We start from the raw sequence: 115,343 nt of genomic DNA on the forward strand, positions 1-115,343 counted from the left end.
GCCATCGACGCCGAACGCTGGCTCGCCGACCACGAAGAAACCGACGTGGACGCCTCGGTCACACCCGCGATCGGCCGGGAACCGTTGCGTAGCTAGCGTTTACGTCTCGGCCGCCGCGTCGCTAAGTCACAGGCGCCACTTGCGCTTCTGCGCGCGGCGGTATGTCTTTTGCCCGCCTCTGAGCGACAATCCGCCGGAGGCGGGGGCTGAAATAACGCTTTACGCGTCGCCCGACGTGAACACGACGTCGGGGTTGAGGATGCCGGCCGGGTCGAAGCTCGCCTTGATGCGGCGCATCAGGTCGACCTTGACCGGATCCTCGAGCTCCACGAAGTACGGGGCCTTGGCACGGCCCAGGCCGTGCTCGCCGGAGATCGCCCCACCCAATTCCATTGCCAGCGCGAAGATGTCGGTCAGCAGCTTCTTTCGGATCGCCGGGTCCGGGCAGAAGATGGCCAAGTGCACGTTGCCGTCGCCGGCGTGCCCGCAGCCCGCAGCGGCGGCTCCGGCCGCCGCGGCCAGACCGCGCGCACCGGAGAGGAACTTCGGCATCGCGCCACGCGGCACCACGGTGTCGATCAGGTCGTCGGCGTTGAGCGCCTTGAGCGTCCAGAACGCCTTCTCGCGCGCCTCGATGAGCTTGCGCGCCGAGCCACCCTCGAGCACATAGGCATCCACGGCACCCAACCCGGCCAGTAGTTCACCGGTCTTCTCGACGTCCTCGTCCAGCCGATCCGCGGTCCGATTCTCAAGCGCCACAACCAGATACGCCTGACAGCTATCGCGGACGTTATCGGGCACGCCGAGCTCGAGGTTCTGGGTATGGACCAGCGCCGCCATCGTCACGCTGTCGACGTACTCGAGGATGTAGGGCGACAGGCCGCTGATCAGGACCTTGGGCACCGCCGCCATGACCTGATCGAAGTCGGCGAACGGGGCCAGCACGGTGGCGCTGTGGTCGAGGCGCGGATGCAGCTTGACCGTCACCTCGGTGGCCAAAGCCAGGGTGCCTTCGGAGCCGACGATGAGCTGGGTCAGGTCGTAACCGGTGGAGACCTTGGCGATCTTGCCGCCGGTGCGGATGAGCTCGCCGGTGGGCAGCGCGGCCTGCAGGCCGAGCACGTTGTGGCGGGCGATGCCGTACTTGACCGCGCGCATGCCGCCGGCGTTGGTGCCCACGTTGCCGCCGACGCTGGACGACAGCTCGCCCGGGTGCACCATGTATCGCAGGCCGGTGCCGGCGGTCGCGTCGTCCAATTCGCTGAGCGTCACGCCCGGTTGGACGACGGCGACCTGGTTGGTGACGTCGACCTCCAGCACGGCATTCATCCGCTCGAAGGAGATCAGCAGCCCGTCGGCGCGGGGAATCGCCGCGCCCGACAAGCCGGTGCCCGAACCCCGGGCCGTCACCGGCACGTGGTTTTCCGTGGCGAGCTCGAGCAGGTGTGCGACTTCGTCGGCGGTCTCGGGTTTGGCCAGGTATGCCGGCTTTTGCGGCGGCTTGGTCAGCACCTCGTCGTGCGCGTAGTCCTCGGAAATGGCGTCGCCCGTCAGCAAGTTGTGCTCGCCGACGATCGTCGCGAACTGCGCCGTCATGTCGGTCATCGAAGGCCTCACCCTCTTCTTGCCGGACAGCTCACTGTATCGGTGCTGCGCACGGCGCTGGGGAAGAAAATTGGGCGTCCCTGCCGCTAGGGTGGGTGTGGCGCAATTCGCGCAGGCCGGTGCCGTGGGTAGTCGGCCGCCGGACAATAGCGACCATCAGCGGTGTCTCGGAGTAGCGACACGCGTGAGGCTGCGCACGTTATCTCGACGCCTGATTCGGGAACTCGCGTGCTGGACTGCGTTTAGAAAGGATTGCTCAATTGACCTCCTCGTCCCGCGGTTCGCGGCTCGGTACCCGGTTCGGGCCGTACGAGCTGCGATCACTGATCGGCGCCGGGGCAATGGGCGAAACCTACCGGGCGTACGACACGGTTAAGGACCGGATGGTCGCGCTCAAGCTGTTACGTGGCGAGACGGCCGCGGACCCTGGCTTCCAGCAACGTCTTTGGCGCGAGTGCCGGAAGGTGACGCGGCTCCAGGAGCCCCACGTGCTCCCGCTGCACGACTTCGGCGAGATCGACGGGGTCCCCTTCATCGACATGCACCTTGTCGACGACGGCGGCAGCCTCAAGGACCTGCTGCGCGAACAGGGTGGCCTGGAGCCGTCGCGCGCGGCGTCGATCACCGCGCAGGTGGCGCGCGCGCTGGACGCCGCGCACGCCGCGGGGTTGGTGCACCTCGACCTCAAGCCGGAGAACATTCTGCTGACCCACGACCACTTCACCTACCTGGCCGACTTCGGCATCGCCGCGGCCGCCGGCGACGAAAGCCTTTCGCGGACCTACATGGCGCCCGAGCGATTCACCACCGGACGCATCGGTCCGCAGACCGACATCTACTCGCTGGCGTGCGTGCTCTACGAGTGCCTCACCGGACAGCCGCCTTTCGAGGGCGACGACGCGGGGGAGTTGAAGCGCGAGCACCTGCTGGCGCCGGCGCCCCGGCCCAGCATCATGCGCCGTGGCGTCGGCCGGGAGTACGACGAGATCATCAGCCGGGGTATGGCCAAACAGGGTGCCGCGCGATTCGGTTCCGCGGGTGAGCTTGCGCGAGCCGCCAGTGAGGCGGTGTTCGCGGCTTACGAGCCGGTTGCCGCCGCGGCCGGCCGGAGCTCGCCACCCCTTCGCACGCGCCCATTGCCGACGGTCTCCCTTGCGGAGCTCGATGAGCCCAGCGCGCCCGCGCTGCCTGCTGCGCCTGTTCGCACGTGGCATTGGCCGGCGGTTGGCCGCACACCGATCGTCGTGACCGCCGTGGCAGTAGTCGTGCTGATCGCCGGGCTGGTGTTGTCGGTGAATCTGGTTGGCGGCACTCATGACAACGCGTCGCCGCCGCCACAGACGTCGAAGGGAGCGGTGCCCCCGGCCCCGACGACCTCACCGGCGCCGCTGACGCCGACGTTGTCGCGTCCGGTGAAGGGTGCCGACGGGTTAGGGTTCGTCGGCGAGACGGCGCGCTGTGACCCGGGCAATCCGCCGGCCGCCGTGGTGCGCACTGCCAAGTCTTTGGCGGTGGTGTGTAAAAACCTCAGCGGCACTTATTATTACCGCGGCGAGCGGATTCGCGACGGGGCCCACATCGAGCTCTCCAACGCCGAGCCGGTCGAGGACGGATTCGATGTCACCAATCCGGTCGACGGCGTCGTCTACGAGGTACGGCCGAACCGGCTGCGGATCATCAGCTACGGTCACGTCGATTCGTCCGAACCGGTGTTGCAATACGCTACGGCGACGTAAGTTGGGCGCGCGCAGTGCGTTTCGGCTCACCGACGTGCCACGGAATAGTGCGAGCCTTGGCCTCATACGTCACTTGGGTAACGGCTTTCCGACCATAATGTGATTCCCAAACGTGCTAGCGGATGTGCGAGCGCTTTTGGAATGGGGTTCATAAGTCCGACGCTCTGCGTCCCGTGCGGACTGTTCGGCCTGGTTAAGCTTGAAAAATAGAGCATAGAAGCTTGACAGTTGCTAAACGGTCAATGCATGCTATTTATGCGTGTAATCCCAAGCACAAGGAGTGAAGTGGCAACTCCGAGGAGGACAAGCCCCCGACCTGACAGCTCTATGCCTGATATAACACGCATAGGGCGGGCCTTCGCGGAACGACGAGTCGAGCTGCGTCTCACGCAACAAACTCTGGCCGACCTAGCCGGCGTCTCGCGCTCCAGCGTCCAATCACTCGAACGGGGAAGCGGCGGGGTCAAGTTCGGGTCCGTCGTCCAGATCGCCGAGGTTCTCGGTATGCACATCGGCGTGAGCGCAACGGCCGAATGACCAGATCTCGCCGCCTCGATCTACGCGACGTCACCGAGGCTGACGTGTATATCGGTGAAGACCTCGCTGCTCACCTGACTCGCGAACCCTCGGACACGATCAGCTTCAGTTACACCGCCGACCAACGTCCGGCCGAATCGAACATTCGGGAACGGTCGGTATCGTGGTCCCTACTTCGGTCCGGCGAATATCCCGTTGTCACTACGGGAGGCGCCGTTCCGCCGTTCTTCGCGGGGCTACTTCCCGAGGGAGTACGGCTGGGCGTGGTGACCTCGTCGACGAAAACCTCGGCCGACGATCACCTCACATTGTTGCTGGCGATCGGCGCAGACACCATCGGCAACGTCCGGGTCGTGCCCGCGGATGCGGCACCGGCTCGGCCGCTGCCAATGTTTGAGCCCGAGCGCGACAACGACTTTCGTGCCGTGTTTGCGCGATTGACCGGTTCGGTCGACGCAGACCCTGTGGGTCTGGCCGGAGTACAACCTAAGGTCAGCGCCGCGATGCTGTCTGCACCGGCCCAAACCCGTTCCGGGCCGGCGATACTCAAGCTCAATCCCGTCCAGTATCCGCTGATCGTCGAGAACGAGCACTTTTTCATGACGATGGCTGCCGCGTGCGGGCTTCGTGTCGCCCCGACATCGCTGCTGCATGATGTCAAGGGGAGCAGTGCCTTGCTGGTAACCCGATTCGACCGGGCAGGGGCGACGCGGATAGCGCAGGAGGACGCATGCCAGGTCGCGGGAATCTATCCCGCGTCGAAGTACCGCATGAAAAACGAGACCGCAATTACAGCCCTTGCCGATGCTTGCGGACGCGGTGGCGGGTCTAAGCCTGCGGCTGTCCTCGAATTATTGAAAGTCGTTGTCTTTTCCTGGCTTATCGGCAACGGGGACCTGCACGGCAAGAACTTGTCGATCTACAACCCAGATGGTATCTGGCAACCGACGCCCGCGTACGATCTGCTCTGCACCCAGCCTTATATGCGCTGGCGCGACCCCATGGCGCTCAACCTTTTTGGCCGAGCCAACCGGCTCACTCGCAGCGACTTCGTGGATGCTGGTGAGCGCCTTGGTCTACGGCCACGCGCCTCCACGCGAATGATCGACGCGATTGTCGATGCGGCACATGATTGGCCGGACAAGTGCGGTGAAATCGGTTTCGATGAGCGGCAAACGAGACTTCTCGCGCAGATGCTGCGCAGGAGAATCGATAGTCTGCGATAGCCAGCGGCCTAGTCAGGTCTGCGGCCCCCAGCCCGGCTGCAGTGGCGGCAGATCGCTCAGTTCAGGATCGGGTGGCTCCGTTCCGTCGTCCTCATCGTCGATCCACCGGCGACCGTACTGGTCCGGAATATCGCCCCACCCGAGATAGGCGAGCGGGGACCTCGGCACAATCCCCAATTCGTCTTCCGGTTCGATCAGTTCCGGTCCCACTGTGCACAGATGTGTCCAACCGTCGCCGAAATCGAACTCGTACACGAATTGCTCACCCAACGACAGGGTGGACAGTTTTGTCGCGGCGGCATCGAGGAAGCCCTGGTCTAAGTCGTCGAACTCGGGCTGGCCGATCGCCCTGCCGTCGCTCAGCTCGAATTTGCAGAGATGCGCGCGGTCCCAGCGGGCGAAGGCGGTGTCGATCGCCTCAGCGAGTTGACTGAACCGATGGTTGCGATTTGCGGCGGAGATTCGGCCAGGCCGCGGCCAATAGTCCTCCCCGCGGCCGCTGACCAGATCGACCCTGATCGACAACCATGTTCGCGCCATGGCTAGCCATGATGCAGCCGGACTCCCTTGGTGCGCAAGGGTCACCACAGTCGCATTGTTTCTCGGCTCTGGGTGGCCGGAAGCATTAGTAACCAATGCCTTTGCTTGGCGCCCGGAACCGATAGGGCGTGGCTGACGAGCCCGATTCCTGCGCCGAGGATGGGCCAGATCGGCCAGAAATAGGTGGCGTTGGTCGTCATGGCAACCGCTGCCCAGACGGTGAGCACGATGACGCACATGGCGAGGTACGCGTAAAAGTGGGCGCGGAGTCCGCGGCGGGCCGCGGCGACGCGAGCGGCACGCCGACGGGGATCGTGACGCCGGATGCGATCGAGTGGCAGGCCCGCGGTGAGTTCGTGTAGTTCCTGGGCCGTGTGCGTCTGGAAGACCGTTTGCAGCCGTTGGTCGTACTCGTCCACCTGCAGGTAACCCTGGGCGAGCGCCTGACCGAGCAGGTCGGCCGTGTTCTCCCGGTCGCGGGTGCCGGCGAGGGTGGTTGTGGTTTCAGGGAGGTTCGACATTTCGTCTCCTGGGGCGCCGATGTGAATAGCATTAACATAAAGCATAATGTTAATCTCGTCAACATGTCAGCGAAGCGGTCGACCGTCGGGCGGCGTCGGAGCTATCACCACGGCGATCTGAAGCGCGCGCTGACCAGCGCGGCCTTATCGCTGGTGGCCGAGAAGGGGCCCAAAGGATTCACCCTCACCGAGGCGGCGCGGCGCGCCGGGGTCAGCGCCGCGGCGCCCTACCGGCACTTCGCCGACAAGGCCGAGCTGCTGGCCTCCGTCGCCGAACAGGGATTCCGCGACCTGCACGCCGCGCTGGCCGCGGCGGCCGACCGCGTAACGGATCCCAAGGAGCGGGTCATCGAGCTCGGTCGCGCGTATGTGCGGTGGGCAATCGCCCATCCGGACCACTATCAGGTGATGTTCGGCGCGGAGTCGCTGAAGGCAGAGCAGCCGAGCATGGCGACGGCCGGCGAGCAGGCGTTCGGCGACCTGCTCGACGCGATCACCAAGTGCCAGGAAGCGGGGATCGCCGGCGGTCGGGACCCGCGGGAGGTGGCCGCGCCGCTCTGGTCGCTGGTGCACGGCATCGCGTCCCTTGCCATCGGTGGCCAACTGAGCGCCGTCGGGATTGTTCAAGCCCCCGACGAAGTGATCGCGAGAGTTGTGGCGCAAGTGCTTTGAGCGATCACCACGGGCGGGACGTTTCCCGGCTGGCTCCGGGGGTGAACGTGACCGGGAGCTTGCCCAGACCGGTCATGCTCGGGTTGCCCAGGTATTGGTGGACGTTGTCGACGTCGACCTGATAGTCGGGGATGCGGTCGAGCACCGCCTTGACCATCACCGCCGACATGAGCCGCGTCAGGTGCGATCCGATGCAGCGGTGCGGTCCCAGCCCGAAGGCGACGTGGCGGTTGGGTGCGCGATCGAGGATGATCTCGTCGGGTCGGGCGAATTCGTTTTCGTCGTGGTTGGCCGATAGCCAGCTGATGACGACGCGATCGTTTTTTCTCAGGCATTGGCCGCCGACGACGACGTCGTGAGTGACTGTGCGGCTAAGGGTTTGGTTGACCGAGAAGTAGCGCAGGAATTCGTCGGTGGCGGTGCGGTAGAGCTCGGGGTGGTCGATGAGTTGCTGTCGGAGGTCCGGGTGGGTGCCCAGGTGCAGCAGGGTGAGCGCGGTTTGGGAGGTGGTGGTGTCGACGCCGCCGCCGATGAGGTTCCACAGGATGTTGAGCAGCTGTTCGTCGGTGAGGCGGCGGCCGTCGACTTCGAACTGCAGGAGGAAGCTGGTCAGGTCGTCTTTCGGGTTGCGCCGCCTGGTTGTTGCGAACTCGATGACTTCTTCCATCATGGCGGGCACTTTGGCGATCGCGGTGGCGTATTCGTCGCTGTCTTGCGCGACGGCCATGACGGAGTGAAAGAGGTTGGCGTACAGGTGCCAGTTGTCGTAGGGCAGACCCATCAGCTTCATGGTCAGGATGGCCGGGACCGGGCTGGCGTAGTCGAGCACCAGGTCCATCTGTCCGTCGGCGATGCGCTGGTCGAGGAACCAGTAGGCGGACTGCTCCATGAAGGGCTTGAGTTTTTCGACGGCGCCGGGGGAGAAGAACGGGGCCAGCGCGTGCCGCAGGGCTTGGTGGTAGGGGCCGTCGACCTCGCCGATGCCCAGGGCCGGTTGGCCATCGGGGCGCGGGACGCCCATCTCGCCCTGGTAATTCACGCCGTCTGGTGCGTCGGGTTCGTATTTGTGGGCGAACGTGTCGCCGTCTCGGGCGGTGTGGCTCACGGCGTCGTAGCTGCTGAGGAACCAGAACCCGCCGTAGTTCTCGTTCCACGCCACCGGACATCGTTGCCGCAGTTCGGCATTGATGGCCAGCTCGTTGATGTTGAACGCGTCGGAATGATGGTCGAAGTCAACGATCGCGTCTGCGCTGACGTTCGGACGTGTGGCCATCGAAAGCCCTCCAAGGAAGGGGGTTCGCCTAGCTGGCGGTGGCGGATGCTTATTGGTTTATCTTTGCATTATTACGCGTTTAGGAGGCGTGGAGCGGTAGAGATTCGTGTTCGTCAGTGGTCTGACTTGCTGCGGAGGTTTTGTTGAGTAGTCATCGGACGGTTTTCAATCACGTTGGGTTATGCGTGACGGACCGCGAGCGGTCGCGCCGGTTTTACGAGGGCCTGCTGGGGTTTGAGTTCTGGTGGGAACTCGACCCGCCCGACGGTGCGACATCGCAGCTGGTGGGGTTGCCCGAGCCGCTCGGCGTGCACGCGACCTATCTGGTGCGTGACGGGTTCGTGCTCGAGTTGATGGACTACTCGAAGCGTCGGGTGCACGCCGGCTCGGAGCGGGTGATGGATCAGCTCGGGCTGACGCACATCTCGTTCTCGGTGTCGGATCTTCCCGGAGTATTGGCTCGGGTGACGGAGTTCGGGGGAGCCGTGGTCGATTCGTCGGTGTCGGCGGGCGCGGCGATGATCCGGGATCCGGATGGGCAGTTGTTGGAGTTGCTTTCGGATGGGTGGTTGGCTGCGTTGCCGCCGCGGCCTTAGGGCGGTTTCGCTGGGCCCCGCGCTGTGTTTCGCCCCAGCATTTCGCGGTTTCGCGGCGCGTTGTCGACGAACTCATAATCCGTCGGTCGCGGGGTTTGACCATCGCCTGCCCCATCATCATTCCAGGTAGACCCACGGAGCGCCCTGAGACGGCAATTTGCATGACGGTCCGACTTAGCCGGAGTGCGGGTCCCCTAGCGCCTGCCACGCGACGATGTTTTGGCCATCAAGCGCGCGCCGCCTTGGCAACTTTGCTCGGGCTGCGGCCGCAAGGCAGTAGTTCTGACAATTTCACTGCGAAAAGCATCCTCGACCCGCTACGCTGCCGTCCGGGGTGGGCACCCGTCAATTTCAGTATCAACTTGCGGGTGGCACATGCGCGTTCAAATTTTGATTGCTGCGGCGGCTATTTCAGGAGGGGCGTTAGGCATAACGCCAGCAGTCGTCGCGAGCGGGCCGACGACTTTTCTGGCAGGTTGCGGCCACGGCTACTACCAGAACTCGGATGGGCAGTGCATTCCTAGCCCAACCGCCGGAGGCGCTCCGGGCATCAGCGGTGGCACTGGCGGCAACCCGGTTCTTGTAGGTGGTGCTGGCGGCAACCCTCCGGGCCTCGTTGGTAGTCCTGGCAGCAATCCCTCAGGAGTTGGCGGCGGCACTTCCGGCGCTCCCCCTCCGGGCGCGACCGCCGTGTGTCGGGATGGCGACTACTCATTCAGCGCCCACCACACAGGAACGTGCTCGGGCCACGGCGGTGTTAAGCAGTGGTTGAGCAACTGACTGTCAGCCCTAGGTTTGAGAAGAGAGTTCGGCGTTTGGGATATCACGATTGCCCGCACTAGCGAATGAAGATCACCTGTGCTCAAAGCGCGCTTGATAACCCTCAGGCCATCGAGTCAGTTGTAAGCCGTGCTTCCCGGTTCGGGATGCGTCGTACTAATGAGCTTGGCGGCGCAGTGGTCTCGATCAAATCCTTTTGAACTGCACCATGCGAGTGGACCGCTTGAATCGGCGAAGGTGATGCCGACAACCGTGACCCAAAAGTCCGGCGCCGAAAACGTTGACCAATCGCCCGACCAAAGCAATTTCACGTTGGGATAGCGCTGTCTGAGCTGTAGGTGTTCCTGCAGCGTCCTCGCGTTATCCCACACAACGCCGCTATCGACGACGCCGGGACGCTTAGAGCTGAGTTGCGGCACCCAGTGGTCGGCAAGTTGCGCGCTCACGAAAGACCGATCGTCATTGGCGATCTGATGTAGCTGCTGCGTGGGATCCTGTGGTGTAAGTGTCGCCGCGTTGGGTAGTCGCGCCGGCTGGGTAGCCAATGGTGGTGTCTCATAAGTAGTTACAGGATTGGTGTAGGGAATCGGGGGCGCCGTGGTGGACTCTGAGTTGCTCGAGTCTCGTTGGGACCGTGCAGCGATGATAAGTCCGATGCCGCCCACTAACAGCGCCACCGCGACCCCTACCACGGTCAACAAGATCAACTTTCTCGAGACACCTTGCTCCGCACCGCTTGCGCTTGTGGGACCCGTTGCGGGATAGGAGTATTGGGCGTTGAACGGCGGATAACTCGGCGGCGGATTACTGTAGTGGGGCGCCAGCAGTGTGTCTGTGCCGGCCGGGAGGATTGGGCCTGGCTCGATTGCCCGTTTCGCCGCACGTCCTAGCGCGCCGGCGCTGCCGTAACGGTCATCCGGGTGCTTTGCCATGCCGCGGGCAATCACGTCGTCAAAGGACGCTGGAACATGGAAATTGACCAAGCTTGGTCGCGGAGGCGGCGATGACAGGTGGGCTCGGATGGCCTGCTCGGCGCTATGCACCGGGAAAGGTTTGGCGCCAGTGAGCGCCTCGTAAAGAACGCATGCCAACGAATAGACGTCGACCGCTGAGGTTGCTTCCTCGTCACCGAATCGCTCGGGAGCCATGTAGTCGAAGCTCCCGACTGTGTATCCCGTCATCGTCAGGTGCGTGTCACCCCTCACTTCGGCGATGCCAAAGTCGACCAGATATGCGAAATCCTCTGGCGTGATAATGATGTTTTGGGGTTTCACGTCACGATGAATCAGGCCTACGGCGTGGGCAGCATCTAACGCCGACGCGATCTGCCGGATGAGATCGGTCGCGCGCTGCGGTTCAAGGGCGCCCTTCTTGAGAATTTCGTGGAGTGTCAGGCCCCGGACCAGTCGCATATCGATGTAGAGAACGCCGTCGATCTCGCCCCAGTCATGGATAGGGATGACATGCGGCTCCTGCAGGACTGCGGCGGCGCGCGACTCGCGCAGAAATCGAGCACGGAAGGTTTCATCATTGGCGTATCTAGCCGTAAGTACCTTCAAGGCAACGGTTCTGCCTTTGTTGGTGTCGTAAGCCTCGTACACCTCACCCATGCCGCCCTCACCAAGCAGCTGCCTGATTTCATATTTGCCGAATTTGCTGCCGACGAGCGACACGACACCCTCCTGCGTTCTATCGCCGGGGCCAGTATCTGACGGAGTGCTGCGGCTGCGCAGGGCTTTTACCTACATAGGTTTGTATTATTTGTTATTGGCGAGGTCCCGAACTCGGAGTGGACGGGTCATTGCGGCATCGCCTCCCTCCAGCGGGCGCAAACCGCACTCCATTGGACATGCCAAAGGGCATGCTGATGGCTATCCACCAGCTCGACGCCGCCGATGCACCGCGGGCCGTGTGAGCTTGCCGGCCGTTTCGACGCCGATCGTGCGCCACGCAGTCTGAAACCCTTCCGGCTACCAGCTTGATTTCACCGCGATAACTGCCCGCGTGTCGGTGCGGCATTTTCGCCAAATTTCCGTTAAATCTCCGTCCAGGGCCACAACCTGAATTTCTTTTGGGCACATCTACAAGCCGTCGCGGCGGCCCCGGAGCGGACACCCATGACGAGCACCTCGCGGGCAAAGGTCGCCAGCGCCGCACGAACGCTGCGCCGGGCCGTATGGTTGTCCGCGGTGGCGGCGTTGCCGCTGATATTGGCCGATGGGGTGCATGCGAGCCCGGGCGCTCCCGTCCCCGACGCCGACCATGAGTTGGGAATGTATGGCGATCCCGTCGCCGCCGCGCCCTACTGGCGCCAACAACAAGCTTCCGATTGTGGGGAAATGGCCGTGGCCGATGTGGTCGGCGAGATGACGGGACGCGAGCCAACCGAACAGCAGATGATCACTTTGGCCGAAAACACACCGAGCGCAGCGGGTCACAAACCGATTTGGAAGCCAACGGGCACGACCGATATCGCCGACCTTCCGATACTGCTGTGGCACTACTGGATCAGAGCCGACAACATCCAGACCGATACCGCCGCCGTCGCCCGCAAGCTGGCGGGAAACCACAAGGTCATCGTCATCGTCAATGCCGAAACAATCTGGAACCGGCCCGGGAAGCGGAACTCTGCAAACCACTTTGTGGTGGTCACCGGCATAGACAGCAAGGCCGGTGTGGTGCATCTCAACGACAGCGGCATCAGCACCGGACGCGACGAGCAGGTTCCCATCGCCGTCTTCGAGCGGGCGTGGGCCCCGAACTACAACTCGGCTATCGTGACCAAGTGACGATCGGCCATCCGAAAGCGAAATAACCTGCGATCCAACGCAATCGAAGGGTCCGGCGGGACACCAAGCCGGGCCCGCGGGTAGAGCCCTAACGCGATAGCACATGAACGACAACGCTCTCTACCTCCGAACATCGGTGTTCACTACAGTCGAGGAATCCTTCCTAGAAGAGAAAGGGACTCGGGCGGATGACGCGAATGCCTTTGGCCAAAGCAGACGAGCAGCCGGAACAGATTCGGCAACTCCTCACCCGTCCCGACACCCTCGACGTGCTTCGACTAATCGCCAATGCCCCCAACATATTCGAGAGCTGGGCGCAGATGGCCGGCCAGCTCTTCGAAAGCCCCACCTTCGCTCCGCGGATGCGTGAAATCATCATCCTGCGGGTGGCCCACATGCAGGACTCGCCCTATGAGCTCGCCCAGCACGTGGTCTTCGCCCGCAACGCGGGCCTGTCCGACCGACAAATCGACGCCTTTCAGAACAAAGCTGACCTAGACGCGGCCGGATTCAGCGGCGACGAACGTACCGTCATCGACACCGTCACCGAGTTGTGTACCACCCGCAGACTCAGCGACGACACCTTCGCCAGGGCCCACGCTCTGCTCGGCGACGAGGCACTCACCGAATTGCTGATGATCGTCAGCTGCTACTACGGCCTGGCGCTGGTGCTCAACGCCGTCGACCTCGACATCGACGCACAATGACCCGCATCCCCTATCGCCGGCCCGAAGACATGACCGAACTCGCCCGCGAATTGACCGCGCGGCGGGGCAATCTCAACGTGTACCGCGTGCTGGCCAACGCCGAGCAGGTGTTCACCGGATGGATGGTGGCCGGCGACGCCGCCCTGACCAGCCCGGTGCTGCCGAGGAGACTGCGCGAACTCATCGTCCTGCGCACCGCCTACCTCATGGACTGCGCCTACGAACTGGGCCAGCACAGGGATGTCGCACAAACGGTCGGCGTCGACAGCGCCACCATCAACGCCGTCACCTCCGAGTCCGATTGGCAAACAGGACAATTCGATCTCACCGAGCTTGCCGTGCTGCGCCTGACGACCGAACTGGTTACCACGCGCCACGTCGCGGCCCCGCTTTTCGACCAGGTCCACACGGCTCTCGGGTCGGAGGCCACCGTCGAAGCGCTGATGGTCATCGGTCGATATGCGGGCCTGGCGCTGATGCTCAACGCGCTCGACGTCGACCTCGACGACACCGCCCGACTCCCCGTGCCGCCGACGCGCCAGCAGGGCCTCCCGTAACCTTCATGGTGTGGTGGTGCGAAAGCAGCCCTCGACCCGCCTGTCGGCCGAAGACTGGCTGGAGGTGGGTTACACCGTGCTCGCCGAGGAGGGAGTGCGCGCACTCAAGGTCGAACGCCTGTGCCGGCAGGCGGGCGTCACCCGCGGCAGTTTCTACTGGCACTTCGAAGACATCGAAGCCTATCGGGCGGCACTGGTCGAATCGTGGAACAAGTTTCTCGAACGCGCCCGCCAGGCGCTGTCCGAGCTCGACGCGCTGCCACCCCGGGAACGCTTGTCGGCCATGATGATCAACCTGGTCAGCCCTCAGAACTGGATGCTGGAGCGTGCGATGCGCGAATGGGCACGCTTGGACCCGGTCGCCGCCGCCAATGTCCGCGAAGCCGACCGTCATTTGCTGCTCACCGTCACGAAGGCCTACCGCGACTACGGTTTCAGCCACGAGGAGGCGACACTACGCGCGGGGGCGACCTTCGCCGCAGGAATCGGACTGCTGCACCTCACCGACTCCGCCGAGCAGGCCCAAGCGGTGGCTCAACGAGAACGGTTCCTGGCCCTGATGCTGGGGGAGACGCCCGGCTCAGACCATGGCGATGGGTGAGATTTTCGCACCGATCGCCAACGCCCCGGCCAACTCTCGGCTGGTGTCGTAGTCGAACACGACGTGGCCCGCGGCGATGTCCACATCTCGCTTGGCCCGCTGCATCGGGCTCGACAAGAAATGGGCGCTCGCGCCGGAGGCCTCCATGAGATCGGCGATGATCGCGCGACTTTCGTGCACGGTACGCGCTGCCGCCAGTCGTGCGTCGGACCGCATCGATCGGCTCACCCGTTCATCGCTGACCACGATCGTCTCGATATCGTCGGCGGTCTTGGCGACCAAGGCTCGCAGCGAGCTGAGCCGTACCCGGGCCTCGCCCAGCCGGATCTGTGCGGCGGGCTGATCCTTCTGCGCCACCCCGCTGTAGGCGAGCACGCGCCCGCTGAGCCGCTCGGCGAACAGTTCGGTCACGCGTTCAGCGGTTCCGAGCACGGGCATGGACGCCGTCAGCGCCAGCGCCGGGACCATCGGCCATCGGTAGGTCGGGACCCCGTGCTCACGCGCGCCCGGTGCCGTCCCGCCGTAGATGTCGGCCACGGCGACCAGTCGATGCTCGGGCACGAGAGCGTCGGTGATGACGAGATCGTGCGAGCCGGTACCGCGCATGCCGGCCGTGTGCCAGGTGTCGACGACCTCGACCTGCTCGGCGGGCACCACGGCCAGCGCCGGATCGATCCGGTCCGGCCGGTCGACGAGCACGCCGACGATGACCCAATCGGCATCCATCGCGCCCGTCGCCCAGGACCACCTGCCGGTCAGGCGCACTCCGCCGTCGGCCGGTACGCCACGGCCGGTAGGGGCCAGGGGAGCCGGCGCTAACACGGGCCCCGATGCGAAAACCTCATCCTGAACGCGCGGATCGAACAGCGACAGCATCCAGTTGTGCAGCGCGTAGAAACCGAGCGTCCAGGCGCTCGATGCGCAGCCATGCGCCATTCGCCGAATCGGTTGCAGCAGTTCGGGAAACGAGGCTTGGATGCCGCCGAATCGTGCGGGCAGCAGCAACCGGAACAGGTCGGTCTGCTTGAAGTCGCTGATCGTCGCGGCGGGCAGGCGTCGCATTCGCTCGGCCTCCTCGGCCCGATCGGCCAGGCGCGCCACGAAGTCGTCGGTGACGCCGTGCAGGGGGCGGCTTTCGACCAGGGACATGCCGTCGACCCTAACATACTTTTTAGTATGTACACGGAGGCGATGCTCCGATCCGCCCGAAAGACGATCGTTGCCAGCGTTTTTTGCCGGTCGTCAAGCCCCGACGTGCCAATTGCTACCATCGCGCGGTGAGTGATCGCCCCGGTGGGCTGCGATCCGTCGCTCGCCGCGACGTCCTGAAGATCGCAGGTGTGATGCCGGCGATCGTGGCCGCCGGAGCGTTGCTGCGGGCCCCGCGCGCGGCGGCCGGGGTGGCCGCAATGTCGGTTTTCCTCGACCCGGGCCACAACGCCGTGAACGACGCCTCGATCAACCAGCAGGTCCCTAACGGCCGCGGCGGCACCAAGCCCTGCCAGACCTCGGGCGCCGTTGGCGACGACGGATATCCCGAGCACGCGTTCACCTGGGCGGTGGTGGGCTTGATCAACGATTCGCTGAACCAGTTGGGCGTTCGAACCCAGCTGTCGCGTGATGGCGACAGCGGAGTCGGCCCGTGCATCGACCAACGCGCGGCCGCGGCCAACGCCATGCACCCCGATGCGATCGTGAGCATCCATGCCGACGGCGGGCCCGCATCCGGCAGCGGATTCCACGTCAACTACTCCAGCCCGCCCCTGAGCGACGTCCAAGCCGGACCAGCGGTACAGCTGGCGCATGCGATGCGGGATGCCTTGGTCCAGTCCGGTTTACAGCCGTCCAACTACATCGGCTCGGACGGCCTCTACGGCCGCGACGACCTCGCCGGGCTGAACCTGGCCCACTATCCCGCGGTCCTGGTCGAACTGGGCAACATGAAAAACGCCGGTGACTTGGCGCGAATGGAAAGTCCGGACGGTCGGGCCAAATATGCCGCCGCGGTCACCCAGGGGATAGTCGCCTTTCTGAACTCCAAAGCCCCGACCGGGTAGCTCAAGCTAATTACCCGACGTGCTGCGGACGTTCGTCAGCTAACTCCCGTGATGGGTGGGAGTCGGCAGCGGTCCCTTGCAGTTAACTTTAGAGGCAACCGGGCAGCGAACGCCCGGCCGCAACCTAAATTGCGCGGCCGCGCGGCGCGCCACTATATATAGCAGTACCGAAAGGTACTTCTCGTGGAAAAAGAGTGCGTCGTGCCTGCACCGACTATGTTGATTTGTTGCGGTGGGACGTCACGAGTTTCAAGGCATGTGGTGACGGTCAACGCCGCCGACTGGGCGCGCTGACGGGGAATGGGATGGCGATTTGATGAGGGGGATGGGTGACCAGCTCCTGCCCTGCACCAAGGGGCGCCGATGACATATAGCAGTGGTTATCAGGATCCTTTCGGTTGGGACCCGTTCGGGGGGCATGGGCCCGCGTTCGGCCACAACCAGCCCAGCCATCCGCCCACAGGACCGGCCGCCTTCCCGTCCGGGCCGAAGGTCAACACGTTGGCCACTCTGTCGGCCGTCTTCGCGTTCGTCTTCGCGCCGGCCGGTGCGGCGCTGGGCCATGTGGCGCTGTCCCAGATCCGCCAACGCCACGAGCGCGGCCGCGACCGCGCCATCTTCGGGTTGACGGCCTCGTACCTGATCATCGTGCTGGCGGTCGGCGCACTGGCGGTGTGGTTGGTGACCAGCGGTGGATCCGATTCGAACACGGTCAAGACCGCGGCCCCCAGCCCCTACGTGCCGCCGACCCCGCCCCGGACCACGGTGATCACCCCGCCGCCCGCGCAGCGCCCGAGCGTCTCCGTCGGCGACCTTCACGTCGGTGACTGCATCGAAGTGCAGCAGAACAAACCGGACCCGTCGGAGAAGGCGGATTTCATCACCATCTACCCGGTCAGGTGCGAAGTGCGCGAAGGCGTGCTGCAGGTGACCCAGCTGCTGTCCAACGACTCCTGCAAGACCCCCACGACGCTGTGGAACAAAACCAAGACCGTGTATGCCTGCATCGTCGACTTCAAGGGTTGAGTTGAGATGGGGCCGCACGGAAACGTCTCTCGTCGCTCATCACAGCGGTTCGCCGCTACAGCCGGTGGGGTGAATTGATGTACCCCAGCGAAGACCCTTTTGCACCGCAGTCCGGCGACCCGTTCGGTGGAACCCCGCCCACCGTGTCATACGGCGGCGCACCGACGGCCCCGGTCGGATACCCGGGTGCGCCGTTCGGCGGACAGCCGCCGCGCGCCGACTACAACACGCTGGCGGTGCTCTCCCCGGTCTTCGGGGTGATCGTTCCGCCCGCCGGCATCGTGATGGGCCATCTCGCGCTGCCGCAGATCAATCGCAGCGGCGAACGCGGACGTCCGGCCGCGATCGCCGGCCTGGTGATCGGCTACCTGATGTGCGTACTGCTGATCCTGGGCGGCGTGTATTGGGGCACCCGCCCAAGCAGCACAACGCCGGCGACCGCGTCCAGCTCCGCGCTGCCCAGGCCGCTACCGCCGCGGGTGATCACGTCGGTCGCACCGGGCACCACGGTGCCGCGCGGGCCGAAGCTCGACCTGGCGACCGTGCCGATCGGCACCTGCGTGGAGCTTCAGCTGCGCAACAGCACGGGCAACGACGCGCTGGACCTGTTCGGTGTCGACTGCGAGCACCGTGACGGGGTCTACACGGTCGCCGCGCGGGTGCGCTCGAACAACGAGTGCAACTCGGTGTATGTGGCCGCGCCTCCCGACCGTTCCTTCGCCCTCTGCCTGAACCCGTATTGAGACCAATGAACGCGCCAAACCCCTTCGACTTCAGCGACTTCGGCCCCGGCAAGCAGGCCCCGGCCGGTGCCGGACAGCCGCAGGGGCAGCAGGGCGACGGTTTTCCGGGCGGATTCGATCCGTGGGCCAACCAGCAACCGGCCGCGGCTCGACCGGGAACCTCCGATGCGTTTCCCGGACCACCGGCATTCGACCCGACGAGTGGACGTGACGCATTCGGGCAACTCACCGCGAGCCCGGTGAGTGTCGGCGCGCTGACGACGGCGCGGCCGCCGCTGGTGTGGTTCGCGGTGGCCTTGGCGCTGGGATTTGCCGGGATTGCGCTGGCCGGCGCGAGCGCGTTGGAGGGCCCGATGATTGCGGCCGCGGTCGCCGGCTGGCTGCTGGCCGGCCCGCTGGCGATCGGCGCGCTCGCGGTCTTCAGCCGGGTCGACACCAGGCGGCGCACCGAGGCCATCTATTCCGCGCCCACCTGGACGTCGAGGCTGTACTGGATAGTGCTGGCGGTCTGCCTGCTGGGCATAGCCGTGGGGGCCTGGCAGATCGCACTGTGGGCGGGGACGTTGTAGTGACCCACGCTTCTCGAATACCTCGCGGCCGCAACGGCTTTGCGATGCTGGCGCGTGTGCTCGCGGCCGCGGCCCTGGTCGTCGTGCTGAACGTGGTCGGCTGGGCGCCGGTGGCGTCGGCGGCGGGCTCGCCGGGGGCGAGCCGTTTCGGAGCCTGCCTGGCCTCGCAGAAGACCGGTGATCTGCTGCTGTTGTTCGACGAGTCGAGCAGCCTGCAGCAGACCGACCCGCAGGCCGCGCGCGTGCAGGCCGCTCGCTATCTGGTGCAGACGCTGGGCAAATACGCCGACCGGGTGAGCGCAAAACTCGACGTCGCGGTGGCGGGATTCTCCGACACCTATGTCCCCGAACATGATTGGACCCAGCTCACCGGTTCGACCGCGGACAGTGTCGGGGCGTCGCTGGATCCCATCGCCAAGAAGAACACCGGCATCGACACCGACTACTGGCTGGCCCTCGACGGCGCGCGGCAAGCGCTGACGACGCACGGCGGCGCGGCCGACAAAGGCCAGCGCTGCCAGGCCATCGCCTGGTTCTCCGACGGCATGATCGATTTCACCGCCCGTCCGGTTACCAAGCCCTACGCCGACGGGGTGCCGCTGGACTCGCCGAACGGAATCCCCGACACCACCCAGAAGGCCGTGCAATCCATCTGCCGCCCCAGCGGCCTGGCCGACCAGCTGCGGTCCAGCAACATCATCATGCTGGGAATCGGGCTGGGTGCCAAGCAGACTCCCGGTGACTTCAACGTGATGTCGGCGATCAGCACCGGCAAGGGATTGCAGGGCATGGCGTGCGGCGCCATCACGGATCCGGTGCCCGGCGACTTCTTTCCCGTCGCCAACATCGACGACATGTTGTTCGCGTTCGACGCCCTCAACCCGGATCCCGGCGTGACCGACCAGGGCGGGGTGTGCCAGATCAAGGTGTGCCCGGAGGCGCGACACAACTTCGTGCTCGACCGGTCGATCAAAGAGGTCAACATTCTGGGTTCCGGCGGCGTGCCCGGCGTCGAGCCTTACCTCGTCTCGCCGACCGGGCAGACCCTGCCATTGCCCAAGAAGGACGGCGCCCAGAACGTCAACGTCGACGGGGTATCGGTCAACTACCAATGGCAGTCCGAATCGGCGCAAACGATCTCGCTGCAGAACGGCAACGCCCCGCACTGGACCGGGCAATGGGCGATCGTCTACGTCGACACCACCGGCCAGCACCCCGACGCTGTGTCCAAGGTCAGCATCCACATCACCACCGACATCTTCCCCGCGCTGACGGGCGCCGACAAAGTCGCCTGGCACAGCGGCCAGACCCTCAAGGGCCTGGTCTTCGGTTTGGTTGACGGACAAGGCAAGCCGATGGCCCCGAGCGACCTGGCCGGCTCGGCCACCATGTCGGCCTCGTTGGGTCCCGATGGCGCAGCACCCATTCCGCTGCTGACGGCGGCGGGCAAGGATGACATCGCCAAACCCGTCGACGCCGACCTGACCAAAGTCGCCCCAGGCCACGCGACGTTGCGGATGTCGCTGGTGATCACCACCGCGAACACCACCGACCAGAACGGCGGGCCGATCGCCGGCACCCAGTTGTCGCCGCAGGAAGTCGATGTGCCCGTGCAGATTCTACCCAAAGTCGGCCTGCCCACCCCGGGCGCGCGCATCGACTTCGGCACCGTCGAGGGAGCTAAAGGGGCATCCGCGACGCTGAACATCACCGGCCCGGGCTGCGCCTGGATCAGCGACAGCGATACCCCGACGGTCGCGGGCGCGCCCGACGGCATCGGGACGCCGCACCTGGGTTCACCGACGAATTCGGGCCAGCACTGTCTGAAGGTCCAGGCGGGGGAGACCGCGCAACTGTCGGTCAACCTGCGCACCGACCACAACGGTCACGGCGGCCTGAACGGCACTGTGCCCGTGCATGTTTCGACGCTGGACAACCCGGACGACGCCCAGACCGTGCCGGTGGCATTCACGGCGTCGATGATCAACCCGCTCAACACCACCAACTTCATCCTGGTGCTCATCGCCGCGCTGCTGTTGGGCCCCGCAATCCCGTTGGCGCTGCTGTACGGATCGAAGTGGTGGGCCAGCAAGATCCCCGACAATCCGCTGCTGGCCGAGCGCATCCCGGTGGGGATCGAGCACGACGCGGTGCTGCGCGGCGGTGAACCGTTCGCGATGGCCGACACCGATCTGGTGCAGCCGGTGACCGGGCTGCCTCCCGGTGGCACCCGCCAACTGTCCGTGGCCGGGGTGGATCTCTCGGTTGTGTTGGGGCGCAGCCCGTTCGGATCCGGGCATGTGGCCGTCGACGCCGAGGGCATGGTCAGCGTCGGGTCCAAGCTCCCCGGATCGGACAAGACCGGCCTGCGCGCGGTGCTGCCGCTGGCGGTGCACAACACCTGGGTGCTGCTGCACAACCCGTACGGACCCGAGAACGCCGCCGAGGTGCTGCTGTTGGTGGCCGGGACCACCGACACCATCGCGCGTGAGCGGCTCTACGAAGACATCGCGCAACGGCTGCCGGACCTGCTCACCGGCCTGCGGCTGCGCGCCGCGCAGGCCGGCATGACGGCACCGTTCGCGGCGCCGGGAGAGACGGCCTCGCCGTTCGGTGACGCGCCTGCGGGCGTCGTGGCCGGCCCGGCCGGAGACGATCCCTTTGGCGGCGGCGCTGATTCGCCGTTCGGGGCAGCGCCCTCGGCACCGCCCGCGCCGAGGCCGGCGCCGCCCGCGGCGACGGGAGCGGTGCCGCCCGGCTTCAATGAGGCGGAGACACAGGAGCGGCCGATCCCCGAACCGATACCGCGCCAAGACGACACGATGGCGGCGGGCTACCGGTATGGCGACGAGGGCGAAGAGCGCGACGAGCGGGACGCGGGCACGTCACCCGGGCACCCGCCGACCGGGGCGACGCAACCCTCCTATCGATTTGACCCAGATCCATTCGACCCCTTCGGAGAGGGCACCTGATGCGACGATTCCTGGTAGTGGGCTGCGGCGGTTCCGGCGGCGCCACGCTGTCCCTGATGATGGACCAGCTGCGCTCCGAACTGCACACCGCTGGAATCGAGAAGCTGTTAGCCGGTTGGCAATTCGTCCACATCGACGTCCCGAGCGCCGCGGAGTCGGGCCCGGAGGGTCTGGCGAACGTCCCCGCCCAGGGCGGCAGCTACGTGGGATGCGGACCGCAGGGCAGCAGCTACGCCGTTCTCGACGGCGCTCTGTCGCAACGGCTGGCGGCCGAATCGGCGTTGGACACCATCGCCACCTGGGCTCCGCGCAGCCCGCAAGAGGTCTCGATCCCGATCTCGGCGGGCGCGGGGCAATACCGGGCGATCGGGCGCATGATCACCCTGAGCAAGGCCGCCGAGATCCACGCCCGGCTACAGGCCGCGTGGGACACGCTGTTTCGCGTCGAGACCGTTTCCGAGATGTCGACGGTCGACGTGCCGGGCATGGGCCGCTTCGACCCCAACGAACCGCCGCTGGTGTTGGTGGTGTCGTCGATGGCCGGCGGTGCGGGCGCGTCGATGGCGCTGGACGTCTGCCGCCTGCTGACCTTGGTCACCGGCCTGGATCCCCGCTTGATGGGCGTATTCATGGTGACCCCCGACATTTTCGATTCGCTACCGCAGAGCGCCATCATCGGCGTGCGGGCCAACGCGTTGGCCATGCTCGGCGAGATCGTGGCCAGCCAGTCCGGTGCGGCCCGCGAACACGACGTACGAATCTTGCGCGCTCTCGGCCACCATCACGGTGAGGGAGAACCGATTCCGTTCGCGCGGGTGTTCCCGGTGGGCCGCTACATCGGCGCCGACCGCACCCTGTTCGGCGACGGCTCGCAGTACGCGGTGTACCGGGGACTGGCGCGCGGGCTGGCGGGGCTGATGATGAGCGGCCGGGCCAGCGACCAGTTCGTCGCCTACGACCTGGGCAACACCGCGTCCCCGGTGGGCGATCGCGACCTGCTGGGCTGGGGCATCTCGTCGTGGGATGTGTTGCCGTGGGGCACCTATGGCTTCTCCAGCCTGAGCATGGGCCGCGACCGCTACGCCGAATACGCCGCCCAGCGCCTGGCCCGCAGCTGCGTCGACAAGCTGCTCGACGGGCACATGCAAAAGGGCAATCCGGCGTCGAGCACCGAGCAGTTGGACTCCCTGCTGTCCAGCCAATGGGGTGCGCTCTGCGGCGAACTGGAGCTGCCGCCCAGCGCCGGCGACGAGCAGACCAGGGTGAGCCAGCTGGGCCGCTGGATCGGCACCGAAGCCTTCACGGCCGACACCGTCGTCGCCACGGTCAACGGTCTCATCGACCGTCAGCTGCGCAACCACCTGCCCAACCCGGAAGGCGTCGCCGCCGAACAGTGGGTGCCGACCATGCGGCAGGCCGTGCACAACCGGCGCGCCGAGTTGGCCCGGGCGTGCGCTGATGCGGCCTACGCCATGGCTTTTCAGTGGCACCAAGATTTCGCCAACCGGCTGGAGAAGGTGGTCGGCGCGGCCGTCGCCTCGCTGGGGTTGCCCTTCGCGCGGGAAGTCGTCGACCAGCTGCGCAGGCACATCGATGACAAACTCACGGCGGGGGTTGCGCAGCTAGGCAACATGGGGCCACCCGACATCGTGGCGATCTCGCCGCAGGTGGACGCTGGGCTGAAATCGCTGCACGGGGTGATGACCAACACCGACCAGGTGGTGGCGGCGGTGGTGGACGGGTTCCGCGCGACGGTGCGCCGTCAGCTGTTCGCCGACGCTGCCGCCCGCATCGCCGACGTGCTGCGGGTTGTGGGCCTGGAGCTGCTGGTGCCGCTGCGGGACCGGCTCAGCGAGGCGATGATCCAGTTGGAGAACGCACGCTCGGAGCCGCCGACCGACGTAGGCCTGGCGCGACTGGCCACCGATCAGTACGCCGCCTGGCCGGCGGACGCCGACGAACTGGTGCCCAGCCGGTTCGCGGAGGCGAACAACGAAGTGCTGCTGATCAATTCGACCGCCTTCAAGGGACGCTACGAGGCCGATCTGCCGAAGACGGTGGCCGGTGCCAACGCGATGATCCCGCTGCAGTCGGCCATCGAGGAGGCCACCACGCGGGTGATCTTGGGGGAGTGGCAGACCACCGGCGGCGTGGCCGCACCCGGCGGCCTGATCGAGCGCACCGCCACCTGGGTCACCCGGGCGCTGGGCACCGACCCGGAGACGGGCCGCGCGCGGGTGCCCTCGATCGCGCAGTTCGATATCCACACTCGCCCAGTGGAATTGCTGCGCCGCGCCCGGCTGTACGTCGAGCGTCCCGGGGAATCGTTCGCCGAATTCTGCAAGGTGTCGCTGCGCGACTACGTGCAGGGGGCGGGAGCCTCGGAGTCTGAGCTGGTGGCGCGCCGCCGCGACATCGCCACCAAGTTCGCCGAGGCGCTGTCGCTGGCGCGGCCGCTGGCCAGCGTCAACGACCAGGCCCTGCAGCGGGTCCATCCCGGGCAGCAGACCGAATACCGCTACAAGTTCTCCGAGATTCCGTTCGCCGGTCAACCGGTCGACCGGGAACTGTTCGAAGTCATCCGCAACAATCCGCGGATCGACCAGGCGACGAAGGACAACTACGGGCGTTCGCTGTCCGACGAGGACAGCGTGACCCGCATCGACATCTTCGGCTCGTATCCCAACTACTCGCCGCTGGCGTTCGACTCGGTGCTCAAGCCCGCCGCCCAGCAATGGGCGCAGACCGCGGGGCCCGGGCGGGGGTCCTTCTGGAAATACCGTCGCTCCCGGCCACTTTCGGCGTCGCTGCCGATGACGGACGAGCAGCGATTCGCCATGACCGGCGGTTGGTTCGTCGGCCAGCTGCTGGGCCGCATCCAGATCCCCGCGTCGCCGTTCACCGAGCCGGTGCGGATTTATGACGCCGACAGCGGGCAGTGGCTGAACTTCCCGAACCCGTTGCTGACGCCGCCGTCGGCGTTCCACGCCCCCTACGACTGGCTGCCGGCGGTACTGGAATCGATCCTGCTGGCCATCGCGCAGTCACACGAGCCGCCGGTGATGCGGTCGCTGCGGCCCTACAGCGTGCTGCGCGAGCTCTACGACGCGCACTCGCAAGACCCGGCCAGCGGCATCGTCGCGTTGTCGGCGCAGGCACTGCTGCGCGAATTCCTGCAAAGCGGCTCGAGCACGCCCGGCGTGCAGTCTCGGGTGCCCGGGATCGCCGAGGCCCAGAGCGCCGACGAGCGCGCCGCGGCGGTAATAGAGTGGCTGACCACCATCCGTGATGTTGCGGCGCAGTATCTTCCGGCGGACATGGCCGGGGCCACGCCGGGTGGGGCGTTCACGACGGTGCCGACGCGGACCACGGCGTCGAACACGCCCATGTTCCGCGACCTGGCGCCCGATGTATACGCGGCGACCAGTGCGTTGATCAACCTGATCCAGCACGAGGCCGAGGCGTTGGCGGCCGGGGCGGGGGCGGGCGGCCCGGTACTCGACGGCGGCGCGCCCGTGGTGATTCCCGAGGGCGGGACGTTCTGATCATGGCTGTATCCGACACCGCGCTCACCGTGGTCGTGGCGCCTCACCAGCAGACCGACGAGCTTCTCGGCGTCCTGTGCGATTACTCCGCGGCGGGGCTACTGGGCGTCTTCGTCTGGGTCGATGCCGGCGATGCGCGAGGGCCCGCCACGACGGCGACGATGGTGCGCGACGGCAGGTCGGAAAGTGTTGTGCTGCAACAGATATTGACGGCCAAGCACTACGACCGGGTCCGGGTTGCGGTGCTTGTTCCACTCGACGCACCGGCCGAGCAGCGAGCGCCGTTGGCCGCCGAGCAGTTCGTGGAGCAGGTGGTGCGCAGCACCGCCAGGGGAGCCGGGATGACCCTGCTGCGCATGCTGCTCACCAGCGGGCGCGCCGGCGCCAGCCAGCTCAGCTCGTCGGTGGTGGTGGAGGGCTGGCACAACCTGCTGATCGCACCCGAGGATTCGCCGGCACCGGGGCTGGGTGCGGTGCCGTGGGGGCATCTCGCCGAGCCGCTGGATCTGGCCCAGCGCGCCGCGCCCGTAGTCGCGGCGGTGGCCGGTTTGTGGGCCGACGTGCAGCAGACCCCGTTCGACAGTGTGGAGATTCTGCCGGGCCAGACACTGCGCGCGGTGCGCGCGTTCTACCGCAGCCTGGACACCGCCGAGGTGGAACGCCGGTTGCGCGCGCGGCTGTTCGATCCGGCGGGACGGCTTCCGCTGCCGCATGGTGGCCAGGTGCCGGTGCTGTATGTCGAGGACGTGTCGGCGGCCACCCAGACGATGGCCCGCGCGCTCTGGACCAAACACCGCGACGTGCTTCGCGGTCCGCGGTTGGGCGCTGACGATGTTGCCACCCAGGCCATTTCGATCTGGGCGGCGCTCAAGATGTTCCTGCGCTTCATGGGCGGGGCCCTGCGCAACGCGCCGTCGGCGTGGTTGTCGGCGGTCAAGGGATCGGTATCGGCGGTGTTGGCCTCGACGGTGCAGGGCACCGTGTTCGGCGGGCGCGAGTCGGCATTCTCGGTGGTCACCAGCAGCCAGCTCGCCGATTGGCAGGACCTTGGCCGCAGCGCCGACACGCTCAACGCGGCCATCGGCGGATCGGCGGCCAACGGGCAGCTGGCCCAACAGGATCTGAGCCCGCTGTGGATCGATTTCGTCAACGGCGCACTCACCCTTGCCGACGGCGGACGCCGCGCGAAGGGGCTCGACCCGATTCAAGTGGGGGCGGGTGTGGGTGTGTTGGCCAGCGCCGCCGACGTCGTTCCCAGCCGCGCGGACCGGTTCACGGCGATTCCGACGTCGCTGGCCGCGGTGATCGGCGTGAGCGACCTGGAGCCGGCCGACGTGCTGGGCGCGACCGATCTGCGCCAGCGGCTGCAACGCGCCTACTCCGACCCCGCCGCCGGCGTCGAGGCGCGCGGGGCGTCGACCGAACTGGAGCGCTGGCAGCAGCACGCGTCGAAAAGCTATGCCTGGCAGGCGGGCTCGATCCTGACCGACTTCTTAGGGCGGGCTCGCACCGAGGTGGCCCAAATCGCCGAACAGATCCAGCGGGCGGCCAGCGAGATCTCGATCGACGAGCGGGTGCGCGCCCGCCAGCTTGCCATTGGCACCATCCTGGCAACGATGACCTGGGCGACACTAGGGGTCCTTGTCGTGCTCGTCGGCATCGCGGTGGTCGGCTTCACCGGCTGGAGATACACGTTGATCACCGGCGGGATACTGCTCGGCCTGTACATCGTGGTGTCGCTGACGTTGTTCCTGTTCGCGCAGCGTGACATGTTCACGTTGATGAATCTGCGGAAATCGCAACAGAATCAGCTCGAAATGATGCAGGCGAATCTGCAGACCGCGCTGCAGGATGTCAGCCGCCTGTCCACCGCGTACGGCCAGTATCTGTCCTGGTGCCGCGTACTGGGGCCGGTGCTGCGCGCGCCGTTCGGGCCCGCACCCGTGGGGCGCTCGCCGGCGCCGCTGATCTCCGACGGCCTGCCCCGCTGCGCCCAGGTCGGCGTCGCCGACCCTGGCGCGGAGCGCGCCGACGACGCGGCGCATGCCATTCAGCGCCGGCTGTACGCGCTCGGCTGGCTGACCAAGCCGTGGCAGGACATGGTCGCGCACGCCGCGGGCCGGCTGAGGGAGGAGCCCGAAATGCTCTATCGCATGCCGGGTTTCCGGACCGCCTCGGGTCTGGACCAGTGGTCGGCGGCGGTGGCATCTGGGCAGGTGCACTCCACCGGCGCCGAGGCGCTGTGGCAACGAGTCGAGCAGATGTTCGCCGCGGACGACCGCGTGGGCACCGCGCTGACCGGCGCGGTGCTGGCTCCGGCGATGGGCAGGCACGTCCCCTCCGAACAGTTCGCCGCCGGTGTCGTCGACCATCGGCCAGGGCAGGCCGCTCCGTTCGACGGATCGGTGTTCACCGACGCGGCGATGACCGCGAGCCGCTGTGCGGTGGCCATCGACACGGCCACGCTCGCGCGGCCCGGCTTAGGTTTCAGGGCCGCGGTGGTGCAGGCCAGCGACGGGCTTGCGCCCTATGACTTCACCCTGTTCGAGGTGCCGCTGGCGGCGGCATCGGGAGTGGAAATGGACAAGACCGCGGTGATCACCCACACCGAGCACCGCGACGTGCCGCCCGGCGGGGATTTGGTGTTCTAGCCATGCCCGATCCGCAGCACGCCGGCGACGCCGACGACCCCCGCCTCAACGCCCTGATCGCGTGGCGCCAGCGGCTGATCGATTCTGGGGCGGTGTCCAAGGCGGGCTTCAAGGAAACCCATTTGCGACTCATCCTGCGGTCCGGACGCACCGACGTGGAACAGATCCGCGCCATGCTGCCCGGCTCGGTCGCCGAGTACGCCGAGGAGCTGGCGGCCGTCCTGGCCGAGGTCGAGTCGGAGTCGCCGGGCCGGCATCGCCCGGGGGGCCTGTCCGCGGTGGGGCCCGACCGTGATGCGACCGGCACCGCACCGTCGGCAGACAACACGACGAGCGATCAATTGCCGCTCGGCGCAGCCGATTTCGCCGCGTACACCTTCGGCGAACAGACCGGTCCGCTGGCCGCCGTCACCGTCAGACCGTCGCGTGACGACGGCGACGCCGGTGGCTGCGAGCTGACCTGGACCCCCTACCTGTCGGGCGGCGACGCCGCGGTGATCTACCGCGTGGTCGCGCAGGAGGACAACGCGCCGTACTCCCCGGACCGGGCCCGGTTGGTGGCGGCCACCTCCGCGACCGCCGCGGCCGACCAAGAGCCTTCGGCCGCGGCGGTGCGCTACTACCAGGTGTGGGTCAACGTCGGCGGAACCCGCGCCGAAGCGCTTGCGGCGCAACCGATCAAGCATGCCGAGGGCGTGGCCGTCAGCCCGGTGCGCGATTGCGTGGTTCGGCAGGACAACGGCAAGGTCATCGGGCGCTGGGCGGTGCCTCCGGCGGTCAGCACCGTGTTCGTGTCCCGGATGCCGGCCGAGGAAGTCGGCCGTGAGGGGCCCCAGCACCGCATCTTGCTGGACCGCGACAACCGGGCCGGGTTCGTCGACTCCGACCCGGCGCCGGGGCGGCGATACGTGTATCGGATTCGGGCCGCGGTCCCGGTCAACGGTGTGCTGCGGCTGGCGGCACCGGTCGATGCCGAGGTCGAGATCGCCGCTGTCTTAAGCCCGGTCACCGATCTGATGGTCACGTCGGCGCCGGGGGCCGCCGACGGCTTCGAGCTCACCTGGAAGGCGCCGTCGGCCGGTGACGTGGTGATCTATCGAAGCCAGACCGGCCCGGCGGCCGGTGCCGAGGCCAATGACCTGCCCGAGGCCGCGCTCGAGCAGGTCGGGCTGACCCCGGATCTGCGCTTGACGCAACCGATTACCGAGCAGCCCGGCCCCGACGGGCGGCCGCGCTCGATGATGTCGGGGGTGTCCTGGCCGGCGGACTGGAGCCGCGCCTACTTCACGCCGGTCACGGTGCTGGCGGGCCGTGCGTTGCTGGGCAAGACCTTCTGTTCGGTGCGCACCGGACTCATCCGGGATGTCGAGCTGGCCGAATACTGCAACAAGCAGGTCCTGACGTTCGACTGGCCGCAGGGTGCCGCCGTCGTCGTCGTGTATCTGGCACCCAAGGGCTATGACCCGCGCAACGGCCTGACCGGTACGTCCTACGAAATCACCGTCGAACAGTACGAGAAGTACGGCGGCCTGCAACTGCCCAACGGCAAACTGCCCGTGAGCGGCTGCTCCCTGCATCTGGCGCCGGTGGCCTTCTCCGCCGGACGGCGGGCCATCGGGGCCGTGCGCAGCATCGAATACGCGGGTCTGTTGCGGCTGCAATACGCGGTGCAGATGAGCCGCGACCCGCACGGCCAGCCGTCGCACGCCACGATCTACATGCGGTCCGAATACGAAGTGCCCGGGTCACCGGCATTCGTATTGGTCAACAATCCCGACCGAATCCCGTTGTCGCCCACCGACGGAGAAGCGCTGGACGCCGCGCCGCTGGACGCGCAGGGCGGGCTGGCGGCCACGCCCTCCAAGGAACTGCGATGGTCGGCTCTGACCACCGCGGGAACCGCCGAACCGTGGGCCGTCGACCTGCGGGGCCGACGCGGGTGGATCCGATTGTTCGTCAACACGCCCTCGGCGGCTCGGTTGCGCACCATCGCGCTGCTGGACCCGCCGGTGCACAGCCTCCGTTTGAGCGTGGGTGCGCCATGACGCCGCGCTACGGTCAACTCGCCTACACGAGTTTCGATCAGCCGGGGGGCGCGGGCGGCTGGCAGGTCAAGCAGACCACCGGCGATTTGTCGCCCGAGGAGACTCAACGCCTGGCGTCGGGTGTGCGCACCGCGTTTCGGCCCGTCACACCGCTGCCCGACTATCCGACTCCGGAGCAGTTGGATGCCGCGCCACGCCGGCTGGAGTACCGCCGGTGGGCCAGCGACGCCGCCGGCTATTGGCACACCGTTGCCGCCGGCGCCGACAGCACCGGGCGCCCCGGCAATGTGTTCGCCCACGTATTGCTGGACCGGACGCCGGATTCCGCGCCGCGGCTGCGCCCCATTCAGCGGTGGGGCTCGCCCGCCTGGCTACGCCCGTTCGGCGCCGCGGCGGTCGGCCGCGCAAGCCTGCCCGCCGAACCGCCGGGCGCAGCGCACGTCGTCACCCGGGAGAGCGCGATTGCGTTCGCGCTGGACACCAGCACCTGGCGGGTCGGCACGTTGCTCGGCCTGCTGGACGCGGTGGCCGCGGCGCTGGAGGGTGGCGCGCCCGTCGTCTTGGGCGCCGTCTCCGTCGACTCGGCCGCGCAGTGGATCGGCCTGGTGAGTTTCCTGATGTCACCGGGGACCGCGGCCACCCTGAACTTCAGCACCTTCGATCGCGCCGACCAACTCGGTTCGGCGCAACACGCCATCGCGCACCTTGCCGCGGTACCCACTGGTGACTTGGATACGCTCCCAGCCGGTTTCGTCGTCATCGACGAGACCGCGACGCTATCGCTGGGGGAGTTGGGTGGCGACCCGCATCGGACCGCGGCCGGTCAGGCGATTGACGTCACCGCATGGTCGGTGATGGCGCAGGAGGTGCTGCTCGATCCGCAGTCGGCGCTCGCGGTGCTCGACGAACTCGACCACCGTGCCGCCCAGACCGAGGATCGAGACCTGCACCCGGCTTGGCCGCTGGCGGTCACGATCGCCGCCGACGAGGACTTCGCGGCCGCCCATCCCGAGGCCAACGCGATCATCAGCGCGCACTCGCCGGCAGGCATCACCCCCGGGTCACCGACCGAACGCCTTGTCGACGAGGCGCTTTCGGCCCTCGTCGGCCACAACACGCCGGACGCCTGGAAGGCCGCCGAACAAAACCTGCCGGGATTCGCCGGTGAACACGCCGCGCTGACCTACCTGTGCCGTGCGATCGGCGACGACACCTGGCTGGATCAGCTGGGCCCGATTCCATTGAGCTCCAACACTTATCACGGCCGGCCGGTTCCCGAACCGCTGGCGGCCGCGCTCGGGCCGGCGCTGGAACGGGCCAGCACCGCGGGCGACCCGCAGCGGCTGCTCAAACTGGTCGACCTGCTGCTGCGCGCAGGCGTCGACGATGATCGTCTAAGCCAGGCCCTCACCGAACGGGTCGCGGCCCAGCTGGCCGACCCGCACACCGGCCCGACGCTGGCTCGACGGTTGACACACCGCCTTGGCCCCGAAACCCGCATCGCCGCGGCCGCCGCAACGCTGCGCCTGAGTTGCGAAGGCGCCACACCGATCACCGGCGCCGTGCTCGATTGGTTCGCCGATGGATCCACCATGCCCCCGGCGGCCGAACTGCTGGGTGCCCAACCGTGGACCGCGACGTGGACCCGAGCGGCGGTGTGCGGCATGCGCGCCGAACGTGACCCCAGTGAGGCGGACCGCTTTGCCGAGTTGTGGTGGCTGGCGGCCAACGGGTCGCCGCGCCGCGACGAGGTGGCCGCCCGCCAGATCTGGGATCCCGCACAACTTTTGGCGGCGGGTGGCGCGGCGTTGAGCACCGCGGCGCTGTTGCCGACCCTGCTGGGCGCGCCCGACAGCGAACACTTGGTCCGGTTGGCCGACGAGATCACCGGTGCGAACAACGATGACCTCGCGGTGGCATGCGCGGCGCTGCGCATGGTCGGTCCGGCATCCTGGGTGCAGCGCGGCTACATCAACACTCATCAGAAGGCGTACGCCGGGTTGTGGGACGCGGCGCTGGCCGAAATCGGTTCGGGGCGAATACATACCGACTGCGCGGTGCGTGTGACGGTGCTGGCGGTCCTGGGTCTGATCGCGGGACAGCCACGGCCCGTCCTGGCGGGCCAACTGGCCGGCGACCGGCTGGTGGCCGGCGCCGCTACCGAGCAGGTGGTAGCCCTGGTGGACAGCGACATCGTCACGGCCACCGAGGTTGTGGCGGCCAGCCTGCTGCGCGCCGACGCTGCCGAGCCGGGCGACGCCGTCGATGGTGTGCTCGCCGCGGCCGCCGCGGCGGTTACGGCGAGCCGGCAGTTTAGCGAGGACGACCAGGAGGGGGTGCTCGCTGCGATGATGCGGATGGCCGGCAGCAACGAAGGGACGCCGCCACGGCGATACCGCAAGCTGGTGAACACGGTGCTGGGCCGCCGCCCTGACGGGTGGGCGCCGCTCGCCGCGCCGCCGGCTCAGACGTGGAGGAATTACTGATGCCGATCTACGCCCTGACCGCACGTAATCAGCGGGCCCACATACCCGTTGGGCCGCTTTCGGTATCGATCAGTGGCGCGGTTCACGACGCCGCGCTCGACATCCAGGGCGCGCCGGGTCAACCCGTGGTGCGGTCGAGCCCCCAGCATGTCGTGTTGCCCTCGCTGACCGGTCCGGTCACCGTCGCCGTCCGGCCCGCGTTCACCACTCAGTTCGGTGCGGGCGCCGTGGTGCACCTGGCGATCGCGCACGATGTGCCCGATGAAGCGGATCCGGTCCAGGTGCTGTTCGACCCGGTGGACGTCAGCGGCGACGCCGCGGTGGTGTTCGCCGAACTACGCCCGGCCGGTCACCACATCGAAGTCGCCGTCACCGCCGCTGCCGACACCGCGCTGAGCCCGCTGGCGGCCGCGGCGCGCACGTCCGCGCGGCGACTCATCGGCCGCGACCGCAAGCAGGCCCACGCCGAACTTGTCGTCGCGCTGAACACTTCGGCGTCGATGCGCCCCTGGTTCGCCGATGGCAGCGCGGCGGCAGCCACCGACGTGGCGGTCGGGGTGGCCGACGCCCTCGGGATTCATGACTTGGCCGCGGTTCTCGTCGGCGCCGACGTCATCAAGGTGCCAACCGACAGCCATGCCACCGGGCCCGCGCTGGGGTTGGCCGAGGCGGTGCGCAAGGCGCAGCCGCGATGGTCGGCCGGTGCGCGGTGGTCGCGACTGCGGACCGACATCGCCACCGTGGCCTGTTCGGATTTCCCGACCAGCGGCGTGCATCGCGGATTTGCGTTGATCACCCTGTCCGATGACCGTCGGGTCACGGGGCCGCGACTGCCGGCGCCGCGGTCGGGGCAAGATGCCTCCGCCGAACTGCTGGCGCATCCGCAGGTACTCGACGAGATCACCGCCGGCCTTGTTCGGGCGCTGACATGACCGCTCCGACCGCCCAGGCGATATTGACGAAATGTCCACGCTGCTTTGCACTTCTGGACCCCGATCATCACCTGTGGACGCTCGCGCCGACCAGCGGCGCGCCCCGCTATCACGACGAGGTCGGCTCGGCGTTCCTGGGCGCCAAGGCCGATATCGGGCCGATGTTCCGGTGGGATCGCCCGCCCGGATACAACGGCCCGCCACCGCCGAACATCGCCGCGCAGGCGCTGCGCGGTCCCGTCCTCGAGATCTGCCCGGTCTGCCACTTCACCCTGCCCGACCGGTGGCGCGAGGGTCAGGCCTATTGCATCGCGATGGCGGGGGCCCGCGCCACCGGCAAAAGCCTTTACATCGGCGTGCTGGTCCGCCAACTGCAACTGCTGTGCGAACACCTCGGGTTTGCGATGGCGCCCGCGACGCGCTCCACGGCCGTCGCGTACGCCACCCATTACGAGACACCGCTGTTCGTGCAGCGCGGTCTCATCCCGCCGACGCCCACGATCATGACCCAAACCTCCACTCAGCGAGAGCCGCTGATCTTCAGCCTGGGTACCTGGCATGGGATTCAGCGTTATTTGGTGCTGCGCGACGTCGCCGGCGAAGACATGGAGTCCGGAAACCTGCATTCGCCCCCGTTCCGGTTCTTCAGCAACGCCGAGGCCGTGTTCTTCATGTTCGATCCGCTTCGGGTGCAATCCATTCGGGATCAGCTGCAAGATCTCCTGCCCCCGCAGATGGTGAGCGGGGGAGACCCACGCGGCGTGCTGAACAACGTGATGATGGCCATCGGTTCCGGCGAACCGCGGCTCGCGGTCATCCTGTCGAAGTTCGACGCCCTGCGGGCGCTGCGGGATGTCGACGGCTCCGAGTGGAGCATGGTCATGTCGAATGCCGGAGCCGCCTATCTGCGCGATCCCTCGGATTCCGTGCTCTACGACGACAACGACGGTCAGCTGCTGCACGAGGAGGTGCGCAGCCTGCTCACCCGGCTCAACGCAGGCTCAATCATCGCCGGCGTCGAAAACCCCTCCACGCCAAGGCGATTGAGGCACCGGTTCTTCGTCGTCTCCGCCCTCGGCCAGCCGCCCAGCGGGCAGCGCCTGCACGCCCGGGGCATCGCCCCGTTCCGCTGCGTCGACCCGGTCCGCTGGGTGACCTCGAGCTTCGGTGTGCTTTAGGGATTCGCCGACCATGAGCACCCCACCCCAGAATCCGTTCGAGCACAATCCGTTCAGCGGCGTCCCGTTCGGTAGCAACCCCAACGCGCCGCCGGTGTATGCGGCGCCGCCCGCGCCACCGCCAGCCCGCCAGCCGGTCAACACCCTGGCGACGCTGTCGGTGGTGTTCGCAGTCGTGTTCGCCCCCGTTGGGGCGGTGCTTGGGCATCTGAGCCTTCGGCAGATCCGGCGCACCGGCCAACGGGGGCGTGACCGCGCTTTGGTCGGGACGGTGCTGTCGTATGTGGTCATCGTCGCCGTGGCGGGCGGTCTGGTGGTGTGGAGTCTGCAGCCCTCAGCCACTCCGGCGCACGTCGCCGCACCCAGCAGGACGGCGCCCCCCACGGTGGCGCCGTCCAACCTGGCGTCGTTGACGCCCACTCTCGATGACGTCAAAACCATTACCGGCGACCAGTCTCTGGTAATGGGCGACATCTTGCACCGGCCCAACATCGGCAACGCCATGGGGCAAACCCTCGACCGACCAGAGTGCCGGGGGGCGATCGACGCCGGAATCCCGGACCTTTACGACGTCGGAGTGATGCTCGGCTTCTACATGCCGGCCTTCATCGACCGGGCTGACCCCTACAACACTGTCACAGTCGGCTCGGCGGTCGCGGCATTCCTCGACTCGGCCACCGCGCAAGCCCAACTCGGGAGGATGCTGGCCACGTGGGGCAAATGCGGCGGAGGCTCGTCGGTGCGAGTGACCTTTCCTGATGGCCAAGCGTTCACATTCCAAGTGAAGGGACCGAGTTCGCCGGGTAACGGAGTCACCACGATGGAAATGGCGACCGACGGGGAGCTGTCCGTCCATGCGATCGCGACCAGAGCCAACATCGTCATCGACCTGTTGGTGTCCTACACCGGCAACGGCGCGGACCGCGCCCGGCAAGCCGCCGCGGACGTCGCCAACCAGATACTCAACAAGATCCCGAGCTGAGTCATGACACATCCGCAGGAACCGTTCGGGCCCAATGCCTTCGGTGGCAATCCGTACGGAGGTGGTCCGTACGGAGGAATGCCTCCGGGTCCGCCGATCTATACCGCGCCGCCTCCGCAGCGGCCGCGGACCAACATCTTGGCGACGCTATCGGTGGTGTTCGCGTTCGTCTTCGCCCCGGCCGGGGCGGTGCTGGGGCATGTGGGCCTCGCGCAGATACGCCGCTCCGGCGAGCGGGGCCGTGACCGCGCGATCGTCGGACTGATGCTGTCGTACGCGGTCATCACCCTGACGGTGGTGGCCGTGGTCGCGTGGGCATCGCAGAACGGCGGCGGCCCGTCGCGCGCGGCGTCACCGACCAGTGCGGCAGTCTCAACCAGCTCACCGCACTCGCCGATGGTCACGCCGACCGGCCTGCCCGGGTTGCTGCCGACCATCGATGACGTCAAACGGTTCATGGGAATTCCCAACCTTGTTGCCCTTCCGCCCACATTCAAGCCAGGCCCGGACTCCGACAGCGCCTCCGTTGATCGCCCCGAGTGCTGGCCGGTCATGGGCGGCGGCGCTCCGAACACCGATACGCAAGCCCTCGTCGGTTACTACGGCCTGGTGCTGATCGACGACCACGACGTACCCGCCCTCAAGGAAGCCGGACAGGTCCTCATGGCCTTTCGGGACCCGCCTGCCGCGCAGCGACAATTGGCGAATCTGGTGTCGATATGGCGCAAATGTGGCGGCTCGACGATGAACATCCTGCCGCCGCCGGGCAAGCAGTCGCCGCCGGTCGCGGTGTCGATGGGCGTCCCCTCCGACGCCGGAAACGGCATCACCGCCATGGTTTTGACCGCGCAGGGCCCGGTGCTGCGATCACGCAACGATCGTGCGATCGTCGCCAAGAACAATGTGGTGGTGGACATCAACGTCGTGCTGGTGGACACCGATCGGGGCCAGCAAGCCGCGATGGACATCGTCAATTACATCCTGGGCAAGATTCCGAGTTGAGCGATGAGTAATCCCTTTGGCCCCGGCCCGTTTCAGCCCAATCCATTCGGCGCCGGCGCGCCCGGCCCGCATCCGGTACCGCAGCCGCCGCCGCGCCCACCGAGCGATGAGGCCAATGTGTTGGCGACGCTGTCGGTGGTGTTCGCTTTCGTCTTCGCACCGGCGGGACTGATTCTGGGGCACTTGGGGTTAGCCCAAATTCGCCGCACCGGTCAGCGGGGTCGCGAGCGTGCCTTGGTCGGGGTGACGCTGTCGTATGTGTTCATCACCGCGTTGGTGGTCGCGCTGATCGTCGGGGCGCTCATGCCCGATGCGAACTCGACTCAAGCCGCAATCCAGACAACGGCTACCACGAAACCGTCGGCCGCGCCGCCGACCGTAACGCCCGCGAATATGGATGGTTTGCTGCCCACCCTCGATGACGTCAAGAATTTCACGGGCGATGACGCATTGACCGTCCGTCTGACGAAACATCAACCCACGCCGGATTCCTCAAGGGGCAGCGCCGACCGATCGGACTGCTGGGGCGTTTTCGAGTATGGTGCCCCCGAGGCTTACGATCTCGGAGCCGTCGTCGGCTACTCCGAGTCGGCTTTTTCCGACACTCACGATCCCCTGACCCAGTGGAGCCTTGGTGGAGCCGCCGCTGGATTTCATGATGCGACCGCGGCCGAGGCTCAGCTTGCGAAGCTGCAATCCATCTGGCGGCAGTGTGGTGGCTCAACGATCAACCGGACCCGGTCCGACGGCCAAACACACCGGGTGGACCTGAAGCCGCCCGCCGGCGCCGAAAATGGGATCTCAACGATGGAAACCGTGTCGGATATCGGAGTTCCGTACACCGGCGTCCGTGCGATCGCCAGCAAGGCCAACGTCTTCGTCGATGTCGGGGCGTGGTCGACGGCAAGCGCAGAGCGTGTCAGGCAAGCCGCCCTGGCTATCACCAACTTCATCCTGAACAAGATCCCGGGCTAGGCATGACGAACCCCTTCGGCCCCGGCCCGTTTGCGCCGAACCCATTCGGTGCAGGCTCGCCCGGGCCGCAGCACCAGCCAATGCAACCACCTCCGGTCCAGCCGCGGGATGAGGCCAATGTATTTGCGACGCTGTCGGTGGTGTTTGCCTTTGTCTTCGCTCCCGCTGGACTGATTCTGGGGCACTTGGCTTTAGCGCAGATCCGCACCAGCGGTGGTCGCGGACGTGATCGTGCTCTGGTGGGTGTGACGCTGTCGTATGTATTCATCACCGCGACCGTGGTCGCGCTGATCGTCGGCGCGACGCTGCCCGACGCGTCGCCCTCTCGGGTCGCGGCACCTACCGCGACGACCACGCCGCCCGAGCCTTACCGACCTGATCCTCGGCTAGCCCGAGCGGCTTCTCAGCCGCCGAATCCGGTCGCCGGCGCCGCGACGGTAGCCGGGCCGCCCACCCCGAGGTGGCTGGAGGCGAAGGCGACTCCTTTGTCGATCATGGCGCCGTCGTCGGCGTAGGTGTCGTGTGCGGCGAAGTTCATGCCGTCAGAGCAGACCGGGTCTTCGGTGGCGCAGACCTTGACGGTCTTGTCCTGGTAGAGCGGGCCGATGACCACGGGTGGTTCGTTGAGGAAGTTCATCGCCCGCACGTTGGGCATGCCGAACAGCACGACCGAGGAGACGTGGCTGGCGACGTCGGGGGACAGCGGTTTGGGGACGGTGTTGGGGTCGATGCCGTCGGGGACCGAGGCCGAGGTGACAAAGCCCATCACGGCCGCGCCCTGGGAGTAGCCGCCGAGCACCATTTTGGTGTTGGGGCAGTCGTGGGCCATCGAATTGACATGGGCGCCCGCGTCTCTGACGCCGTCGATGCCGGTGGCCCATTGGTCGCTGGCGGGGTAGTTGACCGGGTACACGTCGAACGAGCGTCCGCCCACGCGCTGGCGCAGGGAGTCGACGAAGGCCTGGCCGGTGGGGCCCACACCCGGCGCTTCACCGGTGCCGCGGGCGAACACCACTTGCACGTCGGGGCACTGGGCCGAGGCGGTGGGGATGACGGAAGTGGACAAGGCCGAAACGGCCACGCCCGACGCTGCGAGAACTGCTGCTGAACCGAGGGAATGAACGATGTGACGCGCAATCATGCCGCCATTGTGCCCAGCCGACACGCCGCTTAAACACAGGAAACACCGAAATTACAGTGTTCTCATAAAATAACCGCCGCTGATGCGGTCGGGCTGAGATCGGTTGCGCCCGGCACGCATCCGGTGCAGCCGAGCGCACCCTCGAGTGCCCGCCCGTCATCGAGGCCGCCCCGCGGGCGTCGCGACCGGGCCGGAGCGCGGGCCCCGGATGCAATGTGGTCTGCTACTTGTAGTTACGAGCCCGAGGCACGGTGAAGCAACAGCCGGACTCGGCAAGCGGCTCGAGTGGATGCGGCGGCGAAGTTGAACGCGATAGCGCAGGCCCTGAACACGGTCACGGACCACGTGGCCAACCCGGCGCGGGTGTCGGACCCCGACAAGTTGCGCCGCACCGTCTTCGGCAAGACCGCCTTGGTGACCGGCGCCTCCTACGGCATCGGTGAGGCGACCGCACGCAGCCTGGCCGCCGCGGGGGCGAGGGTCCTGGTGGTCGCCCGGTCCGAGGAACGACTCCGCGATCTCACGGCGTCGATCAAGGCCGGCGGGGGTGAAGCGGTCGCCTACCCGACCGACCTCACCGACGAATCCGCGGTGAGTGGGCTGACCAAGCAGATCACCGAGGAGCACGGCCCGCTCGACATCGTGGTGAGCAACGCCGGCAAGTCACTGCGCCGCTCGTTGCATGAGCAGTACGACCGGCCGCACGACTTCCAGCGCACCATCGACATCAACTACATGGGGCCGGTGCGGCTGCTGCTGGGGTTGCTGCCGGCCATGCGCGGCAATGGCAGCGGGCACATCGTGAACGTGTCGAGTGTCGCCGTGCGAGTGGCGCCGGGCCCGCAATGGGGTGCCTATCAGGCATCCAAAGGCGCCTTCGACCGGTGGCTGCGCAGCGTCGCACCGGAACTGCATAGCGACGGCGTCGACGTCACCACGGTCTATTTCGCGCTGGTCCGTACCAGGATGATCGCGCCCACGCCACTGCTGGGCCGTCTTCCCGGATTGTCCCCGGACGAAGCCGCCGACGCGATCGCCAAAGCGATCATCGAGCGGCCACGCACCATCGAACCGCCGTGGGTGTTGCCTGCCGAGTTGGCCTCGGTGCTGTTGGCCGGGCCGGCCGACTATGCCGCGCGGCTATGGCACCGCCGGTTCTTGTCCGAGCCCGACACCGACGAGGACGACGATGACGAATGACCGCGTGGTGACCACCGCAGCCCGGGCCCTGCTGCACTCCGGTCTGCTCAGTCCGCCGGCGCCGCTTGCGGGTTTCCGGCTTCTTCGTGAGGCGCGCCGCGGCGGGACGAATCCCTACACGCTGTTGGCGGTGACGACCGCGCGTTGGCCCGACCGGACGGCGATCGTCGATGACGACGGGGCGCTGAGCTATCGACAGCTGCAGCAGGCGACCGAGTCGCTTGCGCGTCGGTTGTCCGCCGACGGCGCTGCACCCGGACAGGCGGTCGGAGTGATGTGCCGCAACGGACGCCGTTTTGTAGCGGGCGTTTTCGCCGCCGCTCTGCTGGGCGCCGACGTCGTGCCCATGAGCACGGAGTTCCGCAGCGATGCGCTGGCGGCCGCGGTGCAAGCTCACCGCATCTCGACCGTGGTCGTCGACGACGAGGAATTCGCCGAGCGAGTCCGGGCCGCGGACGAATCGGTCGTCACGGTCGATCCGGCGACCGTCGGCAGCGACGAGGACGCGCCGAGGCCCGCCGTGGCCGCACCCGGCCGCATCGTGCTGCTGACATCGGGCACCACCGGGAAACCTAAAGGCGTGCCGCGCACACCGCAGCTGCGTTCCGCGGTGGGTGTGTGGGTGACGATCCTCGATCGCACCCGGTTGCACACCGGTTCACGAGTTTCCGTGGCAATGCCCATGTTTCACGGGTTGGGGCTGGGCATGCTGATGCTGACCTTCGCGCTCGGCGGCACCGTTCTCACCCGTCGTGAGTTCGACGCCGAGGCGGCGTTGGCTCAGGCGTCGCTGCACCGCGCCGATGCCTTCACCGCAGTGCCCGTCGTGCTCGCCCGCATCCTGGACCTACCCGAGCAGGTGCGGGCGCGAAACCCGCTGCCGTACTTGCGGACCGTCATTTCCAGCGGTGACCGCCTGGACCCCAGTCTGGGCCAGCGGTTCATGGACGCCTACGGCGACATCCTCTACAACGGTTACGGCTCCACCGAGGTCGGCATCGGCGCGCTCGCCACGCCGGCGGACCTGCGCGAAGCTCCCGAAACCGTGGGAAGGCCCGTCGTGGGGTGCCCGGTGCGCATCTTCGACAAGAACGACAAGCCGGTCGGGCCGCGGGTCACCGGGCGGATATTCGTCGGCGGCGAATTGACCAGCGAGGGCTACACCGACGGTGCGGCAAAAGCCGTGGTCGACGGGATGACCAGCACCGGCGACATGGGCTATCTGGACAACGCCGGCCGGCTGTTCATCGTCGGCCGCGAAGACGACATGATCATCTCCGGCGGCGAGAACGTTTATCCCCGAGCGGTCGAGAACGCGCTCGCCAAACACCCCGCGATCGCCGACAGCGTGGTGATCGGCGTCCCCGACGAACGGTTCGGTCAGCGCTTGGCCGCGTTCGTGGTCGCGCAGCGGGGCGATGAGGTCGATGTGGCGGAGCTGCGCGAGTACCTGAAGGGCCGGGTCTCTCGCTTCGAACAGCCCCGCGACATCAACGTCGTCGACAACATCCCGCGCAATCCCGCCGGCAAGGTGCTGCGCAAGGAACTGCTCGGCTGACGATTCACTCCTCGCCGGGCTCCAAAGCGGCGACCTGCTTGGCCAGCCAGTTGGGTGCCAGCGCCGAGATCGCGGTGGCGCCCGCCGTCGAACCCAGCACACCGGACCAGGCCACCGGCCCCAACGGTGTGCACCCGAAGAATTGACTGAGCACCGGGGTTTGCACGATGCCGACCAGGACGCCGGCGCTGCCCAGGGCGGTCGCCACGACGAGCGGGCTGTGCCGGCGTGTCAGCAGCGTCTGCGCCAGCTGCGTAGTCACGAGCGCGGTCAAACCCATTGTCGCCGTGCGGCGTTCGGTACCAGGTGTCCATCGTCCAATTGCCCAGGCGGTCGTTGCGCCGGCGGCCGTGACCGCGCCGCGAGTGACGATCTGGCGCATCAGCGGGGCGTCGAGCGAGGGAGTGGGACCGGTCAGCACCGCGCGGCGGTGCAGCCGGCGGGCCTCCTCGGCGGCCTCGGCTGATTCGTAATCGGCTTCGTCGGGCTCGACGTACTGCGACGTGACCGCCACCGCGAGCGCGGGGAACATGTCCGTGAGCAGGTTGACCAGCAGCAGCTGGCGCGTCCCCACCGGGGCGCGGCCCTGCCCGAAGGCGGTACCGATGATCGTGAACAACACCTCACCGACGTTGCCGCCCACCAGGATCGTGACCGCGTCGCGAACCCCGCTCCACATGCTGCGGCCCTCGACCAGGGCGTCCATCAGCACACCCAGGTCCTCATCGGTCAAGACGATGTCCGCGGCGCCCCGCGCGGCCGACGAGCCGCGACCGCTCACCCCGATGCCGACGTCGGCCATCCGGATGGCAGCGGCGTCGTTCGCGCCGTCGCCGACCATCGCGGTCACCCGCCCACAGCGCTGCAGGGCGGCCACGATCTGTACCTTCTGTTCCGGGCTGACCCGGGCGAACACCTGCACGTCGGCGACCAGCCGCGCGCACGCGTCCTCGTCGAGGCCGGCGAGTTCGGCGCCGGTCACCACACGCACGCCTTTGGACAGCCCCAGCTGCCGGGCGATCGCCCTCGCGGTGATCGGGTGGTCGCCGGTGATCAGTACCACGTCACGGTCGGCGTCCACCAGCGCCTCGATCAGCGGGCGCGCCGATGCGCGTGCGGTGTCGGCCAAGCCGACGTAGCCGAGCAATTCGAGGTTCTGCGCCGCGGCGTCCACGGCGTCGGCGTCGGTGTCCTCGTCATCGGTCTCGTGCTTCCAACCGCGTTGCGCCACCGCGAGCACCCGCAAGCCCTGCTCGGCCAGGCCGTGCACCACGGCCTCCGCCCGCGCCTGGTCGGCTTCCGGGTCGGCGAACTTGCAGCGCGGCAGGATGACCTCGGGAGCCCCCTTGAGTATCAGCACCGGCGCGTCCGCGGGGTGGCCATTGGCAGTGCCGTCGTGGCCAGCGGTGCCGATCGCGGCGGCGAAGCCGCGACTGGACTCGAACGGCACCTCCGCGAGCATCTTCCAGTCCGAATCACTTTGCCCGTTAAGCGAACTCGCCGCGGTCAGGATCGCCTCGTCGGTGGCGTGCGCATGTCCCTGGCCTTCCTGCGGCTGGGCGGACGCGCGGGCGGCGGCCCGCAGCAGGCCGGCGGATTCCGGGTCGGTGAGTTTCGGGAAGGGGTCGTGCGGATCGACCTCGTCGGGAACGGCGCACACGACGCGCAGCCGGTTCTCGGTGAGCGTGCCGGTCTTGTCGAAGCAGATGGTGTCGACGCGGCCTAACGCCTCGATGGTGCGCGGTGCGCGGACCAGCGCCCCGCGCGCCGTCAGCCGCTGCGCGGCCGAAAGCTGGGAGAGGGTGGCCACCAGCGGCAGCCCCTCGGGCACCGCGGCCACCGCGATCGCGACACCGTCCGCGACCGCCTGACGCAGCGGCGCGCGGCGCAGCAGCGCCAACGCCGACACCGTCGCACCACCGGCCAGCGTCAGCGGCAGCACCTTGCTGGTCAGTTCCCGCAGCCGGGCTTGGATCCCGGCCGACGTCTCGACGTCGGCGACCGCCGAGATAGCGCGGTGCGCCGCGGTGCCGACGCCGGTGGCCACGACGATCGCCCGGGCATGCCCGGCGACGATGGTGCTGCCCTCGAACAGCATGCTGGCGCGGTCCGGGTCGTTGACGGCGACGGGATCGACCTGCTTGTCCACCGGAAGCGACTCGCCGGTCAGCAGGGACTCGTCGACCTCGAGGTCTTCCGCGACCAGCAGGCGCGCGTCGGCCGGGACCACTTCTGGCGCGGCCAGATCGATGACATCGCCGGGCCGCAGGGACTTCGCGGACACGGTCGCCGTCCGCGTCGCGTGCCGGGCGGCCTCGAGCCGGCGGCGGGTCGTCGCGACGGCCGGAACGACCACGCGGCGCACCAGCTGATCCTGTTCGGCGAACAGCTCGGCGGCGGCCGACTCGGCCCGCAACCGTTGCGCCCCACCGGTTATCGCGTTGACGGTCATGACGCCGGCCACCAGCAGCGCATCGATGTTGCTGCCGACGATCGCCGACGCCGCCGCGCCGACGGCCAGGATGGGAGTCAGCGGGTCGGCGAGTTCGGTCCGGGTTGCCGAGGCCAGCCGGACCACACTGTGCAAGGGCTTGCGCAGAGGTTCCAGCGCCGGGCTGTACGACAGGTCGTCGAGGCGGCGTCGCCAGGACGGCTCGGTTTCGACGGCGATGGGCCGAGCGCCGCCGGCCAGTCGCGAGTACACGATCTCGGGATCCAGTGCGTGCCAGGCGGTCAGCGGTTGGGGAGTGGGGTCCGGCAGCCGAAGCACCCTGGTGGCCGAGAAGGTTCCCGCCAGCAGCGCGGTGGCCGCGGCGGCATTGACCGGGTTGAGCCAACGCCGGAAGCTCACCGGGCTGGTGCCCGCCTCTTCTTCACCGGTGACGAGCAGCAGACCGGCCAAGGTGGTGCCGCCCTGCGCCAAGTGCACCGCCGATTCGCTGGCCGACCGCGCCACCGGGATCGCCGACAGGATCCGCACCGCGTCGGCCAGGTCGGTGCCGGTGATGATGTCCGCCGTCCACGCCGTCGCTGCGCGTGGATCATCAAGCGCGACACCGACATCGGCGATAGCAAGTGCGGCCAGGGTATCGGTCGAGGCGAAGTCGCGGTGCAGCGCGGTGATCAGCAGCACCGGTCCGCGATCGGCTCGCAGCTCACGGACCACATTCAGCAGTGGCGTGCCGGGCGGATGCGTGGTGCCGACGCTGGCGGTGAGGTCCTCGGTGCCCGCGACATGTCGTAACACCACTCGCGCGCCGGTGCGGTTCGCGGTCTGAAACAGCGGAATCGCGTAGGGGTCGACCTCCCAGCCCACGTCGACGCTGCCGACGCATTCGCCGTCGACGATCAGGTCGGCGCTTTCCAAGCCCTGCGCCGGCGTCGCCGAAGGCCCTTGGGTCCGAACCCATCTCAGTCGTGCGCCGGTCGCGGGCAGCTCGTCCGGATCGGGCTCGGGCGCCTCTTCGCCGTGCAGCAGCGCGTCGGCCACCTCGTAGACCCGGTCGTCGTCCCAGCCGGGAGCGTCCCCGCGGACACGCAAGACGGCTCGGTGATCGCCTCGCAGCGCCGCACCGTCGATGACCACCACCTTGACCCGGTCCAGCCTGCGCAGGGCGCCCGGGTCGAGGACCAGTTGTCCCGAATTGGCAAGCCCGCGGCCCAGTATCGCGGCGAACGCCTGGCGGCCCATGTGCGCGGCCCGGGGCACGCCGGCCTCGATGGCCGCGGCCGCGTCCTCGGTGCCGCCGCCGGCGACCAGCGCGCTGACCGCGGCGATCAGCGAGCCGTTAGCCGCCGAATCGACATAGCTTTCCACCGGGCCGGCCATCGAGCCTTTGGCCTTGTCCATCGCGGCGTCGATCGTTCCGCCGACCACGACGTGGGAGGCCTCGCCGGCCGCCGCGGCGGCCCAGCTGTGCCGGGGCAACTCCGACTTCGCCGAGGAGATCACCGGGACGACCGGAGCCTGGGGACGGTCGGGGGAGGCGAGTTGCGGCTCGCGGTCGCGCCACACGCGCCGGTGCGCCGACGCCTCGGACACCTGCAGGGTGCGTTGCGTCAGGTCGAGCATCGGGGTGCCGAACGATTGGGTCAGACCGTGGGCGGCCGCCGTTGTCGCGGCCAGGGCGATGTCGGTGCCCACCCGGCCCAGCCGGGCCTCCAGGATCGAGACCATGCGCGGTTGATGATTGATGAGCGCGGCCGCGGCGCGGGTGGTTTGCGGCGCGGCGGGCAACCGGGTCACCCACCCGGTGACGGCGGCCCCCATCGCGACGAGGTCCATCGCGGCCGCGGTGAGCGGCACCAATATGGCCAGCGGGTTCCCGGGGTCGGCGAAGGGCGCGGACGGCAGTTGCGGCTCCGGCTTCGACCAGGTGATGTCGGCGGCGATCGAGGACACCGTGGCACGCACCTCGTCCAGGACGGCCTCGTCGGCGCCATCGGAGAGTTCGAGCACCAGACGACCCAGTGCGCCCTCGACATGGGCCTCGGCCACGCCCGGGATCCGGCGCACCGGCTCTTCCACCGCGGGCGCGTATTCGTGCCAGCTGGGGAACGGCAGCAGCGGATCCAAATCGAGGTGCACGCGGTGCCCGCTATGCCAGCGCACCGGCGGCAGGATGGCGGCGGGCGAGCCGTTGGACGAGCTGTCCAATCCGATCGCGCGGCCCGTGGTTTGCGCGACCGATTGGATGACCGGGCCGGCGAGTTCGGTTACCGGACTGGTCAGCGTCTGCAGCGCCCCCGCGGCCCCTGCCGCGGTGGAGACACCGGCCCGTACCACCTGCGCGGCTCCGCCAGCTACGCCAGCGACCACGCTGGAAACGCCGGGAATTTTCACTCGTCGCCCTTCACTTCGTCTACCGCGCCTAATGATCCTGACGTGTGGAGGACCTGTCCACACGTGGGCGGGAAGGTAAGACCGTGCGACGACACCTCGGACAATGCAAGCCGATGCAGGTCGGGCCTCCCTTAGATAGCAAGGGTGCGATTACGTCCCTGCTCAGAGGTTACCGGGTTGGTGACAAACCAAACGTGCTGAACAGGCCGGGGTCAAGGAAGACGGTGATGCCGGCGACCCCGGTAGCGCCGGTGGTCAGGACATGAATGGAATGGGCCGCCATCGCCCCGTCGGCGCTGCGCCGGTACTCGGCAACGGCGGGTTGAGCATTCGCGGCCGTCGGGATCATCACGATGTCGCCGGGCTTGGCCAGAGCCCGCCGGTCAAGGAACCGCAGCACCGCGTCGCGGCCGGTGAACCACACTGGCATGGGCGGCATTTCGAGTTTGACGTCGGCTTGCAGCAGCGCCGTCAGCGCCGCCATGTCCGCGTTTTCGAATGCCGCGCAATATCGGTCGAGCAGTTCGCGACGCTGCACATCGCCGGGCTCTGACATGCCGTCCTCGGCGGGGGAGACTTCGGCAAGGTGGGCCCGGGCGCGTTGCAGCGCACTGTTGACCGCCGCGGGAGTGGTTTCGAGGAGCTCGGCGACTTCGGCGGCGCTGAACTGGACGATGTCGCGCAGAATCAGCACCGCGCGCTGCCGCGCCGGCAACTCTTGCAGCGCGGTCATCACCGCGAGCCGCACGCTCTGCTTGGCGGTGAGGTCGTCTTCGGGACTCTTGAACATCGTGTCGGGAATGGGCTCGAGCCAGGCGTGCGCGCCGGCCTTCGCGTCGAAATCGGTGTCCGGGTCGAGCGAGCCGTCCGCCACACCCATCGGCAGCACGCGGCGGGCGCGGTTCTCCAGCGCGCGGAGGCAGGCGGTGGTCGCGATCCGATACAGCCACGTCTTCAACGCTGCGCGTTCCTCGAATGCCTCATAGCCGCGCCAGCCCCGCAGGTACGTTTCCTGGACCAGATCCTCGGCGTCGTGCACCGAACCCAGCATGCGATAGCAATGAGCGATCAGCTCGGCCCGATAGGGCGCCGCCTGCTCGACGAAATCTTCCTGCGCCGGCACGACCGTCTCCTCTCGGCTGCGAGGCGAACCTACTCCCTTAGAGACCTCGCGCCGCCGAAATTCATCGGTCTGCACGCGATGAATCCCGGTGCCGCTCCGTATCTGCATTAGTGAAGACGCGGCCAGGGCCGCAGACCACGCCAGAGAGTGAGAACGACCATGACGCACCCCCGCACCTCCCACGCCGATGGCCTCGTCGGCAGCACCGCGATCGTGACCGGAGCCGGCCGCGGATTCGGCCGTGCGATCGCCTGCGCGCTGGTGGCGGCGGGCGCACGGGTCGTCGGCGTTGCGCGCACCCGATCGCAACTCGAAGCGCTGCGCGCCCAGCTCGGCGACGCGTTCACCCCGGAGGTGGCCGACGCCGCCGATCCTGAGACCGCCGGTCGGCTCATCGACCGGTACCGGCCGCGCACACTTGTGTTGTGCGCCGGCGCCACACCGCGGATGATGCCGCTGCAGGATCAGACGTGGGAGACGTTCGGTGAGAACTGGAACGTCGACGTGGCGCAGGCATTTCACTGGATTGGCCACGCGCTGCGGCGCCCGCTGACACCGGGCAGCTCGGTGATCGTGATGTCCAGCGGCGCCGCGCTGAACGGATCGCCGCTGTCCGGCGGCTATGCGGGTGCCAAGGCGACCGTCAGGTTCATCACCAGCTATGCCGCCGCGGAAGCGCAACGCGCCGGGCTGGGGATCGGCTTCACCGCGATGTTGCCGCGGCTGACGCCGGCCACCGACCTCGGTGCGGTCGCCGTCGCCGCCTACGCAGAACGACAAGGCGTCGACGTCGACTCCTTCCTGCGGGCCGCCGGACCCGCGCTCACCGCCGAGCAGGTGGGCAAGTCGGTCCTGGAGATCGCCCGCGGCGATGCCGCAGAGGACGGCGCGTACCTCCTCAGTGCCACCGGCTTGACGCCGCTGTCCTGAGCACCCCACCCGAAAGGTGAACGACGATGAAGACACCGCCGATCGTCTCGGCCCAAGCGTGGGCGACGGCCCACCAGCAACTGCTGACAAAGGAGAAGGAACTCACCCGGGCCCGCGACGCGCTCGCGGCCATGCGACGCCGGATGCCGTGGACCCCGGTGGACTCCCAGTACGAGTTCGACGGGCCAGAAGGAACGACCAGCCTGCGGGGCCTGTTTCAGGGCAGGCGCCAACTGGTTGTCTACCGCGCCTTCTACGGACCCGACATAGACGGCTGGCCCGAGCACGGCTGCCGGGGCTGCTCGATGATGGCCGATCATGTCGGCAACCTGGCCCACCTGAACGCCCGCGACACCACACTGGTGTTCGTTTCGCGTGCGCCGCAGGCCGACATCCAACGCTTGAAGGAGCGGATGGACTGGAAAATGCCGTGGTACACCATCACCGATGGCTTTGACACCGACTTCGGCGTCGACGAATGGCACGGCACCAACGCCTTCATCCACGACGGCGACTGGGTGTTCCGCACCTATTTCATCAACAACCGCGGCGACGAGGCGCTGGGAACCACCTGGAGCTTCCTCGACATGACCGCACTGGGGCGCCAGGAGAACTGGGAGGATTCCCCCGATGGCTACCCGCAGACCGCTCCCTACGAGTGGTGGGACTGGCACGACGCCTACGGCGAGCACGAGCCGTCCCGCTGGTTCGGTGAGCCCGACCCCGACGATCCCAATGACATCCGGCCGCCGCGCGGACAATAGTGGCGGCAGTTTCGGATTTTCGGCTGATTAGTAGGCCCAAAAACACGAATGCGCGGTAGCCGTCAGACGGCTACTCGCGCAATATCTCGCTCAGAGCTTCGGGCTATAGAATTCGGTGGTTCGCCCTGTCGACCTGATACCCGGCAGGAAACGATTTCTCGATGACCTGCAGCTGATGATCCACCCTGGACTCCAGCTCGAGCACCACACAGCTATCGCTGAAGGATTTCGATTCGAGAACTATGTACCGCTGACCACAATCGGTGATCGGGTCGCCCGAGTGCAATTTCTCGACCGACACCGACTCCGGAGTTCCATCTGCCTCCATGCAATGACACGTTAGGTCAATTCCGCAACTGAGGGAATAGACCGCTACGTCGTGCCGGTGCCCCGCTGCTTGAAGAACACACTGACGTGAGAGATCAACCCGTCGCCGTTCTGCTCGAACAAGATGCATTCGGGCCACGTGCTTGCGACGTCATCGATCTCGAATGTCTCGGACAGCTCGGCGAACGACACCCGCGAATCCACCCGCGAGACCCGCCGCACGTGCAGCCGATGGCCCTGCAGGTTGGTGCAGACCTTGCGCAGGTAGGCGACATAGTGCGCCTTGCCCTCGACCACGTCGCAGAACGGCCCCTCCCGGACCAGGCCTTCCTCGGCGATGGTGTCGGCCAGTCCGTCCCAGTCGTGAGCGGCCAGGCATTCCAGGTACCGCTCGACCACTTGCCCTTGGGTGCCCATGTCTTCTCCGCCCACTCGTGAGTCCACGGTAAGCGTCGGGTCGTCGCAAGGCTAGGTTCCTCTTATGAGCTGGTGGACCGTGCACGCCGAACGGACGCTGTCTGAGCACGTGCCCGCGCCGCCCGACGCAGTCCGCGACTTCTACGTCGACCTCGACAACATCAAGCTGGTGCACCCGCTGATCGTGTCGGTGGAAACGGTGTCCCGCAGCGCAACCCCGGATGGTTACCAGCAGACCTACCGCGTCGTCGACCGAATTCCATTGGGGCCGTTAACCATACGCACCAGCTATCAGGCCCGGCTGCGAGTGCCCGCGCGCGGCGACGTGCATACCGAGGCGGATCAGTCGCCCGGGGTGCGGCTGCGCGGCACAGTGAGTTTCGATCCGGTCGGCGGCGGCACCCAAGTCACCGAACGGATAGGTATAACCGCGCCACGGCCATTGGCCGGGGTGACCATCCGCGAAGGGGTCAAGGCGCACGTCAAGATGCTGGCCGGCATCCGGAGTCACTTCGAGTCAGGGAGGTCGCAATGAAGTGCCGTGGCGCGGTACTCGACGGGGTCGGCAGGGACTGGGAGATTCGCGAAATCGAACTCGATCCGCCCCGCGCGGGTGAGGTCCTGGTGCGGATGACCGTTGCCGGTGTCTGCCACTCCGACGACCACCTGGTCACCGGCGACGTGTTGCCGACCCCCGAGGTGCGGGCTATGACCGGCATCCCTGAACCGGACTGGTTCCCGATGCTCGGCGGCCACGAGGGCGCCGGGGTCGTCGAGGAACTCGGGGCCGGCGTGACGACGGTGCGGCCGGGCGACCATGTGGCGATGTCCTTCATCCCCGCGTGCGGCAGCTGCCGGTTCTGCGTGAGCGGTCACAGCTACATCTGCGACGCCGGTGCGACCCTCTTCTCGAGGGAGATGCCGACCGACGGAACCTGCCGCCGGCATCTCGGCGACGAAAACCTCATGGCCTACGGTCAACTCGGCACCTTCGCCGAATACGCGGTGCTCACCGAGAAGTCCGTCATCAAGATCGACGACGCGATTCCCTTCCATGCGGCGTCGCTGGTGTCGTGCGGCGTCAGCACCGGCTGGGGCACCGCAACGATCTCGGCGGGCACCGAACCCGGTGACACCGTCGTCGTCATCGGCACCGGTGGTGTCGGGATGAACGCCCTGCAAGGGGCCCGCGCCGCCGGTGCGAAATACGTCGTCGCGGTGGATCCCGTTGAATTCAAACGGGATACGGCCAAGATCTTCGGCGCGACGCACAGCGCCGCCTCAGCACAGGACGCGATACCGTTGCTGGCCGACATCACCGCCGGTGTCATGGCCGACCGCGTCCTGGTGACCGCAGGCGTGGTCCACGTGGACCTGATCCCGTTGGCCATGCGGCTGCTCCGCAAGGGCGGAACGTGTGTGGTCACCGGCATCACCCCGTACACCGAACACACGGTTCCGCTTGTACTGCAGGAGATGGTGCTGTCGTCCAAACAACTCAAGGGCGCGCTTTACGGCGGGATGAATCCGCGCACCAGCGTGCCGATGTTGTTGTCGATGTATCAGGCGGGGGCGCTGAAGCTCGACGAGTTGGTCACCCGCCACTACCGGCTCGACGAGATCAACCAGGCGATGGCGGACCTACGGGAGGGCCGCAACATCCGCGGAATCATCGACTTCGCCGAGACGTGACCAACGCCGGCGGGTTCACCGCGCCAATCTCGCCCGCAGCTCCCGCTTGAGCACCTTGCCGTAACTGTTTTTCGGCAACTCGTCGACGAATTCGTACCGCTTGGGGCGTTTGAAGCGGGCGACGCGCCGCAACAGGTGGGCGTCCAACGCCGCGGGGTCGACCGCGCCCACGATGAACCCGACCACCACCTCACCCCACTCGGCGTCGGGGGTGCCCACGACGCATGCCTCGGCGACGTCGGGGTGCTCGAGCAGGGCCTCCTCCACTTCGCGGGGGTAGATGTTGCTCCCGCCGCTGATGACGACGTCCTTCGACCGATCCCGCAGCGTGAGAAATCCGCGCGCGTCGAACGAGCCCATGTCGCCGGTGTAGAGCCAGCCGTCCTTGAGCGTTGCGCGCGTCGCATCCGGATTCTGCCAATATCCCGACATGACCGCGTCTCCGCGGCAGACGATTTCGCCGATGACACCCGGTGGCGCCGGACGGCCGTCCGGGCCCAGCACCGCGACCTCCATGCCCGACCGCGCATAACCGACCGAACCCAGAATCGCGTCGTCGTCGGATTCGTGGTCGGCGCGGCGCAGCCCGGTGATGGTCATCGGTGACTCGCCCTGCCCGTAGATCTGCGCGAAGACCGGGCCGAATGCCGCGATCGCCTTGCGCAGGCTTTCGACATACATCGGCCCGCCGCCGTACACGATCGCCTTCAGATTGGCCGGCCGGCTGCGGCCGGTGTCCACCAGCCGCTGCACCATCGTCGGTGCCAGGAATGCGCTGACGGCCGGGTGATGCTCGCAGAGGTCCAGAAACTCGTCGGGCTCGAACCCGCCGGACTCCGGCACGACCTGACGGGATGCGCGCAGCACGTACGGCAGGATGTAGAGCCCGGAGCCGTGCGACATGGGCGCCCCGTGCACGAGGCTGCACTCCTGGTCCGGGGCGTCGATGTCGGCGAGGTGGGCGACCGTCATCGCCATGAGGTTGCGGTGCGACAGCATCGCGCCCTTGGATCGGCCGGTGGTGCCACTGGTATAGAACAGCCACGCCAGCGCGGCCGGATCGGTGCGCGGCGGTTGTGCCGGATAGGCGCCGAAGCGTGCTGAATAGTGTTCGGAATCAATGAGTTCCGTCGGAGTCGCGGTCATCGGCGCGAGCTCGACGCCGATGGCCGACGAGGCGAACACCCGTGCGGCACCCGCGTCGTCGAGGATCTGCGCCATCTCGCGCGGATGCAGCTTGTAGTTGATCGGGACTACGACGCATTCGGCGGCCCAGATCGCGAACATCAACTCGATGATCTCGGGACGGTTGTGGGTCGCGATGGCGATCCGCGCACCCGCGCCGTGCTGTCGCCCGAGCGAGGCGGCCAGGCGTAAGGCTCTGTCGCGCAACTCAACCCACGTACACACGAGGCGATCCCCGTGATACACCGCACCGCGATCGGGAAAGCGACTCGCGGCCTGATCGAGCAGTGCGAACAGATTCATCGCTCGATCCACTGCGCCGCCAGCGCCGACTCCGAAAGATACCTCGTCGAGCTCCAGCCGCCGTCGACCACGATCGTCTGACCGTTGATGAAGCTGCCGCCCGGCGAGCACAGGAAGGCGACGGTGCTGGCGATGTCGTCGACGCGGCCGAGTCGCTGATGCGGCGTCATCTCGGTGTTGATCTTGCGGAAACGCTCGTCCTCCAAGCGCTTTTCGACCATCGGCGTCACCGTCACGCCGGGCGCGACGGCGTTGCAGCGGATCCCGGACGCGCCGTATTGGCACGCGATGTGCGTCGTCAGCGCGGTCAACCCGCCCTTGGCCGCGGAGTAGGCGCCGCCGCGCAGGCCGCCGACGACCGCGAAGGTCGATGTCACGTTGATGATCGCCGACCCGGGCGCCATGTGCGGCAGCACGTCTCGGGCGAGCCGAAACGGCGCCCGCAGCATCAACCCCAGGAAGTAGTCCAAGGTCTCGTCGTCGGTTTCGTGCAACGGTTTGGGGCTGCCCGCGCCGGCGTTGTTGATCAAGAAGTCGATGTGGCCCCAACGGTCGACGGCGAGGTCGACGATGCGGCGGGGCGCGTCATCGTCGGTGAGATCGACGGCCAGTGTCGCGACGCGGTCCGGATCGTCGATCGCGCTTGCCAATTCGGCCAGTCGCGCCTCGTCACGGCCGGTGCCGACGACCGCCATGCCCATCTCGGCGAGCTTCTTGGCGCACCCCAGGCCGATCCCGCTACTGGCACCCGTGACGATTGCGACCTGCATCTCATCCATCCTTCATCAGCGACGCCCGGATCTGATGCTTGAGTATCTTGCCCGCGTCGTTCTTCGGCAGGGCATCCCAGAGCACGACCCGTTCCGGGGCCTTGAATTTGGCGACACCTTTGCTCACCAGCAGGGCAAGCAAGCTCGCGGCATCCGGGGTCTGTCCGCCCGTGGGGACGATGACAGCACACGCCCGCTCACCCGTGCGGTCGTCGGGCAGTCCGACCACTGCGATCTCGGCGATGCCGGGATGGTCGGCGAGCAGGTCCTCGACCTCCTTGGCCGAGATGTTCTCGCCGCTTCGGATGATGACGTCCTTGGCCCGTCCGGTCACGACGAGGTACTGGTCCTCGAAACCGGCTGAGACCCACCGGCCGAGATCCCCGGTGCGGAAAAAGCCGGCGGCATCGACGGAATCGTCCTCGGCGTGTCGGTATCCCAGGAACATCTGCGGACCGCGCACACATATCTCCCCGTCGCCCGGCGCCGCGGCCTCGTGCGGGACTAGCGTGATTTCGGCGATCCCCGGCCGGCCGTCGGTGTCCGCCGCGGGACCGGCTTCGTCGGGCCGGGGGGCGCCGACCGTCGCGACCGGCACCTCGGTGCAGCCGTACACCCGGGTGACCACCGCGCGATCGAAATACTCTGCGGCGCTGCGGATCAACGATGGCGACACCGATGCGCCACCGCAGATGAACACCTTGAGGGCGGGTAGCCGGGTGCCGGCGCGCTGCGCGGCCGACAACAGCTGTTGCAAAAACGGTGTCGCGCCCGCCATGTGTGTACACCGCTGCGAATCCATCAGCGCGACCGCCTCACCCGCATCCCAGCGGTCCATCAGCACCGCAGTCGTGCCCAGCAACAGTGGGCATTCGAAGGCATATATCGAGCCGCCGATGTGAGCGACCGGCGACGGCACGAGGAACGTGTCGCCCGGCGCAATCACCCAGTGGTCGCGGATCTGACAGATCAACGCGTGCACCGAATTATGGCTGTGCAGAACACCTTTCGGCCGGCTGGTGGTGCCGGAGGTGTACAGGATCATCCGCACGGCATCAGGATCCAGTGTAGGCAGCGCCGAGTCCCGCGTCGCAGGGTCCAGCAGTGCCGCATACGGTGTGTGCGGCCCGGCGTCACCGCGCAGCACCACCACCTCCGGCGGGCGGCTCGTCGCGGTCGTCACGCGTTCGAGCATCGCCGCGTAGTCATGGCCGCCGTGTTGCCGTGGAACGAAGACCACCGCGGCATCCGCGTCTTCGAGCATGTAGCGCAGGTCGTGGTCGCGCAGCGACGGCAGGATCGGGTTCACCACCATCCCGGCCAGCGTCGCGGCCAGGTAGATGACGGCGCTCTCGTGCCAGTTCGGCAACATGAACGACACTGTGCTGCCCGTCGGCACGCGTTCCAGCAGGGCACCGGCCAGCGCGCGGGCCTGGTTGTACAAGGTGGCGCAGTCCAGACGAAAGTCTCTGTCCACCAATACTGTTCGGCGGGGCGTACGGGACGCGGCCATGCGCAGTGCATCGGCGAGCGTTGTGTGCACCCACAAACCGCGCCGGTGCGCCTCCGCCGCATACGCCGCACTGTACGGGGCGATCACCTCAGCTGGCCTGACCATCCACGCGACGCATCGTCATCGCGTACCGGAACCTCGACGACAGGTGGGTGTTGATCGTCACCTGGGCCACCTCGCCATCGGAGGTGGTGTAGGTGCGCCGCATCTGTAGCGCGGCCGTACCCGCTTCGACACCGAGGCCGTCCGCCAACTCCGGGGAGAGTTGGACGGCGGCGATTTCTTGGTGCAACTGGGCCACGCTCACACCGAAAAGGTCCTCGATCAAAGGAAATATCGGGCCGGCGTGGCGTTGCAGGAGCCGCCCCACGGCCGCGAAACTCCGGCTGATGTAGTACTCAGTTCGGCACACCGGAACGGAGTCACCCTCGCCCCGCCGGTACCCGCGGACCGACAGCCATTGGGTGCCCACCTCCAGGCCGGTCCGGGCTGCGATGTCGTCGTCGATCGTCACCATCGCGTTGGACTCGATTGTGAGTTGCGCGCCGGCCGCGAACGCAAGGAGGTCGTCGATCGACATCGCGTCCTGTGCATAGGAACTCGACGCCGGCCGGGGAACCACCCGGGTGCCCGCGCGCGGCCGGGAAGCCACCAGGTTGTCCTCGCGCAGGCGGCGCAGCGCCTCACGGATGGTGTAGCGGCTGACAGCGAAACGCTCGCATAGTTGATGCTCGGTGGGCAACTGCGAACCCACCGGGTACACCCCGTCGACGATCTCCTTACGCAGAGTGCGCGCAATCTGCAGGTAGCGGTGGTCGCCCGCGATCGCCTGCGGCATCATGGTCCGTCCGGTCTCGGGCGCAACGCCAGCACGCTGCCCTCGCCGTCGGCCGAGACGTACAGCGTCCCATCCGACGACGCGGTGATGCCGGCGAAGGGGCCCTGTGGCCCGGAAAACGGTGGCATGCCGCGCAGGGGCTTGGGCGTGACGCCCGGTGGGGGGCCGACCGGCAGCCCAGCCGCGATCGTCCGCCGTGCGTTGGTCGCCAGATCGAACGCGATCAACTCCTTGGCGCCCGCGTCGACCACGTAGAGCACACCGTCGCTGACCAGAAGGCCCTGCGGGCGTTGCAGATCGGCGATCACGGTGTCGATCCTCGACCCGCTCACACGGAGCACCCGGCCGGCTCCAGCCTCGGCCACCAGACAGGTCCCGTCTGCGTCGATCGCAACCCCGACCGGCTCACGCAGCTCCTTCGCCAGCACCTGGACACCACCCGATTGCAGCGACAGCACCCGTCCGGTGCCCAGCTCCGCGAACACCACACCGCCGGCGCTCAACGCGATGCCGTAGAGCTGGTCGAAACCGTCTGCCAGCACCTCGGTTTCGCTCGCCTCGGGCCGGTACCGGGCGACCTGGCCGCCCGAGGTGGTGACGATGAACTCGCCGGGTCCGCTCGCCGCGAGGCCGCGCAGGAAACCGGGATAGCCGGGGCTGAACAACATCCCGGCCGTGCGCAGCGATCCATCGGGCTGGGCGACGTAAAAGTAGGTGCCGTCGGCGATGTAGAGCCGCCCATCGTGGCCCATCGCCAGGTCCATCGGCCAGTTGAGGCCGCCCGACAACACGGATCGCGTTGTGCCGTCCGGTGATATCTCGGTGATCTCGCCGGTGAAGTTGGACACGAACAACCGGTCATCGACAAAGGTGCAGTTGTCCAGGCCCGGATTCAGTTGGGCGAGCAGGCGTTGTTCGCCGGTACGTGGATCGATGCGTAGCACCTGCCCGCTGGCCACCTGCGTCGAGACGATGTAGCCCTGCGCATCGAACTTGACCGAGTCCGGCACACCGAGGCCGGTTGCGACACACTGTGGCTCGCCGCCATCGGGGTCTATGCGCCAAATCTCGTTGGCGCCCATCACCGGGAAATACAACAGGCCGTCCGGGCCGACTTCCATCGCGTTCGGCGAAGGCACGTTCTCCAAAAGCACCCGTGGCGGTCCGCCCGCCAGGTCGAATTCCAGCAGCCGCCCACCCTCACGGCATTCACCGACGAACAACCGGCCCCGGTGAAAGGTGATGCCGTTGGCTGACGGCACGTCGTCGCGAAGCACTCGCGTGCGGCCGCCGGTGTCGCGCACGCTGACCCGGCCGTCCATCACCTCGGTCGCGTACAGGTTGCCGCCGGCGTCGAACGCAACGTCATCGGGCGCCACGATGTCGCCGCCCTTGGGGCTCGCGGTCACGAGTTCCCCGGTGCGGTGATCGAGCGCGCTGATCTGACTGCCGGTCACCTGCGCGATGTAGATGCGCCCGTCCGGGCCGGTGCGCAGACCGTTGGCGCCGAAGAGCCGGCTGGTCGCGGTGATTCGGTCGAGCTCCCAGCCCTCGGCGACGTAGACGGGCTGGGGCGCTGCATACCGTGAAGGCAGCGTTGAGATGGCCCTTGAGATCGACATGCGCGCCGAGGTCCTTCCGTCAGCCGTTGGGCTGGACGCTATCAATTCCTCTTAGTCCAGACAATAGCTGGCAAAGCAGGGCAAGCCGACCTTGACAGCCAAGTCCACCGATCGGAATAGTGTTCTCCAACGGACAGAATGCGATATTTTGTCCGGACAAAACGCAAGTGATCCCGCCGCGGACGCGAGACGCGATGGCGGCAGGGGAAAGCAGGTCATGGCCGATCACGACGGACTTCTAGGGCTCGACGGACGTGTCGTGGTGGTTTCCGGCGCCGGCGGGGGCGGCATCGGCACGACCGTGACCGCCATGATCGCGCGGGCGGGCGCCACCGTCATCGCGGTGAGCCGGTCGAAGGAAAACCTCGACGAACACGTTGCTCCGCTGGCCAAGCAGGGGCTACCGGTGCTGCCCGTCGCGGCCGACGCCTCGACCGATGAGGGCATCGCGACGGTGATCGACCACGCGCGCCGCGCCGACGGCGACTTGTACGGGTTGGTCAATGTCGCGGGCGGTGCCGAACCGTCGACCTGGATGCCGTCCACCCGGGTGACGCGTGTCGACTGGCGCAAGATCTTCGCCGACAACCTCGAGACCGCCTTCTTCATGAGCCAGGCCGTGGCCAGTGACCTCGTCGCGCGGCACCGGCCGGGGTCGATCGTGTCGATCTCCTCGATCAGCGGCATGAACACCGCGCCGTTTCACATCGCCTACGGGACAGCCAAAGCCGCGATCACGGCGATGACGCGCACGATGGCCGTCGAGCTGGCGCAGGCCGGAATCCGGGTCAACGCCGTGGCCCCCGGCGTCACCGAGACCGCGGCCTCGCGCACCTACGTCGACGAGGACCCCGAGCGGGACCGCCGGGCGATCGCGATGGGCCGTCGCGGCCGGCCCGAGGAGCAGGCCGGCGCCATCCTCTTCCTGCTCTCGGAGCTGTCGAGCTACGTCACCGGCCAGACCCTGCTCGTCGACGGCGGGCTGGATCTCAAGTGGAGCCATCTCGGCGCCGACAACACGTCCCTGTTCCTTAAAGACGAGTCCTTCCGCGCGGCGATCAGGAGGATGTGATGACCGACCTGGCCAAGGGCACGAACTCGCAAGCGGCCGAGGAACTCTCGACGCCGATGACGATCGGGGTCGACGCCTACATCTCCGAGGACTATGCCCGCGCCGAACGAGACAAGCTGTGGCGCAAAGTCTGGCAGCAGGCGGGCCGCGTCGAGGAACTGCCCGAGGTGGGCAGTTACCTGACCTATGACATCCTCGACGACTCGATCATCGTGGTACGAACCGGCGAGGACGAATTTCACGCCCACCACAACGTCTGCATGCACCGGGGCCGCCGGCTGATCGACACCCCCGAAGGCGCCAAGAACGCCTGCGCGCGAGCGCGAAAGTCGTTTGTCTGCGGCTTTCACGGCTGGACCTACGGTCTGGACGGTGCGTGCACACACATCCGCGAGCAGCAGGACTGGCAGGACGCGCTCACGCCCGACAACACCCACCTTCGGCCGGTGCGGGTCGACACGTGGGGCGGCTGGTTGTGGATCAACATGGATCCCGATTGCGAGCCGCTGGCCGACTACCTGTTCCCCGCCGCGAAGATTCTCGATCCGTTCGGCTTGGAGAACATGCGCTTCAAATGGCGCAAATGGGTGAATTTCGATTGCAACTGGAAGGTGGCGCTGGAGGCGTTCAACGAGACCTACCACGTCTTTACCACCCATCCCGAGTTCAACAAGTTCGGCGAATTCAAGGGATGGGCCAAGGCGCAAGGCAGACACAGCAACATCGGCTATGACGCCCCGGACGACCTCGCGGCGACCAAGTCCAAGATCCGCCTCGGAACCGGTGCCGATCCCCGCGTGTCTACGGCGGAGATGCAGATCTACACGATGGAGGAAACCAACACCTCCACCACCGAGACGCTGGTGAACGCCGCCAAGCGCCTGGTGGACGAACTGCCCGCGGGCACACCGGCCGATAAGGTTCTCGAGCACTGGCTGGCCTCGGCGCGCCGCGACGACGAGGCCCGCGGTGTGATCTGGCCGACGATTCCGGTCGACATCCTCGGGCAGGCCGGCACCGCGTGGCAGATCTTCCCGAACTTCCAGATCGGTCAGGGCCTAACGGTCGCGCTGTGCTACGCCGCGCGCCCGCACCCCAGCTACGATCCGAACAAGTGCATTTTCGAGGTATCGGTCTTCGAACTCTACCCGAAAGGCGCTGAGCCCCACACGGAATGGGAGTACACGCCGGTCGGCGACCCGAGGTGGCGCTCGGTGCTGCCGCAAGATTTCTCCAACATGGCCGCCGTGCAGCAGGGCATGAAGTCTTCTGCCTTCCCGGGCACCAAACCCAATCCGTATCGCGAGCGCAGCACCGTCAACCTCCATCACCAACTGTCGAAGTACATGGGTACCGGCGAACCGCAGGAGCTTTGAGATAGATGACAATGTTCGAGACATGCGGGCCGACCCAGACGCCGCAGGACATCGATATCCACGCGCTGCGCGGGAAGTACTTGTTCGAGCGCGATAAGCGGCTACGCCCGGAGGGCTCGAAGCAGTACCTAGAACTCAAGGACGACTTCGCCGAATTCTCGGAGGTCGATCCCCACACGCCGGTGATACCCCGCACGCCGATCGACGAGGACATCGACGTGGCGGTCCTCGGTGGCGGCATCACCGGCCTGCTGGCCGGCTCGTACCTCAAGAAGGCCGGCGTAGAGGACGTGCACATCATCGAGATGGGCGGCGACTTCGGCGGGGTCTGGTATTGGAATCGTTTCCCGGGCATCCAGTGCGACAACGACGCGTACTGCTACATCCCGATGCTGGAGGAACTCAACTACATTCCCTCCAAGAAGTTCGCCGACGGTGCCGAAATCTTTGAGCACTGCCGCCGGATCGCCAAGCATTTCGGGCTCTATGACGGCGCCAATCTCTCCACCCAGGTGCGCGAGGCGCGCTGGGACGAGACGATCAAGCGCTGGCGGTTGAGCACCAACCGCGGCGACGACATTCGCGCCCGGTTCGTGGTGATGGCACAGGGCTCCTTCAACCGGCCGAAGCTCCCGGGTATCCCCGGCATCAGGGAGTTCACCGGACACATGTTCCACTCCGCTCGGTGGGACTACGACTACACCGGCGGGGATGCCAATGGCGGACTGCACAAGCTGCGTGACAAACGCGTCGCCCTTGTCGGCACGGGTGCGACCGGAGTGCAGCTGGTTCCGCACCTGGGCCGAGACGCGAAGCACCTGTACGTGTTTCAGCGCACGCCCTCGTCGGTGGACGTGCGGGGCAACGAGCCGACGGACCCGGAGTGGGCGGCATCGCTGCGGCCGGGCTGGCAGGAGCAGCGCAAGCGCAACTTCCACCGCTGGTCCCCGCTGGGAGAAGGGGCGGTGTTCGACGAGCCCGACATGGTGTGCGATTTCTGGACCGAACTCGGCCGCAACCTGACCGCGCGGATCGCGGCTTCCGACGATCCCACGGCGCTGAGCATCGAGCAGATCATGGCCTTCCGCGAGGAAGAGGATTACAAGGTCATGGAACGTCTGAGGCGGCGCGTCGAGGAGCTGGTGGATGATCCGGACACCGCGGAAGCGCTCAAACCGTACTACCGGTTCATGTGCAAGCGTCCCTGTAGCAACGACGAATACCTGCCGACGTTCAATCGCGCAAACGTCACATTGGTCGACGTGTCGGAATCCAAAGGCGTGGAACGGCTCACCGCGAACGGGATCGTCGCCAACGGCGTCGAGTACGAGGTCGACTGCGTCATCTTCGCCAGCGGTTTCGAGATCACCACCGATATCAGCCGCCGGTACGCAATCGACGTGATCGAGGGTCGCGACGGTCTGTCGCTCTTCGATCACTGGCGGGACAGCTATAAATCACTCCACGGGATGACCACCCGGGGCTTTCCCAACCAGTTCTTCACCGGTTTCATTCAGGGCGGCGTGGCGGGGAACACCACCGCGATGCTCGAGCAGCAGGCCGAACATATCGCTTACATAATCTCCGAAGCGATGGCACGGCGCGCGGCGACCGTCGAACCTAGCCAGGGCGCTCAAGACGACTGGGTCAAGACGATCCGTGAAACCTCGATAGACGCATCAGAGTTCGCCGTCTCGTGCACGCCCGGGTACTACAACAACGAGGGCGGCGGTGGCGGCGAGGGCATCCGCTCGGCCATCGGCGACCCCTTTATGCCCGGCTTCTACGTTTTCGACGACCTGCTCAAAGACTGGCGGGCACAAGGCGACCTAGCCGGACTTGTCCTCGGAACATGATGGCTGAGTTGAGATTCGACGGCCGGGTGGCGGTCGTCACCGGAGGCGGCCGAGGGCTCGGCCGCTCCTACGCCTTGCTCTTGGCCTCGCGCGGGGCGAAGGTTGTCGTCAACGATGCCGGCGGCGGGCTCGACGGCGACGGCGCCGACGCCGGTCCGGCCGAGCAGGTGGTCGCCGAGATCGCGGCGGCCGGGGGCGAGGCCGTGGCGTGCAGCGCGTCGGTTGCGACCCGCGAAGGCGGCGAGGCGATCGTCGGGACCGCGCTCGAAAATTACGGTGGCATCGATGTTCTGATCCACAACGCCGGCAATGTCCGTCGCGGATCCCTCAAGGAGATGAGCTACGAGGACTTCGACGCCGTGCTCGACGTGCACCTACGCGGCGCGTTCAACGTTGTGCGTCCGGCATTTCCGGTGATGTGCGGGGCGGGCTACGGCCGCATCGTGCTGACGTCGTCGATCGGCGGCCTGTACGGCAACCACAACGTGGCCAACTACGCGGCGGCCAAGGCCGGGGTGATCGGGCTGTCGAACGTGGCCGCGCTCGAAGGCGCCGCCGAGGGCGTGCGGTGCAACGTGATCGTGCCGGCCGCGGTGACACGGATGGCCGAAGGCATCGACACCTCGTCCTATCCTCCGATGGGCGCGGAACTCGTTGCACCCGTGGTGGGCTGGCTTTCGCACGAGTCCTGCTCGGTGACCGGCGAAATATTCATCGCGCTGGCCGGTCGCGTGGCACGGGCCGTCATCGCGGAGACCCCGGGCGTGTGCCGCTCATCCTGGACCATCGAGGAAGTCGACAACCATCTGGACGCGATCCGCTACGTCGAGGCGCCGCTGATCTTTCCGGTTGTCCCCGACGGACACAACCGGCACATCCGCTACAGCTTCGAGCTGGCGCATCGCTCGACCGGCCAGGGAGCGCTCAATGGCTAGCCCGGCGGGCCCGATGGCCGGTGTGCGGGTAGTCGACCTGACCGCGATGGTGATGGGGCCGTACTGCACACAGATCATGGCCGACATGGGCGCCGACGTGATCAAAGTCGAACCACCGCAAGGGGATAACACGCGCTACATCTCGGTGGGCCCCGCCCCGGGCATGAGCGGAGTCTTCGTCAACGTCAACCGCGGCAAGCGCAGCATCGTTCTGGACCTGCAGACCGACGCCGGTGCGCGCGCGTTACGTGCTCTCGTCGAGACCGCCGACGTGTTCATCCACTCGATGCGCGCCAAGGCGATCACCAAACTCGGCTTCGGCTATGACGAGGTCGCCGCGATAAATCCCGCGATCATCTACACCAATTGCTACGGGTACGGGCGACGCGGACCCGACCGCGACCGTCCCGCCTACGACGACACCATCCAGGCCGAATGCGGCCTGCCCGCGGTGCAACAGCAATTGACCGGCGAGGCCGATTACGTCGGCACCATCATGGCCGACAAGATAGCCGGGCTGACGGCGCTGTACGCGACGACCATGGCGCTGTTCCATCGCGAGCGCACCGGCCAGGGTCAGGAAGTCGAGGTCGCCATGTTCGAGACCATGGCCTCCTTCATGCTCGTCGAACACGCCAACGGCGCCCTGTTCGACCCGCCCCTCGGGCCGGCGGTGTATCCGCGAACGGTGGCGCCCAACCGACGCCCGTACCGCACCAGCGACGGCTACATCGCCGCACTGATCTACAACGACAAGCACTGGAACGCCTTTATGAAAGCTGTTGAGCCGCCGTGGGCCAGCGAGCTGTATGCGACGCTGGAACAGCGCGCCCGCGAGATCGACACCGTCTATGGGCTGCTGGCCGAGACCATGAAAGAGCGCTCCACCGCCCAGTGGTTGGAGTTGCTGCGCGAGCTCGAGATTCCGGCCGCGCCGCTGAACACACCCGGAGCGCTGTTCGACGATCCGCATCTGGCCGCCGTCGGCATGTTCGAGACGGTGGACAGTCCGCACGGCCCGGTGCGCTTTCCGGGCGTGCCCACCTGGTTCTCGCAGACACCGGGTCGCGTCGCCGGGCCGGCACCGGAGCTCGGTGCACACACCGCGGAGATCCTCGACGAGCTCGGCATGGCCGTCGACGCGAACCCGGGATAGTGCTTACTCAACAAAATCTGCAGCTAGTAAGGAGTTTCAAAGACCATGGGCGTCCCCGTCTACAAACGCATCCTCGATCTGTTCGAGGCCGAGGGCGTGAACACGCTGTTTGGCATCCCGGACCCGAACTTCGTGCACATGTTCGCCGAGGCCGATGCCCGCGGGTGGTCGGTCGTCGCGCCGCACCACGAACTGAGCGCGGGATTCATGGCCGAGGCGGCGTCACGCATGACGGGCAAGCCGGGGCTGTGCATCGGCACGCTCGGCCCGGGCATGGCCAACATCGCAGGGGCGATCCAGTGTGCCCTCGTGGAGAACTCGCCGGTGATCTTCCTCGGCGGGCAGCGCGCCCGCATCACCGAGCGTCGGGTCCGGCGCGGGCGTATCCAATTCGTCCGCCAGGAGCCACTTTTCGCGTCGTCGGTCAAATACAGCGCATCCATCGAGTACGCCGACCAGACCGACGAGATCATCCACGAGGCTATCCGCCGGGCCATGTCCGGCACGCCCGGTCCGGCCTACATCGAGTATCCGTCCCACGTCATCCTCGAGGAGCTCGATGTGCCGGATCCGCTGCCGCCCCACCGGTACCGGCTTGTCAACCAGACCGCGGGTGAGCGCGAGGTGGCCGAGGCGGCGAAGCTGATCCGTGCGGCGGACAGCCCCATTCTGTTGGTCGGGCACGGGGTTCACACGTCGCACACCGGCGCCGCGGTCAGGGAGCTGGCCGACCTCATGCAGTGCCCGGTGATCCAAACCTCCGGTGGCACGTCGTTCATCGAAGGCCTCGAGGACCGCACCTTCGCCTACGGCTTCTCGCCGGCGGCCGTCGAGGCGGTGGCCTCCTCCGATCTGTGCCTCGCGCTCGGCACGGAGCTCGGTGAACCAAGCCACTACGGCAAGACCCGACACTGGGCGCAGAACGACGCGAAGCGCAAATGGGTTCTGGTCGAACAGGATCCGGTGGCCATCGGCGTCAACCGTCCCATTGACATCCCCCTGGTCGGCGACCTTCGCGGTGTGGTCCCTCAGCTGGTGGAGGCCCTGCGCGACAACCCGAGAAAGGCGTCGGCCGACCTCGACCGCTGGATCTCCGAGGATGCGGCCGAGCTGGCGCAGCTCGCCGAGAACGCGCCGACGGGCCGGACGCCGGTACACCCGGCGCGGTTCGTCGTCGAGGCCACCAAAGCCTTCCCGAAAAACGGCATCATGGTCCGTGACGGCGGGGCCACCGTCATCTTCGGATGGACCTATTCGCAGGCCAAACCGCGCGACGTCATCTGGAACCAGAACTTCGGTCATCTCGGCACCGGCCTGCCATACGCGGTCGGGGCGTCCGTCGCCGAGGGCGGCAATCGACCGGTGATGTTGCTGACCAGCGACTCGGCGTTCCTGTTCCACATCGCCGAGTTGGAAACCGCGGCGCGGCAGAATCTTCCGCTGGTGTGCGTGGTGGGTGTCGACCACCAGTGGGGCCTGGAGGTGGGTGTGTACAAGCGCACTTTCGAGCAGCCGTCGCCGCAGCCGGGCGTGCACTGGAGCAAGGACGTCCGCCTCGACCGGGTCGCCGAGGGTTTCGGCTGCCACGGTGAGTACGTCGAAAAGGAGGATGAGATCGGCCCGGCCATCAAGCGGGCCTACGCTAGCGGCAAGGCCGCCGTCGTCCACGTCTGCATCGATCCAAAGGCTAATTCCGAGGAGATGCCCAAGTACGACGAATTCCGAACCTGGTACGCCGAAGGCACCCAGTAAGAAAGGGATCGATCTGATGCGCGAATACCTGAAGTTCTACATCGACGGGCAGTGGGTCGACCCGGTGCGCTCCAATGCTTTCGACGTGGTGAACCCGGCGACCGAGCAGGTCTCCGGGAAGATCTCGCTGGGGTCGGCTGCCGATGTCGACGTCGCGGTCAACGCCGCCCGGCGAGCCTTCGCCAGCTGGTCGCAGAGCACCCGCGAACAGCGCCTGGACCTGTTGCAGGCCATCCTCGCCGAATACCAGAAGCGCACGGACGATCTCGCCGAGGCGGTGACCGAGGAGATCGGCGCGCCCCCCTCGCTCGCCGCGGGGCCGCAGGTCTTCCTCGGGATCGGTCACCTGACCACGGCCATCGACGCGCTGAAGAACTTCGCATTCTCCGAACAGAAAGGGGCGACCCTGATCGCCAAGGAGCCGATCGGCGTCTGCGGCTTGATCACCCCCTGGAACTGGCCGATCAACCAGGTCGCGGTCAAGGTCTACCCGGCGCTGGCGACCGGCTGCACCGTCATCTTGAAACCGTCTGAGGTGGCACCGTATTCGCCCTATATCTTCGCCGAGATCCTGGCAGCCGCGGGCGTGCCGGCCGGGGTGTTCAACCTGATCAACGGAGACGGGCCGGGCGTCGGTGTGGCCCTGGCGAGCCATCCCGACATCGACATGGTGTCGTTCACCGGGTCCACCCGGGCCGGCGTGGACGTGGCCACGAATGCCGCCGCGACCGTGAAGCGAGTGACCCAGGAGCTCGGCGGCAAGAGCCCCAACATCGTCCTCGACGACAGCGGCTTCGCCCAAGGCGTCAAGGCCGGTGTGGCCGGCATGATGCCCAATTCCGGGCAGAGCTGTAACGCGCCCTCGCGCATGCTGGTCCCGAATTCCCGGATGGACGAAGCGATCGACATCGCGCGTGAGGTCGCCGGACAAGTCCAGGTGGGCAACGGCGACGCGACGGCCATCGGTCCGGTCGCGTCGAGGGCACAATTCGAGAAGGTGCAGCGCCTGATCCAGCAAGGCATCGACGAGGGCGCGACCGTGGTCGCGGGCGGCCCGGGCCGGCCGGAGGGACTGGAGACGGGCTACTACGTCAAGCCGACCGTCTTCGCGCATGTCACCAACGACATGACGATCGCGCGCGAGGAGATCTTCGGGCCCGTGCTGTGCATTCTCGGCTACGACGACCTCGATCACGCCGTCGAGCTCGCCAATGACACCCAATACGGCCTCGCGGGCTATGTTTCGGGGGCCGACCTCGACACGGCGCGCGAGATAGCCCGCAAGATCCGCGCGGGATGGGTGACCATCAATCACGCCTTCGACCTGAACGCGCCGTTCGGCGGTTACAAGCACAGCGGCAACGGTCGGGAATGGAGCGAGTTCGGCTTCCAGGAGTATCTGGAGGTCAAGAGCACCCTGGGTTACGCGCCCGACAAGAGCTGACTTGTCGGGAGTGAAATCCGAACGCAGCACGGCGGAAAACCGTCGCGTGTCCTCCACCTGATCCCGTGCGCCCGCCTCTAGGCTGGCTTGCTGAACTCAACAGGAGGGGCAGCGACGTATCGGCATCAACCTTGGCGCCGGGCGAGATGGTAGTTACGGCGCGCTGACAGCAAGCACAGAGCCGGGCGGGTCTTATCCCGCACCGGCTCGTCGTACTCGGCCCCGGTGGGTGGCCCCCGTGCGCCGCGTCGGCAGGCTGGCGATCTGGGACCGGCCGGAGCGGGCCAGCGGAATCCCGGCACTGGACGGACTGCGTGCGATCGCGGTCGCGCTGGTGCTCATCGGGCACGGCGGCATCCCCGGCGTCAGCGGCGGATTCATCGGCGTCGACGTATTTTTCGTCCTCAGCGGCTTCCTGATCACCTCGCTGCTGCTGGACGAATTGGGCCGCACAGGTCGTATCGGGTTGACCGGCTTCTGGATCCGGCGTGCGCGTCGACTGTTGCCCGCACTGGTGCTGATGGTGCTCACCGTGGCCGCCGCCCGCCAGCTACTGCCCGACCGGTCGCTGACCGGACTGCGCGACGACGCCATCGCGGCGTTCGTGTGGATGGCGAACTGGCGGTTCGTCGCCCAGAAGACCGACTACTTCACCCAGGGCGCTCCGCCGTCACCGCTGCAGCACACCTGGTCACTTGGGGTGGAGGAGCAGTACTACTTCGTCTGGCCGGTGCTGCTCATCGCGGTCACCCTGCTGCTCGCCGCCCGCGCGAGGCGCCGCTCGTCCCGGGCCACCGTCGGCGGCGTGCGGTTCGCCACCTTCCTGATAGCCACCTTCGGTGCGCTGGCTTCGGCGGCGCTCGCCATCGTCTTGGCGTCGGACGGCACCCGCGACCGGATTTATTTCGGCACCGACACCCGGGCGCAGGCGTTGCTGGTCGGCGCCGCGTCGGCTGCGCTGCTCGTGCGGGACTGGCCATCGATGAATCGCGGCTGGTGCATGATTCGCACGCGGTGGGGGCGCCGGGCCGCCCGGATCCTGCCGCTGTTCGGTATGGCGGGACTGGCGGCGGCGACGCACTACGCCACCGGGGCGAGCGGCGAATTCCACCACGGCTTGCTGATCGGAGTCGCGATCGCGGCGGTGATGGTGATTGCACCGGTCGCGCTGGAGCAGCGCGGGATCGTGGCGCGCGTGCTGGCATTGCGCCCACTGGTGTGGCTGGGAACCATCTCCTACGGCGTCTACTTGTGGCATTGGCCGATCTTTTTGACGCTCAACGGCGAACGCACCGGCTGGTCCGGCCTGCCGCTGTTCGCCGCACGATGCGGCGCCACGCTGTTGGTGGCCGCAACGTCGTATTGGTTGCTCGAACAACCCATTCGGCGGTGGCGACCGGCGCGGGTGCCGCTGCTGCCGCTGGCGGCTGCGACAGTGGCCAGCGCGGCCGCGGTGACTCTATTGGTGATCCCGGTGGGCACCGGGCCCGGTCTTCGTGAGGTCGGTCTACCGCCCGGCGTTTCGGCCGTCGCCGCGGTCTCGCCGTCGCCGCCCGGTCCGAGCCGGGCCCGAGATGCCAACCGGCCGTTCACCGTCTCGGTGTTCGGTGACTCGATCGGTTGGACCTGGATGCACTACCTGCCCCCAACGCCCGGGTTCGCATTCCTCGATCACACCGTCATCGGATGCAGCCTGGTGCGTGGTACGCCGTACCGCTACATCGGCCAGACGCTGGAGCAAAGGTCGGAATGCGATGGCTGGCCGATTCGTTGGTCGACGCAGGTCAGCCGGGATCAGCCGGACGTCGCGTTGCTCGTCATCGGCCGCTGGGAAACGGTGGACCGGGTCAACGAGGGCCAGTGGACGCACATCGGCGACCCGACCTTCGACGCCTACCTCAACGGTGAGCTCGAACGGGCGCTGACCATCGTGGGTGCTACCGGTGTCCACGTGGTGGTCGCCACCGTCCCCTACAGCCGGGGCGGCGAAAAGCCCGACGGCCGGTTGTATCCGGAGGACCAGCCGGACCGGGTGAACCTGTGGAACACCATGTTGCGCAAAACCGTTAGCCACCACCCGAACGTCGCGATCCTCGATCTGAACAAGAAGCTGTGCCCCGACGGTGTTTATACCGCCAAGGTCGACGGCATCAAGGTGCGCAGTGATGGCGTCCACCTCACGCCCGAAGGGGTGAGGTGGCTTACGCCGTGGCTCGAGGAATCGCTGCGGTAGGACCTAACCGCTTGTGCGGCAGCTGATCTCCATGCTGTCGCTGTCGCGGACCTGAAAGTTGAAGCTGACGTAGCCGTTGTCCTGGTTGCGGACACGATCGAGATAGGGCGCCATGTCGGCCGAACTGGCGTTGTCGGCGATGACCAACGCACCGGTGGATAGGCGGGGTTCCAGCAGCTCGATCACGGGCAGATACAGATCCTTCCAGCCGTCGAGCAGCAGGAAATCGATTGCTCCATCCAGGCTTTCCAGCGTGGTCAGCGCGTCGCCTTCCAGGATCGTGATCACATCGTCCAGACCCGTCTCGGCGAACGTCTTCTTGGCCGCCGCGATCTTGGTGTCACTGAGCTCGGTGGTCACCACCCGGCCGGTGCCGTTGTCGCGCACCGCCGCGGCCAGATGCAGGGCGGAGATGCCGAACGACATGCCGAATTCGACGACTGTGGCCGGACGGGTGGCCCGCACGAGCGAATACAGCAGCCGGCCGGCTTCCGGTGTCACCGGGATGTAGAACTCGCTCATCGCCTCGGTGCGTTCCTGCGTGGTCATCGGCCGGTCGAACATGCCGTGCCGCTCGCGCAGCAGCGACATCTGGTTTTTCGACTCGGCGTACATCCGCTCGAGCGTCGAGGCGACCCGGGAATCCTGCAAGGTTGTGGTCATGTCATCGAGCCTAGGCGTGCAGCCTGGGCGGGCGCGGGGAGAGAGAGGCGTGGCGTACGTCGGCCGTTCAATGGATACCACTTGTCTGGGATTCGAACGTACGATCGAGTCACTGACAACCGTTGGTTTTCAGTTTTATCAGCGCTACAAGTTCGGGGAGGTTCGAGGTGTCCAATCGCGCGCCGATTCGTCATGGTGAAGTCCTGCTGTTGCCGGTCGCTGCGGCACCCGACGGCGTCCGAGACACGGTGAAAACCTGCATTGTCGGACACAGCGAGTCAGGTCACCACCACGTGCTGGAGAGCGACGCTCTATTCGCCCAGATCGTCTCCACAGGCTCCGGCCTCTATGTCGACCTCGACACGCCAACCCCGCTGCGCCACCGGAAAGACTATGATCAGCACCGCGAGCTCATCGTCCCTCCGGGCGTCTGGCGCGTCATCCGCAAGACTGAGTTCGACGTGTTGGCTCCGCCCCAGATTGAAAATGACCCGCCGATTACGCCGCAGCGAATCTTCGACCAGCGGCCCGCACCACAGCGCCGCCGTCCAGTTCGTGACTGAGACCCCTTCTATAACAGCAACTTTCGATCCAGAGCTGGCGTTAGATGCGGTCAGCGAGTTTTGCCGGCGCCGGGACGTCTGGATCGCAACCCGACTCACATTGACCGCCAATTTCGACGACGCGGCCCGCATCGCGATGACGAAGGGGCCCGACGAGCGATGGAGACGCATCCTCGGTCGCGGCGCTTCCGCCGACATCCCGACGGCATCGATCCGGCGCAGCGAGCTGGTTGCCGACCGCGGGGTCTACAACAGCCTCATCCGGCGTGGCATGTCGCGTCAGCAATCACAACGTTCGCCATGGTTTTTACGGTACGGCGTGGTCTCGGTGGGACAGTGGTCGCTGTTCTCCGAGGCGCTTTCGCGAGCGCAGCGGGCGGGGCTGGGCTGGGTGATACCGGCGTGTCGCGAGCTGCTGTTGGTGCCAGCACCTGCCGTTCGCTTCGCGGAGGGCTCCCTCGGCGTACTGCACGACGACACCGGGCGCCCAGCTCTTCAATGGCGCGACGGGTCCGGGCTGTACTTCCTGCATGGCACCGAGTTCGATGTACGCACGTATCGCCGCACCATCGCTGGGACTCTTGCCATCACCGAGATCGCGGCATTGCCGAACGCCGATCATAGGTCCATCGCTCTGCGGTACTTGAGCGTTCAGCGCTTGGTGACCGTTTGTGACGCACAGCTGCTCGATACCGGTATCCGCGGGACCAAGCTGTACCGGTTGCGGTTGCCGGAGCGCATCGCGCTCGACCGCCCCCGCGATTATGGCCGCTGGGACTACTTCATCCATATGCGCGACACGAGCCATCCGGAGCGAGAATTCATTGAATGGGTAGACCCGGCCGTCGGCCGCCGACGCAGCGCCGAACTCTGTCAGGCCCATGCGTTTGGGATCTCGCTCGAGGACTGGTTGGCGATCGAGCAGGAAGGCTGACCTCGCACTGCGGCGTCCATGGCCGAACGCACCGGGCGTATGCAAAACTGCATGGATGGCATTCAGCGTGAGGCTCTCCGACGGTTCTGTGGAGGAATACTCCGATTCGGATGCGTACCGAATTACCGATGCTGGCGTCCTCATCGTGAGGACCGGCGCCGGCGAGGGATCGGCTTATCATCACTATTCGCCACAGGGGTGGACGTGGCTCAGCGGGCCGGAGGACATGAGGTCCAGTTCTGGGACACCAGGGGGCCTTCGGATACCGATGTAGTGGTTCTCCGGCGCCCGGAGGTGCGCAGAGGTGTTCACGTTGCCGTGGGTCAACGAAATCCCGGCGTCTGATCCGAGGCATGTGCTCACACGGCGGGTTCACACGCGGCGCGGAGTGCTTTGACTACCTTGTTCCTGCGCAGGATGATCACAGTGGATTGGACGGGCTCCATTACTCCCCACTTGGAAATCCATGCGGAGAGCCATATTTGGACATGTGTGCCCTTGTCGTCCTCCTGCAAGTCGATGGAAAGAACTGGCCGTCCATTGCGGCCGCCGAGCAGAAATCCGGGTCGGATATTGATCTGTCCGCGGCCGCTGGCTGGTTTCCATCCGCCACGCAAGACGCCGGATGTCGTGAGAATGTGCGAAGTTTCGCCGACCGGGGCGCCGAGCAGGTGAAAGTCGAGTTGCCTCTTCGCGAAAATTTGCAGAATCACTGCCAGGACGAAGACGGCGATAGCGAAAATGAAGAAGCCGTAGATGAATTCCATTAGGTCCCCTAGGGTCGATGCCGCACGGGAGCGGCAAGTTGAGAGAACAGGGTGGCGGCACTGCTGTCACTCGGCGGATATCGAAGTCGGGCAGACTTACTCACGAATGTCACTACATCACGCGGCGTGTTGGCCTCATTGTCGCGAGGCAATCCGTGCCACCGTGTCAGTCCAACGACTCGCCCGCTCGCTCGGCGAGTTTGGCGACCTCGCTCAGCGAATGCCACAGCGCGTGCCGCCCGGCCACCGGGATGTCGAGCACCTCAAGCCCGTTCCGCCGACATTGCCTGATCAGGCTGCGAATGTCGGCGGGTCTTGACAATTTGCTGTCGATGCCGTGCACGACCTGCACGGAGATTCTCTGAAGATGGTGGGCGCCCAGAAGATCTCGTCTGAGCCGCCCGCGGCTTAACGCATAGCCGAGGTGGGCCACGTCGACACGCGACCACCGCGGCATAGGGTCGCTGCGTCGACCCGGCGGTGCGACATGGCAGGGGATTCCCTCGTTACGGTCGACGTAATCGTCGACGACGCGGTTCTCCGAGTACACCGCCCGCAGTAAGGCCGAAACGCTTCGGCGCTGCAGCGCTACCGGCTCCACCAGAAGCAGGTTCTTGACCCGTATGAGCCCTGGGTCCGAGGCCGCGGCGGCAGCCAGGCTCGCCCCTAAGGAATAGCCCACCACGGTGGCGGGCGCGCGCCGAAGTTGCGGGTTATACGCCTGCGCGGTTTGCACCATCTGCCTTGCCACTGAATCGAATTCGCCGCGGCGCAACGCGCGCCGCTGCGACGGTCTCAGCCGGGCGCCGCCGTAACCACAGCCCGGCACGTCGACGACGGTGACCCGAGCGTTCCAGGCCCAGGCTAGCAGTTCGAGCCGTTGCAACTCGAACGGCTCCACCCAGGCCATGATCCCCATGAAGATCAATACCTGTCGCGCTGCGTCAGGTTGGCCGACGCTCGCTGTGCGCAGACCGTTGATGACGGCGACGTCGTCATGTACAGACCGAGGTGAAAAACGTTGCACAACAGTGGTTGCTGCTAGACGTGGCTCTGACATATTGGGTGTCGTCATGGCTGTTCTCCTCGGGAGCGCCATTTGGTCAGCGCCATCCTGACATCCTCGGCTTCGAAGAACTCCTGGCATTCATTGTGGGCGCCGAGGAAACCGGTGATCGGATTGAACTCGGCCCAAGTTTTCAGCCCGGTGGGTGGCCGGTCCTCGCCGAGCTGCGGCCAGCTGCCTTCTTCGCGGTCGACGGGGAAGTCTCGGTATATTTCCTCAAGGCGCAGCTGCCATTTCGCCATCATCGGCGCGAGGGTGTGGGCGTAGGCGTTGAGTTTCGGCTTGAGTGTGATCTGGCGGATCTTGTTGGTAAGGGTGGGGATGAAGCCACCCGGTGCGCCATGTAGATGGGTAAGTGCGTTGAGCCAGTCGAAGGCTTCCTCACCGCTGTACGGAGTGTTCAACAGTTCATGGAATGCCACGCGGGAGTCGTCGATCCGGTCCCACAGTGGGTTGAGGCTACCGTAACGCTCGGGCGCCAGAAGTTCTTCGAGCATCCGATCGGACCGCGCGGTACCGGTCTCGGTCAACCGGTCGATGTGCAGCGGCTTGGCGTCCAGCCACAGGCTTGCCGCGCTCATAAAGAGTGGCGCATGGGTGGCGGCATCATTGGTCAGTGCCCACAACGGCAGCCGAGGGTCCTGAGTGTGCACCCAGTCCAGCACCCCGAGCCCCGTTGAAATAGTGTAGGGCTGGCCGTCGGGGCCGGGAGCCTGAATACGCTTGTGGCGGTTGTCGTGTCGGCGTCCGCCGAGTTCAAAGTCGGCGATCACGCCGGCGACAGAAGCTTGGACATCAGCGTTTTGCAATGTGCTGATCGCGGCGTTGGGGGAGGACACGGTTCGGAAGTTCACGCCCCGGTCGGCGTAGTAGTCGCGGAACTTGCGGTAGGCGTTGGCCTTACCAGGGTCGTCCTCGACGATCAGGTAGGTCTTCACCGGGTCTCCTCGCTGCCGGCCGACTCTGTCCAGGCGATCGGGGGACGGTCCCCCCACGACGCGATGATGCGTTTGGTGCCATCACCGAACACCTCTTGCGTCAAGTCGCCGTTGAAGGTGTCGCGCAGCCACTCCCGCAGCGCAGCCAGGGTGCCCCCAGGAGGGCACCAGTCGGGGGGGCGGATCGGCGGCAGATGATCACGCACCGCGACGTGAAAGCGCGTCTCGCGTCCGGAACCGGTGGTGTAACCTTCCAATGCGACTTTCTTTGGCGCGTCGCGGTTTTCCTCTTTCTGCAATGCCTGGCCCACGTTATGGATCAAGGCGGTGGTCATCCGCACGGCGATCCGGTGGTCTTCTTTGCGCAGTGTCTGCTCATTCCAGCGGATGTCGCAGGCCACATTGCGCGCCGAGACGCCGTAGGGTGACAGGATTTTCTTCGCGACATAGCCCAGTTCCATGCGCTGGGCGGCGAAGATGCCGACGCGGGTGCTGAAGTGAGTCAAAAAGGCCGACAGCGCCTGCAGATCCACGGCGTCACGGTAGGCTACGCCATCCAGCCGGCTCACCGATTCAGCAGCGGTCTTGGCGGGACCGAGGTCATCGTGGACGACGCCGCCCAATTCCTTGCGCCCGGCTTGAACGGCTTGGCGGCCGACGTGCGCTGCCGCCGCGATCATTCGGTCATGGTTTCGAAGTGTGGCGCCCAGCAGCAAGGTCAGCCCGGCACACAAATAGGCGATCGGCACCATGGCGTGTTCCCATCTCTGCCGGCCGACGGTGACTGCGATGATCGCGGTGACTATCAGATAGGAGATCAGCGATGCATAGGGCCGCAGTGTGTGCATGAACGGTGGCATCACACTGGTCTCGCTGTAGTTGGGCGGGTCGAGAAAAACGTTGGCCAGGCCGGAGTTCAGGTAGAAGATCGCGGCGGCAAGCGCGGCGATCTTGACCCAGCCGGCGTCGCCACCGGCTGGAGCCGAACTGACTGCGACGATATTGAGCGGGCAGGCTGCGATCCCGATGATGCCGGTGATATTCCACGTCATCGTCTGGAAGCGGTTGCGGGCAAAGTCACGCATCGCACGCCCAACCCGCCATCGCGGGTCGCCGGCCGACTTGCTGTGGTATCCCTGCAAATACGTCTCCAGCGGAATCTGTATCGCCGCCGGCAGCAGGGCGAGCCAGGCCCATACCCCGGCGCGAAGGATCATGAACGCGGCCATGATCACGACCAGTGATGCCGTGCGGATCGCCATCGGACGCAGCTGGTCGTAGGCTTCGACACGGTGTTCGGCGATCTTTTCGTGCCATTCGCTGAATGTCGCCGGCGCCACCAGATCCACCAACGGTTGCAGCCATCGTGATGAGGCGCGGGTGGGGTCATCCGGCAGCTGCCACCAGTACTCGAGATCCTCATTGCGGCGGGTGTGCGGCTCAAGGAGCTGGGTGCGGAGCCAACGGTGGACACGTGGCAACAACAGCTGTCCCGTCCCTTCTGTTGGTTCTGTGTTCCGTGGGTGAGGGCATGCGGCGCGGGTCGCCGCGCAGACGCCGGCGTCGCTCGCGGCGGCGAAATGACGTCATACAGGCAACATTGCAGAGGTGGCCGAGCGTTCATTGGCTGCCGACAATCCTCTAATGGAATGTGACCAGGTCTACCCGGTTCACGACAGCCGCGATTGCGCAGCGGCAATGAGCCGTCGCGGCGGTGTCGTATCTGTTAGTCCATGACCACCTCCACATCGCACGCGGGCCTCGCGTCGAGGAGTACTGCAGCCCGGGGTTATCAAAGCATGAGCTGTCTGAGCGGTCGGGCTGATCGACCCGACGAAACCAATGGCAACGGCGTGAAACGACCACAGCTGAGCGCGCGCGAAATTGAGGTACTGCTCGAGTGGCTGCGAAAAGACACCAAGCTCGGGGTCGGGCGCTCCCTGCACATTTCTATCGGCACGGTCGGCACACACTTGCAGCGCATCCGCGCCAAGTACGCGGCGGTGGGGCGTCCCGCGAACACCAAGGCCGCCTTGGTGGTCAGGGCGATCCAAGATGGGCTTGTCGACCTCGACGAGCTGTAGCGTGCACCGCACGCCGGCGGTGTTTGACGGTGTCGCCTGATGCGACGTTGTCGAAAGGCAATGGATGAGCGGCAACCCTATGCAACGATCACCGACATGGGGGGAGCACGCAGCAACGCCGGGTCGCTGGACGACACCTCGGGGCTTTCCGACGGGGTCCGATGCTGAGCATGCGACAAACCGGTGACCTGGCCGTCCGGCGACAGGCAGCGATCGGGCCTTTCGTGCGGGGACTGATCGGTGCCGTCGGGCTCGCACAGCTCGCCGCCACCGGTAATGCCGCGCTGAACGGTGTCGTCGCGGTGGCGATCGGGATGGGCATCGCCGCGGCAGTCTTCGCGGCGGCAGGGGCGTGGTTGTCGTCGCTGGCTGGGTGGTTATACTCCGCGCTGGGCGTGGTGGCCGCGGTGCCGGCGGTGGTGACGTTTGTGCGGTCCAATGGATGCCTGCAGGGTCCTCCGCCGCTGCTGCGGTTCTTGGCCGTGTTGCTCTTGGCCGCGGTGGCAGGCTTGACGTTTGCCGCCAGCTTCCTGATGAGCCGACGAGCGCCTGGCTCGGCAACCGGGCTGGCGTTGTACGGTTCAGTCCAGATCCTCATAGCCGCTGCGACATTCATCGCTGGCAACGAGTCGTCGGGAAATCTGCTCGCGTTGGCCGCCATGGTCGTTGGGGCGGCGCTGTTGGGCTGGTTCGTGGTGAAACACGGCGAGGCCGTTTTGGGCGTCGCTGGCGTGGCGTTTGGCATGCAATGTATTTACGCCGCGGCAGCGGGTGGAGGAGGCTGCGGGGGCACAAATTACAGCGGCGCCGTTCTGCTGATCGTGTTCTGCGGGGCGTACTTCGCGACCCGGGCGGTGTGCGCCCCCTTCAGGGCGCGGCGATGACCGGCAGGAGGCGGAGAAAATGAGTGGCCCCAAAGGCGGTTCCTATCAAGTCGAAATCGCTGAGCAGCGCGAAGCGCGGATGCTCCGCGACGCGAAGGCCGACTATGCGCGCGCCCAGAGCGCATGGGAATCGTCGAACGTCTTGCTCTCGGCCGTGAGGGCCGTCAGCGGGGAATCGCTCACCTCGGCGCGGCCGACCGCGCCACCTGCCGACGCCGATTCGTCGGCCTGTGCCCGCGCTGCCGCAGAGTTACAGGAAGCCGCGGATGCGGTCGCGGCTGCGGCGACGGCGGCCCGCGAGCGGGTTGCTGCCCGCCGCCACGCGGCCAGTATCGCCCGCATCGTCGACAGCCTCGGGGCATCGTCACAGACGGAGACCCCGAAAAGGGCGACTGCACAGCGCCGAGCCCATGCCGCGACGTCGCCGGCGTCGGCCACCGGCGCTATTGACCGGGTCGGCACCGAACAGCGCGTGCGGCGACGCCTCGACGCACTAGCCGGCCTCGACCACGACACCGCGCAGGTGGAGGCACTGGTCAGCGACATCGCGGCCGCGCGATCCCAGTCGCGGATCGACCTCTTGGTTCGCGAGTTGGATCTTGTCGTCGACGATGCGCGCGCGGCCGCGGCCCGCGTCGCCGACATCCGCACGGTGCGCGCTGAGTTGTCGGTATTGCAGGCCCGTGTCGCCGAGCTGGGCGGACCCGTCGCGACCCGGCTTCGTGACCGCATCGCCCGCCTGCTCTCCGAAGAGGTCACCAGCATGCCCGACGACTTGCCCGAGCTGGTCGAGGAAGCGGTTCGGCACGCCGATGCTGAGGCTGACCGGTTGCACGTGGTCAGGGTGATGAATGCCGCGCTGGAAAGCCTCGGCTACCGAATCGGGCCCGAGTTCGCTACCGAGCTCGGGGGAGAGCGGGCCACGGCCTACGCCCGCAGCGGATCTTCGCGGTACGGCATCAAAGTGCGACTCGAGCCCGGATCGGCGCGGTTCACCGCGCAGGCGGTCAAATCCGATGCGGCACTGACCAGTCCGCAGGAAGACGTCGCCGCCGAACGCAACTTCTGCGAGGCGCTTGACTCGCTGGTCACCGTTGCCGCACGCGACGGCGTCAAACTCGACATCGACATCCGTGCCGCGGCCGGCGCGCACGGCGTGCAACAGGTCAGCGATGTGCAACTGGGCGGCCTGAGCCGGGCTGCCGAGGATGCGCAGGCTCACCAGGATCCCGCCGCCGAAATGATGCACCGGCGATGACCTCAGCAGAGACCGATATCCGCCCGGCGTGGATTCGCGAGATCGACCTGGCCACGCGCATGCACCCGCAGTTGATCTTGAGCGGCAACCTGCGCGACATGTACCTGCTGGAAGACCCCGAAGGTCGTTGCTGGCCGATGCCGATCATCGACGCGGTGTGGTTTACGCTGCGCCGCCAGGGTTTTGCAGCACTGCTGACCTACACGCATTCAGCCGGGCTCGCCGTGGTACCCGACGCGAGCGGCTCCTTCCAACCGGATGCCAGCCGGGTCCTGCAGGCAGTACCCAAACTTGAACTAGGCCAACGGTTGTCCTGGGATATGCTGCGACGTCTGCTCGAAGCAATAGTCACGGTGCGCCCCGGCGTCGACCCGGGCCCGCCCATCGCGCTGATGTTTCCCGACGCGGGACGGCTCTTCGACGACCGGCTCACCGAAGAGCAGCGTACGTTCTTGGCGGCGGCCAACCAAATGGCTTATAGTGCAGTGCGTTTCGCGAGCAGCTATCCGGTGGTGTTGTGGCTGGTCGATCGTCCCGGTGAGCTGCCGACCTGGTTCGGCTCCGGCAACCACGCCATCCGCACCACCGTCGTACCTGACCCCGACCTGTCGGCCAGGATGCAGATGTGCGCGACCATGCTGCCCCGCGTGCCGGGGTTCCCCGCCGAGGAGCGGGCAGCCAAAAGCCTCGTCGCGTCCTTCGCCGAGCTGACCCATGGCATGCACTGTCGGGCGATCCGCGACATCTGCGCACTGGCGTCGGCCAGCAACCTGCCTGCCACCTCGATCGCGGATGCGGTCCGCACCTACCGCGTCGGCGTCCCGGACAATCCCTGGACCAAACCCGAACTGCGCGAGCGCATCGCCGCCGCCGAAATCCAGCTCCCGCAACGGGTCTTAGGCCAACCCCACGCGGTGATGCGCACTCTCGATCTACTCAAACGCGCCGTCATGGGCCTCGGGGGTGCCCAGCTGCGCTCGGGAACCGGCAAGCCCCGCGGCGTGCTGTTCTTCGCCGGGCCGACCGGGGTCGGAAAGACCGAACTCGCCAAAGTCATCGCCGACATCGTCTTTGGAGACGAAAACGCCTATCTGCGTTTCGATATGAGCGAATTCGCCGCCGAACAGAACGAGGCCCGGCTGATCGGCGCACCCCCCGGCTACATCGGCTTCGATGCCGGCGGGGAACTCACCAACGGGGTGCGCTCACGACCCTTCCAGGTCATCTTGTTCGACGAAATCGAGAAGGCGCACCCCCGCATTCTCGACAAGTTCCTTCAGATCCTTGATGATGGACGGCTCACTGACGGGCGCGGCGCCACAGTGCATTTCACCGAATCGATCATCGTGTTCACCACAAACTTGGGCATCATCGTGGCTGGGCCCGACGGCGCACCGGTCAACAACGTCACCATGGCCGATTCAGCCGAAACCATCGACAGCAAGGTCCGCGAATATGTGGAGGTCTACTTCCGCGAGCACCTGGGCCGGCCCGAGCTCTACAACCGCCTGCGCGAAGGCGTGGTGGTGTTCGACTTCCTACGGCCCGACAGCTTGAACCAGATCGCCGACACTTCAATCTCACGCGCGCTGGAAGCCGCATCCAACCGCATCGGCGCATCGATCGTCATCTCGGCACAGGCGCGTGAGGAGATCCGGGCCGCGGCGACCGCCGATTCTGCCAATGGCGGCCGCGGTGTCATGTCAGCGATCGAAACCATCCTGGTCAATCCGCTTTCGCGAGCGCTGTTCGCCGCGACGAACACCGCGGCGCCGCAGGAGATCACCCACGTGAAAAAGCTGGGCCAGAACTGGGAATTGGAGTTGCGGGGATGTTAAGAATCTCCCGACTGCACTATCCGGTGACGGTGTTGGGCCCCGGAACCCGGGCGGGGATCTGGGTCCAAGGATGCGCCCTTGGCTGCCCGGGCTGCGTGTCCCGCGATACCTGGAGCCATGGCGGCGGCGTGGCGATGAGTGTCACCGCAGTGCTGGCCTGGTTCACCGACATCTGTGACGGCGGGCAGGTGGACGGCGTCACCATCAGCGGGGGCGAACCCAGCGAGCAACCCGAGTCCTTGCGGCTTCTAGTGGAGGGCATCGACATGCTGCGTCACCGCGGCGCGTTCACCGGTGACATCCTGTGTTACACCGGCCTGGAGGAGGCGGAATTCCACCAAAGATGCCCTTGGGCACAAGATCTCATTGACGCCATCATCACCGGGCGGTTTCAGATCACCGAACCGACCTCGCTGCTGTGGCGCGGCTCCGCCAACCAACGGCTGATCCCGCTGAGCGAACGCGGCCGGCGGCTCTACCAGGATTATGTGGACGCCACCGCCAGCGAGCCACAGATGCAGTTCAGCGTCAGCGACGGACAGGTGTGGATGATCGGAATCCCAGGTCGGGGTGACCTGCAACGACTGCAGAAGGCCCTACGTGACGACGGAGTCACATTGAAAGAGGTGTCATGGCAACCACGATGATGTGCCCGGCCCACGGGCCGGTCGAAGGCCAGTCCTGCATCCCGGGATGTCTGGAACCGTTACAGCCCTATGTCACCCCGGCGGCCGAATCCCCGGCCACTTGTGAAGCCGCGGGCTGCGGCATGCCGCTGCCCTGCCCGCTGCACGCCGCCGGCCCCCCCGACGCCGGTCACCGTGAACTGGCCGCCTACCTCGCGGCCCCGCGCCCCACCGCGAGTCCTGGCACACCGGTCGGCGGTGGCGCGCTCGAGTTCCCCTGGGGCACAGTTACTGTTCCAGCCAGCGGATTGACGGTGGGCCGCAATTTCGGCGCAGTGTGTGGCGCGCAAATCGACACCTTTGACAATGTCTCGCGCGAGCACGCCAGGATCGTTCTCGAGGACGGTCAGCTGTCCATCGAGGATCTCGATTCCACCAACGGAACCACCATCAACGGCATCCCTACTACCCCCGGCCGCCGACAACCCTTGTGCCACAACGATGTCATCGGCTTCGGCAATCGTCTGTGCGCCACCGTCACCGTCACGAGGGCACGCGAATGAGAACGCTCACCGTGACCGCCTTCACCGACACCGGGCTGGTCCGCAGCCGTAACGAGGACGCGTTGCTCGTGGCGGGATGGATGTGCCAAAGTGCGGTCGGCGCTCTCGTGGCCATGCAGATCGAGGAGGCCGCCAGTCCCGTGGTCTGCGCGGTCGCGGACGGGATGGGTGGGCACGCCGGCGGCGATCTGGCCAGCCGGATAGCGCTGGGGGTCATAGCCGATTCCGGTCAAAGCTGGCGCACATCGGACGATGTCACGGCGGCCCTCATCGACGCCAACGAGCGAGTACGCAGTAGCGGTGCCAACTCTGAGTTGCGCGGCATGGGCACCACCATCGCCGGCGTGTGCGTTCAACCTGACGAAGTCATCGTATTCAACATCGGCGACAGCCGGGTGTACACCATCAACGACGGCTTCTTGCAACAAGTCTCGGTCGATGATGCGGTCCTTGCTACCGGTGGGCGGCCCACCAACGTGATCACCCAGTCATTGGGACAACCCAGCCCCGTGACCCCGCACGTGCACTCCTTTGCCCGCGACGGCGCCACCTACCTGATTTGCTCTGACGGCGTCAGCGGCGGGCTGTCGCCGGCGACCCTGCGCACCGCCGCGCTGCAGCCCAACTCTTGGCAGTGCGCGGCATCGATCATCGACTCCACCCGCGCCAACGGCGCCGAGGACAACTTCTCGCTGATCCTCATCGATGTTCCGGATGTCGCACCCCGCACCGAAGCCGTTGCGACACAAGGGAAAGTCCCCATCGACGCGCTGGACTCCGCAGCCTCCCCACCGATACCGGACAACGGACAGCGTGCGCCAGCCACGCCTCCCGAACCTCAAGGCGAACGCCCATGACCCACGAGTGGAACGATCCACCCCCCAGCACGCCGCGATTCCCCGACGCAGCGGTGACCCCCGAGCGCCCGGGCGCCCGCGACTGGCTGCGTCGGGCACCCGGCAGGACCACCGGTGACGTACAACCGCCTACGAGTCGTGATCCGCGGCCGCCCACCACCCGCGACGTGCGCCCTCCGACGTTGCGCGACCGCCACGTTCCGACCACGCGCGACAACCCCGGCATCGGGACGCGCCGCGACGATCCGGTTGACACTTCTGATCGCCTGGGCCCGGTCAGCGACCTCGTGCTGCCCGACTACCTTTCCCGCGAATACGACGTCGCCGAGGAGTTCGACTCCGGGGGCGAGGCCGACGTCGCGCTGATCCGCCGCCGCCGCGATGGTCATCTCAACGTCGTCAAGATCTACCGCCGCGGAATCACCTTGCCGCAGGGCTTCGTTCAGCAACTGGCCACCGCCGATCCGGCCCATGTCCTGCCGGTAACCCGGTCAACCTATACCGGCTGGAAGACACCCCGGTTCATCGAAGTCATGGACTACCTCCCGCAAGGCTCTCTGGAAAGCTTGTTGCAGCGCACCGGCGGCACCATGACCGGCCTCGCCCGCGACATCCTCATCGAGATGACCGACGCCCTGGATTACATCCACAACCAACTGCACATTGTGCACCGCGACATCAAACCCGCGAACATCCTTATCCGCAGCCGCAACCCGATGGATCTGGTGCTGGCTGACCTCGGCATCGCCGCAGAGCTGGCCGAACTGCGCCGATCCCGCCGAGAGACCACCGGCGGCATCAAGGGCACTCTGGTCTACCAGTCACCTGAAACTCTCAACATGAGCGACGCCGGCGCCGCGCGCGACTGGTGGGCACTCGGGATGACGCTGTGTGAAGTGCTTACCGGCGTGCACCCGTTCAAGGACAGCCGCGGCAACCCGCTGCGCGACGAGAACATGATCCGCCATGTCATCACCATGGGTTCGATCGATCTGACAATGATCACCGACGAACGTTGGAACATGCTGTGCCGTGGGCTGTTAACGCACGATCCCGATCACCGATGGGCGGCCCCGCAAGTACGGGCCTGGCTGGCCGGGGATTCACCGCCCGTGGCGGCACACCGGCCGCAACACGGATTTTTCGAACACGCTGTGCGGCCGTATCGGTTCGTCGACGGAAGCCGGTTCACCGACCCGGCTGCACTGGCCTCGCACATGGTGGCGCACTGGGAGGAAGCCGCGCGGGTGTTCACCTCCGAGGAAGAATGCACGACGCTGCGCACCTGGATCCGTGAAGAAGTCAACGACACTCACATCGATGTGAATTCACTGCTCCCGATCGCAGGCGGCGACAAGTCACGCGTCGACACGCGGATCATCGAGTTCACCGCCCACTACCTTGGCGGCCAGGACCTGACCTTCCGAGGCGCCCGCATCAGCGCGCGAGATCTCGCCGGACGCTATGTCCAGGCCTCCGAGCATTGGGAACAGGACGAGCTGCTCGCGACGCTAACCCCGGCCGTCGCTGCCGCGCTGGCCGACACGCAACGCAACGACACCGCCGGACCTGCCGGCCAATCGGACGAGTACTACGCACTGGCCTCGTTATCCAGATTCGCTGAGCGCCTCGATCACACGATCGATGAAGCCCGCGCGCAGATCAGCCGTGGCGCAGCCAGTTGGGTCGAAGGCGTCGACGTCGGTACGGCGGTGCGTGACGGCCTACCGCTCTGCGTGGCCCGGGCCCGCGGCCTGGCCAGGGCGGCGCTGCTCTCGCCGGGCGCCGCCAGAGGAATCCGCGATGAGTTCGCGCGAATCCGTGCCCGCTCGCCCCAATGGTTCGCCGAGCTGTGCAGCACGGCCGCATCACACCCCGCGTCCGGCGCCGCTGCACGTCCATCTTCGGAAGCCGATCACGACGAAATCGCCCTCAAGGCGCTGGCAGTCACGCTGGCCGACCTTGCCGCCATCTACGATCAGGCGGCTACCACCGCCCTCGTGCAAGCCGAACGTCGACGCGCGATTGCCCGGGCCGAAGATCAACGTCGACAAGCCGAAGTGCTTGCCCAAGAACAGCAAAGCGCGGAGCGGGCTCGTCTGCGCACCAGGCGGGACCGCGACGGCCGGGCCTTAATGTGGGCAGTGGGGTTATGCATCACTGTCCTCATTCCCCTCGGACTGGGCTATTTCGTCATGGGCAAGACACCACTACTGAAGCCCAACCCTGCCGTATTGACTGACGACGTACGCAAGTTCAGCGACCACTTCCCGGCTTACTACCTGGCTGGGGTGTTTTTCATCCTGATCGTGTTGGCCGTCGCACTATTGTGGCCCCCGGTGCAAGGACGGCCACTGTCGACGGGAATCGGTGTCGTCGCACTTATCGGCGCGATCATGGCGGCCAATCACGCCAGCGGCAGCTGGGACGGCGCCGAAGCCAAGGCGATCGATCGCCTTTCGAGCACATCCTTTCCCTTCGACAAGCATTACTACACTTGCAGCTCCTCCTATTTCGACCTGAACTTCAAGAACGGCGATCACCAGATGTGGCAGAATTACCTGGCCAAAACCACCGATCTGGCGGGGAGCGCGTGCAATCGGGTCGTGGTGTACAAGGGCTGGAACCAAGTCGGCGTATTCACCCTTTCCGACGGAGACACTTTCGTGGCCAATAGTTGGGACAACACCAATGTCTCGCGAGGCGGGTTTACCCTCACCGACATCTTCATCAACATCAAAACAGCCAAAGGACGTCAACTGCGCTACAGCCTTGACGGCGCCCAGCGCAACGACTTCGCGCTGACGTGATGCAGCACGATGACTCCTTCACTTCAACTTACTGGTGATAGCTGGTTCAACCAGCGTCGCGGTCCCTTCAGAAGAACTCTGTACGCCGAGAAGCTACGTTCGGGAACTTTAGTTGGACGCGCCAGTTCCAAGCTTACGGTGGCACAACGGTTTCCGAGATTAAATTCCGATCAGTGCACGCGAGAGCTGAAGGACCGGCTGGCGGTATGGATGCGAAGGGGCGATACCACCCTAACGCCGAACTTCGCCACTATGACAAAGGTCAACAAGAAATGACAGGAGGGCAAAGAGATGGGAATGACAGACGAATTGAACAAACGCTCTGTCGGGGGAGAAACTTTGCAGCAAGTGCAATAGTACGAGCTCCGTATGCAACCGGCGCGGCGGATATTGAGAGTAGACGCTAAGTCGGGCCAGAAGCCATGGATCAGGGCGGCGCATGGGACGGCCGATCCTTATTTAAAGGCGAAATAAGAAAGAATCCTGTAATGGAACCGCAGCTTGAACACTACGAAACGACCACGTTGGACTGGCAAGCGCTACGGGCCTTGTCGGTCAGAGCGGCTCAAGAAACTCCGATCCCGCCAGCGCCAGGCCTTGGGTATTTGAGAACAGCCGAACAGTTTGTCGACGTCTGCGGACCGCACTGGCTGCTGGATTATGCCTTTAACCGGTACGACAGCCCTGGCAGTGATCCAAAGGAGGAGGAATACGAGCAGCATCTGTACGTCCTTTCGCTCAACGGCGATCTTCGACTTATCAGGTTCACCGAACGGAGCGTCACGGGGCGTAAGGCCGACGGCCAGTGGTGGTTTCGCTCGCAGAAGGAGCACAGCTCCGCGCCGATGAGCGACCGCCAAGCCGAAGACTTTGACTTTCAACGGCGCGCCAGCCAGCAGGGGGTCAATTGGGGTGACGTCCTGCGCGCGGCCGACAGTGCGCTGCTGCACGAGAGTAAAGGAGATGGCTTGCGTCGGCTGCTGGAGGACCTCCGGACTGGCCGGGTCCGACAACGAGAGACCTTGTCTCCCTTCGATCAGGACGCGGGCAGCCGCTGTACGCTTCCCCCTCTGACTGACTTCCATCTCACACCTGACCGACGCGCCCAATTGCTGGCTACGGTTCATCAGCAGCAAAGCAAACAGGCCGAAGTCGAGACGCGGCGCGCCCACGTAGAACGACGACGGGAGTCGATGAAAACGGTCGGCAAACTGCAGACATTGGCGGGAATAGTCGCGGTAGTTGGCCTTCTCCTGGGCCTTTGGAGCCTAGGTCTCCGTTCTTCCAGGCCGGATCAATGGGTTGAGTTCACCAACTTCCCTTGGTTCATGATTGCTTTAGCGATGCTTGTTGCATGGGGCATCCTCCGGTGGGTGAAGAAGACCCTGTAAAGGGCAAGCGGACGATGGATGTCAGATGCCCTCAGCACGCGCCCGGGTAAATGGTGCTGCCGGACAAGACAGCAGCTGGGCCGCCGCGGCTACCGGGCCACTGACAGTAGGCTTCCGCGAAACAGAATCACGTCTTGCCTGCGGTGATGTGTTGTGCGCCGTCAGGGTTTCCACCCTGGGGCCCACTGATAAAGGTCGGCAGTTTTTAGCTGCGCGATGGATCAAGGCTGGTCTACCACTGGGGGGCAAGCGACACTGCCCCGCGGAACCTCAAAGTTCCACATCCCGAGGACACCCATGCACGGGAGAATTGCCGGTACGGATCGCTTAAAGGGACATGCCGCGGCGAGCGGCGGCTCGCCTCGTGGTGTGGGGTTGTGTCGTGCAGAAATGGCCAAATCTGTGATCGGCTGTGCTCCTGTAGTTGTCGTGATTTGTGTCCACCTTTGCTGACCGCGCACGGTTCGCCGGTGTCGCACTACGTGTTGGTTCCACTCCACGCGGCCCCGGTGTGGTCGGACATTCGTTCCGGAGTTCGGTCGTCGCTGTAGAACCATTCGGTGGGTCCGGCCGGATTGAAGCCTTCGGTGGGCGCATTGGCGGTGGGTGCGCCTGCTAAGGCGTGTCGGCCGAGCGGGTGCCTCCACACCCATGCCGCGAGGCCGCCCAGCAGTGCGAGCACCGCGGCAAGACCGCCGATGACCCACGGCAGAAGGTTGTCGTGTGGGGGGGCAGGCTTCTCGACGGAGGTGTTGATCCAATCCCGTCCATCGTTCCACGGGCTCACACCCGGCAGCTGCTGTGTCTTTTGAAGGGTGATGTGTGGAGTGCCGCCATCCGGATCAGCTTGTATCTCACCGCTTCCCAGTGTCGAGTCGTTGAGCATGACGACATCGCGTTGCCCCGCCGGCAGCGTGTCGTCATGGCCGACCTCGGTGACCCGGTCCACAATCACCGTCTGACCGGCGTTGGCGAAGTCCACCGGCACTCCGGAATACGTCGACGGCGTCCACGGTTGCCAATCGACTGGCGGGGGGCCGGTCCAGTCCACCGGGGGGATCCAGGCGCCACCCAAGAAACTTCCGACCGAGAGGAGTTCGCCTGCCGCCACGGTGAACGGAAACACTCCTGGGGTGGCCATGTTCAGCAGTACACGACCGCCGGGCGGCACCGAAACCGTCTGGTAGGCACCATTACAGAAGTACCGGAAGGTGACGTCATTACCGAGCGGATTGAACAAGGTGGGCCGGTGGTACTCGTCGTAGTCCACATAGTCCCAGTGCTGCGGGTGGTAGACCCCGTCGTCATGGTGAACATTCGCGCGGACGGCTGCCTGGACTTGCTCATTGAAGTTCGCGGTCGGCGGCGGTGGTGGTGGCTGCGCTGGGTCGATCAACGTGGCGGGCGCCGACCGGGCGGCCTCGACCGCCTCATGTGCGACCGAAATAGGCTCGGGGGGTATGGCGACCGGCACCGTGGCCGAGGTGCCTTCTGCGTGCAGCACCGCGCTTTGGCGACCGCTCGGTCCGGTAGTGCTCCAGGTCGGACTCACGCCTGGGCCCGTTCCGGCCCGGGTGGTGGCGCCCGGCTCGGATGCCCGAGGTGTCGCGGAAACAGTGGAGATAGGGCTTGGCGCCGAGGCGCTGATGGACGGTTCGCCGACCGCTGGAGCGCCGCTGGGCTGCGGCCTTTCAGTGGGGTGGGCCGCCGCTGATGTTGCCGTCTCGCCCGGGCTCGGCGAGAGGTCACCCGATGGTACCGGGTGCGTCGGTGTAGCCCTCGGCTCGGACGGTACAGGCTCGGTCGCCTCAGTGTGCCGCGGCGGCGCCGGCGTGACCGTGTGTTCCGCAGGTGGCGGTTGGGTATAAGTGCCGTTGTGCTGCACCGACACTGGCGGTGGTATCTGAGTGGCGGTTCGCTGCACGGGCGGTGGCGCCGCCTGCTTGGGTGGATTAATCGGGACCGGGGCCCGCATCTGAGTGTGCTGCTGGGGCGGGAGCGCAGGAACGGGCGGCGGCTGCGGCACGATGGGTGTCGATGGGGACGCCGCGGCCGGTGCCGACCACGGCAGAACCGACAATGCGGCAGCTGCGGAGGCCACCGCCGCGACCTTCCTCAATGCCACGACAGACGCGTACTGGGTCACGTCTCGCCTCCTTCGACAACCTGACACCCATGCGACCGTCCATTTAGGACCGCGCTCTCTATACCGTCAATTTTGCCGAAGCACCTTGTCTCGGCATTGCCGAAAAACAATGGCGTTCACCGCCAGTGGGCTTCTACCGCCCGACTTAAAGGGGTTAGATGGGCGGCATCGGTCTGTCAGTGCGGGCCGCGGCGGCTATGGCCGAGTGACACGCGGTCCGTTTGACTGATGCCATGGCGTGTCGAACCGACCTGTGATCGTTCTTGCCTCTGCGTCAACTACCAGGGGGCGCCATCCACGAGGACGGTGCATCGTATTGCTAGTGTTCTGGACGCGCGAATTATCGACGTCTATAGCGAGCCGGCGGCGCCAACTCGTCCGGCGCTCGTCCGAGAATGACGGATGCGTTGGACGACAAGCCGTTTGTTTCCTGCTCGCTGAATTCCGTCGACGCCGCTGCGTCGACCAGATGCGCCAGATCAGGTGTGGTCCCGAATTTGAGGCCCGGGTTTGAAATCGCAGCGCTCGAAGGGTCCGACGATCGATGGACGAATATAGCGGCTCGTCCCTGTAACAGTGATTTACTGAGCAGAACAGACAACTACGCGCGCCGGGCGGATTGCCGCGCTTGCAACAAGAGCTAAGTAACTACAACCGCTAGGAGCTTTCGTGCCAGACTAGACGGAAACGCGGCCCGGCGAGTCCGCACGGAGACGTCGTCGGAGTGGCCGGCGCAGACCCAGGCTGTGCGGGTCACTTCCATAAGCCACCATGTTGGCTGCACACCTGGCCGGTGGCGTCGCATGTCCTGCAGTTGACCCGGTTTCCGAAGTCGCTGATACCGCCGCGGCCATTACACTTCTGGCACTTCTGAAGCGGTCGGTGGCACTTGGTGCATTCGCTCACGGCAAAGACCTTCCGGGACAATGTGATCGGGCATGATCGGTGGCTCGACCATCATTGCACAATCATCGCGTTGGCGTTGCCATATCGCAATACGTCGTTCGAATGACGGCGCCTCGGGTTCTCCCGCCGTATAGACACATTGCTGGTGAGGCAACGTCAGTCGGTCGTGAATTGTGTCGGCTCTTCAGTGGACGGATAGTTTGGTGGCGTCAGCAGGTTCGCCGCACGGCGGACGGTCAGTCTAACTATCTAGAGATGCCACGGAGTTTGTGGCCTGCCTTCTTCGCCTTCGCGATGACGGTCTTTGTTGTGGCCGTCACTCCACGGGTGATGTCGAAATGTCAAAGCCGGCCCAAACCTCCCAAAAGGTGCGTAGACGTCGGCTTCGGCCGTCCGATGGCGGGGCTGGCTCCTCACCTTTTGTTTCCTTTGTGCGAGCGCGGACGTCGACTCCGGTACTCAATCAGCGGCGCCCGAAAGCTGCGAGTCGCGACGTAAATGAGCGAACATCTCACGTACCGCCCCGCCTCACAGTATGGTCGGCTCACCAACCCGGAACTGAGTTCGTGCTGGCGGGTCGGCCCCGTTCGTCGCTCGATTGGCGGATACCCATCGCGCCAGCCGTGTGCAATAGTCCAGTAACGGCAGCGTGACAACAGAAAGGAATCGTTAACATGAAATGCACCAAATGCCATGCGCCTCTGCATGATTGTCAAGGATGCAACGGGGGGCGCAGCAATCTCACCTGCAACAAGTGCAGCAATACGGGACTGGTCTGCAACACGCACGGTGGCCACTGGAAGTGACTCCTGGTGGTTCCCTGTAACTTCTGCGATGCCCCACCGTTGCAATGATCGCCTTGCCCGGATCGTCGGCTGGGATTGGAGTCCGATTTCTCAGCGCCGCTTCCGCAGGCCGCTGGCGAGTTCGGATCGCGTGAATTCCTCGCCTCCGGGCATCGACTGCGGTAGGTCGACGAGCATGCCGCGCAGCAGATCGAGCCGGAGCTGGTCGCGACTCCCATTGGCTAATGCCCACTGGATGCCGGCTAACAGGCCTCCCTCACGGCACAACTGCTCGACCTGTTTGGTCGCCGACCGCCGCTGCATAAGGCCGAACCCGCCACCGGCCCAGACTCCTACCGTTATGCTCTCCAGGTTCAGCAGGGCGGAAAGATTTTGGGCCGGGCCTTTCATGAAGCTCTTGGACGCGCGCGCTGCGTCAAATGCCAACACCCCGTCGGGGCGCCGGATACTGGCCACCTCGGCAGCGATCACCGCGGCGCCCCATTCGCCGGCCACATCGTGGGCGAGCCGGATCAGGGCGTCGCCCTGGTCGGGTAAGTCGTAGGCGGGAGCGGCGGGCTGTGCCGCGGGCGGGGTTGGCGCGCCGAAGGCTGAAACTGGTGCTGCGGCAGAGGAGTTTGTGGCGACGGTGGGTGTGCGGCCGAGCTTCGACTCGAGACTTCCCAATTTGGCACGGAGCTGGTCGGCGCGCTGGCCCGCTGTGTTCAGCACATCGTCGTCGGCGGCCCGTACCGCTATGCCGTGCGCTTGCGCCGTGGCCGTGACGCATTGGTTCACCGCCGGATCAGCCAGGGCCAGTGCCGCCAGGATGCCCGGTGACAGCTGGCGGTTGCGGCGGATTGCGCCCCGGTATTCCACTTCCGCGGGGATACGCATGTCGGCGTGCCGGTCGAGTTGCTCGTGGGCTGCCGCGACCACCATCGTGAGCAGCGCCTTCGAGAGCGCATCGAGGACCCGACGGCGGCCGGGGAACCACGGCACCGGAAGGGTGCTGATCTGGTGAATGAGGGCGTCAGACAACAGGTATTCGACGACATTACGCGTCCGGACCTCGGTGACCGATGCCCACTCGATCGCATCGTGATCAAACTCGATCGTGCGCTCGGTAATGGCCAGGCCACCGTATCGGTCAAGATTGCGCACCAGCCCGCGCGCCGCGGCCGGCATCCGAGGGTGTTCGGCGAGGAGGTCGCCGATCCCTATCGACCACCGACCACGTACCGGACCCGGGGGTGGTCGGCGGCTCGCAAGCAACGCACGAACGCGGCTGACCTCTTCAGCGACGTCGGCATCCGACGCCCCGACTTCGGCCTCGTCAGACTGCCGGCCGGCCGCCGGGGCCAGGTTGGCCGACAGTTGCTCGATGTGCTGCAGACCCGCTTGCGACGCCTGCTGCGCCACCTGTTTCGCCTGATCAGCAAGGCGCCGCCGAAAGCCTCCAACATCGGGCACAGATGACCTCCTGGTTTTCTCGCTGGGCGCTGTTGCCAGACACAATCCCAGCCTCTGGCACAAACTGCCAGTAGCCGAACATACGGCAGACGCTATCTCGCCGTTCAGCACTTCACCGAACTCGACGTACGAGACCGAGTGCGGCTCAGGGTGTGCGGTGCAGACCCATCCAGTTGGTGACGTCCCTAGAGGCGCTCTCGCACCCGCCTCGGTCGGGTGCTGCGTGGAGCCTTCCATTCATATGCCCATACGCAAGAGCCAGCGCCGATCCCGCAACCGGGCCGAAAGGGCTCGGGCCGCAACCCCAATCGGTGCGCGTAGAACGTCCCATAGGTGAACGGTGGGCGGCCGCACGTTTGGTCTGGGTGAAAACCCCACCCATTCGGCGCCAATCTGGTAATCATTTGCTGCGGCGACTGTTGCGTTCGGGAGTGACGGCCGTTTTTGCCCCAATTGTCAGGAGTGCGCGGATGGGCTCATGCCTATGGCGGTCGGCGCGGTGACCTGTCCGCGAGGTGCGGGCGGTCACCAGCGCAGCGTCGCCGCCGAGCACACAGGCTTGCGTTTGCCTACCTGTGTCGGGTTGGTGCGGGGCTGACCGGAAGGCTTCGAGCCTGTTCCGGTATCGATGTTTCAACGTATCTGAAGGTCTTCATGGAGATTTCGTTAGCTGTCATTGGTGTGGGGACAGTCGGTCTGCTGGCGTCGTTTTCTAGCGGCTTCGGCGCCGGGTTCAAATTCTTCCTCTTCTATGTGGCGGTTGCCGCGGTGTTGGGTTGGGTCCTGTCGGTGCTGGCGCGCCGCCAGAAGGATTCGTTAGTGGGGGCGAGAGCGGACGTCGTCACCGCGGCGGTACGGGAGACGTTTTCCGGCGTGGGCTGGAAGCAGGTCAATGGGGCGGGGACGCTGAATTTCCGGGCCCGCGGATTTGGTTTTGGCGGCTTCAAGGCCAAACCACCGGTGGTCTCGGTTCAGGTCGAGACGCAAGCTGACGGGACCACGCGGGTCAGCGTCTGGACATCGGAGTGGCACTCCCGGATGGGGATGATGGCGCTGTGCGACCGGGTGGTGTCGAAGAGGTTCCGGCTGGACCGCAAGCTGGCTGCGCTTTCGAATGACGGCCCGCTAGCCGCGGCCGGCCGCTACCCCGTCGCGGCGGATCCACGGGTGTCATCACCGCCACCCGCAGCAGATGCCAAGGCGGTCCTGGCCGATCCCGGTCTGCCCGCGGATGATCCGCGCCAGCTGGCACATCGCTTGTTGACCGCGGCCGGCCTGTCATTTCTTGTGTATGGACCCGCTGATGCCGGCGCGTGCTTCGATGCCTTTGCCGGCTTATCGCCGGTTTTGCTGCAGACCGAGCTCCAGGGCAGCAGTGAATGGCTGGGCGGGTTTTCCGGGCAGACCGGGTTTTATTGGTTGTGCTTCGAAAGCAGGTTTGGTTCGGCAATCGCCGTCATCGCGACGGCTGATGGCGATGTCAACTTTTCCACCGAGCACTTTGCGATGCGGCTACGCGAGCTGCGCGAACCATGGCAGTGGGGAATAGGAACCGTCGGCGGCAACGTCCCAGCCGGATTCGCCCGGATCATCGACTCGGCCAATATCGTTGATCTCCCTCGACTCCCCGGATTGCAACACCTCGCAGTGGAAGTGCCACCGCAACTGCAGGCTGACCTGCAACAGGCTGGCTGGGTCAAGGTCGGCGAGGACGGTTTCAAGATCGACGTCCCTGTGGATGCCAGCAGGAACCTGGCCGTATTCTTCAGCCCCTACAACGCTCAGTCGTTTGGGTTGATCGTGCCTATCGACAAGAACGAGTACGTTCCGGCCGAGGTCCGGACTCGATCCTTCGGCCGCTACCAATACGACGTGGTCGGAGAGATGGCGGTGTTATGCAGGCGCTTTCCGACCAGCGAACCAGCCCCTTCGGCTTACACTCTCTGGTCTGAGGCTCACGAGTTGGCCCGCTACACCCACCAACAGTTCGCCGGCGAATCACCCGACCTTTCAACGCCTCCCGCCAGTGTGGGGTCACCGACACCGCGTGGCTACGCCGACGCCCCCGGCGATGGACACATCGGTCCGCCAGTTGGTATCGGGAGTCGTGGATGGGGCACGCCAACAGAAGGAATCGATCGTCCGGGCGGTGTCTCGGCACCGCCGCTATATGCCGGTGCGCCGCTGCCGCGAAGCCTCAATCAGCGTCGCGGGTTGTTGATCGCTGCGGGATTGGCCGTCGTCATAGTCGTGGGGGCTATAGCGATGACATGGTCTGGCAGTAAATCGTCTCCATCGTCCAATGCAGGTATCGCGCTGACTGCGCCGACTTGGGGCCAGGCCAATGGGGCCTCGTCGTGCTCCGCTCTAGCGGCGTTGCACCCGCAATCGACCAGTTTCGGTCCCGAAGGTCTTGCCGTTTCGACAAGAATCTCGCCGAGTTGCTCGGGAGAGGATTTGTTGACCAACAACAGATTTCGCGTCACCGTGGTGAATGCGAACGGACAAGACGTCGCCTCGGGCATCTTTGACCTGGCGTCGCGGCCGATCGCCGTTGGCAGTGGCACATCGGTGACATTCACTTTCCCCGCTGGAACGTATTGGACAACAAAAGATTACCCTCCTAGTCAGCTGAGGATGACGGCCCACAAAGACGGTACGGATTATCAATCTTACGCCGCTGCGGCAAGCACCTCAGCGGTGACCGCCACCGAGGCGGGTACTCCGGAGACGGGACAGCCAGAGGCGGTCGCTCTGGCGGCGTTGCAAGACATCGCATCCAGCGATCGTGCCTACATCGACGCCCAGCTGTTGAATGCGTGGCAACCGCAACTGAGTTCGAAGCGTCAAGGCCTGGTTGCGGAAGGGGCCACCTGGGATGCGAGTGCCATCTTGCGCGAGCACATGCAGTTTCGGCAGCGATTCCCGTCGGCACGCCTCGTGTGGTCCGGCGACTGGCCCGTGTTCAGCGATCCTGCCTGGTGGATAACGGTGGCAGGGGTGCCTTTTGGCAGCGGCCCTGATGCCAATGGTTGGTGCGCCAGCCAGGGTTTCGACCCCGATCACTGCTTCGCCAAGATTCTGAGCCACAACATGGGGTCGTCTGGTACCACACTGAGCAGGAAGTAGCATCGCAAGTCCCGAACTGCCGGCGGCGACTCTATGGTGTCGAATTCAAAAATTTTAAGGATTGTGTATGGCCAACGCGGCCGCCTACGAGGCCAGTTCTTTGGACTGGGAAGCACTACGAGCTCTTGGGAAGCGCGCTGCCCGGGAGACACCGCTCACCCCGGACCCCAGGATCGTCTACTTTGACCGGAAAACGAATATCAATGTCGATCTGCTGGGCCCACATTGGGTGTTGGATCACCGATTCGAAAACTTTGACGATCGACGTCACGCGTATCCCGAAGAAGAGCATGACGAGCTCATCTATGCCCTGTTGCCCGACGGGGAGCTCATGTATGTTCAGATTCGCCAAACCTGCACCGTCTATTCGTATGGGAACAAATACGAGGACGATCACACCGTACGGCGGATGAATGAGTCTGACGTTCTAATCTTCGATTACACGACCAAATACTACGAATACGGATTTGAGACTGATTGCCACGTATGGGGCACCGGCGACCGCGAACGCGGTGACTTGCTGCACGATGCAAAAGGTGCCGGCCTATCGAGGCTTTTGGAAGCCGTTCGCACCGGCGAAGCCAAACTCCCCCTGGGCCCCTCGCAGTTCCACACTGCGAAGGCGCCACCGAAACCCCGTGCCGAAACGTCGCAACCCGCCACCGTGGCGACCTCGTCAGTGTCTGCCAATTCGCGAAGCGATGGTGACTTTCTGGCCACCCTGGCTGCCGGTGCGCTGGCAGTCACCGTTCTGGTGCCGTTTCTCATCGGACATTTCCTGCTGACAAAGACGTTCGTGCTCAAGCCGAATCCGGGGGTCTACGACGGGCAGGCCCGCGGAATCGCGGACCATTTCCTCGCGACGTATCTGGCCGGCCTTCTCCCTATCACGCTTGCTCTGGGGATATTTCTCGTCGCCCGCACCCCGTGGCACGGACGCACCGTGGCGGTCGCCGGTGGTTGCATCGCCTTGGCCGGATCACTGGTCGTGCTGTTGCCGATGGCCATGTCGAAGTGGAACGCGGCGGAGCAGAAAACGATCGCGAAACTGCGTGAGACCGCTTATCCCTTTAGCGGTCACTACTACAGCTGCGGCAACTGGAAGATCCACGCCGAGAACGGTGTTCATGACCCGGAATTGTGGCAAGTGTATTTGGGACAGGTGAAAGGCGCCATTGGCACAGGGTGCAATCAAGTGTGGGTGTATCGGGGCTGGCAGTCAGTCGCCTACTACGACCTACCTCTCGGAGATGTTTTCACCGGAGAGGCGATTGTGAACCACTTCGACTGGAAGCAACCCGTTCGCGAGCGCGGCACCGGGGACATATGGTCGCAGAATTCCACGACGGGCGTACCGATAGCAATGAATCCAATGGGTACCAACGTCGAATTGCCTACGGCGAACGGCCAAATGGTCGATTTCACGCTCGACGTAACCACCACCGACGGATTCAAACTGAAGCGACTTGGCGAACCAGATTGACAACGTGAAAGGAATCAATCATCTATGGGAATCTTGATCCCCTCCAAGGTCGGATTATGCTTCGCGGGAAAAGAGCGACCGGACAGCAGTTGGCAGACGCAGTTACCTGGGCCGCCACGGTTGAACCTCCGCTTGGCCAGCGCAAGCTGAAGTATCGCAAGGCGCCCGGAATCGGCGCAGGGACGATTTCTCAGATCGACCCAGCCAATGCCGCTCGAGAACATGGGCTCGATACACCGCCGGCCGTCGCTGTTGATGTGGACTTGTGCGGGGCCGTCGTAAGATTCTTGCTCAACGCGACTAACCAAGGCGCCGAAGCCATGTATATGTGTGTGTCCTTCCCGTTAGAGATCGGAACGCCGGCGGTCAACGGCTTCCCTTGGGCCGAGGCCCTCGCCGACCGAACCGCAGGCTTCCTGCGACAGAATGGGATCGACTCCGACATTGGGTTCATCAAGGCGCGGGGCTAGGAGATTCGCGACCATCATCCTTGTCCTCCGAACGGATTACAGACGGCGGACAGATGATGACCGCATGCTTAACCAGGTTTCGGACAAGTAATCGGTATGGGGAGGAAGTGCAAGTGACAAGCGATTTCCCGGCGGGGCTTAGTCGACAGACCATCGAGACGGTAATGGGTCTCGATCCGGCAGTCCTATCCTTCAACAGGGCGAACGATACGGGATCAATGTGGCAAGCAACGGTCTCGGTCGAAGGTGGTGAACCGGTAAACCTCATAATCGATAACGGGATAAATGAGATCTACCTTCAGGCGTTGGTCCGCCTCGACTACGACGAGATAACTGTTGCCGAGAGGAACTTACTCATCAGTGCCGCGATGGAGGCATTGGTGCCCTATGCCACAGTCGGTCTCACCGAGCTTGCAGGCGGCATCTATCTCCGCAGTGCATTCTTTGTCGATCATTCCACCGTGCACGCGTTCACGAACACACTGCAAGGTATCGCTTTGGCCTATGGGGCGTACCTGCGACAGTTGCCGATCACCGCTGAGGCGCTTCGAGGACACGACGACTGAAGACGTTCCCATCCGTCAAGCGTTTGACGAGGAAGCGACGGCGGTGCCACTATGGACCCCGCAAGCACCTCGGTAGGTGAGGCGTCTGCATGGATACAGGCCACTGACCCCGAACGTCGAGAGACGCCCCGGGTCAGGACAGCTCTTCCCGGACCCAAGGGTTGAGCCCAAGTGGCTTCTGGAATGTTCCGGATACGCCGTGCAGTGCCGAAGCTCCGACGAGAGGGGTGCGACCGGCGGTTTGTGCCGTCGGTCATTCTGCCTCTCGTTCAGGTGAATGTAGTGACACCCGCGTGTGTCCCGGCCGTGAGGAGGTGAGGGCGAGATGAGTCCCGGCGATAGTCCCTATCCGAAATCCGTCTTGTCCCGATCCGGTTCCGGCATTTCATTCACCGCCTGACCTTGCTTGGTCGCGCGCAGCTGAGACGCCCTGCCGACGCCGATCGGGCCTCCGTCAGGAGAAGAAATCATGGCTTTTGTTATCACGCACCGTTTTTCCACTGCTTCCCGGATGCGCGGACGCTCGATGCTGCGCGCGGGCCGGTTGCTGGCGAACAGGTTTCACCTGCAGGCCGGCCTGACCCCGCAGGAGCGGGCCAACCTCTACGTGTCGAGGATGCCGATCGCGATGGTCACCGCGTCGCTGGGCGGCCACGCGTCGGGTTCCGACCGCAACCGCCGTTGAACCGCTGCCGCGGCGGCGAGCGGCACAGCGCCGCCCGCCGCGGCAGGTGCGTTGATCGCCGCACCTGCCTCACCGCGCGGTGAGAACCGCTCGAGATAGCGAGGATTCGATGACATCGATCCACACCGGCGGCGGACGCCGCACCCCTTCGCCCGGCCGCACCGCAGACGCGCCGGAAGGCGCACGCTGCGAGGCGCGGCACCCGACCGTGCTGGATTCCGCACACGTCGGCGACATCGTCGGCGCATTCGGGCGGATCGGGCGCGACAAGGACGGGGCGTTCAGTGGACGTTGGCGGCGCCTGCGCACGCTGGCGGTCATCACCGGACCGGGACTGATCGTCATGGTGGGCGACAACGACGCCGGTGGCGTCGCGACCTACGCGCAGGCCGGCCAGAACTACGGCATGGGCCTGTTGTGGACGCTGGCACTGCTGATCCCGGTGCTGTACGTGAACCAGGAGATGGTGCTGCGGCTGGGTGCCGTGGCCCGGGTTGGGCACGCGCGGTTGATATTCGAGCGGTTCGGCAAGTTCTGGGGTGCCTTCAGCGTGGGTGATCTGCTGGTGCTGAACGCCCTGACCGTCGTCACCGAATTCATCGGCGTCTCATTGGCTCTCGGGTTCCTGGGTTGCCCGAAGATCGTCGCCGTTCCCGCCGCCGCCGTGCTGCTGTTCGCCGTGGTTGCCGGCGGATCGTTCCGCCGCTGGGAGAGGTTGATGTTCCTGCTGATTGCGGTGAATGTGCTGATCTTCCCGATGGTGCTGCTGGCGCGTCCGAGTCCGAAAGCGACCGTGGCCGGGCTGATTCCGCAGTTCCCCGGTGGACTCAACTCGACGGCGCTGCTGCTCGTGGTCGCGATCGTGGGTACTACTGTCGCGCCGTGGCAGCTGTTCTTTCAGCAGTCCAACGTGGTTGACAAGCGCATCACCGCCCGCTGGATTCCTTACGGCCGAGCGGATTTGGCCATCGGAATCGTCGTGGTCATGGTCGGTGCGACGGCGCTGATGGCCGTGGCGGCGTTCGGATTGACCGGCACCGCCGATGCGGGGCACTTCACCGATGCGGGCGCGGTCGCCTCGGACCTGTCGAAGCATCTGGGTCCCACCGTGGGGGTGTTGTTCGCGATCATCCTGCTGGACGCGTCGCTGATCGGTGCCAACGCGGTCGGCCTGGCGACAACCTATGCGGTTGGTGATGCCATGGGTAAGCGGCACTCGTTGCATTGGAAGATCCGCGAGGCCCCGCTGTTCTATGGCGGCTACGCGATACTGCTCGCGGTGTCCGCGGCGGTCTCGTTCAGCCCCGACCACATCCTGGGCCTGGTGACCCAGGGTGTCCAGGCACTGGCGGGTGTGTTACTGCCCTCGGCCACCGTCTTCCTGGTGCTGTTGTGCAACGATCGTGCGGTGCTGGGGCCGTGGGTTAATACGGTGCGGCAGAACATCATCGCGTGGACCATCGTGTGGTGTCTGGTGCTGCTGTCGCTGGCATTGACGGCGGCCACCTTCTTCCCCGGCCTCTCCACGGCCACCATCGAGGCAGGGCTCGCGGGTGGTGCGGTGCTCGGCGTCATCGGCGGTGCGGTGCTGATCATCGTGGGCGGCCGGCACCGGAACCTGACCGAGGCGGAAGCCATCGTGCGCACGCTCGGCGGCGGCCTCGACCCGGAGGAGGTCGACGAACTCGAAGACGCCGCGTCGCTGACGCGTGCCGAGCGGCGGGCCGTACGTCGCCAGGACCGGTTGAGCTGGCAGACCCCCACCCTCGCCCTGCTCGATCGCCCAACGATGTCACCGATGCGCCGGGCGGGGTTGTTGACCCTGCGAGGCTACCTGGTGGTGGCCGTCGCGTTCGTGATCATCAAGATCGTGCAGGCGGGCGTTGTCGGGCCGGCCGCGTCATTCTGAGTTGGTCGGCAGCAGAACGATTTTCCCGTGTGTGTGCCGCTGCTCGAGCTCGGCATAGGCGTCGGCGACCCGGTCCAGCGGGTAAGTCGCGGCGATGTCGAATTCGATGGCGCCGGAGACGATCAGGTCGGCCATCTCGGTGAGCACCTCGGGAGTCGAGGCTTCCATGCTGCCCTCGGTCTTGGCGCCCACTTCACCCGCCTTCTGGAACGAGATGATGGTGTCGATCCGCTGGGGCGCCACGCCGAGGTCGGCGGCGAGCTGGACGTAGTCCGGACCGAACAGGTCGATGAATGCGTCGATGCCGTCCGGTGCGGCGTCACGCAGCCGCTCGGCGAGTCCGTCACCGTAGGCGACGGGGATCACGCCATGCGCGCGCAGCCAGTCGGCGTTGCCTGGGCCCGCGATGCCGAGCACGCGCGCCTTGCGCAACACCAGAAGCTGCACGACCAGGCTGCCCACGCCGCCCGCGGCGGCCGAGACGGCGACCGTCTCGCCGGGTTGCGGCGCCACCGCGCGAACGGCCGCGTAGGCGGTCGCTCCGACCACGTATAGCGAACCCGCTGCCTCCCAACTGAGTTGGGGAGGTTTGCGGATCAATTGGTTGACCGGCACCGCGGTGTGGGTGGCGTGGCTGGACCGGCGCATGCTGAAGCCCAAGACCTCGTCGCCGACCGAGAACTCGGTGACCCCGGGGGCCACGGCGGTGACGACGCCGGCCAGATCGCTGCCCTGGCCGGAGGGAAAGCTGGCCGGGAACATCTCGTGCATAGCCCCGACCCGGATGCCGGCTTCCCCGGGGTTTATCCCGGCGGCACGCACTTCGACGACGACCTCACCCGGGCCGGGGGAGGGCATCTCGATGTCCGCGACGTACAACACCTCGCGTCCCCCGTATTGGTCGAACCGTACTGCGCGCGCTGCAGCCGTCATACCGATCTCCTTTTAACGCGAGGATGCTCCGACCCACGCCAGCATAGGCACGTCGAAGTGCTACCCACCGGGCGCCGAGTGGGCATATGTTCGTAGCAGCGAGCTTCACACCATTCGCCGGCGGCGTCGGGAGCCGCGGTGACAGCCGGATACCGATGACACGTGGAAGGAACGTGCGTGGAAGTTGATCGGATCGGCATCGCCGGCTGGGCAGTTGCCATCGTCCTGGTCGGCGCCGCGAGCGCCGGATGCGGCACCGTTGACAAGCCCTCGTCGCCGTCGTCGAGTTCTCCCGCTCCGACCAGTTCGAGCGCGGTCACCGGCCCACCGTCGGGCCAGCCCTCGGACTACGGCTTTCTGCTCATCAAGCCGAACGACGTCGGTGGCGGCCTCACCGCGCCGCAGTCGCCCTTGCTCAATCCCAACAATGCGCCCGGCGTTGCCCAGCTGTTCGCCAACGCGGACAGCAGCCATCGGCTGTGGGACACCATCGTCATCGCCGCCGATCCGCCGGCGGCGGCCGCCGAATTAGCCTCCACCCAAGGCAGTTACAACGGCAAGGTGAGCGGTAGCTGGCAACCGCTCGCCGTCGGCGCCAACGGGGTTACGATTTCGGGTACCTCCCCGGACAACTCGCAAGCGATGACGGTGTTGGTCTTCACTGAAGGCAAAGCGCTGGTCACCCTGGAATTCGACACCCCGCCCAACGAGCCGATCGATCCGGCCGTCGCCCTCGACATCGGTCGCAAGCAGGATGCCGCGATAAAGGCCGGACTACCCGCCTAGCAGCAGCCTTTACACCAAGCCCAGCAATCGAAGATCCGCGACGTACTTGTCGATCAACGCCGCTGACAGATGCGGAATGTCTTCGCCTGCACCGATTTTTGCCGCCCGCACGGCGCCGCGGAACACGTCGGTGGGTGCGGGCGCGCCACGCAGCGGAGTCTCAGGCTTACGGTAGGCGTCCAGCAACGCCAGCACCGAGTGCTGGCGCTGCTTGTCCGGCAAGGCCCGGAGGGCGGTGGTGAACCGGTCCAGCCATTCGTCGTAGTCGTCGATGCGCCGGATGTCGTGCCCGGCGGCGATAAGCCAGTCGACGAACACATCGAGCGAGATGCCGTCGTCATGTGGGTTCATGACGTCGAAGGACCGATAGGCGGCGGAATCCGCGGGGGCCGTGGCGACCCGCTCACCGAGTGTGGCAACCGCTTCGGCCACGAAGTCGGCGGGCAGCCCGTCGTAATGGGCGACCGCCCGGTGTCCCTGTGGATCGGTCTGATAGAAGGAGACCGGCGCGATACCGGTAGTCAGCAAGCTGAATATCAAGCGGGTGAACGCATCGGGCACGTTCAGCTGTCCCGCATACCGGCTGTGCGCCAGGATCATGTCGGATCGGAAGACCGCGACGGGCAGGCCGCACAGGTCGTGCGCCTCGCGCAGCAACACCTCGCCGGCCCACTTGCTGTTGGCGTACCCATTCGCGTAGCTGTCGTCCACGGGCCGCAGCGCGCTGACGGTGCGGATGTCGCCATCTTCGGCGAAGGTGGCCGGGTCGACCGACAGGGCCACCGCGACCGTCGACATATATGTGACGGGTTTGATTTGCGTCGTTATCGCCAGGCGAATCAACTCGGCGGTACCAACCACATTGGGGCCGAAAAGTTGGTCGTAGGGCAGCACGTGGTTGACCAGCGCGGCCGGGTGGACGATCAGATCCACACTCCGCGCGAGGCGCTCCCAGGTGGCTTGTTCCAAGCCAAGATTCGGCTCGCCGATATCGCCGACGATGACCTCGAGGTGGTCGGCGGCCAGCGTGCGAAACCGCTGCAGCAACTGTGGATCTCCGCTGTCGAAGACGGCCTCCAGTCGTTCGGCCGCGGCTGTGGCGTCCGCGGCGCGGATGATGGAGATGAGTTTCCCGTCGGTTTCGGCAAGCCGTTCGAGCCACTCCAGGATCAGAAAGCGGCCGAGGTATCCGTTCGCGCCGGTGAGTAGAACGGTGTTCGGCGTGCCCGTCGCGCGCGGCAGCGCCGGCGCCTGGGCCAGGGTCGTCGCGTCGATGAACTTGTCCAAGGTGAGGTCGGCGGCACGGACCTGCGTCGCGCCCCGGCCGTGCACCGTTGCGAATGTTGGCCGCCGCGACCCCGATTCACGCTCGTTCTCAACGAATTCCGCGAGCTGACTCAGATCGGTTGCCGGACCGGTGATCATTCCGACCGGCACCTCGACATCGAAGATGTCGCGCAGCAGGTTGGAGAATGTCAGCGCCGACAGCGAGTCGCCGCCGAGCTCGATGAACAGGGCGTCGGGGGCCGGTGGTCCGCCGGCCAGGCCGAGCAGCGCCTCGGCGGCGCGGGTGAGGGTGAAGATCACCGGCTGGTCGGCCGCGCCTTCGCGCAAGGCGCGCAGCTCGGTGATCCGGTTTTCGGCCAGTTCCGCATACAGCTGTTCGAGCCGGGCGCCGTAGTGCTCTTTGAGCTTGGGCCGCAGCAGCTTTCCCACCCCGGACAGTAGGCCGTTGTCCTCGCTGAACGGCTCCGTCTCGACCACGAAGTCGACGGGCACCTCGTAGGATTGCAGCTCGGCGAGCTTGGCGGACTGGCGCAGGGATTCGCCCAGGGCGGCCTTCAGGCCGTCGGCGTCGCCGGCGAACTTCTCCGCGGCATCAGCAGTCGGGACGACAACGGCCAACAGATAAGGCCGTTCGCTGTTGCCGTAAACGAAGATCTGGCGCACCAGGGCGGCGCTGGAGAACACCGCTTCCAGGCGTGCTACGGCGACGAACTCGCCCTGGGCCAGTTTCAGCACGTTGTTGCGGCGGTCGACATAGGCCAGCCGGCCGGACTCCAGCTCGGCCATCACATCACCGGTGCGGTAGTAGCCCTCGGCATCGAAGGCGTTCGCCGTGACATCGGGCCTTTTGAAGTACCCGGGTGTGGCGGTCAGCGACTTCACCAGCAGTTCGCCTCGCGGATAGGGCTTGTCGGTGAGGAAGTAGCCCAACTCGGGAACGTCGATGAGCTTGTAGTCCAGCACCGGCGGGTGGGTGATCCGACCGTCCTTCGTCACCATGCCCACCTCGGTCAGCCCGTAGCCATCGAGAACGTGGACGTCCAAACAGGTTTCGATGAAACCGCGCATCTCGGCCGCCAGCGGCGCCGTGCCGCAGAAGGCGGTCACGATACGTCCACCGAGGACCTGCTCGCGCAGCTCCGCCCGCGCTTGCTCCTGCGCCGCGGCGACGTCGGCACCCGCGACTTCGAGTCGATCGACCGCACTCTGGTAGCGCTGGTAGAGCATTTCCGCCACACGCGGCACCAGCCCCATCTCGGTGGGGCGCACCAGATTCCAGTCGTCGAACAGGGTCGACAGGTCGCTCTCGGGAACGAAGTAACTGGTGCCGCCGGCCTGGAACGCCGTCGACAGTGGTATCCGGCCGCCCAGGTGATTCAGCGGCATGAAATTTACGTTGATCACCGGGGTGTCGGTGAAGTCGGGCATCAGCTCGGTGGTCCACAACTTGCTCAGCATCCGCTCGGTGTACATGGCGCCCTTGGGCAATCCCGTGCTGCCGGAGGTGTACATGATCATGGCCAGCCGCTCGTCGGTGTCGCCGGTGAACATCGGCTCCGGCGGCAGGGTCCGCCCCCGTTCGATCACGTCATCGAGGGTCTCGATGGTCACGGCGATGCCGGTGCTCGCCAGCTTCGCCTGCGCGCGAACGAGGGCGTCGCGTTGCTCGTCGACCTCGGGCCGGTAGTCGAAGACTATGACCCGCCGCACCGACGAACTGCCCAGTGCCGCTTCGACGGCGAGGTCGAGATAACCGACACCGGCGGCCAATGTCGAGGGCTCGACCTCTTCGACGATCGGCCTCAGTCGTGCGGCGGTTGCGTTGTGCTGCAGCGGCACCGCCACCAGGCCGAGGTAGGCGCAAACCAGGTCGATGGTGAGGTATTGGGCGCTGGCGAAACCGACGGTGGCGACAATGTCGCCGGGCGCAACGGGATTGGTGGCGTCATGTCGCCATGCGCTCGCGATGGCGCGGACGTTGCTCCACAGTTCGCGGTAGGTCATGGTGTCGAACCGCGGCAGCAGTTGCGCGCTGGTTCGGCCGGTGGCGGGGTCGCTGCTCAACGATTGGGCGCGCCAGCCCAATGCGGGGCGATCGGCGTAGCCTTCGGCGAAGATTTCCAGAATCTGCGGCAGCCGAAGGCCGGGTTCGCGTGCCGCAAGCTGCAGGGCGGGATCGGGCTTGGCGGCGCGAAACTCTTCGTCGTGGGCATCCAGATCGCGGATGCGGTCGGCTACCCGTTGGCGGGCCGCGCTGATCGGGCCTGTAGAGCTAACTTTCGCGTGCTTCGCCTCATCAGTCATGGCCCGCCTCTCGTTCAGATCGTTCGTCTACCGGAACGAACCCCCGTAGGCCAGACTTCCGCCCAATGGTTGTGACAGTCGTCACACAACCACGAACGATGCGTGACGGCGAACCCGGACAGTGCCGAAGATGCAGCGGTGGCGCTCAGGCCACTACCTGAATGGGGTCGCCGACGTTCACCTCGTTGAAGTACCAGGCGGCGTTTTCGGGGCTGAGGTTGATGCAGCCATGGCTGACGTTGGCGTTGCCCTGGGAATCAACCGACCACGGGGCCGAGTGGACATAGACGCCGCTCCAGGTGACGCGCACGGCGTATGAGGCGGTGATCTTGTATCCCTCGGGGGAGCTGAGCGGGATGCCGATGGTCCGCGAGTCCATCACCACGGTGCGCTGCTTTTCCAGCGCGGTGAAGCTGCCGATCGGGGTTGGCCTGCTCGGCTTGCCCATCGACGCGGGCATGGTGCGCAGCACCTCGCCGTCCCTGCTCACGGTGAAGGTGTGCTTGGAGATGCTGGCGACCCCGAGCAGCGCCTCGCCGGTGTCGAAGCCCGTCGTCAGGGCCTGTACCCCGACCGACACGTGGGCGTGGGCGGGCCAATACTGGTCGGGCACCCACTGCACGACGGTGCTCTGGACCCACTGGAAGTGGCCCGGGGTGCCGCCGGGCGACATGACGTGGATCGATCGTTCGGCGGCGGCCCGATCGGCCACCGGAGCGGTGAAGGTCACCACCACCGGGTGGGCCACGCCCACCACGGCGCCGTCGGCGGGCAAAATCGTGGCGACCCGGGGGCTGAGTTGGGGTTGCGGCACGGCGGCGGTGCTCCGGCCGATCGGTGCCACCAGGCCCAAAGCTGTGATCGCGACCATAACAGATAGATAACGAACACCCCGACGCATAACGTTCACCCTTCGAGATGGTGTGGCTAACACACCGATATCCTACTGCTTACCCACTGATCACCGGTTTCAGCAAACGATGACAGCCCGGCTCGCTCGTCACGGTAACGATCCGATCACCGATTGAGTTCAACCGCGTCGGAGCGCTGCCGTGCGGGTATCGACGCGCCGATCGCTGCTGGGACCCGAGCCGCAGTTGCGTGAAACCGTTGGCGAGGCATCGGGTTCCGCAGCGCGACGATACGACCCGCTCGGTGGGGCCGAATTTAGAGGGATAGCCGCAATAGTTGTGGCGCAAACGTTTGGCTTGGCCGGCCTGCCGGCGACGCGTTAGCCTCAGCGGGATCGGCGCCCCTAGGCCGAGCCCGAACCCGAGGAGTGCGGGTGCTTTTCCGTCAACTGGAGTACTTCGTGGCCGTCGCCTCCGAGCGGCACTTCGCCCGGGCGGCCGAGAAATGCTTTGTCTCCCAGCCGGCGCTCTCGGCCGCGATCGCCAAGCTGGAACGGGAACTCAACGTCACGCTGATCAACCGCGGCCACAGCTTCGAAGGCCTCACGCCGGAGGGCGAGCGGTTGGTGGTGTGGGCCAGACGGATTCTCGCCGAACACGACGCGTTCAAGTCCGAAGTGGACGCCGTGCGCTCGGGCATCACCGGAACCCTGCGCCTGGGCACCGTTCCCACCGCTTCCACGACCGCGTCGCTGGTGCTCTCGGCGTTCTGTTCGGCGCACCCATTGGTCAAGGTGCACATCTTCTCCCGGCTGGCGGCCACCGAACTGTACCGGCGCCTGCGCGAGTTCGAGATCGATGCCGCCATCGTGCACGCGACACCCGGTGAGGGCCCCGATGTGAACCTGGTTCCGCTGTACCAGGAGCGCTATGTGCTGTTGGCGCCCGCGGACATGCTGGGGTCCGGTGCGGCGACGCTGACCTGGCCGGCGGCCGCACAGCTCCCGCTGGCGTTGCTCAGCCCCGACATGCGTGATCGCCAGATCATCGACAGAGCGTTCGCCGACCACTCGATCGCGGTCAGTCCGCAGGTCGAAACAGATTCCGTGGCATCGTTATTCGCGCAGGTATCGGCGGGCAACTGGGCGTCCATCGTGCCGCACACGTGGCTGTGGACCTCGCCGCTTGGGCCGGCCATCCGGGCGATCGAATTGGTCGATCCGGTGCTCAAAGCCGATGTCGCCCTGGCCATCAACTCCAGCGGGCCCGGATCGCCGATCGCGCGCGCTCTGGCCACGTCCGCCCGGCAGCTTTCGCTGGACGAGTTTTTCGGTGCGCAGTTGTTGGGCCTCAGCCGCCGGCGCTGACCGCGGCGGGCGATCGGGTGGCCCCGCTGGCCGGGTTCAGGTTCGACAAGTGCCCGCTTTCCACGCCGGCCGACGGGTCGAGTTCGCAGTCGATGAGCGACGGCGCCCCGGAGCCGATCGCTTCGGTCAGCGCCGCGCGCAGCTCCGACGGGGTGGTGGCGTGATATCCCTTGCCGCCGAACGCCTCCGCGAGCAGCTCGTGCCGGGCCCGGGCGTTCAGCACCGTAGGGGCAGGATCGGTGCCCGTCGCGGCCGTTCCCGGCGTGGACTCGTCGCCGCGGTAGACGCCCCCGTTGTTGAGAATGACCACGGTCACCGGCAGCCGGTAGCGGCAGATGGTCTCGATCTCCATGCCGCTGAAGCCGAATGCGCTGTCACCCTCGATCGCGACAACCGGCCTGCCGGTCTCGACCGCCGCGGCGATGGCATAACCCATCCCGATCCCCATCACGCCCCAGGTTCCCGTGTCCAGCCGGTGTCGTGGCAGCTCCATGTCGATGACATTGCGGGCCAGATCGAGCGCATTGGCTCCTTCGTTGACGACATACACGTCTCGGTTGTCCCGCAGCACGGTGCGAATCGCGCCGAGCGCGTTGTAAAACCGCATCGGGTGCGGGTTTTCGGCTAGGCGCTCGCGCATCTTGGCGTCGTTGCGTGCCGTGCGCTCGGCCAGCTCGCCGGCCCACTGCGGCAGCGCCGTGATCGGGTGGGCGGCCACGCCGTCACACAGCGCCGACATCACGGAGTCGATGTCGCCTACCAGCGGCGCCGCGATCTGCTGGTTGCTGTCGAACTCGGATGCGGCGACGTCGACCTGCACGAATTTGGCGTCCGGGCTCCATTGCGGTGACTCCCCGTGGCCCAGAAGCCAATTCAATCGTGCGCCGACCAGCAGGACTGCGTCGGCGCGCGAGATCGCCAGGGAACGGGCGGCCGCGACGGACTGCGGGTGCGAATCCGGCAGCAGCCCCTTGGCCATCGACATCGGCAGGAACGGGATCCCGGTCGCCTCGACGAACTTCCGAATGACGTTGTCGGCCTGGGCATACGCCGCGCCCTTGCCGAGCACGATCAACGGTCGCTGCGCCTGCGCCAGCACGCCCAGCGCACGATCAACCGCCTCGGGCGCCGGCAGCTGTCGGGGGGCGGGATCGATGACGCGCCAGACCGAGACCGCTGCGGCGTCGGCGTCCATGGCCTGCCCCAGAACTTCACCCGGGATGTCGAGGTAGACGCCGCCGGGCCGCCCGGAAACGGCGGTGCGGATGGCGCGGGCGACGCCGCGCCCGATGTCTTCGACCCGGTTGATCCGGTAGGCGGCCTTGGCGAACGGCCTCGCGGCGTTGAGCTGGTCGAGATCCTGGTAGTCGCCGCGCTGCAGATCCACCAGCGCCCGATTGCTGGAGCCCGAGATCTGGATCATCGGAAAGCAATTCGTCGTGGCATTCGCCAGCGCGGGCAAGCCATTGAGGAACCCGGGCCCGGAGGTCGTGAGGCACACACCGGGCCGCCGGGTGAGGAACCCGGCGGCGGCCGCGGCGTTGCCGGCCGCGGTCTCCTGGCGGAATCCGATGTAGCGGATTCCGGATGCCTGCGCGATGCGGGCGAGGTCGGTGATCGGGATGCCGACGATCCCGTAGATGGTGCCGATGTCGTTGGCTTTCAGCGCGTCCACGACGAGGTGAAACCCATCGATCTGGCGTGTCGGGCTGGGAGATGCCGAACCTGTGGACATGTGGCGACTCCTCGGATGCGTGCGGTACTGCCTTCGCCATCACTGTGACCCGGACGCCCACCAGGTGTCCAAGACGAGGCCACTATCCGGCGATTTACGTTGTCTATCGTTGCAGCTCAGTGCGTCGTCCCTGCGTGTCGATAGCCGCCGGTTATCGATTGTGAGCGAATCGATATTGGACGGACCAGAAAGCCGACCGGCAGGGTGGGCATCGGTAACAAGAGTGGAAGGAGTCCGGCGATGGGGTCAATTGACAGCCGCGAGGGGTCGACAGAATCCGCCAGCCCGCGCATCGCCGATCTGGTCGAGGGGACGGCACGCCGGTCGCCCAAGGCATGCGCGCTGGTGGTCACCGCCGAGCGCCTAGGTGTCAGCTATCGCGATCTGCTCCGGCTGGTCGACGACCTGGCCGGGCAGCTGAAGGCCGCGGGCTTGGTGGCCGGCGACCGGATCGCGCTGCGCGCCGGCAGTAACGCCGAATTCGTCGTCGGGCTGCTGGCGACGTCGCGTGCGGATCTCGTTGCGGTTCCGCTGGATCCGGCCCTGCCCCTCGCCGACCAGCGTGCCCGCAGCGCGGCGGTGGGCGCCCGGGCCGTGCTCGTCGACCGACCCGGCGACAGCGACTCGGCCGCACCCGACGGGGTCCCGTCGTGGCCGATCGCGGTGGCCGTCGGGTCTGACGGCACAGCCCCGGCGGTCAGCCTTGACGTCACCGCGGATCCCCCGCGGGACGTGTCGACTCCGGAGGGGCTGCGCGACGACGACGCCATGATCATGTTCACCGGCGGAACCACCGGTGTGCCCAAGATGGTTCCGTGGACACGGCACAACATCGCCCGTTCGGTGGCAGCCATCATCGCGGGCTACGGGCTGGGCTCGCGGGACGCGACGGTGGCGGTGATGCCGCTCTACCACGGCCACGGCCTGCTCGCCGCGCTGCTGGGCACCCTGGTGTCCGGGGGAGCGGTGTTGCTGCCGGCGCGTGGAAAGTTCTCGGCGCACACCTTCTGGGACGACATCGAGGCCGTCGGGGCCACCTGGTACACCGCCGTCCCGACGATCCATCAAATCTTGCTGGAGCGCGCCCGGACCGAGCAGCCGGGCGCCACGCACGCCCTGCGGTTCATCCGGAGTTGCAGCGCGCCGTTGACCGCCGAGACCGCGCAGGCGCTGCACGACACGTTCTCGGCGCCGGTGGTGTGCGCCTTCGGAATGACCGAGTCGACACACCAGGTGGCGACGACGCCCATCGGCGGTGCGGACGGAAGTGAAAACCCCGGTGCCACACCCGGACTCGTCGGCCGGTCGACCGGACCGGAAATACGGATAGTCGGGCCCGACGGCCAGGCGCTGCCGGCGGAGACGGTCGGCGAAGTCTGGCTGCATGGCCCGACCGTGGTGCGCGGCTACCTGGGCGACCCATCCATCACCGCCGCCAACTTCACCCAGGGCTGGTTGCACACCGGCGACCTGGGCACGCTGTCGACGGCCGGCGACCTCGTCATCCGCGGCCGCATCAAGGAGCTCATCAACCGCGGCGGGGAGAAGATTTCGCCGGAGCGCGTCGAGGGCATCCTGGCCACCCACCCCGACGTGCTGGAGGTGGGCGTGTTCGGCATGCCGGACGAGCTGTACGGCGAGACCGTGGCAGCGGTCATCGTCGCGCGCGGATCCGCTGCGCCGACGGCCGATGAACTGACGGCGTTTTGCCGTGACCGCCTGGCGCCCTTCGAGGTGCCCGCCGAGTTTCAGCAGACGGACGAGTTGCCGCATACGGCGAAAGGGTCGCTGGACCGGCGCGCGGTGGCGGAACAGTTCGGCCGCAAGGGGTGACGACTTTCAGACGGCCGCGTTCAGTCGGGCGGCCGCGGATTCCGGCATGGGTTCGTAGCGGGCGAACGACCGGGTGAACGACGCGGCCCCATGGGCCAGGGACCGCAGGTCGATGGCATAGCGGGTCAGCTCCACCTGCGGCACCTCGGCGTTGACGACGGTGCGCTCGTTGCCCGCGGTGTCGGACCCGAGCACCCGCCCGCGCCGGCTGGACAGGTCACCCATCACCGCACCGACGAAATCGTCGGGCACCAGCACCGAGATCTCGTCGATGGGCTCGAGCAGCGCCACCTTGGTCGCCGCCGCGGCCTCCCGCAGCGCCAGCGAACCCGCCATCTGGAATGCGAAGTCCGACGAGTCGACGCTGTGCGCCTTGCCGTCGAGCAGCGTGACCCGGATATCGACCACCGGGTAGCCCGCGTGCACGCCCTTCTCCATCTGGGCCCGCACGCCCTTCTCCACGCTCGGAATGAATTGTCGCGGCACCGCGCCGCCGACCACCTTGTCGACGAACTCGAACCCGGAACCTTCGGGTAATGGCTCCACCTCGATGTCGCATACCGCGTACTGACCGTGGCCGCCGGACTGCTTGACGTGCCGCCCGTGGCCTTTCGCCTTGCCGGCGAACGTTTCTCGCAGCGGGACGCGCAGTTCCACGGTGTCGACGGTGACGCCGTACCGGTTGGCCAAAGCCTCGAGCACCACGCCGGCGTGGGACTCGCCCATGCACCACAGCACGATCTGGTGGGTCTCCTGGTTCTGCTCGATCCGCAGCGTCGGGTCTTCGGCGGCCAACCGTCCCAGGCCCACCGATAGCTTGTCCTCGTCGGTCTTGGCGTGGGCCGCAATCGCGATCGGCAACAGCGGCTCGGGCATGGTCCAAGGCTTCAAGACCAACGGCTCCGACTTGTCCGAAAGTGTGTCACCCGTTTCCGCGCGGCTCAGTTTGCCGATCGCGCAGATGTCACCCGCCACCACCGAAGGCGCCGGTCGCTGCTGCTTGCCCAGCGGGAAGGACAGCACCCCGATGCGCTCGTCCTCGTCGTGGTCGGGATGCGAATGGCCACTGCCGTTGCCGCTGCCGAAGAACGACGCAAAGTGGCCCGACACATGAACCGTCGTGTCGGGCCTGATGGTCCCGGCGAATACCCGGACCAGGCTGACCCTGCCGACATACGGGTCCGACGTCGTCTTCACCACCTCCGCGAGCAACGGCGCGTCCGGGGAACACGTCAGGCTGGCGTGCGGGGCACCGACCTGCGTGAAGACCTCCGGCAGCGGGTGTTCCATCGGAGACGGGAAGCCGCGGGTGGCGACCTCCAGCAATTCCAGGGTGCCCACGCCGCTACTGCTGCAGGCCGGGATCACGGGGAAGAACGATCCCCGGGCGACAGCCCGCTCCAGATCCTGGATGAGCACGGATTCGTCGATGACCTCGCCCCCGAGGTAGCGCTCCATCAGCGACTCGTCCTCGGACTCCTCGATGATTCCTTCGATCAGGGCGCCACGCGCTTCCTCGATCTGATCGGCGTCGGAGGGGTCCGGCGGCTGCACGGTGCGTTTGCCGTCGGTGTATTCGTAGCGCGTCTGCGACAACAGGCCGATCAGGCCGTGGCAGGAGGGCAGGTCGGTGGGCAGGTAGAGCGGTAAAACCTTGTCGCCGAAGGCGTTCTGCGCGGCGACCAGCGCGTCGGAGTAATTCGCGCGGGTGTGGTCGAGCTTGGTGATCACCACGGCGCGGGGCATGCCGACCTGGTCGCATTCCTGCCACAGCGATTTGGTGGGCTGGTCGACGCCTTCGTTAGCCGCGATGACGAACAGTGCGCAGTCCGCGGCGCGGAGCCCGGCCCGCAATTCGCCGACGAAGTCGGCGTATCCGGGAGTGTCGACCAGGTTGACCTTGATGCCGTCGTGCGACAGGGATGCCACCGCGACGCCGACCGACCGTTGTTGGCGGATCTCGGCATCGTCGTAGTCGCAAACCGTACTGCCGTCGGCGACCGAGCCGCTCCGGGTCAGCACACCGGCGGCGACCAATAAGACTTCTACGAGTGTGGTTTTGCCGCCACCCGACGGGCCCACCAGCACCACGTTGCGGATTTCGTCGGGACCTTTGGCGGTAGGAGCGTTCCCCGCTCCTTGGGAAGCGTTTGTCCTGTCGGCCATGACTTTCCTCCAGGTTGCCCGGGCGCACCGTTGCTGAGCCGGCCAGCTCCTATCTAGCTACCATTCACCCAACTTCGGTCGACCACAAGACCGTCGGGCCAGATCAGCCGCCACGGCGGCGGGCGGCCCCGCCGGGTCGCCGCTCAGTAATGCCAGCTCGACCAACGCCGCACCGCGACCTCGATCACCGGGCCGTCCAGCGAAACCGATTCGTATTGAGGATATTTCGTGCGCAGTAGGCGGCGCCCGAGATCAAGCGTGTCGCCGTGGGTGTGGATGGTGGCGACGCCGTCGACGCGCACCCACCACAGCTGGGTCCAGTCGTCGGCGTAGTGATCGGCGAGCAGGGCCACCCGTGGATTGCTGTCGATGTTGGCCAGCCGCCGCAGCCGGCGCGTCGTTTTCGTCTTCGCGTCGACGGCGGTGTAGACCACGTCGGATCCGTCCCGGTCGTCTGCGGCGAGCGCGAAGACCACCGGTACCAGGTGCGGCAGGTTTCCGGGCGCGACCGTGGCCAGCCGGGCTACCCGGGCGCGGCCGAAGCTGGCCTTGGGGTCGAATTCGCCCACCGTGCCAGCTTAGGACGCGCGATGGTTAACGACCGCCTGGTCACGACCTCGCACATGCCGTGCATAGCTACCTGCATTACGGTTATATACACACACATGTGCCGCCAAGAGCCTGAGGCCGGGACAGTTTGTTCTCTACCGCGAAGCAGGAGGGTGACACCGATGGGCAAACCGCACCACCGCGGGGTCCTGTGGTCATGGTTGGTCAGCGTCCTGACCGTAATCGGACTGGGCCTCGGTCTGGGGTCCGGGGTGGGCCTCGCGCCGGCGTCCGCGTCACCGTCCAATCTGACGCTGGATCGGTTCACCGACCGGCCGCAAGCGCCACTCGACCCGTCGGCGATGGTCGGTCAGGTCGGGCCGCAGGTGGTCAACATCGACACCAAATTCGGCTACAACAACGCGGTGGGCGCGGGAACCGGCATCGTGATCGATCCCAACGGCGTGGTGCTGACCAACAATCACGTGATCTCCGGCGCCACCGACATCACCGGGTTCGCCGTCGGCAACGGCCAGAGCTATGCCGTTGACGTGGTGGGCTACGACCGCACGCAGGACATCGCGGTGTTGCAACTTCGCGGCGCCTCCGGCCTTCCCACCGCCGCGATCGGCGGCGCGGCCACGGTGGGGGAGCCCATCGTCGCGCTCGGCAACGTCGGTGGCCAGGGCGGCACGCCCAACGCGGTGACCGGCAAGGTCGTCGCGCTCAATCAGAGCGTCTCGGCGACCGACACGCTGACCGGCGCGCAAGAGAACCTGGGTGGCCTGATCCAGGCGGACGCCCCGATCAAGCCCGGTGACTCCGGCGGGCCCATGGTGAACAGCGCCGGCCAGGTGATCGGCGTGGACACCGCCGCCACCGACAGCTACAAGATGTCCGGCGGCCAAGGCTTTGCCATTCCCATCGGACGCGCGATGGGGGTGGCCGGGCAGATCCGGTCCGGCGCCGGTTCGAACACTGTTCACGTCGGCCCCACCGCCTTCCTCGGCCTGGGTGTGATGGACAACAACGGCAACGGCGCGCGGGTGGAACGGGTGGTTAGCACCGGTCCCGCCGCGGCCGCCGGGATCGCGCCCGGCGACGTCATCACCGGCGTCGACAATGTCGCGATCAACGGCGCGACGTCCATGACCGAGGTGCTCGTCCCGCATCACCCGGGGGACAACATCGCGGTGCACTACCGGTCCGGCAGCGGTGGCGATCACACCGCGAACATCACCCTGGCGGAGGGGCCGCCGGCCTGACATCCGCACCGACGGGACCGGGCCGGCGGCCAAATCGTTTGCGACCGGGCGTGTTTCGGCGTAAACGTAGGGGCGTGATTTCGAAAGTGGCACCCAGGGTACCCGTGGCATCGTGGATTT

Annotated in this window: 89 protein-coding genes and 1 riboswitch; of the genes, 60 read left to right on the plus strand and 29 right to left on the minus strand. The window is 66.2% G+C overall.

Features of this window, described 5'->3' with window-relative positions; translation table 11 throughout:
• Positions 1-219: 219 nt before the first annotated feature.
• The gene (locus AC5Y4H_RS10725; protein ID WP_499981276.1) at positions 220-1,605 is read right to left on the minus strand and encodes an FAD-binding oxidoreductase; all 1,386 of its coding nucleotides are present in this window, start codon (positions 1,603-1,605) and stop codon (positions 220-222) included.
• Between the two features lie 260 nt (positions 1,606-1,865).
• On the opposite strand from AC5Y4H_RS10725, the gene AC5Y4H_RS10730 reads away from it, so the two are divergent.
• From AC5Y4H_RS10730 to AC5Y4H_RS10740, 3 genes are all read left to right on the plus strand, one after another.
• Complete coding sequence (locus AC5Y4H_RS10730; RefSeq protein WP_499981277.1) at positions 1,866-3,341, plus strand: serine/threonine-protein kinase; 1,476 nt, start codon at positions 1,866-1,868, stop codon at positions 3,339-3,341.
• Between the two features lie 327 nt (positions 3,342-3,668).
• Entirely contained in the window at positions 3,669-3,878 is a 210-nt protein-coding gene (locus AC5Y4H_RS10735) for a helix-turn-helix domain-containing protein (RefSeq protein ID WP_499981278.1), read from the plus strand.
• Positions 3,875-5,104: a type II toxin-antitoxin system HipA family toxin gene (locus AC5Y4H_RS10740; protein WP_499981279.1), complete on the plus strand. Its 1,230-nt coding sequence runs from the start codon at positions 3,875-3,877 to the stop codon at positions 5,102-5,104. Before AC5Y4H_RS10735 ends, AC5Y4H_RS10740 begins: the two co-directional genes overlap by 4 nt.
• Positions 5,105-5,116: 12 nt before the next feature.
• Here the strand turns inward: AC5Y4H_RS10740 and AC5Y4H_RS10745 are convergent, their stop codons facing one another.
• Together AC5Y4H_RS10745 and AC5Y4H_RS10750 are read right to left on the minus strand one after the other, a co-directional pair.
• Positions 5,117-5,644 carry an IS1096 element passenger TnpR family protein gene (locus tag AC5Y4H_RS10745; protein WP_499981280.1) on the minus strand — a complete coding sequence of 176 codons (528 nt, stop codon included), beginning with the start codon at positions 5,642-5,644 and terminating at the stop codon, positions 5,117-5,119.
• Positions 5,645-5,685: 41 nt separating this feature from the next.
• On the minus strand, positions 5,686-6,165 hold the full coding sequence (locus AC5Y4H_RS10750) for a DUF1707 domain-containing protein (protein ID WP_499981282.1): 480 nt from the start codon (positions 6,163-6,165) through the stop codon (positions 5,686-5,688).
• Positions 6,166-6,228: 63 nt separating this feature from the next.
• Here AC5Y4H_RS10750 and AC5Y4H_RS10755 point away from each other — a divergent pair, with 63 nt between their 5' ends.
• Positions 6,229-6,837, plus strand: a complete 609-nt coding sequence (locus AC5Y4H_RS10755) for a TetR/AcrR family transcriptional regulator (protein WP_499981283.1) — start codon at positions 6,229-6,231, stop codon at positions 6,835-6,837.
• 4 nt (positions 6,838-6,841) lie between these two features.
• On the opposite strand, the gene AC5Y4H_RS10760 is transcribed toward AC5Y4H_RS10755, so the two are convergent.
• Complete coding sequence (locus AC5Y4H_RS10760) at positions 6,842-8,110, minus strand: cytochrome P450 (protein WP_499981284.1); 1,269 nt, start codon at positions 8,108-8,110, stop codon at positions 6,842-6,844.
• Between the two features lie 143 nt (positions 8,111-8,253).
• Between AC5Y4H_RS10760 and AC5Y4H_RS10765 the strand changes: the two genes are divergently transcribed.
• Together AC5Y4H_RS10765 and AC5Y4H_RS10770 are read left to right on the plus strand one after the other, a co-directional pair.
• The gene (locus AC5Y4H_RS10765) at positions 8,254-8,706 is read left to right on the plus strand and encodes a VOC family protein (protein ID WP_499981285.1); all 453 of its coding nucleotides are present in this window, start codon (positions 8,254-8,256) and stop codon (positions 8,704-8,706) included.
• Between the two features lie 375 nt (positions 8,707-9,081).
• A complete protein-coding gene (locus tag AC5Y4H_RS10770; RefSeq protein ID WP_499981286.1) occupies positions 9,082-9,486 on the plus strand; it encodes a DUF3761 domain-containing protein in 405 nt (134 codons plus the stop codon).
• A 116-nt stretch (positions 9,487-9,602) separates the two neighbouring features.
• Here the strand turns inward: AC5Y4H_RS10770 and AC5Y4H_RS10775 are convergent, their stop codons facing one another.
• The gene (locus tag AC5Y4H_RS10775) at positions 9,603-11,159 is read right to left on the minus strand and encodes a serine/threonine-protein kinase (protein WP_499981289.1); all 1,557 of its coding nucleotides are present in this window, start codon (positions 11,157-11,159) and stop codon (positions 9,603-9,605) included.
• Between the two features lie 444 nt (positions 11,160-11,603).
• On the opposite strand from AC5Y4H_RS10775, the gene AC5Y4H_RS10780 reads away from it, so the two are divergent.
• The 4 genes from AC5Y4H_RS10780 to AC5Y4H_RS10795 all read left to right on the plus strand — a co-directional run bounded on the left by AC5Y4H_RS10780 (position 11,604) and on the right by AC5Y4H_RS10795 (position 14,140).
• Entirely contained in the window at positions 11,604-12,275 is a 672-nt protein-coding gene (locus AC5Y4H_RS10780; protein ID WP_499981293.1) for a C39 family peptidase, read from the plus strand.
• Positions 12,276-12,463: 188 nt separating this feature from the next.
• Positions 12,464-12,982, plus strand: coding sequence for a carboxymuconolactone decarboxylase family protein (locus tag AC5Y4H_RS10785; protein ID WP_499981295.1), 519 nt, complete (start codon positions 12,464-12,466; stop codon positions 12,980-12,982).
• Entirely contained in the window at positions 12,979-13,539 is a 561-nt protein-coding gene (locus AC5Y4H_RS10790; protein WP_499981297.1) for a carboxymuconolactone decarboxylase family protein, read from the plus strand. Before AC5Y4H_RS10785 ends, AC5Y4H_RS10790 begins: the two co-directional genes overlap by 4 nt.
• 64 nt (positions 13,540-13,603) lie before the next feature.
• Positions 13,604-14,140, plus strand: a complete 537-nt coding sequence (locus AC5Y4H_RS10795) for a TetR/AcrR family transcriptional regulator (RefSeq protein ID WP_499981603.1) — start codon at positions 13,604-13,606, stop codon at positions 14,138-14,140.
• On the opposite strand, the gene AC5Y4H_RS10800 is transcribed toward AC5Y4H_RS10795, so the two are convergent.
• Positions 14,120-15,289 (minus strand): acyl-CoA dehydrogenase family protein, encoded by a 1,170-nt coding sequence (locus AC5Y4H_RS10800; RefSeq protein ID WP_499981299.1) that lies wholly within the window; start codon positions 15,287-15,289, stop codon positions 14,120-14,122. The two genes, AC5Y4H_RS10795 and AC5Y4H_RS10800, sit on opposite strands and share 21 nt — an antisense overlap.
• Before the next feature lie 128 nt (positions 15,290-15,417).
• On the opposite strand from AC5Y4H_RS10800, the gene AC5Y4H_RS10805 reads away from it, so the two are divergent.
• The 15 genes from AC5Y4H_RS10805 to AC5Y4H_RS10875 all read left to right on the plus strand — a co-directional run bounded on the left by AC5Y4H_RS10805 (position 15,418) and on the right by AC5Y4H_RS10875 (position 37,818).
• Positions 15,418-16,197: an Rv3717 family N-acetylmuramoyl-L-alanine amidase gene (locus AC5Y4H_RS10805; protein WP_499981303.1), complete on the plus strand. Its 780-nt coding sequence runs from the start codon at positions 15,418-15,420 to the stop codon at positions 16,195-16,197.
• Positions 16,198-16,560: 363 nt separating this feature from the next.
• Positions 16,561-17,223 carry a DUF4190 domain-containing protein gene (locus AC5Y4H_RS10810; protein ID WP_499981306.1) on the plus strand — a complete coding sequence of 221 codons (663 nt, stop codon included), beginning with the start codon at positions 16,561-16,563 and terminating at the stop codon, positions 17,221-17,223.
• 77 nt (positions 17,224-17,300) lie between these two features.
• The gene (locus AC5Y4H_RS10815) at positions 17,301-17,966 is read left to right on the plus strand and encodes a DUF4190 domain-containing protein (protein ID WP_499981310.1); all 666 of its coding nucleotides are present in this window, start codon (positions 17,301-17,303) and stop codon (positions 17,964-17,966) included.
• 5 nt (positions 17,967-17,971) lie between these two features.
• Positions 17,972-18,535: a hypothetical protein gene (locus tag AC5Y4H_RS10820; protein WP_499981313.1), complete on the plus strand. Its 564-nt coding sequence runs from the start codon at positions 17,972-17,974 to the stop codon at positions 18,533-18,535.
• Positions 18,535-21,507, plus strand: a complete 2,973-nt coding sequence (locus tag AC5Y4H_RS10825) for a vWA domain-containing protein (RefSeq protein WP_499981315.1) — start codon at positions 18,535-18,537, stop codon at positions 21,505-21,507. The genes AC5Y4H_RS10820 and AC5Y4H_RS10825 overlap by 1 nt, the downstream gene beginning before the upstream one ends.
• On the plus strand, positions 21,507-25,052 hold the full coding sequence (locus AC5Y4H_RS10830; protein WP_499981317.1) for a tubulin-like doman-containing protein: 3,546 nt from the start codon (positions 21,507-21,509) through the stop codon (positions 25,050-25,052). Before AC5Y4H_RS10825 ends, AC5Y4H_RS10830 begins: the two co-directional genes overlap by 1 nt.
• A 2-nt stretch (positions 25,053-25,054) precedes the next feature.
• Positions 25,055-27,703, plus strand: coding sequence for a hypothetical protein (locus AC5Y4H_RS10835; protein WP_499981319.1), 2,649 nt, complete (start codon positions 25,055-25,057; stop codon positions 27,701-27,703).
• A gap of 2 nt (positions 27,704-27,705) precedes the next feature.
• A complete protein-coding gene (locus AC5Y4H_RS10840; protein WP_499981320.1) occupies positions 27,706-29,748 on the plus strand; it encodes a SaeA-related protein in 2,043 nt (680 codons plus the stop codon).
• The gene (locus tag AC5Y4H_RS10845; RefSeq protein ID WP_499981323.1) at positions 29,745-32,234 is read left to right on the plus strand and encodes a GAP1-N2 domain-containing protein; all 2,490 of its coding nucleotides are present in this window, start codon (positions 29,745-29,747) and stop codon (positions 32,232-32,234) included. Before AC5Y4H_RS10840 ends, AC5Y4H_RS10845 begins: the two co-directional genes overlap by 4 nt.
• Positions 32,234-33,166, plus strand: a complete 933-nt coding sequence (locus tag AC5Y4H_RS10850; RefSeq protein ID WP_499981327.1) for a hypothetical protein — start codon at positions 32,234-32,236, stop codon at positions 33,164-33,166. The genes AC5Y4H_RS10845 and AC5Y4H_RS10850 overlap by 1 nt, the downstream gene beginning before the upstream one ends.
• Before the next feature lie 23 nt (positions 33,167-33,189).
• Entirely contained in the window at positions 33,190-34,344 is a 1,155-nt protein-coding gene (locus AC5Y4H_RS10855) for a hypothetical protein (protein ID WP_499981605.1), read from the plus strand.
• Positions 34,345-34,357: 13 nt separating this feature from the next.
• Entirely contained in the window at positions 34,358-35,326 is a 969-nt protein-coding gene (locus tag AC5Y4H_RS10860) for a sensor domain-containing protein (RefSeq protein ID WP_499981329.1), read from the plus strand.
• A 3-nt stretch (positions 35,327-35,329) separates the two neighbouring features.
• A complete protein-coding gene (locus tag AC5Y4H_RS10865; RefSeq protein ID WP_499981331.1) occupies positions 35,330-36,328 on the plus strand; it encodes a sensor domain-containing protein in 999 nt (332 codons plus the stop codon).
• A gap of 3 nt (positions 36,329-36,331) precedes the next feature.
• Positions 36,332-37,303 (plus strand): sensor domain-containing protein, encoded by a 972-nt coding sequence (locus tag AC5Y4H_RS10870; RefSeq protein ID WP_499981333.1) that lies wholly within the window; start codon positions 36,332-36,334, stop codon positions 37,301-37,303.
• Between the two features lie 80 nt (positions 37,304-37,383).
• Positions 37,384-37,818 (plus strand): DUF4190 domain-containing protein, encoded by a 435-nt coding sequence (locus tag AC5Y4H_RS10875; protein WP_499981335.1) that lies wholly within the window; start codon positions 37,384-37,386, stop codon positions 37,816-37,818.
• On the opposite strand, the gene AC5Y4H_RS10880 is transcribed toward AC5Y4H_RS10875, so the two are convergent.
• Entirely contained in the window at positions 37,707-38,444 is a 738-nt protein-coding gene (locus AC5Y4H_RS10880) for a cutinase family protein (protein ID WP_499981338.1), read from the minus strand. The genes AC5Y4H_RS10875 and AC5Y4H_RS10880 overlap by 112 nt on opposite strands.
• Positions 38,445-38,747: 303 nt before the next feature.
• Between AC5Y4H_RS10880 and AC5Y4H_RS10885 the strand changes: the two genes are divergently transcribed.
• Positions 38,748-39,644, plus strand: coding sequence for an SDR family NAD(P)-dependent oxidoreductase (locus tag AC5Y4H_RS10885; protein WP_499981607.1), 897 nt, complete (start codon positions 38,748-38,750; stop codon positions 39,642-39,644).
• Positions 39,634-41,202 (plus strand): AMP-binding protein, encoded by a 1,569-nt coding sequence (locus tag AC5Y4H_RS10890; protein ID WP_499981340.1) that lies wholly within the window; start codon positions 39,634-39,636, stop codon positions 41,200-41,202. The genes AC5Y4H_RS10885 and AC5Y4H_RS10890 overlap by 11 nt, the downstream gene beginning before the upstream one ends.
• Before the next feature lie 4 nt (positions 41,203-41,206).
• Here the strand turns inward: AC5Y4H_RS10890 and AC5Y4H_RS10895 are convergent, their stop codons facing one another.
• Together AC5Y4H_RS10895 and AC5Y4H_RS10900 are read right to left on the minus strand one after the other, a co-directional pair.
• Positions 41,207-46,045 carry a cation-translocating P-type ATPase gene (locus AC5Y4H_RS10895; RefSeq protein WP_499981342.1) on the minus strand — a complete coding sequence of 1,613 codons (4,839 nt, stop codon included), beginning with the start codon at positions 46,043-46,045 and terminating at the stop codon, positions 41,207-41,209.
• A gap of 169 nt (positions 46,046-46,214) precedes the next feature.
• The gene (locus AC5Y4H_RS10900; RefSeq protein ID WP_499981344.1) at positions 46,215-47,168 is read right to left on the minus strand and encodes a sigma-70 family RNA polymerase sigma factor; all 954 of its coding nucleotides are present in this window, start codon (positions 47,166-47,168) and stop codon (positions 46,215-46,217) included.
• A 159-nt stretch (positions 47,169-47,327) separates the two neighbouring features.
• Here AC5Y4H_RS10900 and AC5Y4H_RS10905 point away from each other — a divergent pair, with 159 nt between their 5' ends.
• Positions 47,328-48,098 (plus strand): SDR family NAD(P)-dependent oxidoreductase, encoded by a 771-nt coding sequence (locus AC5Y4H_RS10905; protein WP_499981346.1) that lies wholly within the window; start codon positions 47,328-47,330, stop codon positions 48,096-48,098.
• Positions 48,099-48,124: 26 nt separating this feature from the next.
• Entirely contained in the window at positions 48,125-48,862 is a 738-nt protein-coding gene (locus AC5Y4H_RS10910; RefSeq protein WP_499981347.1) for a DUF899 domain-containing protein, read from the plus strand.
• Between the two features lie 103 nt (positions 48,863-48,965).
• Here the strand turns inward: AC5Y4H_RS10910 and AC5Y4H_RS10915 are convergent, their stop codons facing one another.
• Positions 48,966-49,190, minus strand: coding sequence for a hypothetical protein (locus AC5Y4H_RS10915; RefSeq protein ID WP_499981348.1), 225 nt, complete (start codon positions 49,188-49,190; stop codon positions 48,966-48,968).
• A 44-nt stretch (positions 49,191-49,234) separates the two neighbouring features.
• Entirely contained in the window at positions 49,235-49,606 is a 372-nt protein-coding gene (locus AC5Y4H_RS10920) for a nuclear transport factor 2 family protein (RefSeq protein ID WP_499981350.1), read from the minus strand.
• A 64-nt stretch (positions 49,607-49,670) separates the two neighbouring features.
• Between AC5Y4H_RS10920 and AC5Y4H_RS10925 the strand changes: the two genes are divergently transcribed.
• On the plus strand, positions 49,671-50,141 hold the full coding sequence (locus AC5Y4H_RS10925) for an SRPBCC family protein (protein WP_499981351.1): 471 nt from the start codon (positions 49,671-49,673) through the stop codon (positions 50,139-50,141).
• On the plus strand, positions 50,138-51,298 hold the full coding sequence (locus AC5Y4H_RS10930; protein WP_499981352.1) for an NDMA-dependent alcohol dehydrogenase: 1,161 nt from the start codon (positions 50,138-50,140) through the stop codon (positions 51,296-51,298). Before AC5Y4H_RS10925 ends, AC5Y4H_RS10930 begins: the two co-directional genes overlap by 4 nt.
• 15 nt (positions 51,299-51,313) lie before the next feature.
• On the opposite strand, the gene AC5Y4H_RS10935 is transcribed toward AC5Y4H_RS10930, so the two are convergent.
• The 5 genes from AC5Y4H_RS10935 to AC5Y4H_RS10955 are packed head-to-tail and all read right to left on the minus strand — an operon-like array spanning position 51,314 to position 57,529.
• Positions 51,314-52,786, minus strand: coding sequence for an AMP-binding protein (locus AC5Y4H_RS10935; RefSeq protein ID WP_499981354.1), 1,473 nt, complete (start codon positions 52,784-52,786; stop codon positions 51,314-51,316).
• Positions 52,783-53,565 carry an SDR family NAD(P)-dependent oxidoreductase gene (locus AC5Y4H_RS10940; RefSeq protein ID WP_499981355.1) on the minus strand — a complete coding sequence of 261 codons (783 nt, stop codon included), beginning with the start codon at positions 53,563-53,565 and terminating at the stop codon, positions 52,783-52,785. Before AC5Y4H_RS10940 ends, AC5Y4H_RS10935 begins: the two co-directional genes overlap by 4 nt.
• Entirely contained in the window at positions 53,558-55,174 is a 1,617-nt protein-coding gene (locus AC5Y4H_RS10945; RefSeq protein ID WP_499981357.1) for an AMP-binding protein, read from the minus strand. Before AC5Y4H_RS10945 ends, AC5Y4H_RS10940 begins: the two co-directional genes overlap by 8 nt.
• Positions 55,158-55,907: a GntR family transcriptional regulator gene (locus AC5Y4H_RS10950; protein ID WP_499981609.1), complete on the minus strand. Its 750-nt coding sequence runs from the start codon at positions 55,905-55,907 to the stop codon at positions 55,158-55,160. Before AC5Y4H_RS10950 ends, AC5Y4H_RS10945 begins: the two co-directional genes overlap by 17 nt.
• Positions 55,907-57,529 carry an SMP-30/gluconolactonase/LRE family protein gene (locus AC5Y4H_RS10955; RefSeq protein WP_499981359.1) on the minus strand — a complete coding sequence of 541 codons (1,623 nt, stop codon included), beginning with the start codon at positions 57,527-57,529 and terminating at the stop codon, positions 55,907-55,909. The genes AC5Y4H_RS10950 and AC5Y4H_RS10955 overlap by 1 nt, the downstream gene beginning before the upstream one ends.
• 217 nt (positions 57,530-57,746) lie before the next feature.
• Here AC5Y4H_RS10955 and AC5Y4H_RS10960 point away from each other — a divergent pair, with 217 nt between their 5' ends.
• From AC5Y4H_RS10960 to AC5Y4H_RS10995, 8 genes are all read left to right on the plus strand, one after another.
• The gene (locus tag AC5Y4H_RS10960) at positions 57,747-58,601 is read left to right on the plus strand and encodes an SDR family NAD(P)-dependent oxidoreductase (RefSeq protein WP_499981360.1); all 855 of its coding nucleotides are present in this window, start codon (positions 57,747-57,749) and stop codon (positions 58,599-58,601) included.
• Positions 58,601-59,977 (plus strand): aromatic ring-hydroxylating oxygenase subunit alpha, encoded by a 1,377-nt coding sequence (locus tag AC5Y4H_RS10965; RefSeq protein ID WP_499981363.1) that lies wholly within the window; start codon positions 58,601-58,603, stop codon positions 59,975-59,977. Before AC5Y4H_RS10960 ends, AC5Y4H_RS10965 begins: the two co-directional genes overlap by 1 nt.
• 5 nt (positions 59,978-59,982) lie before the next feature.
• Entirely contained in the window at positions 59,983-61,833 is a 1,851-nt protein-coding gene (locus tag AC5Y4H_RS10970) for a flavin-containing monooxygenase (RefSeq protein ID WP_499981365.1), read from the plus strand.
• Complete coding sequence (locus tag AC5Y4H_RS10975; protein WP_499981611.1) at positions 61,833-62,768, plus strand: SDR family NAD(P)-dependent oxidoreductase; 936 nt, start codon at positions 61,833-61,835, stop codon at positions 62,766-62,768. The genes AC5Y4H_RS10970 and AC5Y4H_RS10975 overlap by 1 nt, the downstream gene beginning before the upstream one ends.
• A 13-nt stretch (positions 62,769-62,781) precedes the next feature.
• Positions 62,782-63,924 carry a CaiB/BaiF CoA transferase family protein gene (locus AC5Y4H_RS10980; RefSeq protein WP_499981614.1) on the plus strand — a complete coding sequence of 381 codons (1,143 nt, stop codon included), beginning with the start codon at positions 62,782-62,784 and terminating at the stop codon, positions 63,922-63,924.
• A 45-nt stretch (positions 63,925-63,969) separates the two neighbouring features.
• Positions 63,970-65,676 (plus strand): thiamine pyrophosphate-binding protein, encoded by a 1,707-nt coding sequence (locus AC5Y4H_RS10985; protein WP_499981367.1) that lies wholly within the window; start codon positions 63,970-63,972, stop codon positions 65,674-65,676.
• Positions 65,677-65,692: 16 nt separating this feature from the next.
• On the plus strand, positions 65,693-67,120 hold the full coding sequence (locus AC5Y4H_RS10990; protein WP_499981369.1) for an aldehyde dehydrogenase family protein: 1,428 nt from the start codon (positions 65,693-65,695) through the stop codon (positions 67,118-67,120).
• 238 nt (positions 67,121-67,358) lie between these two features.
• The gene (locus AC5Y4H_RS10995; RefSeq protein WP_499981371.1) at positions 67,359-69,353 is read left to right on the plus strand and encodes an acyltransferase family protein; all 1,995 of its coding nucleotides are present in this window, start codon (positions 67,359-67,361) and stop codon (positions 69,351-69,353) included.
• Positions 69,354-69,356: 3 nt separating this feature from the next.
• Here AC5Y4H_RS10995 and AC5Y4H_RS11000 read toward each other — a convergent pair whose 3' ends face one another.
• On the minus strand, positions 69,357-70,016 hold the full coding sequence (locus AC5Y4H_RS11000) for an O-methyltransferase (protein WP_499981372.1): 660 nt from the start codon (positions 70,014-70,016) through the stop codon (positions 69,357-69,359).
• A 167-nt stretch (positions 70,017-70,183) separates the two neighbouring features.
• Here AC5Y4H_RS11000 and AC5Y4H_RS11005 point away from each other — a divergent pair, with 167 nt between their 5' ends.
• Positions 70,184-70,579, plus strand: coding sequence for a DUF8820 family protein (locus tag AC5Y4H_RS11005; protein WP_499981374.1), 396 nt, complete (start codon positions 70,184-70,186; stop codon positions 70,577-70,579).
• Positions 70,580-70,679: 100 nt separating this feature from the next.
• Positions 70,680-71,513: a hypothetical protein gene (locus AC5Y4H_RS11010; RefSeq protein ID WP_499981377.1), complete on the plus strand. Its 834-nt coding sequence runs from the start codon at positions 70,680-70,682 to the stop codon at positions 71,511-71,513.
• A 359-nt stretch (positions 71,514-71,872) separates the two neighbouring features.
• On the opposite strand, the gene AC5Y4H_RS11015 is transcribed toward AC5Y4H_RS11010, so the two are convergent.
• From AC5Y4H_RS11015 to AC5Y4H_RS11030, 4 genes are all read right to left on the minus strand, one after another.
• Positions 71,873-72,280, minus strand: a complete 408-nt coding sequence (locus tag AC5Y4H_RS11015; RefSeq protein ID WP_499981378.1) for a hypothetical protein — start codon at positions 72,278-72,280, stop codon at positions 71,873-71,875.
• A 166-nt stretch (positions 72,281-72,446) separates the two neighbouring features.
• The gene (locus AC5Y4H_RS11020; protein WP_499981380.1) at positions 72,447-73,379 is read right to left on the minus strand and encodes an alpha/beta fold hydrolase; all 933 of its coding nucleotides are present in this window, start codon (positions 73,377-73,379) and stop codon (positions 72,447-72,449) included.
• Positions 73,352-74,284 carry a hypothetical protein gene (locus tag AC5Y4H_RS11025; RefSeq protein ID WP_499981382.1) on the minus strand — a complete coding sequence of 311 codons (933 nt, stop codon included), beginning with the start codon at positions 74,282-74,284 and terminating at the stop codon, positions 73,352-73,354. The genes AC5Y4H_RS11020 and AC5Y4H_RS11025 overlap by 28 nt, the downstream gene beginning before the upstream one ends.
• Positions 74,281-75,633, minus strand: a complete 1,353-nt coding sequence (locus tag AC5Y4H_RS11030) for a hypothetical protein (RefSeq protein WP_499981383.1) — start codon at positions 75,631-75,633, stop codon at positions 74,281-74,283. The genes AC5Y4H_RS11025 and AC5Y4H_RS11030 overlap by 4 nt, the downstream gene beginning before the upstream one ends.
• Positions 75,634-76,137: 504 nt before the next feature.
• Between AC5Y4H_RS11030 and AC5Y4H_RS11035 the strand changes: the two genes are divergently transcribed.
• The 9 genes from AC5Y4H_RS11035 (at position 76,138) to AC5Y4H_RS11075 (ending at position 86,595) form a co-directional block, all read left to right on the plus strand.
• On the plus strand, positions 76,138-76,368 hold the full coding sequence (locus AC5Y4H_RS11035; protein ID WP_499981384.1) for a LuxR C-terminal-related transcriptional regulator: 231 nt from the start codon (positions 76,138-76,140) through the stop codon (positions 76,366-76,368).
• Positions 76,369-76,538: 170 nt separating this feature from the next.
• Positions 76,539-77,252 (plus strand): hypothetical protein, encoded by a 714-nt coding sequence (locus tag AC5Y4H_RS11040; RefSeq protein WP_499981386.1) that lies wholly within the window; start codon positions 76,539-76,541, stop codon positions 77,250-77,252.
• 19 nt (positions 77,253-77,271) lie between these two features.
• Entirely contained in the window at positions 77,272-78,510 is a 1,239-nt protein-coding gene (locus AC5Y4H_RS11045) for a hypothetical protein (protein WP_499981387.1), read from the plus strand.
• Positions 78,507-80,348: an AAA family ATPase gene (locus AC5Y4H_RS11050; RefSeq protein ID WP_499981388.1), complete on the plus strand. Its 1,842-nt coding sequence runs from the start codon at positions 78,507-78,509 to the stop codon at positions 80,346-80,348. The genes AC5Y4H_RS11045 and AC5Y4H_RS11050 overlap by 4 nt, the downstream gene beginning before the upstream one ends.
• A complete protein-coding gene (locus AC5Y4H_RS11055; RefSeq protein ID WP_499981390.1) occupies positions 80,342-80,995 on the plus strand; it encodes a 4Fe-4S single cluster domain-containing protein in 654 nt (217 codons plus the stop codon). Before AC5Y4H_RS11050 ends, AC5Y4H_RS11055 begins: the two co-directional genes overlap by 7 nt.
• A complete protein-coding gene (locus AC5Y4H_RS11060; protein ID WP_499981392.1) occupies positions 80,980-81,537 on the plus strand; it encodes an FHA domain-containing protein in 558 nt (185 codons plus the stop codon). Before AC5Y4H_RS11055 ends, AC5Y4H_RS11060 begins: the two co-directional genes overlap by 16 nt.
• Positions 81,534-82,394, plus strand: coding sequence for a PP2C family protein-serine/threonine phosphatase (locus tag AC5Y4H_RS11065; RefSeq protein WP_499981393.1), 861 nt, complete (start codon positions 81,534-81,536; stop codon positions 82,392-82,394). The genes AC5Y4H_RS11060 and AC5Y4H_RS11065 overlap by 4 nt, the downstream gene beginning before the upstream one ends.
• Positions 82,395-82,819: 425 nt before the next feature.
• Entirely contained in the window at positions 82,820-85,204 is a 2,385-nt protein-coding gene (locus AC5Y4H_RS11070) for a serine/threonine-protein kinase (RefSeq protein WP_499981395.1), read from the plus strand.
• A gap of 488 nt (positions 85,205-85,692) precedes the next feature.
• Positions 85,693-86,595 (plus strand): hypothetical protein, encoded by a 903-nt coding sequence (locus AC5Y4H_RS11075; RefSeq protein WP_499981397.1) that lies wholly within the window; start codon positions 85,693-85,695, stop codon positions 86,593-86,595.
• A gap of 478 nt (positions 86,596-87,073) precedes the next feature.
• Here AC5Y4H_RS11075 and AC5Y4H_RS11080 read toward each other — a convergent pair whose 3' ends face one another.
• Both AC5Y4H_RS11080 and AC5Y4H_RS11085 read right to left on the minus strand, forming a co-directional pair.
• On the minus strand, positions 87,074-88,147 hold the full coding sequence (locus tag AC5Y4H_RS11080; RefSeq protein ID WP_499981398.1) for a hypothetical protein: 1,074 nt from the start codon (positions 88,145-88,147) through the stop codon (positions 87,074-87,076).
• 2,396 nt (positions 88,148-90,543) lie between these two features.
• Positions 90,544-91,905: a hypothetical protein gene (locus AC5Y4H_RS11085; protein WP_499981400.1), complete on the minus strand. Its 1,362-nt coding sequence runs from the start codon at positions 91,903-91,905 to the stop codon at positions 90,544-90,546.
• Between the two features lie 654 nt (positions 91,906-92,559).
• On the opposite strand from AC5Y4H_RS11085, the gene AC5Y4H_RS11090 reads away from it, so the two are divergent.
• The 6 genes from AC5Y4H_RS11090 (at position 92,560) to AC5Y4H_RS11115 (ending at position 100,147) form a co-directional block, all read left to right on the plus strand.
• On the plus strand, positions 92,560-95,034 hold the full coding sequence (locus AC5Y4H_RS11090; RefSeq protein WP_499981403.1) for a hypothetical protein: 2,475 nt from the start codon (positions 92,560-92,562) through the stop codon (positions 95,032-95,034).
• Positions 95,035-95,101: 67 nt separating this feature from the next.
• Positions 95,102-96,517: a hypothetical protein gene (locus AC5Y4H_RS11095; RefSeq protein ID WP_499981405.1), complete on the plus strand. Its 1,416-nt coding sequence runs from the start codon at positions 95,102-95,104 to the stop codon at positions 96,515-96,517.
• Positions 96,518-96,573: 56 nt separating this feature from the next.
• Positions 96,574-96,987, plus strand: coding sequence for a hypothetical protein (locus tag AC5Y4H_RS11100; RefSeq protein WP_499981406.1), 414 nt, complete (start codon positions 96,574-96,576; stop codon positions 96,985-96,987).
• Between the two features lie 113 nt (positions 96,988-97,100).
• The gene (locus AC5Y4H_RS11105) at positions 97,101-97,553 is read left to right on the plus strand and encodes a hypothetical protein (protein ID WP_499981407.1); all 453 of its coding nucleotides are present in this window, start codon (positions 97,101-97,103) and stop codon (positions 97,551-97,553) included.
• A gap of 61 nt (positions 97,554-97,614) precedes the next feature.
• A riboswitch (M-box (ykoK) riboswitch) is annotated at positions 97,615-97,787 on the plus strand.
• 235 nt (positions 97,788-98,022) lie between these two features.
• Positions 98,023-98,238 (plus strand): hypothetical protein, encoded by a 216-nt coding sequence (locus AC5Y4H_RS11110; RefSeq protein ID WP_499981629.1) that lies wholly within the window; start codon positions 98,023-98,025, stop codon positions 98,236-98,238.
• Between the two features lie 109 nt (positions 98,239-98,347).
• Complete coding sequence (locus tag AC5Y4H_RS11115; protein ID WP_499981410.1) at positions 98,348-100,147, plus strand: NRAMP family divalent metal transporter; 1,800 nt, start codon at positions 98,348-98,350, stop codon at positions 100,145-100,147.
• Here AC5Y4H_RS11115 and AC5Y4H_RS11120 read toward each other — a convergent pair.
• Entirely contained in the window at positions 100,139-101,080 is a 942-nt protein-coding gene (locus AC5Y4H_RS11120; protein WP_499981412.1) for an NADP-dependent oxidoreductase, read from the minus strand. The two genes, AC5Y4H_RS11115 and AC5Y4H_RS11120, sit on opposite strands and share 9 nt — an antisense overlap.
• A gap of 177 nt (positions 101,081-101,257) precedes the next feature.
• Between AC5Y4H_RS11120 and AC5Y4H_RS11125 the strand changes: the two genes are divergently transcribed.
• Entirely contained in the window at positions 101,258-101,866 is a 609-nt protein-coding gene (locus AC5Y4H_RS11125) for a hypothetical protein (RefSeq protein WP_499981416.1), read from the plus strand.
• A 9-nt stretch (positions 101,867-101,875) separates the two neighbouring features.
• Here AC5Y4H_RS11125 and car read toward each other — a convergent pair whose 3' ends face one another.
• Positions 101,876-105,457 carry a carboxylic acid reductase gene (car, locus tag AC5Y4H_RS11130; protein ID WP_499981418.1) on the minus strand — a complete coding sequence of 1,194 codons (3,582 nt, stop codon included), beginning with the start codon at positions 105,455-105,457 and terminating at the stop codon, positions 101,876-101,878.
• Between the two features lie 145 nt (positions 105,458-105,602).
• Positions 105,603-106,358 carry a L,D-transpeptidase gene (locus AC5Y4H_RS11135; RefSeq protein ID WP_499981419.1) on the minus strand — a complete coding sequence of 252 codons (756 nt, stop codon included), beginning with the start codon at positions 106,356-106,358 and terminating at the stop codon, positions 105,603-105,605.
• 384 nt (positions 106,359-106,742) lie between these two features.
• Between AC5Y4H_RS11135 and AC5Y4H_RS11140 the strand changes: the two genes are divergently transcribed.
• Positions 106,743-107,675, plus strand: coding sequence for a LysR family transcriptional regulator (locus tag AC5Y4H_RS11140; RefSeq protein WP_499981420.1), 933 nt, complete (start codon positions 106,743-106,745; stop codon positions 107,673-107,675).
• On the opposite strand, the gene oxc is transcribed toward AC5Y4H_RS11140, so the two are convergent.
• A complete protein-coding gene (gene oxc, locus AC5Y4H_RS11145; RefSeq protein WP_499981421.1) occupies positions 107,659-109,410 on the minus strand; it encodes an oxalyl-CoA decarboxylase in 1,752 nt (583 codons plus the stop codon). The two genes, AC5Y4H_RS11140 and oxc, sit on opposite strands and share 17 nt — an antisense overlap.
• Positions 109,411-109,650: 240 nt before the next feature.
• On the opposite strand from oxc, the gene AC5Y4H_RS11150 reads away from it, so the two are divergent.
• Positions 109,651-111,243 carry a FadD7 family fatty acid--CoA ligase gene (locus AC5Y4H_RS11150; RefSeq protein ID WP_499981423.1) on the plus strand — a complete coding sequence of 531 codons (1,593 nt, stop codon included), beginning with the start codon at positions 109,651-109,653 and terminating at the stop codon, positions 111,241-111,243.
• 6 nt (positions 111,244-111,249) lie between these two features.
• Here the strand turns inward: AC5Y4H_RS11150 and AC5Y4H_RS11155 are convergent, their stop codons facing one another.
• Together AC5Y4H_RS11155 and AC5Y4H_RS11160 are read right to left on the minus strand one after the other, a co-directional pair.
• Positions 111,250-113,409: an elongation factor G-like protein EF-G2 gene (locus AC5Y4H_RS11155; RefSeq protein WP_499981425.1), complete on the minus strand. Its 2,160-nt coding sequence runs from the start codon at positions 113,407-113,409 to the stop codon at positions 111,250-111,252.
• A 143-nt stretch (positions 113,410-113,552) separates the two neighbouring features.
• A complete protein-coding gene (locus AC5Y4H_RS11160; protein ID WP_499981427.1) occupies positions 113,553-113,978 on the minus strand; it encodes a TIGR03668 family PPOX class F420-dependent oxidoreductase in 426 nt (141 codons plus the stop codon).
• 162 nt (positions 113,979-114,140) lie between these two features.
• Between AC5Y4H_RS11160 and AC5Y4H_RS11165 the strand changes: the two genes are divergently transcribed.
• Positions 114,141-115,223: a S1C family serine protease gene (locus AC5Y4H_RS11165; protein ID WP_499981430.1), complete on the plus strand. Its 1,083-nt coding sequence runs from the start codon at positions 114,141-114,143 to the stop codon at positions 115,221-115,223.
• The last annotated feature ends 120 nt before the right edge of the window (positions 115,224-115,343 follow it).

It is taken from the genome of Mycobacterium sp. NGS58, from assembly GCF_059812385.1.

What these genes read in the sequence shown, in the direction of transcription:
- AC5Y4H_RS10725 (WP_499981276.1), bottom strand. Translation starts at nt 1,605, where the DNA reads ATGACCGACATGACGGCGCAGTTCGCGACGATCGTCGGCGAGCACAAC.
- AC5Y4H_RS10735 (WP_499981278.1), top strand. Translation starts at nt 3,669, where the DNA reads ATGCCTGATATAACACGCATAGGGCGGGCCTTCGCGGAACGACGAGTC.
- AC5Y4H_RS10740 (WP_499981279.1), top strand. Translation starts at nt 3,875, where the DNA reads ATGACCAGATCTCGCCGCCTCGATCTACGCGACGTCACCGAGGCTGAC.
- AC5Y4H_RS10745 (WP_499981280.1), bottom strand. Translation starts at nt 5,644, where the DNA reads ATGGCGCGAACATGGTTGTCGATCAGGGTCGATCTGGTCAGCGGCCGC.
- AC5Y4H_RS10750 (WP_499981282.1), bottom strand. Translation starts at nt 6,165, where the DNA reads ATGTCGAACCTCCCTGAAACCACAACCACCCTCGCCGGCACCCGCGAC.
- AC5Y4H_RS10755 (WP_499981283.1), top strand. Translation starts at nt 6,229, where the DNA reads ATGTCAGCGAAGCGGTCGACCGTCGGGCGGCGTCGGAGCTATCACCAC.
- AC5Y4H_RS10760 (WP_499981284.1), bottom strand. Translation starts at nt 8,110, where the DNA reads ATGGCCACACGTCCGAACGTCAGCGCAGACGCGATCGTTGACTTCGAC.
- AC5Y4H_RS10770 (WP_499981286.1), top strand. Translation starts at nt 9,082, where the DNA reads ATGCGCGTTCAAATTTTGATTGCTGCGGCGGCTATTTCAGGAGGGGCG.
- AC5Y4H_RS10780 (WP_499981293.1), top strand. Translation starts at nt 11,604, where the DNA reads ATGACGAGCACCTCGCGGGCAAAGGTCGCCAGCGCCGCACGAACGCTG.
- AC5Y4H_RS10785 (WP_499981295.1), top strand. Translation starts at nt 12,464, where the DNA reads ATGACGCGAATGCCTTTGGCCAAAGCAGACGAGCAGCCGGAACAGATT.
- AC5Y4H_RS10790 (WP_499981297.1), top strand. Translation starts at nt 12,979, where the DNA reads ATGACCCGCATCCCCTATCGCCGGCCCGAAGACATGACCGAACTCGCC.
- AC5Y4H_RS10800 (WP_499981299.1), bottom strand. Translation starts at nt 15,289, where the DNA reads ATGTCCCTGGTCGAAAGCCGCCCCCTGCACGGCGTCACCGACGACTTC.
- AC5Y4H_RS10810 (WP_499981306.1), top strand. Translation starts at nt 16,561, where the DNA reads ATGACATATAGCAGTGGTTATCAGGATCCTTTCGGTTGGGACCCGTTC.
- AC5Y4H_RS10815 (WP_499981310.1), top strand. Translation starts at nt 17,301, where the DNA reads ATGTACCCCAGCGAAGACCCTTTTGCACCGCAGTCCGGCGACCCGTTC.
- AC5Y4H_RS10820 (WP_499981313.1), top strand. Translation starts at nt 17,972, where the DNA reads ATGAACGCGCCAAACCCCTTCGACTTCAGCGACTTCGGCCCCGGCAAG.
- AC5Y4H_RS10830 (WP_499981317.1), top strand. Translation starts at nt 21,507, where the DNA reads ATGCGACGATTCCTGGTAGTGGGCTGCGGCGGTTCCGGCGGCGCCACG.
- AC5Y4H_RS10835 (WP_499981319.1), top strand. Translation starts at nt 25,055, where the DNA reads ATGGCTGTATCCGACACCGCGCTCACCGTGGTCGTGGCGCCTCACCAG.
- AC5Y4H_RS10840 (WP_499981320.1), top strand. Translation starts at nt 27,706, where the DNA reads ATGCCCGATCCGCAGCACGCCGGCGACGCCGACGACCCCCGCCTCAAC.
- AC5Y4H_RS10845 (WP_499981323.1), top strand. Translation starts at nt 29,745, where the DNA reads ATGACGCCGCGCTACGGTCAACTCGCCTACACGAGTTTCGATCAGCCG.
- AC5Y4H_RS10850 (WP_499981327.1), top strand. Translation starts at nt 32,234, where the DNA reads ATGCCGATCTACGCCCTGACCGCACGTAATCAGCGGGCCCACATACCC.
- AC5Y4H_RS10860 (WP_499981329.1), top strand. Translation starts at nt 34,358, where the DNA reads ATGAGCACCCCACCCCAGAATCCGTTCGAGCACAATCCGTTCAGCGGC.
- AC5Y4H_RS10865 (WP_499981331.1), top strand. Translation starts at nt 35,330, where the DNA reads ATGACACATCCGCAGGAACCGTTCGGGCCCAATGCCTTCGGTGGCAAT.
- AC5Y4H_RS10870 (WP_499981333.1), top strand. Translation starts at nt 36,332, where the DNA reads ATGAGTAATCCCTTTGGCCCCGGCCCGTTTCAGCCCAATCCATTCGGC.
- AC5Y4H_RS10875 (WP_499981335.1), top strand. Translation starts at nt 37,384, where the DNA reads ATGCAACCACCTCCGGTCCAGCCGCGGGATGAGGCCAATGTATTTGCG.
- AC5Y4H_RS10880 (WP_499981338.1), bottom strand. Translation starts at nt 38,444, where the DNA reads ATGATTGCGCGTCACATCGTTCATTCCCTCGGTTCAGCAGCAGTTCTC.
- AC5Y4H_RS10890 (WP_499981340.1), top strand. Translation starts at nt 39,634, where the DNA reads ATGACGAATGACCGCGTGGTGACCACCGCAGCCCGGGCCCTGCTGCAC.
- AC5Y4H_RS10905 (WP_499981346.1), top strand. Translation starts at nt 47,328, where the DNA reads ATGACGCACCCCCGCACCTCCCACGCCGATGGCCTCGTCGGCAGCACC.
- AC5Y4H_RS10910 (WP_499981347.1), top strand. Translation starts at nt 48,125, where the DNA reads ATGAAGACACCGCCGATCGTCTCGGCCCAAGCGTGGGCGACGGCCCAC.
- AC5Y4H_RS10915 (WP_499981348.1), bottom strand. Translation starts at nt 49,190, where the DNA reads ATGGAGGCAGATGGAACTCCGGAGTCGGTGTCGGTCGAGAAATTGCAC.
- AC5Y4H_RS10920 (WP_499981350.1), bottom strand. Translation starts at nt 49,606, where the DNA reads ATGGGCACCCAAGGGCAAGTGGTCGAGCGGTACCTGGAATGCCTGGCC.
- AC5Y4H_RS10925 (WP_499981351.1), top strand. Translation starts at nt 49,671, where the DNA reads ATGAGCTGGTGGACCGTGCACGCCGAACGGACGCTGTCTGAGCACGTG.
- AC5Y4H_RS10930 (WP_499981352.1), top strand. Translation starts at nt 50,138, where the DNA reads ATGAAGTGCCGTGGCGCGGTACTCGACGGGGTCGGCAGGGACTGGGAG.
- AC5Y4H_RS10935 (WP_499981354.1), bottom strand. Translation starts at nt 52,786, where the DNA reads ATGAATCTGTTCGCACTGCTCGATCAGGCCGCGAGTCGCTTTCCCGAT.
- AC5Y4H_RS10940 (WP_499981355.1), bottom strand. Translation starts at nt 53,565, where the DNA reads ATGGATGAGATGCAGGTCGCAATCGTCACGGGTGCCAGTAGCGGGATC.
- AC5Y4H_RS10945 (WP_499981357.1), bottom strand. Translation starts at nt 55,174, where the DNA reads ATGGTCAGGCCAGCTGAGGTGATCGCCCCGTACAGTGCGGCGTATGCG.
- AC5Y4H_RS10950 (WP_499981609.1), bottom strand. Translation starts at nt 55,907, where the DNA reads ATGCCGCAGGCGATCGCGGGCGACCACCGCTACCTGCAGATTGCGCGC.
- AC5Y4H_RS10955 (WP_499981359.1), bottom strand. Translation starts at nt 57,529, where the DNA reads ATGTCGATCTCAAGGGCCATCTCAACGCTGCCTTCACGGTATGCAGCG.
- AC5Y4H_RS10960 (WP_499981360.1), top strand. Translation starts at nt 57,747, where the DNA reads ATGGCCGATCACGACGGACTTCTAGGGCTCGACGGACGTGTCGTGGTG.
- AC5Y4H_RS10965 (WP_499981363.1), top strand. Translation starts at nt 58,601, where the DNA reads ATGACCGACCTGGCCAAGGGCACGAACTCGCAAGCGGCCGAGGAACTC.
- AC5Y4H_RS10970 (WP_499981365.1), top strand. Translation starts at nt 59,983, where the DNA reads ATGACAATGTTCGAGACATGCGGGCCGACCCAGACGCCGCAGGACATC.
- AC5Y4H_RS10975 (WP_499981611.1), top strand. Translation starts at nt 61,833, where the DNA reads ATGGCTGAGTTGAGATTCGACGGCCGGGTGGCGGTCGTCACCGGAGGC.
- AC5Y4H_RS10980 (WP_499981614.1), top strand. Translation starts at nt 62,782, where the DNA reads ATGGCCGGTGTGCGGGTAGTCGACCTGACCGCGATGGTGATGGGGCCG.
- AC5Y4H_RS10985 (WP_499981367.1), top strand. Translation starts at nt 63,970, where the DNA reads ATGGGCGTCCCCGTCTACAAACGCATCCTCGATCTGTTCGAGGCCGAG.
- AC5Y4H_RS10990 (WP_499981369.1), top strand. Translation starts at nt 65,693, where the DNA reads ATGCGCGAATACCTGAAGTTCTACATCGACGGGCAGTGGGTCGACCCG.
- AC5Y4H_RS11000 (WP_499981372.1), bottom strand. Translation starts at nt 70,016, where the DNA reads ATGACCACAACCTTGCAGGATTCCCGGGTCGCCTCGACGCTCGAGCGG.
- AC5Y4H_RS11015 (WP_499981378.1), bottom strand. Translation starts at nt 72,280, where the DNA reads ATGGAATTCATCTACGGCTTCTTCATTTTCGCTATCGCCGTCTTCGTC.
- AC5Y4H_RS11020 (WP_499981380.1), bottom strand. Translation starts at nt 73,379, where the DNA reads ATGGCGCTCCCGAGGAGAACAGCCATGACGACACCCAATATGTCAGAG.
- AC5Y4H_RS11040 (WP_499981386.1), top strand. Translation starts at nt 76,539, where the DNA reads ATGCGACAAACCGGTGACCTGGCCGTCCGGCGACAGGCAGCGATCGGG.
- AC5Y4H_RS11045 (WP_499981387.1), top strand. Translation starts at nt 77,272, where the DNA reads ATGAGTGGCCCCAAAGGCGGTTCCTATCAAGTCGAAATCGCTGAGCAG.
- AC5Y4H_RS11050 (WP_499981388.1), top strand. Translation starts at nt 78,507, where the DNA reads ATGACCTCAGCAGAGACCGATATCCGCCCGGCGTGGATTCGCGAGATC.
- AC5Y4H_RS11055 (WP_499981390.1), top strand. Translation starts at nt 80,342, where the DNA reads ATGTTAAGAATCTCCCGACTGCACTATCCGGTGACGGTGTTGGGCCCC.
- AC5Y4H_RS11060 (WP_499981392.1), top strand. Translation starts at nt 80,980, where the DNA reads ATGGCAACCACGATGATGTGCCCGGCCCACGGGCCGGTCGAAGGCCAG.
- AC5Y4H_RS11065 (WP_499981393.1), top strand. Translation starts at nt 81,534, where the DNA reads ATGAGAACGCTCACCGTGACCGCCTTCACCGACACCGGGCTGGTCCGC.
- AC5Y4H_RS11075 (WP_499981397.1), top strand. Translation starts at nt 85,693, where the DNA reads ATGGAACCGCAGCTTGAACACTACGAAACGACCACGTTGGACTGGCAA.
- AC5Y4H_RS11090 (WP_499981403.1), top strand. Translation starts at nt 92,560, where the DNA reads ATGGAGATTTCGTTAGCTGTCATTGGTGTGGGGACAGTCGGTCTGCTG.
- AC5Y4H_RS11095 (WP_499981405.1), top strand. Translation starts at nt 95,102, where the DNA reads ATGGCCAACGCGGCCGCCTACGAGGCCAGTTCTTTGGACTGGGAAGCA.
- AC5Y4H_RS11100 (WP_499981406.1), top strand. Translation starts at nt 96,574, where the DNA reads ATGCTTCGCGGGAAAAGAGCGACCGGACAGCAGTTGGCAGACGCAGTT.
- AC5Y4H_RS11110 (WP_499981629.1), top strand. Translation starts at nt 98,023, where the DNA reads ATGGCTTTTGTTATCACGCACCGTTTTTCCACTGCTTCCCGGATGCGC.
- AC5Y4H_RS11115 (WP_499981410.1), top strand. Translation starts at nt 98,348, where the DNA reads ATGACATCGATCCACACCGGCGGCGGACGCCGCACCCCTTCGCCCGGC.
- AC5Y4H_RS11120 (WP_499981412.1), bottom strand. Translation starts at nt 101,080, where the DNA reads ATGACGGCTGCAGCGCGCGCAGTACGGTTCGACCAATACGGGGGACGC.
- car (WP_499981418.1), bottom strand. Translation starts at nt 105,457, where the DNA reads ATGACTGATGAGGCGAAGCACGCGAAAGTTAGCTCTACAGGCCCGATC.
- AC5Y4H_RS11135 (WP_499981419.1), bottom strand. Translation starts at nt 106,358, where the DNA reads ATGCGTCGGGGTGTTCGTTATCTATCTGTTATGGTCGCGATCACAGCT.
- oxc (WP_499981421.1), bottom strand. Translation starts at nt 109,410, where the DNA reads ATGTCCACAGGTTCGGCATCTCCCAGCCCGACACGCCAGATCGATGGG.
- AC5Y4H_RS11150 (WP_499981423.1), top strand. Translation starts at nt 109,651, where the DNA reads ATGGGGTCAATTGACAGCCGCGAGGGGTCGACAGAATCCGCCAGCCCG.
- AC5Y4H_RS11155 (WP_499981425.1), bottom strand. Translation starts at nt 113,409, where the DNA reads ATGGCCGACAGGACAAACGCTTCCCAAGGAGCGGGGAACGCTCCTACC.
- AC5Y4H_RS11165 (WP_499981430.1), top strand. Translation starts at nt 114,141, where the DNA reads ATGGGCAAACCGCACCACCGCGGGGTCCTGTGGTCATGGTTGGTCAGC.